The organism is Microbacterium enclense, assembly GCA_038182865.1.
Lineage (GTDB): Bacteria > Actinomycetota > Actinomycetes > Actinomycetales > Microbacteriaceae > Microbacterium > Microbacterium enclense_B.
In genome coordinates this window covers 1085077-1198848 of sequence record CP116226.1, presented here as the reverse complement: position 1 = coordinate 1198848, position 113772 = coordinate 1085077, and the positions used below count along the sequence as shown (strand labels likewise).

The window sequence follows — 113772 nt, the reverse complement described above, 5'->3', positions numbered from 1 at the left end:
ACGCCCTCGAGAAGGACCTCGCGCCGTTCATCGGCTGAGATCCCCTCATCACGACGAAACCCCGGCGCCTCAGCGCCGGGGTTTCGTCGTACGTCGCGGCAGGTGCGGAGCGGGATGCCAGCCGCAGCGCCGTGAGCGGGCTCAGGACGCGTCGAGTCGGACGCTGGCATCCCAGCGCCGGTGAGGCTCTTCTTCTCCCAGGATGCGCCACACAGCTCGTGTGAGTGGGGGATAATCGAGGGCGATCTGTCGAAGCACGCGATAGTTGCGCGCACGGTTCGGGCGCTGCCCGCCGTTCTCGGCGATGTTGTCGGCGCGAAGGGTCAGCACGACGAGCTCGTCGACGCTGGGCAGGTCTTCCATGAAGTCCCACGGATCTTCGCCGCCGCGCAGGCGTTCGTGGATGAGAACAGCCAGTTCGTCGGATGCCTCGGCCCGCAGCAATTCCAGACTGGCCCGCCGATGCGGGCTCTGATCGTTCGCGGTCACCTATCCAGGGTACGCGGCACAGGTGGGCATCGGGCCCCTCACGGTCAGCCTGTGTAGCTCTCTTCGCCGAGAGCGGACAGGATGCGATTGAGATCCTGAATGCTTGCAAAATCGATGCTGATCTGGCCTTTCTTTGCCGTCAGCGAGACGCGGACCTTGGTGTCCAGCCGATCACCGAGGCGCTCGGCGACGTCGTCGAGACCCGATCGTCGTGAACCGGCCTTCGGCTTCTGACGCACGGGGGAGACCCCCGGCATCTTGGCCGCTGCCTCCGCCGCGCGAACGGACAGATCCTCGTTCACGATCTTGTCGGCGAGCTTCTGCATCTCTTTCGGGTCATCGAGCGAGAGGATCGCGCGCGCGTGCCCCGCGCTCAACACGCCGGCAGCGACCCGCTGCTGCACGGGGACCGGAAGCTTGAGCAGACGGATGGTGTTGCTGATCTGCGGCCGTGAACGCCCGATCCGGGTTGCGAGCTCCTCCTGCGTGATGCCGAAGTCCTCCAACAACTGCTGGTAGGCGGACGCCTCTTCGAGGGGGTTCAGCTGCGAACGGTGGAGGTTCTCCAGGAGGGCATCTCGGAGCAGGTACTCATCCTCGGTTTCGCGGACGACCGCCGGAATGGAGTCGAGTCCCGCCTCGCGCGAGGCGCGTGTGCGGCGCTCTCCCATGATGAGCTCGTACGTGCCATCGCCTTTGTCACGGACGACGACCGGCTGGAGGACACCGAATTCCCGCACGGAGTGCACGAGCTCGGCGAGGTCTTCGGAGTCGAAATGCGTGCGCGGCTGACGGGGATTCGGAACGATGGAGGCGGGGTCGATGTGGACGAGTCGAGCACCCGGCACCGAGACGAGATCATCCACCGGAGCGGTGGCATCCGTGCCCGCTTCCGCCGTGGCGTCCGTCTTCGTCGACGCACCCGGGAAGAACACATCGACCGGTCGTGCCTCCGAAGGCTCCGCCGTGGGAATGAGGGCGCCGATGCCGCGCCCGAGTCCGGTCCTCTTAGCCATCAGGAACCCTTCGTCGTGGTGTCGCGGTTGACGATCTCGACCGCCGCTTCGCGGTAGGCGATGGCGCCCGCTGACTGGCCATCGTACGCGATCACGGTCTGTCCGAAGCTCGGTGCCTCCGAGACGCGCACCGATCGGGGGATGACCGTGTCGAGGACTTCATCCGTAAAGTGCGATCGAACCTCATCAGCGACCTGTTGCGCCAAGCGCGTGCGGCCGTCGTACATCGTGAGCAGGATCGTCGAAACATGCAGAGCCGGATTCAGGTGCTTCTGGATCATCTGCACACTGCCGAGGAGCTGGCTGAGCCCCTCGAGCGCGTAGTACTCGCACTGGATCGGAATGAGAACCTCATCCGCCGCGGTGAAGGCGTTGATCGTCAGAAGACCCAGCGACGGGGGACAGTCGATGATGACGAAATCGAGATGGTTACCGTCGATCGCCAGGTACTCACGCAGAGCCCCGCGCAGACGGTGCTCGCGAGCGACCTGCGACACGAGTTCGATCTCCGCGCCCGCAAGGTGGATGGTGCTCGGAGCGCAAAGCAGGTTCGGAGACTCCGGGCTGGTCTGGACGATATCAGCGAGAGGCACCTCGTTGATGAGCACGTCATAGATGCTCGCGGTTTCCGCGTTATGGGCGACACCCAGAGCGGTGGACGCGTTGCCTTGCGGATCAAGGTCGACGACGAGGACTCGCGCCCCCACCGAAACGAGAGCGGCGGCGACATTCACTGCGGTCGTGGTCTTCCCGACGCCACCCTTCTGGTTCGACACCGTGAAGACACGAGTGCGTCCCGACAGTTCGACGCTTGCACTCTCCAATGCGCGGCGTCGAGCCGAAAGGTCGGCGATCTCGCGAGCGATAGGGGAGTCGTCGAACGAGGATGACGATGACGTCTCGCCGGACTGTTTCACGTGAAACGTTCTCCCTTGCCGTCGCCGAACTCGCCCAGTCTACCCGCGGCATGCTCGCCACAACCTCTCTCGGGAGTGTTGCGACCCGCTGTCTCGGGTTGCGTTCGCTCGTCAGCAGCATCGTTCCGCCTCCGCGCACTCACACACAGGCCCAGCTGGCGTTGCGATGGGGGAGCGACGCCCACCCGCGTTCTGCACCGTGCCCTCAGGTCGAGAGTCAGTCCCGTGCCCTCAGTGGAGCACGAGCACGGTAGGCGTTGGATGGACGGGAAGTTATTGCGCAACGCCTCCGTCAGGGCCCGACGTCCACATCGGGAGTGTCGACGACCCCGAACGAGCATGAGTCGCACTGTCGGTCACCCTGCCTCACTCCTGCCCGCTTGGGTCCCGAATCGGCATTGTCGACGCAGGCGTCGCATCGCTCCACGGTTAACTTAAAGAGCCGCCACGATGGTCACTTCTCCCAGGTGGGATGTGTTTCACGTGAAACGTGGAACGCGCCCACGCCCTTCGCCTGCACCGCACACCGGCCGGCTGCGTCCATCGGCGTCCTGACCGCGCGCCTACGACTTTTCGGTGGTGGCGACGCACCGAGGCGTCTGTCGCAGCCGCGGTGCCCCGCTCTTGCGAGAGAGGAGCGCGGGGGAGACTGTTCACGTGATGCGTGTCGCGGCTCGGGGTGTCCGCCGGCCGGTCGTTCCGTGCTTCGGCCTTCGTCTTCCCCTGAGCGCTTCCGAATGCCACCTCCCCACACCATGCCGCTCGCTGCCTCGTTCTCTCGGCGATCTCCACGCCACCCTCCACACCTGTCGAATAGCCACGATGATGGATGGTCGCACGCATCTTTCGTCAGCTGTCTGGGCGGAGGTAAGCCGAGCTGACCATGCGGACGACGTTGCATCCGGCCGTGGTTGCAGCGTGAATTGTTGCGCGGGCACTAAACGTGACCAGAGTGCCGATTCGCTGTGAGACCCCGTCGGATCCACAGTCCTCATCCTTGCCAGCGGCGGCGCAGGAGGCAGGTCCGGCTCTCGCGGGGTCAGGGTCGAGCGGTGAGCGGACGCACACGGTGGCACGAAGCACGCGGGTCGCCGAGTGCGCGGGGTCTCGAAGCACACGCAGTCACGAAGCACACGCATTCACGAAGCGCACGGGTCACGACCAACCACGCGGGTCGTCACTCGCGGGTCGGCGATTGCGGGTCGGCGATAGCGGGTCGTCGCTCGCGGGGGGTCACTCGCCGGGTCATCACTCGCCGGGTCATCACTCTCGGGGGTCACTCGACGGGGGGTCAACAAGCCCGGAGTCGCCAAGCCCGGAGTCATTAAGCCCGGCGTCACCAAGCATGCGGTCACGTGCCGCGCGGAGTCACCGAGCGCGAGGGGTTACCCAGCACGCTGCGCCACAACGCACACGGCGCCACAACGCTCACGGGGTCCCAGAGCTCACGGGTCACAGGGCACACGGTCACAGGGCACACGGGGTCATTGACCACGCGGTCGCAAAGCACACGGCGTCACCACTCTCGCCGGGTCACGGGCACACAGGGTGATCACGCACACGAGGTCACACCGAGCCACACACATCACCAAGCGCGGACCATCACCGAGCGCGCGGCGGCTCCGAGCACGCAGCGTCGTCAGCACGCGGCACTACTAGGCACATGCACCCGGCAGGTCGTCGCACGACAGCGCAACACCCGCCTCTACCGCGCTGCCGGATCCACTGGACCCCGACTCCATCGCCCGACACGTCCTCGCCCGAGCCTGTCCGCGCCACTGCAGCACTCCCCACCATTCGCTCCCACCCCCACGCCCACTTCGTCCTGTGCTCTCGGCCCGTCTCGCCCCGACTCTGCGTCCGGTCCCACCTCTGCGTTGTGACAGAGCGCGACCGCGCAGGCTGTGCGCCCGCTCTCAGTGTCCTAGGTCAACGCCTGCGCGGTCATCTCGTGGCGGCGGAACGAGGATCAAACATCGCCTGCCGAGGCGGGCGTCGATGCCCACATGCCGTACGCGTGGCGCAATGGGTCGTTAGCGAGGGGCACGTTCGGGCTCACATCATCGTGTTCCTGTGCCCGCCGGGGACGTTTCACGTGAAACATCCCTTACCCGGGGCGAACGCACATGTGTGACCCACGGGCCAACCGTGGTGCGCTAGGCGCACCCCAGGCACCTCTTGGACAATGTCGGGAACCTCCGCGTCGATCGCTCGTTGCGCTCATGACCGCGAGGTTGCAATACGCCTCCGCGTCCCCCTTCCGCTGCATCGCATCGAGGGGTGAAGGTCGCCAATCTGCCCACCGGGTCGCGTCACGCGAGAACACCTCGTCCGCCGCCAGAGTCAGAGGCAATCGACTGACGACCCCATCTCTCCGGCAGGTGCCCGGCTGCCGTCACGACATGATGGCACTGCCCGTGCGGCCGGTGACGAGAAGTTCCCCCCGAGCCCATTCACTCGCCCGTTCTGAGCGTCATCCGTTCATGCGCGCGTCGAGCAAACTGTTTCACGTGAAACATCGACCGATGTCTCCGGGGAGCGCAGCAAGGGCGAGCGGGCCGCCACGATCGTAGACGCAGCTCACAGTCCGATGAGATCCATCCACGAACGCACCTCCGCTGAGGCTGTCGGGGCCACACGGGCATCTGTCCGCGCACACCGGCTGGGCAGTGCGCCAGAAAGATCACCAGATTCTCCAGTCCAGCGACCGCAGTTTCGTCTGCGCGCAAGGGAACGGTGATCGAGGTGAGGTACTAGCCGCTGCCGCACAAGGATGGACGGAGCGCTGCTCGATGAGACCTCGCCATCCCCCTACGGCCACCCCGCGTGCTCAACGTGGGGCTGGGAGCCAGGGGGAGTGAACCTAAGGCGCCACCGAATCGCGAACCCGAGCCCGCGTGGACCCGTCGAGGACCACAATCGGTGCGTGCTGAACGGGCGTGCAACGTGAAGGGTGGACCCATCCGCCGAGGAGCGATTCGTCGCGCCCGGCGCGCGTGTAACACGTCGGCTTAGTGACATGTGCCGGCAGCATGTGGGGGAGGGGAGTACACCCCGCCATGACGATGAACACGGTGTGTGCACGCAGAGTCCCACCGCACGGCGCCCTGCGCGTGGACACCGCGGCCGTGGGCTTCAGCCTGTACATGTGGGCCACGAGAGTGGAGACCGTCGGTTCATCGTCGCAGCGACCGATGCGCCTCGAGATAGGGCAACATCGACAGCCATGTTTCACGTGAAACGCGCCAGCCCCACATGACGGCGAGGACCGCGGCATCCCGGGCATCTGCCACCAAAGACCAATCGGGCGACCCGACGCGTGAGCGCCCTGCCCCACTGTTTCGCTCGTCGACGACGTCTCCGGAAGCATCGAGTTGTTGGTGTCGGCCGTGCAGGTATCAACTTGACGACAACGCCCCGAGGGTGGCTTCGCGTCATTCTTGCGAGAGCGGCTCAGATCGTACGCGAGCGGTACGACGTCGGCCGCGACTGGATCGCTGCACCCCTGGAATCACCGCACGGACGAGGACTCCCATCGCGATCAGCGTCCACGCAAGCGACGATGCTCGACAGCTTCATGGATCCAGAAGCGAACTCGCACCGCATCGACGCGCGACCCGAACTCGGAGTGCGAGACTTCTCGTCACCGATCCTGACAATGAGCCCATCGGCTTCCCGGCCTCCATCGGCCGTCGATGTCCGTGCGCGGGAGGCGACACGCTCCCCGCTCCCCAGGTGCAGGCCGCGTCGAGCAGGCGCGCCCGGCGCGGACCGGATCAATGGGATGCACCGAACTCCCAGAGACCGCCCGACGGCAGCGGCGATCAGTCGGACCGACGGTCATCGTCACGACGGTGATGACTGCTGGCACCGACCGGCCCTCCACTGACACTCACTCTTCGTCCCCCCGTCCCGACGGGGTGAGGGGGCTGTTCATACGCGGAGAAAGGTGCGCCACCCTGCACGCAGCTAGTGCCTCCGTGAGTTGCCACATTCTTTCGCGCGCACTTCAGTCGCGGGCCGGTGGGTCGGAGGCCCGTCGCTCTGGGCCGCTCCCACATCACGTCCAACCGTGCGCGACAGCGGCGAGAGTCATCGTCGCCAGAACACTCCGCGCGAGACGGTCGACGACAACTATGTCGTCGCCCCTCTTCAGTGTGCGGAGCATGGGCGAGGGGACCCCCTCACCTCGTCCAGACGAGGCGAGACCCTTCACCGACCGGCCGCTCACTTCCGGTGCCGGGCGCGATCGCACGGAGGGTCACGCTTCTCTGCGAGGGTGTTCTTCGCTGTGGGCCGATCGCATATCGCCATCAGATCGCGCCCCCTTCCTACCCCGACCCTCCGACTTCGTACATCGGGGCCCGACGTTCCCCAGGTGCGTAGCGCCGCGACATCTGACCTCATGGCCACGTGACTTCAGATGAGAACATACGTGCAGAACGTCCACACCGTACCCCTTGCTGCTTCTCGCCCGTCGTGGTCTGACGAACAACAAGCCACACGCGAGGACCTCTCACCGGGCGTTCCCCACGCTGCGCACCTGCGGCGGACATGTCGTTTAGAGCGCCGTAGCCTGGCATGCGCTCATGTTCCTCGTCGACGGTCAGCAGCACATCGTCAAGACAGTCAGCATTGGAGCAATGATCATCGTCGTGGTCGTCGCTGTACGCGTCGCGACACCCCTCGGCACGCGCACCATCGAGCCGTGCCCGGTAGGCGGAGTGACGAGAGAGTCACAGGGGCCCACAAGCCGTGCGTGCCACACCGGATGCGAACGGAGCCGAACCGCCTTGTGTTTCACGTGAAACGCCGGGTGCGCCCAGCGAGTGAAACACTGGCGCACAACCGGGTACTCCTCACATCCAGCACGCAGCACTGTCCGTTCCCTGAGGACGTCCGCGAGACGCGACGCCAGGGGCGAGCCAGGCCACGGACGCGCCGCACAGCTCGACGCCGGATCCCGCGATCGCCGCCGAATCTCGCCGACCCACGGAGCACGATCGCGTCACCGATCGTCGAAGGCTCTCGGTGGGGGAGATCACCCCAGCGAGCTCACCCACACGGGCGGCCACGCGACGACATCAGCACCATCGCCACGTCGGTCTACAACCGTTTCACCCGCGAATATTCATTCCGGAGAACATGTTTACATGTCACCGTGACACGGTGGCGACGAAGACGCGCGTCGGTTCGTCGAGCTGTCCCTCGCCGACGATCTCCACGCGAACATCCGTCAGACCGTAACGTCGCACCTGCTTCGCGGCGGCGTCGATCTCCGCGCCGACGTTCGCGCCCTTCAGAAGGACGAGCCTTCCACCCGGCTTCACCAAAGGCGCAGTGAAGGGCAACAATGTCCGGAGAGCGCTGACAGCACGCGCCGTCACCACATCGAACGAACGTCCCTCCGCCCATTCCTCGCCGCGCATTCTCGCCACGGTGACGTTCGTCAGGCCGAGTGCGTCCGCTTGTTCAGTGAGCCACGCGGTGCGGCGCTCCATCGGTTCGATGAGCGTCCACTCCACGTCAGGTCGAGCGATGGCAAGGACGAGTCCGGGGAGACCGGCCCCGGATCCGATGTCAGCTGCTCGCCCTTCGAAGAAGGGGGCCGCAACCGCGCTGTTCAGAACATGCCGCGTCCAGAGACGCGGAACTTCGAGAGGCCCGATCAGCCCGCGCTCTTCACCATGCTCGGCGAGGGAGTGCGCGAACCGCCGCGCCAACTCGAGGCGATCACCGAAGATCTCCGCCGCGACAGCCGGCTCGCGCTCGAGCCCGGTCGGCATCCGGCGACCTCAGCTTCGACGCAGAACGGTGTGTCGATCCGCGCCCTCACCGAACGATTCCGACACGTAGCCACGATCTGCCGCGATGTCGTGCACCAGCTTGCGCTCATAGCTCGACATCGCGGGCAGCGATGCCTGAGATGCACCCTCGTCGAGACGCTCGATGGCGCGGTCGACGAGCGTCTCCAGCTGGCGCTGCCGAGCATCACGCGAACCGCCGACGTCGAGAATGAGACGTGAGAACCGCCCGGTCGCGTTCTGCACGGCCAAGCGTGTCAGCTCCTGAAGGGCCTGCACGGTGTCGGAATGCGACAGCGTGGACAGAGCGTCGGCGTCGTCGGCCTCGACCGAGACGTACGCGCGTCCTGCCCGCACGTCGAGAGCCAAATCACCCTCGATGTCGGCGATATCCAGCAGCCCCTCGAGGAAGTCGGCGGCGATGTCACCTTCCTGCTCGAGCTGCTCTTCGGTGGCGGCGTTCTGGTCGGTCGAGATCTGCTCGGACGTCGTCATGATGGTCTCCGGGTCGTCAGGAGGAGGATTCGGAACCGGCGGTGCCGGGTGCAGGACGGGCTGCAGAGGTTCCGCCCTTCGTGGACTGCTGCTTCTTCGCGCGCTGCTTGCCCACCGGCTGCTGACGCTTGGGCTGTGCCGCGCGGGCCCGCTCGGTCTCTTCGAGGAGGCGCTGCTGCTCCGCGCGGTACTTCTCGATGGGTACGACCTTGCCGCTGGAGTCGATCGCCTTTCCCTTGCGGGCCAAACGCTCTTCGCGAGCCTTCGCGGCATCCGAGCCCGGGGTGGGCATCTCACGGATCACGACGAACTGCTGAACCATGGTCCACAGGTTGCTGACGAACCAGTAGATGACGACACCCAGCGGGAAGAACACACCGGAGAAGATGAAGGCCAGCGGAAGGATGTAGAGCATCACCTTCTGCATCTGGTAGGCCTGACCGGTCTTGGCCTCGGGGGAGAGGTTCTTCGAGATGATCTGCAGCTGGGTGAAGAACTGCGACGCGATCATGAGCACGACGAGCGTCAGCAGGATCGCCACGGTCACCTGACCGTCGGACTGGCCCCATGCCGTCACGAGGTTGACGTGCATGGATGCCACGTCGAAGAGCCGCGCGTCGTAGAACTCGGTCGTGAGCTCGGGGGTCAGGAGACCGACACCACCCTGACCGACGGCTGCATGCTTGGACACGTCGTTCAGCACGCTGAACAGCGCGAAGAAGATGGGCATCTGGACAAGCAGCGGCAGGCAGCTCGACACCGGCGTCGTGCCGTGCTTCTTGTACAGGGCCATGGTCTCGCGACTCATCGCCTCGCGCGACAGCTGGTCGCGCTTGCCCTTGTACTTCTCCTGGACCTTCCGCAGTTCCGGAGCGATCTCCATCATCTTGCGCTGGCTCTTGATCTGCTTCACGAACAGAGGGATCAGGGCCGCGCGGACGATGAGCACCAGACCGACGATGGACAGCACCCAGGTGATGCCGGCGGCCGGCGCCATGCCGAGAGCCGTGAACAGTGCGTGCCAGCCCACGAGCACGAGCTCGACCGCCCATTTCAGCGGCCAGAGGATGGTCCCAATGAGATCGAATTGCACGATCAGTCCTTCCGGGAGGGCACGACGAAACCGTGCGGAGTGAGTTCGTGGCGAAAGGCGCGGTGCGGACGAACGTCGTCAATGCCTCCCTGTGCCCAGGGATGACAGCGTGCGAGACGGGCCGCGGTCAATGCGACGCCCTTGACGAGTCCGTGCTGCTGCACGGCGCCCACCGAGTAGGCCGAACATGAGGGGTAGTACTTGCAGACGTCGCCATAGACGTGCGAGATCGTCGCGCGGTACGCGTGCAACAGGGCCAATCCTGCATTACGGGGGAGGAGCGGGACGGATGCCGCGACCGCCGACCACTCGAAGTGAGCGGTTCCGGTCGCGGACGTGGGGAGAGTCGACGAGCTCATGCGGACGCTTTCCGCTCGAGGCACCGAAGGACATCGGACCGAAGCGAGGCGTAGTCGGCGGTGGCCGCGGAGGGGAGAGCACGAATGACGACGGAGGCGCCCCCGCGAACAGACGGGAGCGCCTCCGCGCACACCGCCTTGAGGCGGCGACGGACGGTGTTGCGGGTGACCGCGGAACCGACCTGCTTACTCACGATGAAACCGAAACGGGCGGGGCCCTCTTCGCCGGCTCCGCCGACGTACGTCACGGAATGCGTTCCGGCGCAACGGGATCCCCGACGGACTGTGGCTTTATAGTCCGATCCGCGGGTGAGTCGGTTCGGCTTCGCGAGCACCGGGTCGATCAGGCCGAGAGTTCGGTACGGCCCTTGGCACGGCGTGCCGCGAGGATGCCGCGGCCGGCGCGCGTGCGCATGCGGGCGCGGAAGCCGTGCTTCTTGGCGCGACGGCGGTTGTTGGGCTGGAAGGTGCGCTTGCTCATGGGTCACTCCGGAGGTGGTGTCGCCCGATGCTCTTCTGCCGGGGACGTGTGGTCGGGACTGCCGTGTAGGCATAAGTCAACCGACTAAGGCTACGTCGCGCGCGCCGTTAACTCAAACCGAGAAACCGACCGCCCATTATCCCCAGCGGTTGTCCACAGGCGTGGCAAAGACACGCGACAGCGTTCTACAGTGGATTTTGCTCCGGATGAGCCGCGAACTAGCGTGGCCCCGGAAGTTATCCACAGGTTCGACACGACTCCGTCGGTCTGCCCGCGCGCCGAGATCCCGGAGGGGACATGTCATTGCACGAAGTACCGGATGTTCCCGTCTGGTCCGCCGTGCTCGATCAGCTCCTCACAGATGAGCGCGTCACCCCTCAGCTGCACGGGTTCCTCAATCTGGCCGTTCCGCAGGGCGTGATGGGCGGGACGCTCTACCTCGACGTCCCCAACGACCTCACCGCGGCGCAGATGAACAAGCGCATGAGGGCTCCCATCCTGGAGGCCCTCGCGCAGGTCCAGGGCTCCGACCCCGAGGTGAATGCTTTCCGGGTCGTGGTCAATCCCGATCTGATCGATTCGCCGCGCCCGGCCGCGAACGACGAGCGAACTCCCGCTCCGGCACCGAGTCACTCGCTGATGCCCGAGCAGGCGCCGGAGCCGATCGTTCCGGCATCGCGCAGCGACACCCGCTTGAACCCGAAGTACACCTTCGACAACTTCGTCATCGGCCAGTCCAACCGCTTCGCTCACGCCGCCGCGGTCGCCGTCGCCGAGGCTCCGGCGAAGGCCTACAACCCGCTCTTCATCTACGGCGACTCAGGCCTCGGCAAGACACACCTGCTTCATGCGATCGGCGACTACGCCGCGAGCATGTACGCCGGGATCCGTGTCCGATACGTCTCCAGCGAAGAATTCACGAACGACTTCATCAACTCGATCGCGAACAACCGCGGCTCGGCATTCCAGGCACGGTACCGCGACGTCGACATCCTTCTCATCGACGACATTCAGTTCCTGCAGGGTCGCGCCGAGACGCAAGAAGCGTTCTTCCACACCTTCAATACGCTGCACGACCACGACAAACAGGTGGTCATCACGAGCGACCTCCCTCCCAAGCAGCTCACCGGTTTCGAAGACCGCATGCGCAGCCGGTTCGAGTGGGGTCTCATCACCGACGTGCAGGCGCCCGACCTCGAGACGCGAATCGCCATTCTCCGTAAGAAGGCGCAGAGCGAACGACTCCTCATTCCCGACGATGTCCTCGAGTACATCGCCACGGTGGTGTCGTCGAACATCCGCGAACTCGAGGGTGCACTCATCCGCGTCTCGGCCTTCGCGAGCCTCAATCGTTCGACCCTCGACATGTCGCTCGCGCAGACGGTGCTCCGCGACATCATCGATCAGGACGACGCGAACGTCGTCTCGCCGACCGACATCATCACGGCGACCGCCCAATACTTCAAGCTGTCGGTCGACGACCTCTACGGCTCCAGCCGATCGCAAGCGGTCGCCACCGCCCGACAGATCGCGATGTACCTCTGCCGAGAGCGGACGAGTCTGTCGTTGCCGAAGATCGGTCAGCTCTTCGGCAACCGTGACCACACCACCGTCATGTACGCCTACAAGAAGATCAGCGACCTCATGAAGGAGCGACGCTCGATCTTCAATCAGGTCTCGGAGATCACCAGCCAACTCGGCCGCATGCGCTGAGCGTCTTTCTCCTTCGTCGGGTCCGTCCGCATTCCGCGGTCGGACCCGACGTCGTTTTCGGCTGTGAGCTGGCAATCTCGCGGGCCCCACGGGGATGTTTCGGGAGGTTCTACACAGTGTGGAAAACCTGTGGATAACTCCCCATCTCTGCGGATGAGCTGTGCACGATGCGCCTTAACCTGTGGACGAAGCCCCACCCGCATGACGACCTCGTCGTGTTAACTGCACGGACTGTCCGCAGGTCGTCCACAACTCGCAGCCGTGTCGTTCGCTGCTGTTGACAGGGATCGCGCGAGTTATCCACACTCTCCACAGCTGTTAACAAGATGAAAGATCCCTTTCGAGTTAACAGAGATTCGATGACCTTGTGGTGCGCTGCGGCGCGCATCGGGGCCAGCCGCGGTCGGGGACTAGCATGGGTAAGCCATACCCGCCGTCAAGGGAGCGCCCGTGAAGTTCCACGTCAATCGCGATGTGTTCAGCGAAGCTGTCTCGTTCGTGGTCAAGCTCCTGCCTCAGCGCAATCCGCAGCCGATCCTGGCCGGTGTGCTCATCGAGGCCGGCGAGCAGGGCCTTACGCTCGCCGCGTTCGACTACGAAGCTTCCGCCCGCACGACCATCGAAGCGACCGTTGACGAGCCGGGTACGATCCTCGTCCACGGTCGGCTCCTCAGCGACATCGCGAGCCGTCTGCCGAACGCCCCGATCCAGATCGCGGTCGACGACGACGGTGGCATCCTGCTCACCTGCGGCTCAGCGCGTTTCACGCTCGCCTCGATGCCTGTGCAGGAATACCCCGCGATCCCCGAGGTCACCGGCGAGTCCGGCCTCGTCCCGGCCGACGAGTTCGCCACCGCGATCGCGCAGGTCGCCTTCGCGGCGTCACGCGACGATGTGACCCCGGTTCTCACCGGCGTGCAGCTCGAAGTCACGGGAACACGCTTGAGCCTGGTCGCCACCGACCGTTATCGTGTCGCGCTCCGCGAGATCCCGTGGGACGGTGGCCAGGCCGCCTCCGACGAGACGACCTCGGCGCTCGTACCCGCCCGCACCCTGCAGGAGGTCGGCAAGACCTTCGCGCACGGCGGCGACATCTCCATCGCCTTCTCCGGCTCGGGCGACCGTGAGATCATCGCCTTCACCGCGGCGAACAAGACCGTGACCTCGCTCTTGATCAAGGGCAACTTCCCGCCTGTTCGCCGGCTCTTCCCCGAGCAGACCGAACACCACAGCGTCGTGAACACCGCAGAACTTGCCGAGGCCGTTCGCCGTGTCGCGCTGGTGCTCGACCGCTCGGCGCCGTTGCGGTTCACCTTCGGGGCCGACGGTGTCTCGATGGATGCCTCGGGCACGGAGCAGGCCCGCGCGACAGAGACCGTCGACGCCACGCTCGTGGGCGATGAGGTCACCCTGGGGCTCAACCCCCAGTACCTGCTCGAGTCCCTCGGCGCGGTGCGCAGCGAGTTCACGCGTATCACGTTCACCTCGAGTGACAACGCGAACAAGCTCAGCCCCGTCCTCGTCACGCCCCAGACGTCGGTCGACAAGGGCGGCGAGGGAACGTTCAAGTACCTCCTCCAGCCGAACCTGCTTCTGCGCTGATCTCGACCCCACGTCGATGTCGGAGCCGGCCGGTAGTCTGACTCGGTGATCGTGGAGCAGCTGGGACTGAGGGATTTCCGCAATTACGCGGAAGTCGACGTCTCGCTCTCCACCGGCGCCAACGTCTTCGTCGGGCGCAACGGTCAGGGCAAGACCAATCTGGTCGAGGCAGTGGCCTATCTGGCCACTCTGGGTTCGCACCGTGTCTCGAGCGATGCCCCCATGGTGCGCGACGGGGCGGATGCCGCGATCGTGCGGGCACGGCTCGGTCACGGGGACCGCGGGGTCCTTCTCGAGCTTCAACTGAACCGCCAGGGGTCCAATCGCGCCCGGGTCAACGGCGTGAACGTCCGCACCGCGGAGTTGCCGCGCTACGCCCAGGTGGTGTTGTTCGCCCCCGAAGACCTTCAGATCGTCCGCGGTGACCCGTCTGCTCGCCGTCGGTTCGCCGACCAGCTCATCGTTCAGCGCACACCGCGAATGGCGGCAGTCGTCGCCGATTACGACCGCGTCCTTCGTCAGCGCACCGCCCTGCTGAAGTCCGCGCGCGCCCGCGGAGTGCGCGGCGACGCTCTCGGCACCCTCGACGTGTGGGACGACAAGCTCGTGACCCTCGGTACCGAACTCATCGAGGCGCGGCTGGCCGTGGCATCCGATCTGTCCGAGCCGGTGTCCCGGGCCTACGCGGCCATCGCGGGAGCGGACCACGAGCCGCGCCTCGAGTGGGCGTTATCGGTCGGCGGGGGAGATCCCGAGGAGGGCGACGACGCCGCATCGGCGTCGACCGGTCCGCTCGCCGAGCAGTTCCGCGCGGCCTTGGCTGCCCGTCGTGCCGCGGAGCTCGAGCGCGGGCTCACGCTGGTCGGGCCCCATCGGGACGACCTCGTGCTCCGAGTGCGCGGCCTTCCCGTGAAGGGATACGCCTCGCACGGCGAGTCGTGGTCGGTGGCGCTCGCGCTTCGGTTGGCATCCGCCGAGATTCTGCGCGCGGAGTCGCGGCTGGGCGATCCTGTGTTGATCCTCGACGACGTGTTCGCCGAACTCGACGCGGGCAGACGCGCGCGTTTGGCTGAGCTCGTCAGCGGCTACGAGCAGGTCATCGTCACATCAGCCGTCGAAGAAGACGTTCCCGACGGTCTGCGGGCGCATGTCGTCCGTGTCGAGGCGGGACAGATCGTCGAGACCGATGATGAGTGACGACGACGCAGAACTGCCCGAGACTGTCGCGACCTATTTGCGCCTGCGGGGTCTCGAGCCCTCACCGTTCCGCAAGAAGAAGCGCCGCAGGCGATCCGACGACGGGGAGAACGCTCCGTTCACCCCGGGTCGCGATCCGCGAGGTCTCGGCGATGTGCTCGCGAACCTCACGAAGTCGGCCGGGTGGGAGCCGCAGCTCGCCCGGGAGGATCTCGTGCGCACCTGGCATGACGTCGCCGGCGCCGACACCGCCGCGCACACCCGTCCGGTGGCGCTGGATGCCGGGACCCTCACGGTCCAGGCCGACTCGACGGCGTGGGCGAAGCAGCTTCAGCTCATGCGTGCGCACATCCTGTCGGAGATCCTTCGGCGCTTCCCTGAAGCGGGCGTGGAAGCGATCCGCTTCGTAGGCCCGGACGTCCCCTCATGGAAATGGGGGCCCAGAGCCGTTCCAGGCCGTGGCCCGCGCGATACCTACGGCTAGGCCATGGTCGATCCCGCCCACGGGCGATTTATCGCCTCGTAGGGGCGTACACGCCATTTCCGGGGGTCGCGCGCGATAAGATGGAGGTTCCGAGAACCGATATGGAGCGCGCGTACCCATGACGTCCGAAAACCCCGACAGCGTTTCCGAGGAACCCGAAGCACCCTCCCGCAAGGTTCCCAACGAGTACGGGGCCGACGCCATCCAGGTGCTCGAAGGTCTCGAGGCCGTCCGCAAGCGTCCCGGTATGTACATCGGCTCCACGGGCGAGCGAGGTCTTCACCACCTCGTGCAGGAGATCGTCGACAACTCCGTCGACGAGGCCCTGGCCGGCTACTGCGACACCATTGAGGTCACGATCCTCAGCGACGGCGCCGTCCGCGTCGTCGACAACGGTCGTGGCATCCCGGTCGACATGCACCGCACCGAGGGCAAGTCGACCGTCGAGGTCGTCCTGACGGTCCTGCACGCCGGTGGAAAGTTCGGTGGTGGCGGCTACGCGGTCTCGGGTGGTCTGCACGGTGTCGGTTCGTCGGTCGTGAACGCGCTGTCGACCCGGCTCGAGGTCGAGGTCAAGCGCCAGGGCCACGTGTGGCGCCAGTCGTTCCGCGATGGCGGCGCTCCGCTCGCTCCGCTCGCACAGGGGGAAGAGAGCGACGAGACCGGGACGACGATCACGTTCTGGCCGGATGCCACGATCTTCGACACCATCGACTTCGATTACGACACTCTGCGTACGCGCTTCCAGCAGATGGCGTTCCTCAACAAGGGTCTGCGCATCAGCCTCCGCGACGAGCGTCCGGATGCGGTGGTCACCGAAGGCGAGCCCGGCGAAGAGGTCACGCAGGCCCGTCACGACTCCTTCCTCTATGAGCGCGGCCTGGTCGATTACGTCGAACACCTCAACCGCGTGCGCAAGGCCGACGTGGTCAACGACGAGATCATCGAGGTCGAGTCCGAGGACACCGAGCGCCACATCGCGCTCGAGCTGGCGATGCAGTGGACCACGGCCTACACCGAGAACGTGTTCACCTACGCCAACACCATCAACACGCACGAGGGCGGCACCCACGAAGAGGGTTTCCGCGCCGCGCTGACGACGCTGGTCAACCGCTACGCCCGCGCGAACAACCTCCTCAAAGAGAAGGACGACAATCTCACGGGTGATGACATCCGCGAGGGCCTCACCGCGGTCATCTCGGTGAAGCTGTCGGAGCCGCAGTTCGAGGGACAGACCAAGACGAAGCTCGGCAACACCGAGGCACGCGCGTTCGTGCAGAAGGTGGTCGGCGACAAGCTCGGCGACTGGTTCGACCGCAACCCGGGCCAGGCCAAGAACATCATCCGCAAGGCGATCGACGCGGCCACCGCACGCCTCGCCGCTCGCAAGGCCCGCGAGACCGCCCGGCGCAAGAGCGTCTTCGAGTCGGCGGCCATGCCCGACAAGCTCAAGGACTGCACCTCGAAGGATCCCTCGATCAGCGAGATCTTCCTCGTCGAGGGTGACTCCGCCGGCGGATCGGCGGTGCAGGGCCGCGACCCGCACACGCAGGCCATCCTCGCGCTGCGCGGCAAGATCCTGAACGTCGAGCGCGCGCGGCTCGACCGCGCCCTGGGCAACAAGGAAGTCCAGGCGATGATCCAGGCCTTCGGCACGGGCATCGGCGAAGACTTCGACATGGCCAAGGCGAGGTACCACAAGATCGTCCTGATGGCCGACGCCGACGTCGACGGCCAGCACATCACGACGCTGCTGCTCACGCTGCTCTTCCGCTACATGCGCGGACTCATCGAGGCCGGCTTCGTGTACCTCGCGCAGCCGCCGCTGTATCGCCTGAAGTGGTCGAACCACCCGCACGAGTACGCGTACAGCGACCGTGAGCGCGACGCGATGCTCGTCGACGGTCAGGCCTCGGGTCGACGCATCCCGAAGGACAACGGCATCCAGCGTTACAAGGGTCTCGGCGAGATGAACGACCACGAGCTGTGGGAGACCACGATGGACCCCGAGACCCGCACGCTGCGGCAGGTCACGATCGACGACGCGGCCGCCGCCGACGAGATCTTCTCTGTCCTCATGGGCGAAGACGTCGAGTCGCGCCGCAGCTTCATCCAGCGCAACGCCAAAGACGTCCGCTTCCTCGACATCTGATCTCGTCCCGCACGACGAACCGTACGACGACGAACGACACGCACGACGAAACTGAGAAGACATGGCTGACGACATCACGCCCGAGCCCGACGAGGTCCGGTCGGAACCCGCGCACAACCACGGCAAGATCGACCAGGTCGATCTTCAGCTCGAGATGCAGCGGAGCTACCTCGACTACGCGATGAGCGTCATCGTCGGTCGTGCGCTGCCGCGTGTCGAAGACGGTCTCAAGCCCGTGCACCGCCGGGTGATCTACGGGATGTACGACGGAGGTTTCCGTCCCGACAAGTCGTTCTCGAAGTGCGCCCGTGTCGTCGGCGAGGTCATGGGGCACTACCACCCCCACGGTGACGCCCCGATCTACGACGCCCTCGTGCGTCTCGTGCAGCCGTGGTCGCTGCGATACCCGCTCGCTCTCGGCCAGGGCAACTTCGGCTCCCCCGGCAACCAGGGCGCGGCCGCCCCGCGGTACACCGAGACGAAGATGTCGCAGCTCGCGCTCGAGATGGTGCGCGACATCGAAGAAGACACGGTCGACTTCGAGGACAACTACGACGGTCAGACGCAGGAGCCCGTCGTCCTGCCGGCGCGCTTCCCCAACCTCCTGGTGAACGGTTCCGTCGGTATCGCCGTCGGTATGGCCACCAACATCCCCCCGCACAACCTGCGCGAAGTCGCCGCCGGTGCCCTCTGGGCTCTGGAGAACCCGGATGCCACGCGCGAGGAGCTGCTCGAAGCGCTCATGGAGCGCATCCCCGGCCCCGACTTCCCGACCGCTGCGCAGATCCTCGGCACACGGGGCATCAAAGACGCCTACCGCACGGGGCGCGGCTCGATCACGATGCGCGCCGTGGTCAACATCGAGGAGATCCAGGGCCGCACGTGCCTGGTCATCACCGAGCTGCCGTATCAGGTCAATCCTGACAACGTCGCGGTCAAGATCGGTGACCTCGCCCGCGAGGGCAAGATCACGGGCATCGCCGACATCCGCGACGAGACCTCGGGCCGCACCGGTCAGCGGCTCGTCGTAGTGCTCAAGCGTGACGCCGTCGCCAAGGTCGTACTCAACAACCTGTACAAGCACACCCAGCTGCAGGAGAACTTCGGCGCGAACATGCTGGCGATCGTCGACGGCGTGCCGCGCACGCTCTCCCTCGACGGCTTCATCAGCCTGTGGATCGACCACCAGATCGACGTCATCGTCCGGCGCACCCGCTTCCGTCTGCGCAAGGCCGAAGAGCGTATGCACATCCTGCGCGGCTACCTGAAGGCTCTCGACGCCCTCGACGAGGTCATCGCGCTCATCCGTCGTTCGCCGACGGCCCAGGATGCCAATGAGGGCCTGCAGAAGCTCCTCGACATCGACGACATCCAGGCGCAGGCGATCCTCGACATGCAGCTGCGCCGTCTCGCAGCCCTCGAGCGTCAGAAGATCGTCGACGAGGCGACCGAGCTCGAGGCCCGCATCGCGGACTACAACGACATCCTCGCCACCCCCGCCCGTCAGCGCACGATCATCCGCGACGAGCTCACGGCGATCGTCGACCGCTTCGGTGACGACCGTCGCACCGAGATCCTGCACGGGTTCGACGGCGACGTGTCGATCGAAGACCTCATCGCCGAAGAAGAGATGGTCATCACCGTCACCCGTGACGGCTACATCAAGCGCACGCGCAGCGACAATTACCGCTCCCAGCACCGTGGCGGCAAGGGCGTGAAGGGCGCACAGCTTCGCGCCGACGACGTGGTGGAGCACTTCTTCGTCACGACCACCCATCACTGGCTGCTGTTCTTCACGAACAAGGGACGGGTGTACCGCTCCAAGGCCTACGAGGTGCCGGAAGCCGGACGGGATGCCAAGGGGCAGCACGTCGCGAACCTGCTCGCGCTGCAGCCCGACGAGGAGATCGCGCAGATCCTCGACATCCGCGACTACAACGTCGCCACCTACCTCGTCCTCGCCACTCGCGCGGGCCTGGTCAAGAAGACCCGGCTGACCGAGTACGACACGAACCGCCAGGGTGGTGTCATCGCCATCAAGCTCCGCGGTCAGGTGTCGGACGCCCCCGACGAGGGCGACGAGGCCGAACAGGGAGGAGCCGACGAGCTCGTCAGCGCGCTGCTCGTCGACGAGGGCGATGACATCCTCCTCATCAGCCGGCTGGGGATGTCACTGCGCTTCTCGGCGACCGACAGCGCTCTTCGCCCCATGGGTCGTTCGACCTCGGGCGTGAAGGGAATGGACTTCCGCGAGGGTGACAGTCTGCTGTCGGCATCCGTCGCCAAGGACGACGAGTTCGTGTTCGTCGTTACCGAGGGCGGCTACGCGAAGCGCACGGCGGTGACCGAATACCGCATGCAGAACCGCGGTGGTCTGGGCATCAAGGTGGCCCGATTGACCGATGATCGCGGGGTCCTCGCAGGCGGAATGATGGTGTCCGAGGGCGACGAGGTCCTTGTGGTTCTTGCCAGCGGCAAGGTGGTACGCTCTGCCGTGGCCGAGGTGCCCGCCAAGGGACGCGACACCATGGGTGTCGTGTTCGCCCGCGCCGGAGGCGACGACCGCATCATCGCGATCGCGCGAAACGCCGAACGCAACGTGGTGGAGACGACGGAGACGAACCCCGAGCCCGCCGCATCCCCTGCGGACGAGGCTGACGCCTCCGCTCCCGAGACCCCCGAGGAAAGTACTGACGCATGAGCACGGTAGCCGACAAGCTTGCGAAGAAGTCGACTCATAAGACCCCTGCCAAGCAGGTGCGCCTGCGCCTGGTCTACATCGACTTCTGGTCGGCGGTGAAGCTGTCGTTCCTGGCGGCGGTGGCGGTGGCCATCGTGACGGTGGTGTCGTACTTCCTGATCTACCTGGTCGTGAGTGCGACCGGCTTGATCACCAAGCTCGACGAGTTCTTCACGAGCTTCACCGATGGCGGGACCACCCTGTCGCAGTACATCGGACTGCCGCAGGTGATGGCGTTCGCAGCGATCGTGGCGATCCTCAACCTGGTCGTCATCACGGTGCTCGGTGCCGTCGTCGCGGGGATCTACAACCTCGCGGTCAAGGTGACGGGCGGGCTTCTGGTCGGGTTCACCTCGAACTGAGGCCGATTCGGAAAAACCTCGGGATTCCGGTAAAGTCTTCGAGGTTGACGACATCACGTCGTCACAACGGGGCTATAGCTCAGGCGGTTAGAGCGCTTCACTGATAATGAAGAGGTCCCAGGTTCAAGTCCTGGTAGCCCCACCCCATCCCCACGGGGCCTTAGCTCAGTTGGTAGAGCGCCTGCTTTGCAAGCAGGATGTCGGGAGTTCGAATCTCCCAGGCTCCACATCTTCTTCCTCGGCGCATCGCGCCGACCCTTCGCTCGAGACTCCTGTCACGACACCGGTCGAGTCCGCAGCAGAAGAACGGTGATTCCCATCAGGATCGCACCGGTCACGGCGAACGTCAGGTTCATCCCCCACTCCATGATGAGGAACGGGGGAAGGAACGCACCGCACCAGGCGATTCCGACGAGCACCCGAGACGGCGACCCGCCGAGGCGCCCGAGCGACTCGAACCGCGCCATCCCGAGGGACAGCACGCCCAGGACGCCCAGCACCAGGATGAAGAGGACGGGCCGTGTCCACCACCAGACAGGGCTCGCCGGCTGGGGTGCGGCTCCCGGGATGAGGAGGGCGATCCCCGAGAGGAGCAGGATCACGGGAAGGTGCCAGAGGTAGATCGTCATCAGGCGCGAGCCGAGGACGAAGACGACCCCTCGCATCACGCGCGTGCCCATGAGGGCGGTGAGGGCGGGACGGGTAAGCCGAAGTACGGCGGCCTGTGTGACACCGAGCACGACGAGGGGGAGCGTCGGAGGGTTGAGGTCGGCGAGGAGATTCGTCGAGTATGGTCCCCCCACCATCAGCGCGAGGAACACCGCGAAGCCACCGACTGCGATCGCCATCAACATCACCCGCCCGCGCCGATCGAACCACCCGTCGTGGTACCAGAATCCGATCTGCTGGATGAGAGGCCACACGAACAACAGGTTCACGAGGCCGATCTGCTCGACACCCGTCGTGTACCGGATGGCATCCACGACGAGCACACCGGCCATCAGGAGGAACACTGTCCGCCGCGGCGCGGTCGCGTGCCATCGCGCCATGATGGGGACGAGGAGCTGGCACAGCAGATAGGCGGCGAGGAACCAGAGCGGCATGCCCACGCCGATGGCGGCGGCATCCACCACTCCCGGTGCGATACCGATCGCGGTGGCTGCCCCCAGGAGCGCAGCGACCACAAGGAAGAACGGCAGAGCGGGCTGTGCGAGGCGCAGGGTACGCGTGCGGACGAAGCCGGTGGCATCCCCTCCCTTCGCGGTCCACGACGCCCAACCCGCGGCGGACGCGAAGCCACCGACGACGAAGAAGAGCGGCATGATCTGGCCGAACCAGGTGGCGACGTCGAACCACGGCTGCTCTTCCGCGGGACGACTGGTCACGATGCCGCCGTCGGGTCCGATGGCGACGCCCACCTGAAGGAGATGGACGACGACCACGATCAGCACCGCTGTCACGCGCGCGAGATCGAGGGTCAGGTCGCGTCGGGAGAGATCGACCTCGGATGCCGTGGAGGATGCCATGTGCACATCATGGTGTCTCGGCGGTGACTGGTCAGTGATCCCCCTGTCGAGCGCGCGGGTGCCCGTCACCGCTAAGGTGTCGCAATGGATATGCGAGTCGCCGCGTACGCCGTCATCACGGACTCCGACGACCGCCTCCTGCTCGCTCACTGGATCGAGGGACGCCGATCCGCCTGGACGCTCCCCGGCGGAGGGCTTGAAGCCGGCGAGGATCCCGAACACGCGGCGCGACGCGAGGTGCGAGAAGAGACCGGATACCGGGTCGTCGTCGACGAGCTCCTCGGCATCCATTCGCGGGTGATCCCGGCCTCGTCACGGCTGGCCACCGATGCTGCAGACCCGCTGCACACGCTGCGCATCGTCTACCGGGCTCACGTCGTCGGTGGGCGTCTGCGTCACGAGGTGGGCGGCTCGACGAACCGTGCCGAGTGGTTCGCATTCCCCGCGGTGCGAAAACTGCGTCGCGTACAGCTCGTCGACATCGCCCTGCGCATGGCGAAACTCTCGTCACGTCACGAGGACGCGTAGCCGGGCATCAGCTCGTCTTACTCTCGCTTCACCGAGATATCGGCCACCGTGGCGTCGTACGCGCGGATGAGGTCGTCGGCCTCGACGAACAGACTGTATCCGTGGGCGCCGGCACCCATCGCGATGCGCTGTCCGACGATGCTCTCGTCGGCGTACACGGGCCATGCGGTTGTGCTGCCGATCGGGACGATCGTGCCGCGCTCGTAACCCGTCGCGGCGAGGGCGAGCTTCGGCTCGGGCAGGCGAAGCTTGTTGACGCCGACGACAGCCCGCAGTTTCGGCCACGAGATGGCGCGATCCCCGGGGATGAGGGCGAACAAATAAGTGTCGTCGGATCGCTTGACGACCAGCGTCTTCACGATCGACGCCGCGGGGATGCCGAGCAGTTCGGCGGCCTCATCGAGACTCGACGCCGCAGGCCGCGGGCGCACATCGACAGAGAGGCCGCGCTCACGCGCGGCCTCTCGGACTCGATCGGTGGGGTCGCTCACGCGTCCGGCGCACGCAGCGGGTCGTCGGCAACCCACAATTCGTCGTCGGCGCGCAGGGTCTGCCACGCGGCGTATGCCACGCCGGCTGCGGCGACGACACCGAGGATGATGGCGATGACGCCACCGGCACCGATGCCGTCGTTCTGCTGGGGAAGCTTCTTGGCGAGGCGCTTGGAAGCCTTCTTGCCGTACTTCTCCGCGCGCTTGGCGTACTTGTGGGCGTCGAGGTCGAAACCCTGGCCCTTGGCGAGGCGGTCACGCGTGTCGCCCGCGGCATCCCACACCGACATGGCTCCGCCGACGACCGCGCCGGCAGCCGGGATGACCTTGTTGCTCAGGAAGCGGTTGCTGTACTTCACGCTCTTGTCGACGTACGGAGCGGCGTACTTGTTGTACCCGTCCTGCACGGCGGGGACCAGGTCTTCGCGGCTGAAGCGACCGAGCTGGTGGCCGGCTTCGCGAGCCACCTTTCCGCTCTCGCCCAGCAGCACCTGCTGCGACTCCCACACCTTCGCGGCGTGCTTCTGGAGCTTGCGCAGTTCCTTCTTGCTCTTGCGGCTGAGGCCCACGGCTCATCCTCCCTGTCGATGGGATGTACGTTGCTTCATCTTGCCAGACCGAGCGGTGCCCACCACGGACCCTTGCAGATAACTCTGAGAGAATGTACCCATGGCTTCTCACACCGCCGTCGCGACCTTGCACACCAACCACGGCGACATCGTGGTCAACCTGTTCGGCGACCACGCTCCTCGTACCGTCCGCAACTTCATCGGTCTGTCCGATGGAACCCAGGAATGGACCAACCCCGCCACCGGCGCCAAGGGTGAAGGTCCGCTCTATAAGGACGTGATCTTCCACCGCATCATCCCCAACTTCATGATCCAGGGCGGAGACCCCCTCGGTCAGGGCATCGGGGGTCCCGGCTACAACTTCAACGACGAGATCCACCCCGAACTCGACTTCAACGCCCCCTACAAGCTCGCCATGGCCAACGCGGGTCTGCGTCGCAACGCCATCACCGGCCAGCCGGAGGGCACGAACGGCTCGCAGTTCTTCATCACGACCGACCCGACCCCGTGGCTGCAGGGCAAGCACACGATCTTCGGCGAGGTAGCGGATGACGCGTCCAAGGCCGTCGTCGACGCCATCGCCGCGGTGCCCACCGGGGCCCAGGACCGCCCGAAGGCCGACGTCGTCCTGCACTCGGTCGACGTCGTCTCGGTCTGACCTCAGAGGCGGCGGCGGGTGTCCACCACCGACGAATTCCGTCGTAACAGCGACAATTTCTGTTACCGGCATCCGGATCGTCAGAGCTTCGTGCTCTGTCAGCGGTGCCTGCGCACGGTCTGTTCGGAGTGCCGCACCCCCGCCGCCGTCGGCGTGATCTGCCCCGAGTGCATGGCGCAGCAGCGCGCCTCCGAGACTCCCGCGCAGAAGAAGGCCGAACGCCGGTGGTCGTCATCCCGCCCGGCGGTCGTCGTGTCTTCGCGTCGACCCGTCGCGACGCTGGCGATCATCGCGGTGACGGGCCTGGCGTACATCATCGGCATCATCCCGGGTGTGGGGCCGATCCTCGACAATGCCCTGCCGTTCTACGGTCCGTATCTCGTGCCGCAGTTCGGTTCCTTCGAGCCCTGGCGCCTGCTCACCGTGTCGCTCGTGCACTCGGGGTTCTTCCACGTCGGGCTGAACATGCTCGCGCTGTGGTTCATCGGGCGCAACCTCGAGCCTCTGCTCGGACGATGGCGCTTCGTGGTGCTCTACGTGCTGGGCACCATCGGCGGATCCGTAGCGGTCGCTCTCCTGGCGCCCTTGACGCCCGTCGTCGGGGCATCGGGGGCGATCTTCGCCCTCTTCGGGGCGTTGCTCGTGATCGGTCGGCACATCGGGGCCGACATCCGGGTGATCGCCGTGCTGATCGGCATCAACTTCGCATGGCCGTTCGTCGTCGCGTTGATCTCCTCGATCGGCACCGGTGACTTCGTCGGCGCCCTCAACAACGTCGGCATCTCGTGGCAGGCGCACCTCGGCGGCCTCATCACGGGCGCGGTGGTCGGTCTCGTGTACGCGCGAACGCGACTGGCCCGACAGAAGCCGCTGCAGATCGGGCTGCTGACCGCGGTGACGGTCGCACTTCTGGCCCTGCTCGTCGTGCCTGTGGTCGTGTACTACTGAAAGTTATCCACAGCTTCATCCACAGATGGGGATGAATTACACGTGTGTAACTCGGCGGCTGGTCAGCGCCAGCGCGTGGTCATCAAGAAGCCCACGAACGCGATGCCGAACCCGATGACGAGGTTCCACGGGCCGATGCCCGGAATGGGGAACTGCGAGTTGCTCAGGTAGAACACCAGAACCCACACCAGGCCGATGAGCATCAGGCCGATCATGATGGGCAGGAACCACACGGGGTTCGGTGCCGATGCGCCTTCGTTGCGCTCCGCGATCGGGTCGTCGCCGTTACCAGTTCGAGCCATGCGGCCAGTCTAATGCTCAGGTGCCTGACGACCCACGGAACTAGAATCGCCTGGTGCACACCACTTCCTCGCCGCCGACCCGACGCGACGCCCGTCGCCGTCGTGCCCCGCGACGCGGGGCGTCGGTGATCGGTGTGATCGGTGACCTGCTCCTCACCGCGGGTGTGCTCGTCCTCCTCTTCGTCGCGTGGCAGCTCTGGATCGGTGACGCGATCATCGGCGCACAGTTCAAGAGCGAGGCCAATTCGCTCACCGAACAGTGGGCGTCGGAGCCGCCTCCGCCCCTGCCATCGCCGTCCCCGTCGTCGTCGGAGTCCACCGCTCCCACGGCACCCGCCACCGCCGATCCGCCCGCGCTCCCGCAGCCGGGGGACGGCGAGGTGTTCGGTGTGCTGCGCATCCCGCGTCTCGGTGCCGACTACCAGTTCATGCTGGCCGGCGGAGTGAGCTCGTCGGTCACCCTGGACCCCATCGGCATCGGTCACTACCCCGGCAACGCCATGCCGGGTCAGACGGGCAACTTCGCCATCGCCGGTCATCGCGGCAGCCACGGCGCGCCGTTCGCCGACCTTCCCTCGTTGCGCATCGGTGACGCCATCGTCGTCGAGACGCAGCAGGGCTGGTACACCTACCGTTACCGCAATCTCGAGTACGTGCGCCCTGACGGTGTCGGCGTGCTGTTGCCGGTGCCGCAAGCCTCCGAGGTCGAGGCCACCGATCGTCTGATCACCATGACGACGTGCAGCCCGCGCTACGGCTTCTCGGAGCGTGCCATCGGCTACGGCGTCTTCGAGTCGTTCACGCCGCGCGCCAACGGCGCCCCCGTCTCACTGACCTCTGGAGCCGCCTGATGTACGGAGCCCTCTGGCGTGTGCTTCCCGGACCCTGGTGGGTGCGGGTCCTCATCCTTCTCGTCCTCGCAGCTGCGGTGCTGTACGGACTCTTCTTCTACGTCTTCCCCTGGGTCAGCGACCTCGTCTATCCACAGGAGGTCACGGTCGAGTGAGTCGGTGGCGGGTGGTCGTCGTCGACAACCGCGACAGCTTCGTCCATACCCTCGTCGGATATCTCCGCGATCTCGGAGCGTCCGTGAAGACCGTCTCAGCCGATGATCCGGCGCTCGAGGATTCCCTGTCGAGCCGAGTGGATGCCATCGTGATCTCGCCCGGTCCGGGACATCCGGATGATGCGGGTCAGTCGATCGACGTGGTGCATACGGCGCACGAGGGCGGCATCCCGTTGCTGGGGGTGTGCCTCGGGCATCAGGCCATCGCCGTCGCGTTCGGTGCGCGGGTGGCGCACGCACCCGAGCTCCTTCACGGCATCACCAGCCGCATCCGCCATGACGGGCGCGGGGTGTTCGCCGACCTCCCCGACGGGTTCGAGGCGACGCGCTATCACTCGCTCGCCATCTCCGAAGAGACGCTGCCACCCGAACTCGAGGTCACCGCGCGCACCGACAGCGGCGTCATCATGGGCGTGCAGCATCGCTCGTCACCGATCGTGGGAGTGCAGTTCCATCCCGAGAGCGTCCTGACCGAGGGAGGTCATCTGCTCCTGGGCAGGTGGATGGAGGATGCCGGGTTCGAGGGCGCGGCCGCGCGCGGCGCCCTGCTTCACCCCCGCGGACTCAGGAGCCCGAGCAGAAGCTGAGGGTGATCTCGCTGTGGACCGGCACCTCACCGGGAGCCAGCGACTGCGTGTTCACCGTCGGAGTCGCCGAGGCGCGGCATCCGGGATCTTCCTGCGTCTTGACCGACAACTGGATCGCCTCGGACTCGAGCTCGCGCTTGGCCGCGTCGACGGTGTAGCCCGTGTAATCCACGATGACGACCTGCCCGCTCGCGACGACGAGGTTCACGGTCGTGTTCTTCGCAAGTTCAGAGCCGGGCTCGAGGTTCATGACGGCGCCGCCGGTCATCACATTCGCCGAGATCACGGTGCCGGCGGCCAGAGCGGGATCGTTCTGACGACGGATCGAGCCGACCGAGAGACCGGCTTGCTGCAGGGAGTTCCGAGCGGCTTCCTCGCCCATGCCCTCCAGTTCCGGAACCTGCGCCAGATCGGGGCCGGTCGAGACGTACAGCACGACCTCTTGGCCTTCGGCCACGGAGGTCTCGGCCGCCGGCGTCGTGCGGGTCACGTTCCCTGCGGCGATCTTCTCGCTCGGCTCGTCGACGCGCTTGGCGACGAGGTCCTGCTCCTGCAGCGTCTCGACGGCGCGGTCGTACGACATGTCGACGAGATTGGGAACCGCCCGCCCGGCGGTCGGGACGTCGTTCGACGGCTGGATCTGCATGACCCAGAACAGCACCGCCACGAGGAGTACCGCGAGAACCGTCACGCCGGCCCAGATCCAGGCGACCGGCGGACCGGGCTGGGTGCGCCGCATGGTCGTGTCGGTGCTCAACTGCCGCAACGAGCGTGCGGTCTCGGCCGCCTGACGCGGGTTCGGGCCGTACAGCTCGTTCGACAGCGCCGACATCTGCCGCTTGGTGGGACCCTTGCCGTCGATCGTGGCATCGAGCGACTCGCGGAAGCTCGCCGCGTCCTGGGGGCGCTGGAACGGGTCTTTCGCGAGAGCGCGGAGCACGATGGCATCCAGAGCCGTCGACACCGACTCGTTGACCTCACTCGGCGGGACGGGAGCCTCGCTCACGTGCTGATAGGCCACCGCAACCGGCGTCTCGCCTCGGAACGGCGGGCGCCCGGTGAGCAACTCGTAGAGCACGACGCCCGTGGAGTACAGGTCGGCGCGTGCGTCGACCGACTCGCCCTTGGCCTGCTCGGGGGAGAAGTAGGCGGCCGTCCCCACGATGGCGGTGGTCTCGGCCACCGTCGACGACGAGTCCGACACCGCACGGGCGATACCGAAGTCCATGACCTTCACGCCACCGGACTCGGTGATCATCACGTTGCCGGGCTTGATATCGCGGTGCACGACGCCGGCGCGGTGGGAGTACTCGAGAGCTTCCAGGATGCCGTCGATGTAGCGGAGCGCATCGTCGGTGGGCACGGGGCCCGCGGAGATGATGTCTTTGAGCAGTCGGCCGTGGACGAGCTCCATCACGATGTACGGGACCGGACGCTCCTGACCGTCCGGCCCGGTCTCGACGTCTTCACCCGCGTCGAACACGCGCACGATGGTCGGGTGGGCCATGCGCGACGCGGCTTGCGCCTCGAGACGGAACCGCGTGCGGAACGCGGCGTCTCCGGCGAGGTCGGCCTTGAGGATCTTGATGGCCACCGTCCGCCCGAGCGTCTGGTCGTAGCCGCGATAGACGCTCGCCATGCCGCCACGACCGATGAGGTCGTCAACGCGGTAGCGTCCGGACAGGACGCGCGTCTCAGTGGTCACGAAAGAACTCCAGGCGTGGTGCGTGTGCGAGCGGGATCAGTTGTTGCCGGTGGGTGTGGGCGTGGGCGTCTGACCACCGGTGATGGTCGCGGATGCCTCGCCCGAGGGGCCGGCGGAACGGTCGGTTCCCGAGCAGCTCACGGTGTAGGTCACCCGCAGGGTCGACCCGGGCGAGTTGCTCACCAGCAGTTCGGCGTTGCGCTCGTCGGGCGAGAACGACGCGGTCGACGACCCGTTGGTGGCGAAGGTGCCCCCCGTGGCGGTGAAGTCGTAGGAGGTGACGGTCCCGGTGCCCGCGGGGCAGGTGTAGGCCTGCCACGAGACCTGGATGGTGCTGCCCGCGGTGACGGTGGCGGGAAGGGTCGGCGTGCCGGGCGTGCTGAGAGGCGTCTCTTCGCCGTACGTGGTCACCGTGATGTTCGTCCCGGCGGGGTTCCGACCGGTCGGGTCGACGACGTAGACCTTGCCGACCTGGTCGGCGCTGGTCGCCGCGTTGCCCGTGGCGCAGGTCGCGGCCAGGTCGTTGTCACGCAGGATCTCGCGGGCCTCGTCGCAGGTACGGCCCATCAGACCGAGGGAGTCGACGTCGACCAGGTTCTGTGACGGAGACGTCGACGGCGTGTTCGACGGCTGCGAGGGGGACGGGGCCGCCGACGTCGGGGCCGAGCTGGTGGGCGCGGGTTCCGGGTCGTTCTGGTTGGTCAGAAGCGCGGCGAGCGTGCCGCCGAGCACCAGCACGAGCAGGACGATCAGTGCGATGAGCGGCCAGGTGAGGCGACTGCGCTTCTTCTTCTGCGGCACCACCTCTTCGGTGTGCTCCTCGGTCAGCAACGACGTGGCCGCGGGCGTCGGCATGAGACGCGTCGCGGCACCGGTCTGCCCGGACGACAGGAGCTGCGTCACATCGTCGGCGACGGCGGCACCCGCGGCGATCGCGGGGACGGCGGCCGCGGCGGCGGTGAGGTCTCCCCGGCGCAGCGCCGTGGCGGCCCGCGAGACGGCGGCGGCCGACGCCGGTCGGTCGTCGGGCTTCTTCGCGATCATCGCCATCACGAGGTTCTGCACCGGAACCGCCACCGTGGGCGGCAGGGGCGCGGGCTGCTCGTTGATCTGCGCCATCGCGATCGCGACCTGCGACTCGCCCGTGAACGGACGCTTGCCGGCGAGGCACTCGTACGCGACGATGCCGAGCGAGTAGATGTCGGTCGCCGGCGATGCGGGGTGGCCCGACGCCTGCTCGGGCGAGAGGTACTGCACGGTGCCCATGACCTGGCCGGTGGCCGTCAGGGGCACCTGGTCGGCGATGCGCGCGATGCCGAAGTCGGTGATCTTCACGCGACCGTCGGGGGTGATCAGCAGGTTGCCGGGCTTGATGTCGCGGTGCACGAGACCGGCCGCGTGCGCAGCCTGGAGTGCCGCAGCGGTCTGAGCGACGATGTCGAGCGTTTTGTCGGTCGACAGGGACCCCTCGCGCTCGAGGATGGTCGACAGGGCCTCGCCCGGGACGAGCTCCATCACGAGGAAGGCGCTGCCGTCTTCCTCGCCGTAGTCGAAGACGCTGGCGATGCCCTCGTGGTTCACCAGGGCCGCGTGACGGGCCTCGGCGCGGAACCGCTCGAGGAACCCGGGGTCGCCCATGTATTCGTCTTTGAGGATCTTGATGGCGACGGTGCGTCCGATGACGTGGTCGGTCGCCTCCCACACCTCGCCCATACCGCCGATCGCAATACGCGAATCGAGCTCGTACCGTCCTCCGAAGGTCACTCCCTGCGTCGGTCTCATTTACCCAGCACCGCCTCCATGACCTTCTTCGCTATCGGGGCGGCGATATCGTTACCGCTCCCGCTCTGCCCCTGGCCCCCACCGTTCTCGACCACCACGGCAACGGCGACCTTGGGGTCGTCGGCCGGAGCAAAACCCGTGAACCAGAGCGTGAACGGACGGGACGACCCGTTCTCCGCGGTGCCGGTCTTCCCGGCGACCGCGACCCCTTCTATTCTTGCATTCGACGCTGCGCCGTCCTGGACGTTCGCCGTCATCATCGAAACCATCTCCGCCGCCAGATTCGCGTCGAGCGCTCGACCGAACTCGCTGTCGGAACGCTCGTCGGTCACCGACAGGTCGCTCTCGATGACCCGGTCGATCATCCGCGGGTTCATGACCACCCCGCCGTTGGCGATTCCGGCCGACACCATCGCCATCTGCAGGGGCGTCGCGGTCACCTGGCCCTGCCCGAAGCCGCTGAGCGCGGTCTGCGGGGCGTCCAGAGTGGACGGGTAGCTCGAGGCGGTCGAGACGAGCGGCATCTCGAACTGCTTGTTGAAGCCGTACTTCTCCGCCTCCGCGCGAATCGCGTCGTCACCGAGTTCGACGGCGAGCTCGGCCATCGGGATGTTGCAGCTCAACCGCAGTGCGGTCGCGATGGTGACGGTGTCGCCGGGCCCGCACGCGCCGCCCCCCGCGTTCTGCACGACGCTGCTGGACTGCGGAAGCGTGTACTGACTGACATTCGGGAAGGTCGAATCAGGCGTGTACCTGCCGGATGCCAACGCCGCCGACGCCACGACGAGCTTGAACGTCGATCCGGGCGGGTTGAGGTTGCCCGCGATGGCGCGGTTGTCCATCGGCTGCGACGGATCCGCCATGAGCTGGTTGTACGTTCCGTCGACGGTGTCCGTGTCGTGCGAGGCGAGGGCGTTCGTGTCGTAGCTCGGGGTGGAGACCATCGCGAGGATGCGTCCCGTCGACGGCTCCATGGCCACGACCGCGCCCTGCAGGCCGCCGAGGGCGTCCCACGCCGCCTTCTGCACGTTCGCGTCGAGCGACAGTTCGACGTTGGCGCCGCGCGGCGCCTGGCCGGTGATGGCCCGGTTGATACGGGAGAAGAACTCGTTCTCGCCCGAACCGCTGAGCACGGTGTTCTCCGCCGCCTCGATCTGGGTGCGCGAGTCGAGCACGGGGTTCACGTAGCCGGTCACGGGCGCCCACATCTGGGCGTCGGCGTACTGGCGCTGCCAGCTGTAGACGTCGTCGGAGGGGACGGATTGGGCGATGGGGCTGCCACTGGCGATGATCGAGCCGCGCTGGATCTCGTACGAGTCGTACAGCGCGCGGGTGTTGCCCGGCGAATTGGTGAGGTTCCCCGCCTGGGCGACCTGGATGACGCTGGTCGAGGCGAACAGCGCGAGGAACATCGCCAGCATGACGACGCTGAGGCGTCGGAGCTCTTTGGTCACGGTGCCTCCTCCGGTCGGGGAGCGCTGAGGGGCGCGGTCGTGGTCGTCATCAACCGATCACCACCCGGGGGCGGCTGCGCACGGCATCCGAGATCCGGAGGAGGAACGCCACGATGATCCAGTTCGCCACGAGCGACGAACCGCCGGCGGCGAGGAACGGCGTGGTCAGGCCGGTCAGCGGGATCACCCGGGTCACTCCGCCGACCATGATGAACACCTGCAGGGCGATGGTGAACGAGAAGCCCGTGGCCAGGAGCTTGCCGAAGTCGTCCTGACCGGCCAGACCGATCCGGATGCCGCGGCTCGCGAACACCATGTACAGCGCGAGGATCGCGAACAGTCCGACCAGGCCCAGTTCTTCTCCGAGGCTCGGCACGATGTAGTCGCTCTGCGACAGGGGCGTGATGTACGGCCGGCCCTGCCCGAGTCCCGTGCCGAACAGTCCGCCGTGCGACAGGCCGAAGATGCCCTGCACGAGCTGGTAGCTCCCGCCGTCCCGGTTCACGATCTCGGGGTTGAAGGCGTCGAGCCAGTTGGCGAAGCGTCCGTTGACGTAGGGCAAGACACGGGATGCCAGGAAGGCGCCGGTCGCGGCGAGGATGACACCGATCAGTACCCAGCTCGTCTTGCCGGTGGCGACGTAGAGCATCGCGACGAACATGCCGAAGATGAGCAGGCCCGTGCCGAGGTCGCGCTGGAGCACGATGATGCCGAGGGACACGAGCCAGATGATCAGCAGCGGGCCGAGCTCGCGCGCACGCGGCCAGGTCATGAAGAGGAAGCGCGTTCCGGTCGAGGTGAGGCTCTCGCGGGTGCGCACCAGGTAGCCCGCGAAGAAGATCGCGAGGCAGATCTTCGCGAGCTCACCCGGCTGGAACGACACGAAGCCCAGCGACACCCACACGTCGGCGTTCTGCTCGGTCCCCAGACCCGGGACGAACGGCAGTAGGAGCAGCAGGATGCCGATGAGGCCCGACAGGTAGGTGTACCGGAAGAGCACGCGGTAGTTGCGCACGAAGAGGACGACGGCGAGGGCCGCGACCAGAGCGATGGCCGCCCACGCGATCTGGCGGTTGGAGGTGGCATCCCAGCCCTCCAGGCGTACCGCGAGGTCGATCCGGTAGATCATCGCGATCCCGATCCCCGTGAGCACCGTGGCGATCGGGAGGACGAAGGGGTCGGCGTCACGGGCGCGCAGACGCAGCACCACGTGCAGGATCAGCGCGAGGACCGCCGGGACGCTGGCGAGCGTGAGGAAGCCGGATTCGACCGTGCCGTTCACTCCCAGCTGGACGAGCACGAGAGCGGCGCCGTAGACGACGATCGCGAAGAGCAGGAGCCCGAGTTCGCGGTTGCGTTGCGTGGCGGGGACGCGGATCTTCTTCAGCGCGCGCATGACGGCCGTGTCGGTGGACACGGCGTTGTCGCGGGTCAGCTTCTGATCGGTCATCCGCCGGCCTCCTCGCTCGGGCGCAGTCGATCGACGATGAGCTCGGCGTCCGAGAGGGAGCGCGCGGAGATGGTGGCTTCCACCGTCTGCCGGTCGAAGTCGGAGAGGTCGGCGAGCACGATGTTCGTGTCTTCGTACACCGACGACAGCGAGATCGGCCCGATCGACTGCTGGATGCCGCGATAGATGACGACGGAGTTCTCGTCGGCGCCGACGTAGTACCGGGTCTGCGTCCAGTTGTAGCCGGCGAAGAGGGCCAGGCCGATGCCGGCGAGCACCAGTACCAGCGCCGCCAGCCAGCCGAGGCGTCGACGGCGGGCTCGCCGGCGGTCTTCTTCGATCAGCTCCTCGAGGAACTCGGCCGCGGGTTCGAAGTGCGTGGGCTCGTTCGCCGCCTGACGCACCGGGTGCAGCCAGTTGGAGCGTGCCGGGCGGCCGGCGGGGACCACCACACCGCTCGGGTTGAGGGCCGAGCCCACGATGGTCGGGGTGCCGATGAACACGGGATGCTGACCACCGACGTCGACGATCACGACGGTGACGTTGTCGGGTGCCCCTCCGTCGAGCGCTTGCTTCAGGAGGGCGTCGGCGGTGCGGGCGGGCGGCATCCCGAGCGCGAGCGTGCGGTCGGTGTGCGTGTCGTCGACGACGCCGGAGAGCCCGTCCGAGCACAGCAGCCATCGATCGCCGTCCTGCGTCGGCATGATGAACGTGTCGATCTCGGGATCGGGATCCATGTCGCCGAGCACGCGCATGAGCACCGAGCGTCGCGGGTGGTACCGCGCCTCTTCGGGGGTGATGCGTCCGGAGTCGACCAGGCGCTGCACGAACGTGTGGTCGGTGGTGATCTGGGTGAGCTCGCCGTCGCGGTAGAGGTAGATGCGCGAGTCGCCGATGTGCCCGATGACGGCGTAGTCGTCGACCATGATCAGCGCGCTGACCGTCGTGCCCATACCGGCGAGCTCGGGGCGGCGGGCGACGGTGTCGATGAGCTCCGCCGCGGTGTCGGAGAGCGCGTCGCGGAGGGCCTGCTCGGCCTCTGCGGGGGTCGAGAACGGCTGGTCCAGCTCGGTCATGCGGTGGATCGCGAGGCTCGACGCGACATCACCGCCCGCGTGACCGCCCATGCCGTCGGCGACCACGAAGAGATTCGAGCCGGAGTAGCCCGAATCCTGATTGTTGGAGCGCACCTTGCCCGTGTGGGAGATGGCGGCGCTCGAGCCCTGAAAGACCATGGAGGAGGGTTACTTCCTCAGCTCGAAGGTCGTCGCGCCCACCTTGATGGGGGCGCCGACCTTCACCTGCACCGGGGATGCCACGCGCACCCCGTCGTGCGTGGTGCCGTTGGTGGAGTCGAGGTCTTGCAGCATCCACTGGTTACCCCACAGCACGAGGCGCGCGTGGTGGCTGGAGGTGTAGTCGTCGCGGACGACGAGGCCCGACTCGCTCGATCGCCCGATCGTGAGGGGCTCCGTGCCGAGGGGGAGTTCGAGCCCCACCTTCGGCCCGCTCGTGATGACGATGCGCGACACCGTGTCGGTGGTCGCGAGACCACCGGCGGGCGCGGCTGCCGGAGCGGCCGGACGCTTGACCTGCGTCGTCACGGCGTCGGGCGAGGCGACCGGTGCGGGAGTGGCCGGAGCGGATGCCGCGGGCTCGGGCAACTTGCGCACCTTGACGCCGAACAGGTCGGCGCGCAGGGAGTAGACCACCCCGAAGACGAAGAACCACAGGAGGACGAGGAAGCCGCCCTGCAGAAGCAGAAGAGTCAACGGACTCATGACAGGGGCCCCCGCTCCCGAACGTCGAAGATGCGCGTGGCGTCGGATGCCGCCGCTCGTCGCGCCGGCTGCGCCGTGGCCACCACACGGAACACGATCGTGGTGCGACCGATGGAGATGGTCGAATCGGGCGGTAGGGCGGCTTCTGACACCTTACGGCCGTTGAGTGTCGTGCCGTTGGTCGAGCCGAGGTCGCGGACCATGGCGCGCTCGCCGTCCCAGAGGATCTCGACGTGCTTGCGGCTGGTGCCGGCGTCGGGGATCGTGATGTCGGCGTCGCTGCCGCGCCCGATGACCGTGCGGGCACGGGTGAGTTCGTGCCGCGTGCCGTCGATGTCGACGACCCCGCGCCACGAGACCTGGCCTTCGCTGGTCTGCGAGTCGACGCGGAGGGTTCCGGTCGACAGGGAGTCGTCGCGTTCGATCGAGATGACGAGGGGGCCCGCGAACGAGTAGCCCTGCGTGCTCGCGTGCTTCTTCACGAGCGTGGTGAGCTCGGTCACGAGGGTCGACCCCAGGGCGCTCATCTTCTCGTCGTCGGCGGGCGAGAGGCGCACCGCGAACGTGTTGGGCGCGAGGATGCGGTCGCGGGTGACCACGACGGCCTTCTTGTCGAGCTCGCTGCGCAGAGCCGACGCGATCTCCACCGGCTGGATGCCGCTGCGGAAGGTCTTCGCGAACGCACCATTGACGGCGCGTTCGAGACCCTTCTCGAAACTGTCGAGTAGTCCCACGAGACTCCTTCGGGCAGGCAGACCAGTAGCCACATCGTAGTCAGGGCGGCTGAGCAGGTCATGGATGCGGCTCTCGGGGGGCGCGTTTCGCCGGTCCGACGCCGCCGTGATATTCTCGGGAAGTTGGTCGCGTGGCATCTTGGATGCCGCGCACGCGCGAGTGGCGGAATAGGTAGACGCGCTGGCTTCAGGTGCCAGTGCCTTCACGGGCGTGGGGGTTCAAGTCCCCCCTCGCGCACACATGAGAAAGACCCCCGGGTTCATCCCGGGGGTCTTTCTCATGTGTGCGCGAGGGGGAGGGCTTGGAACTTGTCCGGGGTTGGGCCCACGCCGCCGGAGACTCCGCGCGCCGCGTCAGCCCGGAGGGGCCAGGAGGAACACGAACCAGGCCAGGAGCGTCGGGCCGAACGTCACGATCAGCGTCACGACGGCGATGAGGAAGCCGCCGAGGCCGAGCCACACACCGCGCAGCTGCGGGTCGGCTTTCAGAGCGCGGCGGGAAGCGAGGGCGACACTGATCGCGGCGACCGCGAGCACAGCCGCCGCCGGCCACCAGGACGACGTCAGTGCGGCCCCGACCCCCAGCATGAACGCCGCGATCGCCTTGCCGTCGATCGGCCGAGTGCGTGCCGTCGTGGCATCCATGATCCGCCTCCCCCTCAGCGTTTCACCCCGAGCGTAGCGACCGCCGCGTCAGACGCGCTTGCATCCAGACCACGAGCAGCACCACCGCGGCACCGGCCAGGGCGAGCAACAGGGTGGTGGCGACCTCTCCCGACGGGGCGACGGCGAGGCCGGCGTCGTCTTGCCAGGGCCAGAGCGCGCGGAGCGAACCGAGCATCAGCCCGGTCATCAGGGCGAGCATGCCCGCGTGGAATCGAGCCAGGAGGACGCGCAGCACATTGACGAAGAGGCTGAGCCCGATCACGGCGCCGATCGCGAACGCGAGGATGTACGGCACATCGCGTTCGTTCAGGGCGACCAGCGTGGTCTCGTACAGACCGAACACCAGGAGTAGGAACGCCCCTGACAGCCCCGGGAGCACGAGAGCACAGACGGCCACCGACGCCGCGAGCGCGACGACGACGAGCGACGGGTCGTCGACGGAACTCGACGGCAGACCCGTCACGACGAAGGCCGCCCCCGCGGCGACCGCGGCGACGAGGCCGAGTCGCCACGTCCACTCGCGCCCCAGCAGTCGGATCGGGATGAGGAGGGATGCCGCGATCATGCCGCCGAACACCGCGCGCGTCTCGCTCGGGAACTGCTGGACCAGGGGAGCGAGGATGCGCGCGCCGAGAACGACCGCGACGACCATCCCGATGAGCACGGGTGCCACCACCCGCCAGCGCACGGCGCGGAAGTGGCGGGTGCTGCGCGTCAGCCCGCGCCCGCGCACGAGGTCGGTCAGGGCGACCGTGCCGCGCACGACGTGGCTGGCCGCGTCGATGAGAGTGGCGTAGACGCCGACGATCAACGCGACCGTGCCGCCGCTCACCCCCGGGATGACTTCCACCGCCCCGATCAGCGCACCGCGCACCACATCGACAGCGGGGCGGAGGGGCGAACGTCGGTCGGCAAGGGTGTCGGCCATTCGATCCACGCTAAGCGACGGGCAGTCGGGCGACAAACCCGCGCCGTATGGCCGGGACCCGGTGAAGCGCGGCCGCGGATTCGTGTTCCGTCCCCGGGGTCGCTTATCGAGCCTTCCTGAACCAGACGAATGCCCGCTGCGCAACCCACCTGGCCGTCGGACATTCTGGGAGGAAGCTGAGTGTACGAGATACCGCGTTCGCGCGGTTTCGGTTCACACTCGCACGTAAGGACACGTCATGGGATTCTTCGGATTTCTTCTCCTCGGCCTCATCGCCGGCGCTATCGCCAAGCTGATCCTGCCCGGCAAGCAGGGTGGAGGCTGGCTCGTCACGCTCCTCCTCGGCGTCGTCGGTGCCCTGCTGGGCGGCTTCCTCGGCAGTGTCCTGTTCAACGCCCCGCTGGAGGACTTCTTCTCCATCCAGACGTGGCTGCTGGCCATCGGCGGCTCGATCATCGTGCTGCTGATCTACGGCTTCATCGTCGGTCGCCGCACCGCGCGCTGACCACACCCGAAGGCCCGGGGCGGGGGAACCGCGCCTCGGGCCTTCGTCGTGTACGCCCTTCACCGGGGCACCCTGTTTACTGGGACGGATGCCGACCCCTCGACGTGCCGCGTTCCCGATCACGCTCGTCGCGGGCGGTGCACTCGCCGTGCTCGCGGTCTGGCCGCAGGTCGTCGGTGCGCAGAGGCTGCAGGTCGTCGCCCAGCTGATCCCGTTCCGCGGCATCCTGGCTCTCGTGTTCGCCGCTCTGGCGGTGGTCGCGGTGGTCGTCGCCGTCCTGCGGCGTCGGTGGGGTGTCGCCGCCGGTCTCGCGATCGCGCTCGCCGCGGCATCGCTCGGCAACGGCGCGGTTCTTCTGGCGCGCGGGGGTGGCTCGCCGGCCGCGGAGGGTGATCTCGTCGTGGTGGCCTGGAACGCCTACGGCGGTGGCGCGTCGTCCGAGAGCATCGCCCGACTCGTGCGGGAGACGGGTGCCGACGTCGTCAGCCTCCCCGAGACCGACGACGTCGCGGCCGCGGAGGTCGTCGGCATCCTCGCCCGGGAGGGGATCGACATGTCGGCGGCGACGCTCGATGCGGCGCCCGGCGACGATCCGGTGCCCACGACGCTCCTCACCGCGACCGCGTTGGGACCATACGTCCTCGACGCGTCGGCCGGCTCGACGCCCGGGGTGCCCAGCGGTGTCTTCCGGCCCCAGGACGGCAGCGGACCGACGATCGTCGCCGCGCACCCGCTGCCGCCGTTGCCGCTCATCATGTCGGAGTGGACCGAGGGGATGGACTGGGTGGCCGCGCAGTGCGCGAGTCCCGATGTCATCCTCGCGGGAGACCTCAACTCCACGCTCGACCACCTCGCGGGGCTCGGCCGGGGGGACGGGACGGTCGGGGAGTGCCGGGATGCCGCGGCAGAGGCGGGCGCGGCCGCGATCGGAACCTGGCCCGTCCGTCTGCCGACGGGGTTGGCCGCGCCGATCGATCACGTGCTCGTCGGGTCGGCCTGGGAGGTGCGCGGCTTCGAGGTGCGGACCGATTTCGACGGGGCGGGCAGCGACCACAGGCCGATCGTCGCCACCCTCTCGCGGCGCTGACCTTTACGCGGCCGTCGGCACCCGCTTAGGTTGGGCGTCATGTCGGAGAAGCGCAGAGAAGAAGAGGCGTACGCCCTCGCCGCCCAGCAGGCCGCCGCGGCGGAGGAGGACAGCACCACGGACGACACGTCGGTCGACGCTGACGAGACGCTCGAAGAGAGCGAAGAGCCGAACTAGGCGGCGCTGTCGACGCGGCGGTTGTGCCCGACCACGGAAGCGACGTACGGCAGGAACAGGAGCAGCGCGCCCCCGACGCCCGCGAACACGGAGGCCGCCCATGCCGGGAGAGCCAGCGCGGTCCACGGCACCAGGCCGATGCCGAGCACGAGGAGGCCCGCACCGAACGCGCGCGCCGCGACCGCGCGGCCCGGTGCCTTGCGCGGGTTCACCCAGAACGAGAAGCGCTCGCCGCGGTAGGCGCGAAGGGTCAGGACGATCGACCACCACCACAATCCACCGCCGGCGAGAACGAGAGCGACGGCCAGGACGATCCACGATGACGTCATCTCACCCATCCGAACACGGATGTCCAGATCGGTCAACGATCCAGGAGCGTCGTCACTCCAGGGTCGGAGGCAGCACGTAGACGATGTCGGCTTCGTCGCGTGTGTGCTCGACGAAGCCCAGGGCGGCGAGCACGGAATGGGAGGGATCGTCGTCGGCCGCGACGCAGGCGTAGAGCGGTCGCTCGGGTTCCAGCACGGTCAGAAGGCGGAGGGCTTCGGTCGCCACATCGTCGTCTGCACCGGGGGTGAGGGCGAGCAGGATCTCGCGGTCGCCGTCGACGTCGAGCGCGGCCGCCATGCCGACCACATCGTCATCGGCGAACACGGTGCGCGCCGTCACGCGGTCTTCGTCGACCCAGGCATCGAAGGCCGCGCGGTTGCCGAGCGCGGCACGGGGCCAGGAGGAGGCACTGTCACGGACGGCGGCGAAGACGGCATCCCTGTCATCGTCGTTCAGCTCGCGCAGGTCGATGTGGGCCATGGCGCCACGGTACTGCGCGGGACGGCGCGCGATCCTCAGCTTGCGCGGTCAGGCAAAACCGTGCAGGGCGAGGAAGGTCCACGTCGCACCGTTGGCGTCGCGCTCGCGGAGCTGGGTGCGGAGGTGGGTGAACAGGGGCGTCCGCGTGTCATCTGCGACGCTCTGCCACCCCTCGAGGTTGCGGCGCAGAACCAGATCGGTCTGCTCGAGGGTCCTCTGGAAGGCGACGTTGTGCGAGCACCGCACGGCGAGGGCGTACAACGCCAGGACGGCATCGACGTAGTCGCGAGACGACGCGGCGTCACGCATGGCATCCACATGGTGAAGAGCAGTGTCGAGCTCGTCGGGGGTGCAGCGCGGGAGGGCGACGCGCAGGGCGGACGCGATGTTGTGGGCGGCGTACTCGCGCATGTCGTGACGTGCACGGTCCGTCAGGGCGGAGACACGCGTGTAGCGATTGGCCGCGACCTCGACGAGACCGATGCGTTCGAGTTTCTGCAGGGCCTCTCGCACGGGGGTTCGCGAGATGCCCATGTGAGCCGCCAATTCGACGTCGCGGAGGCGATCTCCCGGCCTCAGACGCCCGTCGACGATCGCCTCGCCGAGGGCCGCATAGGCTTCGTCGACGAGGGCGAACCGGGACCGTGGAGCGCTCATCACGCGGAGTTTACGTCGCGCGAGTATCACAGACTCCGACTTTGCGTTACATATTCACAGCTTTCGTGTCGCGCAGAGGCCATCCGCGGCTGTAATGTCATCTCGTCACGCCTCGCGTGACATATCCGGGGGGATCCGTCGACGCCCGGGCTTCGAGCTCTGCTCAGCCCGGGCGTCGTATGGGCTTCAGGCGAATTGCCATTTCTTTCCCCGTCTTTCGGAACGTGCAACATTTGTGTCACGGGTTTGCGCCCCGTTCTTGCGAGGGCATTACTTTGGGGGCAAGTCCGGTGCGCTCGGCGCCGGCTCAAGCGGAAAACGGCATGTCGATGAGCACGCAGGGCACGGTCAAATGGTTCAACGCGGAGAAGGGCTTCGGCTTCATCGCCCCCGATGACGGCGGTCAGGACGTCTTCGCGCACTACAGCGCGATCCAGTCGGGCGGGTATCGCTCGCTCGAAGAGAACCAGCGCGTCGAGTTCGAGATCGCGCAGGGCCCGAAGGGCCTGCAGGCCGAGGACATCCGGCCCCTCTGACATCGGGTCCGCTTCGCCGGACTCACCCGGTCGGGCGGGACGACATCGGTTCCCGCCCGGTCACTCCTCGTGTCGGACGAGGTCGACGCCGGCGGCGGCGAACTGTCTGATGGTCGCGTGCGGCAGGAACGCGCGCGTAAGCGCCGTGCCGATCCGCGTGAGGTCGGCCTCGTCGCGATAGAGCAGGTACATCGTCTCGTAGCGCGGCTGGAACTTCTGCTTGAAGCGGTGCAGGGATGCGAAGCCGTACACGGGCTCGAGCATCGTGGCCATACGCTTCTGCAGATCGGCGATGGGGCCGGCATCCGGAGCGTACTCGTGGGCGAGCGGCGCGCCCGAAAGCGACATCACGTCGGCGCCTTCGGCGGAGAACTGCAGCGCCGACGACCCGATCAAGAACTCCATCACGGGACCGAAGCCGCCGTCGCGCCGTCGCATCAGGTCGAGGGTCCAGCCGCGCACGCGCCCCTCGCCGTAGACCGGAAGCCACGACAGGAAGCCGTCGACGTCACCGGCTGGTGAGATCGCGAGCGCCACACGCACCTCCGGATCAGCTGCCTCGTGCAGGGTGCCGAGGGTGAACCCCATCTCGGGCAGCCCTTTCTCGCCGACCCAGCTGTCGGAGATCGCGCGCAGCTGCTGGCGGACGCCCCAGGTCTCGTCGGCGAGGTGAGACAAGCGGAAGGTCATGCCCTCGCGCTCGGCGCGGTTCAGCGACGTGCGTACGGCGCCCCACGCTTTCCCGGTGAACTTCAGTCCGGGCAGGTCGACGATCGTGTCATCGGCGACGACGATGCTCCGCCAGTCGTCGGGAACGGCCGCGAGCGTCTGCGAACCTGCGCTGAAGAAGCAGGGCGCGAGCCCGGCCGCCTCGGCGCGGTCGATGAACGATCGCACGGTGTCGGCTCGAACGGACTCCGGACCGAGAGCGTCGCCGAGGGCGAGAGCGACGCCGGAGCGCCGTTGGAAGGCCACGATCCCGCGACCGAACCGTGCGTATGACATTCCCTCCCACGTGGTCATCCAGGAGAGGGTGCCGCCGCCCGATCGCCGCAGTTCGTCTTTGACGTCATCGACGCTCGGGGCGGGCGCGTCGCCCAGGGCTGCCTTCGGGCGAGCACGGAACGCGGCACGCACGAGCACGAGATAGACGAACGCGACTGTCCACAGCAGTGACGACGCGAGGGTGATCGTGAGGTCCGCGCCGAGGAACGCCTCGACGCCCGGGGCGCCGCTGAGCAGCACGAGCACGGCGAGGAGCAGCACGATGGCGGCGTTGAGCGCGGCGTAGGCGACGAGGATGACCCAGGCCCACCGGCGGCCTCGTCGGATGCCCGTGGCGACCACGAGCACGAGCACGGTGTTGACGGCGACGTCGACCCACGATCCCGACACCGGTTCGGACGTGCCGAAGGGGCCGGTCGTCGGACTCAGGTATGTGAGGATCTCGATCACGCCGAGCGCGCCCACGACGACGAAGGCGATGAGGCGCTGTTCCCGCACCGACACGCGCTGTGGACGCAGAGACCGATCGACCACCAGCACGAAGGCCACGGCGAACGCGTGCTCGAGGTCGGGCAGCGTTCCCCAATAGATCAGCGTCACCGACAGCGCTGCCACGAGCAGGGTCCACGCGCGCAGACGCCACGGCGAGGGGAGCAGGGAGATGGCCGCGGCGATGCACGCGACGACTCCGCCGGAGGGACCGACATCGAGAACATCCGCCTGCTGTTGCGCCCACGGCCAGGGCAGGAACGCCGCGGCCCAGAGGAACAGAGCCGAGGCGAGCACGGAGACGAGCTGACCGGCGGCGAAGTACCCCGCCGCCACGCGGGAGCAGCGACGCGTCTCGAGGTACGCCATGCCGGTGAGTCCGATGAGGATCGGCGCATACACCCAGGGCGCGTCGATGAAGAACGTGCCGGTGATCGGAGTCCACCACCGCCCCTCCTGCAGCGCCGGCAGACCGTACGCGACCGACGGGAAGATCTCCGAGGAAGAGAAGGGGGTCCAGAGACCCGCCGCGACGACACCGACCACGAGCAGGAGCCCCGCGACCGCGAGCGTGGCCGGCACGCGACGCATCACCTGGAGCACGTGACGGGCTGCGGTGTTCTCCCCCATGCCGCTCACGATAGGGCACCGGGGCCCGTGCCCGTCAGCGCTCGGAAGCTGCCCGCCACGCCGCGCGGGCGTTCGCGAGGGCCTGACCCGCATCGGTCGCCGTGCGGGCTGCGGCGAGCTCGCGGCGTGCGCCGTCGAGATGCAGGCGCGCGTCGATCGACGGATCGTCGTGGCGCGCATCCGCGGTGGCGAGAGCGGCCCGCGCGCATGCGAGTGTTCCCGGGAGCGCGGCGCGCGCGGCTTCGAGGCGTCGTCGCGGGCTGGGCGCATCGCCCAACACCTCGTCACGCACCTCACGGACGCGAGCCACCGTCTCGATCGCGGCGCGCGGCCGGCGGGCCGTCTCCGCCGCGGCCACCTCGAGGTCGGCGGCGGCGGCGCGCAGTCGCGCAGCGGCATCGGGAGCGCACTCGGTGGGGCGCGCGGCGGCCAGCTCGACGGCCGCGGCGAGCTCCTCGCGGGCGGCCGCGACCTCGCTTTCGGCGTTCTCGGCGGCCTGCAGGGCGACGCGGTGGGCGTCTTCCACCCCGCGAAGATGACGCGCGGTGCGGCGCACGGCATCCGTCGCGGTGTACACGAGACGGTCGACCTCGGTCGGGTCGGTGGCCGCGCGGGCCGCGTCGAGGGCGACATCGGCCTCGGTCAGCGCCTCATCGGCGGCCCGAGCGGCGTCAGCCGCCTCGCCCCAGTCGTCGTCGGCGAAGCGCTCTCGCAGGGCGGCGATCAGGGGAGCGGGGTCGCCCGCCGTACGGACGACCTCATCGCGTCGGGCGCGTGCCGCTTCCACCCGCTCGGCGGGCGTGCCGTGGGCGCGCGTCCACGCAACGAGATCGGCTCGCGTGACATCGATGCGCGCCCGGTGCTCGTCGAGTTGCGCGCGGAGGTTCTCGGCCTCGAGACGGCGTCGCGCGGGGATCTCCGTCGACGTCGTCAGTGCCGCGAGGTCCGCGAAGCCACGGTCGCGCGCACGGAGGGCCGCCGCGCGCGCCCGGCGCAGGCCGTTCGTCGACTCGGCGTCGATCTGGGCACCGGATGCCTCGAACGCGATGTCGAGCTCGGCGGCGGCGTCGTCGAGGCGCAGGAGTGCCTCCGCGGCGGCGACGCGGGCGGCCTCAGCGGCCGCGCGGGCGCGGGGAGACCGCCGACGGGCGCGGACGACGATCACGACGACCGCGATCACGAGGAGGGCTCCCACGATGGCCAGCACCGTGGGGACCGCCCACGTGACGTCAGACACCGGCGACGACGCTCTCGGTGCCGTCGGCGACGTCGTCCGCGACGAGCAGAAGGGCGCGCAACTGGTCGACGTCATCGACCGCGGCCTGTGCGCCGTCGGCCTCGTAGGGCCAACTGAACCCCCAGCGCACGAAGACCACCGGCACCTCGGCATCCTGTCCACCCTCGACGTCGTGATGCCGATCGCCGATGAGGACGGGACGAGAGGTGTCGACACCGGTGGCTTCGAGGCGGCGGAGCGCCTCGCGCACGATGTCGGACTTGGCGCTGAGGCTGCGTTCGTCGAGAGAGGCGCCCACGATGGCCTCGAGGTCTGGTGCGAGACCGAAGTGGTCCATCAGTGCCACGACCTGCACCTCGGGCTTCGAGCTCGCGGTGGACTGGGGGACCCCGGCGGCGTGGAGGTCGTGCACGAGGTCGGCGACGCCGGGATACAGCTTCGCGCTGACCGTGTAGCCCTCGCTCTTGTTCAAGCCCCGGTAGAACGCGACGGCTTCGGTCGACTGCTCGGCGGTCATGCCGACGTTGACCTGGAACGACTCGAACATCGGCGGACCGATCCAGCGCGAGAGCTCGCCGCGTGTCGGGGGAGTGCGCCCGAAGTGCTCGAGGGTGATGGTCAGCCGGCGGAGGATCCCTTCGGACGCGTCGACGAGCGTGCCGTCGACATCCCACAGGACACAGGAGAAGGGGGAGCGCACGGGCATACGTCCACGCTACCGGCGGGATCGGACGCGAGCGTCAGGGCGCGACCGTCACCCGCGGGAGCGAGGACGCGCTGAGCTGTCCGGTCAGGTCGCGCCGAAGCCGTCGAAAGACCACCGCGGCGCGCTCTCGGAGGGTGGGGGAGAGAACAACGCGGTGAATTCGTTGTTCACGCCGTCTTCCCAGAAGGTCAAGGCCACGCGCCCCGGTGAGACCGCGATCGCGGCGAGGTGAGAAGGAGGACGGGGCACGAGGTCGACGAGGCTGTCCAGATCGGCGAGTGCCTTCTCGGCGAGCGGCACGATCTCGGCGTCGATCGAGGCCCGATCGTGGCCGCTCACCCACACGCCCACCTCGCGATCCTCGCCGGGGAAGAGGTCGCAGCCGTACTCGACGATGCCGTCTGCTTCCCCCTCCCAGCGCAGGTCGCTGCGCCGGAACGCGGCGAGGTACTCACTCACGGGTCGTGGCCGTCAGAACAGGCGCGGAGCCCCGGAATCGATGCCCTTCATCTCGTCGTAGTCGAGGGTGAGGCACCGGATGCCGCGGTCTGTGGCGAGCACGCGGGCCTGGGGTTTGATCTCCTGGGCGGCGTACACGCCGATGACCGGCGCGAGCAGGGGGTCGCGGTTGAGCAGCTCGAGGTAGCGGGTGAGCTGCTCCACGCCGTCGATGTCGCCGCGGCGTTTGACCTCGATGGCGACCGTGCCGCCGTTGTCGTCGCGCAGCAGCAGGTCGACCGGACCGATCGCGGTGGGGTACTCGCGGCGGACGAGCGTCAGACCTTCACCGACGACCGACACCTGCTCCGCGAGCAGGCGCTGCAGGTCGGCTTCGACGCCGTCCTTGATGAGACCCGGATCGACACCCAGGTCATGGGCGGTGTCGTGGATCACCTCGTGGATGCGGACGAGAAGGGCATCGCCGGTCTTGGCGTGCGTGACCCGCCAGCGCTCGACGACGCCGTCTTCGACGTCGGCTTCGTCGGGATCCTCGAGGACGAGGCTGCAGGGCGGGCTCATCCAGTTCAGCGGCTTGTAAGAGCCGCCATCGGAATGCACGAGCAGCGAGCCGTCACCCTTGTGCACGAGCAGACGGGTGGCGAGGGGAAGATGCGCGTTGAGACGGCCGGTGTAATCGACGGAGCAACGGGCGATGACGAGACGCACCCGACGAGCCTAATCGCCCCGCGGTCGCGCCGCGGGGCTGTTCGGAATCGTTCGGAAATACCGTTCGGGCCGATTCCGAGCGGGCGGAATCTCTAGCGTGACGAGCACGTGGGCCCGATCCTGGGGCCTCGACTCCAAGGATGCCCATGTCGCTCTTCTCGGGACTCGCGCGCGCCGGCGCCGCGGTCGGCCTCGGCGTCACCGCCGTTCTCGTGGCAGGGATCGTCACCACCGCTCCCGCGACCGCCTCCGCCGAGACCCCGGCTCCCACGCCGGCGTCCAGCCCCGCGCCCACGGCTCTCGGCCCCACGCCGTCGGGGCCGACGGCATCCGTCCCTCCGGTGACGACCACCTCGCCCGCCCCGACACCGTCGGCCACGGCCTCCTCGGCGCCGGCTCCGCTCCCGACCCCGGTCGAGACGGCCCCGGTCCCGACATCACCGGTTGAGACGGGCGATTCGGCGGCGGCGAAGACCGTCACGATCAGCGGTCGGGTGATCTTCGACACGCGCACCACGGCCGCGCAGCGGTCGGCGGTCGTCGTCTCCGCGACTCCCGCCGGTGGCGTGCCCGTCCCGGATGCCAAGGTGCAGTACGACCCGAAGGCGGGAACGTTCCGCATTTCGAATGTCCCGGGCGCGAAGTACACGCTCTTCAGCCGGATGGAGCTGCCGGACGGATGGTTCGCCCCCACCCCGTACGAGATCGCCGTCGACGCGACGGCCAAGAGCGTCTCGGGCATCACGATCGATTACAGCGTGGCGCGCGGGGGCCTCGCGACCGAGCTGCTCATGTTCGATGAGACGGTCGACATGCGCCGTCTGCGTGTCGTGGCGACGGATGTCTCCACGAAGGCCGAGACGGACCTCTCCCTCATCGGGGGCGGACTCGGAGGGGTCTACAACGAGACCGTCCGTCCCGCGGGGACGAAGGTGACCGTACGCGCGCAGTACACCGACGGTCGGGTCGTCTACTACGACGGGACGGCGAAGGGGACGAGCGACCCCGCCCGCGCGGCAACCGTCTCCATCGGCGTGTGGTCGTTCACGCGTCTGACTTTCGATTGGGCCGCGGCCGCGGCCCCGAAGCTCGCCTCGTCGACGCCGACCATCTCGGGTACCGCCCGGGTCGGACGCGCGTTGACGGTCAAAACGGGGGCATGGGCGAGAGGCGCGACGCTGAGCTATCAGTGGTCCGCCGACGGCGCGGCGGTACGGGGGGCTACCGCCGCGTCGTTCACCCCGAGCGCTGCACTGAAGGGCAAGACCATCACCGTCACGGTGACGGGAAAGCTCGCGGGCTACACCTCGGTGTCCAGGACGTCGAAGCCCACGGCGGCGGTGGCCGTCGGCATCCTGACCTCTCCCGTTCCCACGATCCGTGGCACCGCCCGTATCGGCACGCCGCTCACGGCGATCCCCGGAACCTGGACGAACGGGTCGACCCTGAGGTATCAGTGGTTCGCGAACGGGACGAAGATCGGTGGGGCGACCTCGGCGTCGTTCACCCCGACCGCCGCTCAGCGCGGCGCGAAGATCACCGTCGCGGTCACGGGAGCGAAGACCGGGTACACGTCCAAGACCGTGACGTCGACGCCGACGGCCGCGGTGGTCCGTTAGCCGCGTGGCGCCTTCTCGGGCTCCGCGTCGGCCGTGACGAGCGGCTTCGCGGCCCCCGAGAAGAGCCCGGATGCCACGATCAACCCGACCACGATGAACAGCGTCGGCAGCAGACCGATGTGGTCGCCGATCCAGCCCAGGATCGGAGGACCGCACAGGAAGGCGACGTACCCGATCGTGGCCGCTGCGGCGACGCGGGACGCCGCCTTCGCAGGGTCGTCGGCCGCCGCCGACATGCCGATCGGGAAGCCGAGTGAGGCGCCGAGACCCCAGAGGGCCGCGCCGATGAAGACGAGCGGTCCGAACGGCGCGACGATGAAGAGCAGGAGTCCGGCCGCGGCCGTCGCTGCCAGCACACGCAGCACCACGACTCGACCGAGGCGATCGACCACCGGCCCTCCGGCGAGGCGACCGACCGTCATCGCCACGGAGAAGACGGCCAGCACCGCGGGCCCCGCCTCCTCGGGGGCACCGTGGCCGTACACGACGGCCGACGGAAGCCAGTCGTTCGCGCTGCCCTCGGCGAAGGCCATACCGAGCATGATGACGCCGAGCGTGTAGGTGCGCGGCTCCCGCCACGCCTGCAGCGAGGTGGCCAGACGCTCGCGCCAGTGCGCGCGCTCCTCGGCCGCGGGCGCGTCCATCGCGGCCTCGCGCGCGGGGAGGTTGGCGACGGAGACGAAGGCGACCACGAGGATCACGATGCCCATCGCGACGCAGTGCGCGAGAACGGGGATCCCCATGCTCACCGCGACGAATCCGAGGCCGGCTCCGATGACGGTGCCGAAGCTGAAGAACGCGTGCAGCAGGGGGAGGATCGTGCGGCCCGTCGTCTTCTCGAGGGCCGCTCCCTCGACGTTCATCATCACGTCGACCGCGCCGTTGCCGAAGCCGAACAGCGCGAGACCCACGAGGGCGACGCCGAACAGCTGCAGCCCGTCGGTGCCGAAGCCGATCACGGCGAGACCGATGCCGACCAACACGAGCGCGACCAGGATGCCGGTGCGGGCGCCGACGCGAGCGAGGACGGCGGGGGCCACGGAGAGACCGATGATGGATGCCACGCCCATACCGAGCAGCAGCAGGCCCACGCCGGAGTTCTCGATGCCGAGCGACTCGCGGATCGCCGGGACCCGCGATGCCCAGGTCGAGATGCTCAGGCCGCTCGCGAGGAAGATCGCACAGATCGCGATGTGCCAGCGCACGAGCTGCGAGCGCGTCAAGGTGGTGTCCATGTCTGCCACCCTAACGAATCGATTCGACGTGAATCGAATCGATTCGGAAACAGCGCGCGACGAGGGTACGATCACGACGTGAGCACGCGCCGCGCGACCATCAGCGACGTCGCCCGAGAGGCGGGCGTCTCCGCGTCGACCGCGTCGGTGGTGTTCAGTGGGAAGACGCCCACATCGCAGGCGACGCGCGCTCGCGTCATCGCCGCCGCCGAGCGTCTCGGCTACACCGGACCCGACCCGCGCGCCGCGTCGCTTCGGCGAGGTCGCTCGGGCATCGTCGGCGTCGTGTTCGATCAGCACCTCGGCACCGCGTTCCTCGACCCCGTCACCACCCACATGATGGATGGCCTCGCCGACGGCGTCTCCCGGCTGGGCGCCGCGCTGCTGCTCCTCCGCGACGACGGGGAGACGGTGAGCGAGCCCTCGCTGCACACCGCCCCCATCGACGCCGCCGTGCTGATCGGCTGCAGCCCGCGCATGCGCGAGTCGCTCGAGATCGTCCGCGCCCGCGGCATCCCGGTCGTCGTCATCGAGGGCGACGCGGGCGAGGGCATCCCCCGGGTGCTCCTCGACAACACCGAGGCGCAGCGCGAGGCGGCTCAGCACATCGCGGATCTCGGTCATCGCGACGTGGTGATCGTGACCCTGCCGACCGATACCGCGCGGCGCCGCGGATGGGTCACGGCCGACGCCGAGGTCCGCGTCGACGTCACAGCCGACCGGCTCGCCGGCGCGCGGCAGATCTTCCCCGACGCCCCGGCGCTCGCCGCCGCGACGAGCTCGATCGACGAGGGGATGATCGCGGGGCGCACGCTCTTCTCCGATGCCGCCCGCCGCCCGACGGCCGTGGTCGCGCAGAGCGACCTGCTCGCCGCGGGGGTCATCCGCGCCGCCGAGGAGGTGGGTCTGCGGGTGCCGCAGGACGTGAGCGTCACGGGCTTCGACGGGGTAGTGGTGGACGGTCTCGCCCCGCACGTGTTGACCACGCTCGTCCAGCCTGCGACCGCGAAAGGCCGGGCCGCCGGTGAGGCGGTCGCCGCCATGCTGGAGGACGATGTGCCCTCCGGTCTCGACCTCGCGTGCACGTTCCGCGAGGGGACCACGACGGCTCCACCGCGTAGCACATGAGCTTCGCGGTGCGCGGACACTCATGCTCCGCGTAGAATAAGAGGAGACACCCCGAGAGCCGAGGCCGAGCGCCCGTCGACCCCGAGGAGGCCCCCACCTTGTTGGCACTCCTCGGCGCGTTCACTCTGGTTCCCCTCCTGCTGCCTTGGCTGGTGAACCGCATCGGTGCACGGGCCTTCTATCTCGCGGCGATCCTCCCCGCCCTGGCCTTCGCGCAGGCGATCGTGGTGGCGCCCGCTGTCTTCTCCGATGACATTCCCTTCGAGGAATACCGCTGGATCCCCGCGCTCGGCGTCTCGCTCTCGATGCGCATGGACGTGCTGGGCTGGCTGCTCACGCTCGTCGTCACGGGCGTCGGCGCTCTCGTGATGCTCTACTGCCGCTGGTACTTCCGCGGCAAGACGCAGGGCGTAGGGCAGTTCTCGGCCGTGCTCCTCGCCTTCGCGGGTGCGATGTACGGACTCGTCCTCACCGACGACATCGTCGTGCTCATCATGCTGTGGGAGGTCACGAGCGTCCTGTCGTACCTGCTCATCGGGTACTACCACGGCCGCGCGGCCAGCCGTCGTGCGGCCCTCCAGGCGCTCCTCGTGACCACGCTGGGCGGGCTCGTCATGCTGATCGGCGTCGTGCTGATCGTGGTGCAGTCGGGCACGTCGAGCCTGTCGACGATCCTCGCCGACCCGCCGACCGGCACCGTCGTCGACATCGCCGTGCTCCTGCTGCTCGTCGGAGCCCTGAGCAAGTCGGCGATCTTCCCGTTCCACTTCTGGCTCCCGGGCGCGATGGCTGCCCCGACTCCGGTCAGTGCCTACCTCCACGCCGCGGCGATGGTGAAGGCCGGTATCTACCTCATCGCCCGCCTGTCACCGGCGTTCGCCGAAACGCCGTTCTGGCGGCCGACGCTGATCACGCTCGGTGTCTTCACGATGCTGCTCGGCGGCTTCCAGGCTCTGCGCGAACGCGACCTCAAGCGCATCCTCGCCTTCGGCACGGTGAGCCAGCTCGGATTCCTCACGGTCATGCTCGGCTACGGAACCCGGGATGCCGCTCTCGCCGGCGTCGCCCTGCTGCTGAGCCACGCGCTGTTCAAGTCGTGCCTCTTCCTCGTCGTCGGCGTGATCGACCGCCAGCTGAACACCCGAGACATCGGCGAGCTCTCCGGGCTCGGCCGGCAGGCGCCCGTCATGGCGACGGCGACGTTCATCGCGGTCTTCTCGATGGCCGGAGTCATCCCCACCCTCGGCTTCGTCGCCAAAGAGACGGCGCTCACCGCGCTGCTGCACGAGGCCGAGGCCGGAGCCGGATGGGGCATCGTCGCCCTGATCGGGATCGTGCTGGGCTCCGCGTTGACGGCGGCGTACGGCATCCGGTTCCTGTGGGGGGCGTACGGGTCCAAGCGCGACGTCGAGAAGACCGAGTGGCCCGACCCGCCCCTGGGCTTCCTCGCCGCCCCGGTGCTGCTGGCCACCGCGTCTCTAGCCCTCGGCGTGCTGTCGCCGATCGTCGATCACTGGCTCGCTCCGTACGCCGACGGTCTGCCCGAGGCGACCGCGGGAGTCCCCGCCCCCGCGTACCCGTACCACCTCGCGCTCTGGCACGGCCTCGAGCCGGCGCTGTTCATCTCGCTCGGCACGCTCGCCCTCGGCGCGGGGATCTTCTGGGTCGTCCGGAAGACACAGCTCCACAAGCGGCGCCGCGTGCTGCCGTTCACCGCGAACGACGCGTACAACGTCGCGCTGCGCGGCATCGACCACACGTCGGAATGGGTGACCGCCCGGTTCCAGCGCGGCTCGCTGCCGTTCTACGTCGGCACGATCTTCGTGGTGCTCGTGGTGGCCGAAGGCACCGCCCTACTCGCGTCCAGCGAGTGGCGCGCGCAGCTGGACGCGTGGCAGTCTCCGGCGCAGCTTCTCTCGGCTCCGCTCATGATCGCCGCGGGCATCCTGGCCGTGCGAGCCCGAAAGCGCTACACCGGCGTGGCGTTGGTGTCGGTGACCGGTCTCGGCATGGTGGTGCTGTTCGCCACCAGCGGGGCGCCCGACCTCGCCCTCACCCAGGTGCTCATCGAGACCGTGACGCTCGTGGTGTTCGCTCTCGTCCTGAGGCGTCTGCCGGCCCGCATGGGGGAGCAGAACGCCTCGGTGGCGCCGATCGCCCGGGCGATCCTCGGTGCCGGCGTCGGCCTCACCATGGCCCTCGTCGCGATCGTCGCGACGGGCGCGCGCCAAGACCTCCCCGTCTCGCTCGAGTGGCCGCCCCTGGCGTACGAGATCGGGCACGGGCGCAATGTCGTCAACGTCGCCCTGGTGGACCTGCGCGGATGGGACACGATGGGCGAGCTGTCGGTGCTCGTGCTCGCAGCGACGGGCGTGGCATCCCTCGTCTTCATCACCGACCGCAGTGACAACCTCTCACGGCGTTCGGGTACGGCTCGCAGCCGCACGGGCCTCGGGCGTCGCCGCCCCCTCGTCGAGACCGAGGACGGGGTGCGGGCGCAGCGCGTCGGTGAGAGCGGCGCTCCCCGGGCGTGGCTCGTGTCGGGCGCGAAGGTGCAGCCGGAGAACCGCTCGATCCTCCTCGAGATCATCATCCGGGTGCTGTTCCACTCGATCATGATCGTGTCGCTGTACCTGCTGTTCGCCGGTCACAACCTGCCGGGCGGCGGCTTCGCCGGCGGTCTCGTCGCGGGTATGGGCCTGGTCATGCGCTACATCGCGGGCGGGCGGTGGGAACTGGGCGCCGCCGCGCCCACCGACGCCGGTCGTCTGCTGGGCGCGGGTATGGCGATCGCGGTGCTCTGCGCGCTCGTGCCGATGTTCTTCGGCTTCGCGCCCCTGCAGAGCTTCACCTTCGAAGGCGAGCTGCCGCTCATCGGGCACTGGGAGTTCGTCACCAGCACGATCTTCGACGTGGGCGTCTATCTCGTGGTCATCGGTCTCGTGCTCGACGTGCTCCGCAGCCTCGGTGCCGAGGTCGACCGTCAGTCGCAGCACCCCGAGGACGCGGAGGTGGTGGCCTCGTGAGCATCTCTCTCGTCCTCGTCATCGTCATGGCGGTCCTCTTCGCGTGCGGCGTGTACGCCATGCTCGAGCGCAGCCTGACACGCGTGCTCATCGGCTTCCTCCTGCTCGGCAACGCGGCCAATCTGCTGCTGCTCGTCGTGATGGGGGTTCCGGGCAAGGCACCGTTCTACGACGGGGGGCAGACGGACTCCGCCGAGATGTCCGACGCCCTTCCGCAAGCCCTCACCCTGACCGCCATCGTCATCACCTTCGGGATCTCCGCGTTCCTGCTCGCTTTGATCTACCGCTCCTGGCAGCTGGGTCAGGCCGATACCGTCATCGACGACGCCGACGACATCGCGCTGCGCACGCGCACCGCGGACGAGCCCGAGGACGCCATGGACGAGGAGTCCCGCTCGGACGACGACGACGTCACGACCGACTTCGTGGGCGACGTCGCGTCGCCCATCCGTGTGTTGCACCAGGGCGACCTTTCGCAGCTCGTCGACGACGCCCCCGTCGATCGCGTGGCCGTGCGCCGCGACGACGAGAACGACACCCGCGATACCCAGGACGGTGATCGCCCGTGAGCGCACTCGTGCCCCTGCTCGTCGGCATCCCGCTCATCGGCGCCGCCATCAACCTCATCTTCGGTCGCCGCAAGAAGACGCAGATCGTGGTGTCGGTGGCGTCGCTCACCGCGGTGCTCGTGCTCGGTGCGGTGCTCCTCGTCGAGGTCGACACCCACGGTCCCCTGGCCGTCGCGATCGCCGGCTGGGACATCCCCTTCGGCATCGTGCTCTACGTCGACGTGCTCGCGGCCCTCCTGGTGGTGGTCACCAGCATCGTGCTCCTCGCGGTCCTGCTGTTCTCGATCGGTCAGGGCGCGGCCGACAACGACGAGGACACGCCGGTCTCGATCTTCTACCCGGCCTACCTGATCCTGGGCGCCGGCATCTTCAACGCCTTCATCGCGGGCGACCTGTTCAACCTCTATGTCGGCTTCGAGATCCTGCTCGTCGCCTCGTATGTGCTGATCACCCTCGGAGGCACCGAGTCGCGTATCCGCACGGGCGTCGTCTACATCGTCGTGTCGCTCGTGTCGTCGATCCTCTTCCTCGCCGCGATCGCCATGGTCTACGGTGCCCTCGGCACCGTGAACATGGTGCAGATCAGCGAGCGGATGGCTCAGCTGCCGCAGGACACCCAGACGATCCTTCACCTCATGCTGCTGCTCGCGTTCGCGATCAAGGCGGCCGTGTTCCCGCTGTCGTTCTGGCTGCCCGACTCGTACCCGACGGCTCCGGCCCCCGTCACGGCGGTGTTCGCGGGCCTGCTGACGAAAGTCGGCGTCTACGCGATCATCCGTACCGAGACCCAGCTGTTCGTGGCGAACGACCTGAACTTCCTGCTGATGATGGTCGCACTGTCGACGATGATCGTCGGCATCCTCGGCGCGGTCGCGCAGGCCGAGCTCAAGCGCATCCTGTCGTTCACGCTCGTCAGCCACATCGGCTACATGATCTTCGGGCTGGCGATCAACACGCCGCTCGCGGTCGGCGCGACGATCTACTACATCGTCCACCACATCATCGTGCAGACGACCCTGTTCCTCGCCGTCGGTCTCATCGAGCGCCGCGCGGGCAGCACCTCGATCCTCAAGGTGAAGGGGCTCATGCGGGCGGCTCCCCTTCTCGCCGTGCTCTACTTCATCCCCGCCATCAACCTGGGCGGACTCCCGCCGTTCTCGGGCTTCATCGGCAAGTACGCGCTGTTCGACGCGGCAGCCCAGGTGGGCACGCCCGTGATGATGGTGCTCATCGTCGGCGGCATCGCGACCTCGATCCTCACGCTGTACGCCCTGATGCGCGCGTGGAACCTCTCGTTCTGGCGCGAGAACGACGACTCCACCGAGACGCTCGAGCGCATCGCCTACCTCGGCAATGCGCCCGCGGCGACGATCTCGACCGAGCGGCGCACCATCCCCCGGATCATGACGCTGGCGACGGTGGGGATGGTGGCCGTGACCGTGTCGCTGACCGTGTTCGCCGGCCCTCTCCTCGACATGTGTCTGCGGGCGGGCGTCACCATCACCGACGGCGTCAGCCTCGTGCAGGTGCAGGAACAGGCGGGTCAGCAATGAGCCCGTCGCGTCGATCGCAGGTGTCGCTCTTCCTGCACCAGCTGCCCTTCCTGGTGTGGCTCGTCGCCCTGTGGATGATGCTGTGGGGCCAGTTCACCTGGCTCGCCTTCCTCACGGGCCTCGCCGCCGCCGTCTTCGTCACGCGCGTCTTCCGCCTCCCGCCCGTGGAGCTGTCGGGGCGCATCAACCTCTGGTACGGCCTCGTCTTCGTCGTCACGTTCCTCGGAGCCGTGATTCGCGGGTCGCTGATCGTGGCGTGGCAGGTCCTCGACGTCCGACGCCAGCCGGGGGCGGCCATCCTCGCGGTCCCGCTCCGTGTCGACGACGACGTGATCATGGCGCACACCGCGGTCACGGCATCCCTCATCCCGGGGTCGCTCATCGTCGACGTCGACCGCGAGAACCGTACCCTCTATCTGCACACGATCGGGGTGCGAAGCGACGCGGATGCCGAGCACCAGCGCCGCGTCGTGCTCGGATGGGAGGCGCGCATCACGCGGGCCGTCGGCTCCAAGGAGGAGCTGCAGGAACTCCGCGCGAAGATCGCCGAGTCCGAGGCCGACGCCCACCACGGCACCGCATCGCCGAGAGAGGGGAGGACCCCCCTGTGACCACCGTCCTCGTGGCCGTCATCCTCGTCGTCTTCGCCGCGGCCGCCGTCCTCGCGCTCATCCGCCTGGTCATCGGTCCGTCGATCCTCGACCGTGCCGTGGCCGCCGACGTCCTGCTGACCGAGGTGGTGTGCATCCTCGGAGCCGACATGGTGATCAACCACCACACCCGGTCGCTGCCGGCGATGCTCATCATCGCCGCGGTGGGCGTGTTCGGGTCGATCGCCGTCGCCCGTTTCGTCGCGCGGAGGGAGAACCCGCGATGACCCTCGAATCGATCCTCGACACGGCCGCGCTCGTGCTGGTGCTCATCGGCGCCATCCTCTGTCTGACGGCGACCATCGGCCTCCTGCGGTGGCGCGACGTTCCCACCCGTCTGCACGCGGCGACGAAGCCCCAGGTGCTGGGCGTGCTGTTGATCGTCGTCGCCGTCGAGCTGGCGTTGCGGTCGTGGGAGGCGCTCGCCTTCGGCATCCCGATCGTCCTCATCCAGTTCGCCACCGCGCCGCTCGCCGCGCACATGGTGGGCCGGGCGGCGTACCGCAACCGCACGACCGACGAGGCGAACCTCTACGTCGACGACCTGGACCACAGCACCGAGAACCCGGGGTCCACGCACGAGGAGTCCCGGCCCGAGAGCTGAACGGGCGGCCGGGTCAGAGCGCCGCGGCGATCGCGCGGCCGACCGTGCGCCCGGTGAAGAGACACCCGCCCAGGAACGTCCCCTCCAGCGCGTTGTACCCGTGGGCGCCTCCGCCGCCGAATCCCGCCGCCTCGCCCGCGGCGTAGAGGCCCTCGATCGGGCGGCCTTCGTCGTCGAGCGCGCGGCCCTGCAGATCGGTCTGGATGCCGCCGAGCGACTTGCGCGTGACGATCCACAGCCGCACCGCGATCAGCGGACCGTGGGCGGGATCGAGCAGGGCGTGCGGTTTCGCGGTGCGGAAGATCCGGTCGCCGAGGAACCGGCGGCTGTTGCGGATCCCCATCGCCTGCACATCCTTCGAGTACGGGTTCACCAGCTCGCGATCTCGCGCCTCGATCTGCTCCCGAACGGCCGTCTCGTCGAGGAGGTCGTCACCGGTGAGATCGTTCATGCCGCGCACGAGCTGGTCGAGGGTGTCGGCCACGACGAAGTCGGCGCCCCGCGTCTTGAAGGCCTCCACCGGGCCCGGTGCCGATCGCCCGAGCCTGCTCCGCAGAAGCAGCGGGCGGTCGCGGTTCGTGATGTCGGGGTTCTGCTCCGAGCCGGAGAGGGCGAACTCCTTCTTGATGATCGTCTGATCGAGCACGAACCATGAGTAGTCGTAGTCGGCGAGGTCGGGCGTCGTCCGCAGGAGCCGCAGGGTGCCGAGGGTGTCGTACCCCGGGAGGCCGGGTGCGGGGAGCCGGCGGCCGCGCGCGTCCAGCCACAGGGACGACGGTCCGGGGAGGATGCGGATCGCGTGCCCGGGCCACACCGGGTCCCAGTTCTGCACGCCCTCCGTGTAGTGCCACATGCGGTCGCGATTCACGAGCCGCACGCCCTGGGTCGCCGCGATGTCGAGCATGCGCCCGTCGACGTGCGCCGGCACCCCCGTCACCATCTTCTTCGGCGGGGTTCCCAAACGTTCCGGCCACCACGCGCGCACGCGGTCATGATCTCCGCCGATGCCGCCGGTGGCGATCACGACCGCCTGCGCCGACAGGTCGAACGTCGATACCTCGTCGCGCGACGACGAGACACCCCGCGGGGAGTCGTCCGGGGCGAGGACGGAACCATGGATGCCGGTGACCCGGCCGTCCGTGAACGTCAGGCCGTCGACGCGGTGACGGAAGCGGAAGACGATCCGCCCGGCATCGGCGGCCGCGCGAGCCCGGTCGGCGAAGGGCTCGGAGATCCCTGTGCCTGTTCCCCACGGCACGTGGAAGCGGGGGACGGAGTTGCCATGCCCGCCCGCCGACAGGGAGCCTCGCTCGGCCCAGCCGACGACCGGGGTGAAGCGCACGCCCTGCTCCTGGAGCCAGGAGCGCTTCTCGTCGGTGGCGAACTCGACATAGGCACGGCCCCACTTCTGCGCCCACTCGTCCTCGGGGTGCTCGCCGTCGAGACGGTCCCATCCGGCCGATCCCTGCCAGTCCTGCCAGGCGAGGTCGAAGGAGTCCCTCACCCCGAGCCGGCGTTGCATGGGGGAGTCGACGAGGAAGATCCCGCCGAACGACCAGTACGCCTGGCCGCCGAGGTTCGCCGCGTTCTCTTGGTCCACGATGAGCACGCTCTTGCCCGCACGGACGAGCTCGACGCTCGCGACGAGACCGGCCAGGCCCGCTCCGATGACGATGACGTCGGCATCCATGCGCTCCCCGTTCCGCGCCTCGGCGTCGACGCGCTCTCTGGAATTCTCTCCCCTCCGGCGGACGGCGGGTCAGATGCCGGCTTCGCGCACGTCTTCCTGCGCCTGAGGAGAGGGAGTCCCCTCTTCGGGGTCGGGCGTCTCGGTGCGATGGTCGAGCTCCCGTGCTTCCCGCTCCGCGCGCCGGCCCTCGGCGAGGAACGCGAGACGGTTGAGGCACTCGTGGTTACGGGCGACGAGCAGGGGCCTCCACAGCAGGGAGGGCAGCACCGAAGCCGCACCCGACACGGGCTCCTCGACGATCGTCACCGCGATCTTGTCGCCGTGCGGGCGCACGTCGATGCGGATGACTCCTCGACCCAGGATGCCGGCTTCGGGACGCAACCGTAGCCGCCTCGGCGGATCCCACTCGACGAGCTCGGTCTGGTCGTGGATCATCACGGGCCAGACGCCGAGGGAGTGGTGGATGCGGGAGCCCTCCTTCGGCCACTCCTCGTCCACGTCGCGCATGCGCGCGGCTCCCACGACCCAGACGGGGTAGAGCCACCCGTCGGAGAGGACCGCGAAGAGATCGTCGGGCGTGCAGTGCATGAGGCGGGTGTTGCGGGCGGCCATGGCATCCCTCCGGTCGACGTGGTTCGACTCTAGGGGCGCGGTGGGCGGGGTCGGCGGCCCTTGACGGGGTGCCGCGCGGGGCGTGACGGAGGGAGGGGGGACGAGCGGAGGGCGGATGCCTCGGGGTAGTCCTGCCCTTGTCCCCGGGCCTTCGCTCGTCAGGGGGGATCGCGCGATGTGACAGAGGGAGGGCGGGGCGTGCGGAGAGAGGTAGCCGGGGGCGCCGCCCTGGCCCTCCGCTCGTGACGAGGGCCGGGGCGTGCGGCCTCAGCCGCGCGTGATGTCGGTGATCCGACCGTTCGCGAGGCGCAGGCGGCGGCGTGCCCGTCGGGCGACCGCGGAATCGTGCGTCACGACGACGAGCGTCAGGCCCTCGGCGTTCAGCGTCTCGAGGACGTCGAGGATCTCGTCGCGCATGCGCTCGTCGAGGTTGCCCGTCGGCTCGTCGGCGAGCAGCACCCGCGGCTGCTTGGCGATCGCTCGCGCGATCGCGACGCGCTGCTGTTGACCGCCCGACAGCTCACCGGGGCGGTGATCGTGGCGATCGGACAGCCCGACCCGCACGAGGGCTTCCGCGATCCGGCGCAACCGCTCCGGCCGGTCCAGTCCCAGCGGCTCCAGGCCCATGTCGACGTTCTCGGCTGCCGTCAGGGTCGGGATGAGGTTGAACCCCTGGAACACGAAGCCGATCTCCGCCGCCCGGACGCGCCCCAGCTCCGCGTTCGACGCGCGCGCGACGTCGAGGTCGCCCAGCACGACCTCACCGGCGGTGGGGCGGTCCAGCGCGCCCAGCATCTGCAGCAGGGTGGACTTGCCACCGCCGGTGGGACCCTGGATGGTGACGAAGTCGCCCGCGGCGATCTCGAGGTCGATGCCCGCGAGGGCCTGCACGGTCCGCTCGCGTTGACGATAGGTGCGGGTCACGCCCGTCAGTCGGTAGGCGGTGCGGGTGTCTGTGGGGGTGATGAGGGTCATGGTGTCTCCTTCGAAGGGATGCCGGTCACGCGACCGAGCGGAGGGCGGCGGCGGGGCTGAGGCGGGCGGCGCGCCATCCGCCGAACGCTCCGGCGAGCACACCGCCGAGCACCGCGATGCCGACCGCGGCGATGACGACGACGGGGGTGATGGGCGCACTCAGCACGATGTCGGTGGCCTGCGCGGCGGCTTGGCCGAACCCGCCCATGCCTCGGCCGCCCATGCCGGGACCGCCCTGGCCGCCGGGTCCGCCCTGCGCGGTCGAGGACGACACCGAGATCGTGGGTCCGATGACGTTGACGAGCAGGATGCCGCCGAGCCCGAGGATCAGTCCGGCGGCGCCCCCGATGAGTCCCTGGGTGAGCGACTCGCCCGCGACCTGTCGCACGATGCGCCCGTTGGACCAGCCGATGGCCTTGAGCGTGCCGAACTCGCGCGTGCGTCGTGCGACACCCGAGATCGTGAAAAGGACGGCGAGGGCGAGCGCCACGAGGAGCACGACGATCGACAGCCATGTCCCGAGGTTCGAGATCATCGCCGATGCGCTCGAGAGCGACCCCGAGACGGTCGAGGCGAGCTCGGACTGCGAGCTGACGGTGGCGTCGGGGAGCGCGGCCGAGATCTCGCCCTGCACCGCGTCGATGGCATCCGCGGAATCTGCCTGCACGTAGACGGTCGACACGACGTCTCCCGCTCCGGCGAGGGTCTGTGCGACGTCGAGCGGGAGGTACACGTTGGCGGCGGTGTCGGCGTCGGCCGACGCCGATGAGACCATCCCGATGATCTGCATCGCGGTGCCGCCGACATCGACGGTGCCGCCCACGGAGAGTCCGGCGCTCGCGGCGTAGGTGGCGTCGACCACGGCGACATCGGTTCCCGCGTCGGACGCGGCCAGAGCGCGTCCGTCCGAGACCGTGACGGAGGAGAGCGGGCCGGCGGATGCCGACGGGTCGACGCCGAGGACGCTGAACGAGTCGATGCCGAAGGCGCTTCCGCCGTCGCCGTTCGGTCCTCCCGCCGGGGGCTGGCCCATCTGCGGGGCACCGTCGCTGCCGGACTGCGCGTCGAAGTCGGGGATCTCCCCCGAGAACGACGTGTTCGTCAGAGCGAGCGCCCCGGTCGCGGCCGAGACCCCGTCGAGTCCGGCCACCGTCGCGACGGCGGAGGCGTCGAGGGTGCCGCGCATCATGTCGGTCGTGAGGCGCGACTGGTTGAGTGTGGTCGTGCCGTCGGTGGTCGCTCCGTCGTCGGCTCCGAAGTCGAAGCGCGGTCCGCCGCCGCCCTCGCCGGGCTGGGTCTGTGCGCCCGTGACGGTCAGATCGGTGCCCACGCCGTAGACCGACGACAGCGCCTGCGACTGCGCGTCGCGCACGCCCGCCGCGAGGGCGTTGACGACGATGACGAGCGCGATGGCGATCGCGAGTCCGACCGCGACGATCACGGTCTGTTTGGTGCGGCCGGCGAGTTCGCGCCGCAGGTAGGTGCCGTACATGCTTCTCCTCTCGGACGCGGGGTGCGGCCGTTCAGCCGACGGTAGAAACGGCACCCTCACCGCTCCCTCACCGTTCCTATGAAGCGTGTATGTCCCGTGACGCGGGGGTGAGGGAGAGGGCATGCTGGCTCCTATGGCATCCCGCCCCGCACCCCTCACCCGTCCCGACGGCTCGCCGGTCCGCGTCCTCGTCGTGGACGACGAGGCCAACCTCAGCGACCTCTTGCGCATGGCCCTCGAGAACGAGGGGTGGGACGCGCGCACCGCCGCGAACGGACAGGAGGCGCTGGGCGTCATCCGCGAGTTCGCGCCCGACCTGCTCGTGCTCGACATCATGATGCCCGGCGTCGACGGGATGGAGCTGCTCACCCGCATCCGGACGGCCGGCAACGACGCTCCCGTGCTGTTCCTGACGGCGAAGGACGCGGTGGAGGACCGCATCGCCGGAATCTCGGCCGGGGCCGATGACTACGTCACGAAGCCGTTCAACCTCGAGGAGGTCGTCGTGCGGCTGCGGGGAATGGCACGCCGTCACGTCGCGGCCGTGGCCGACGCCGACCCGCGCCTGCGCGTCGGCGATCTCACGCTCGATGAGGAGTCGTACGAGGTCGAGCGCGGCGGCATCCCGATCAAGCTCACCGCGAAGGAGTTCGAGCTTCTCCGCTACCTCATGCAGAACCCGCGTCGCGTGCTCAGCAAGGCGCAGATCCTCGACCAGGTATGGAGCTACGACTTCGGCGGCAACGGCAGCGTGGTCGAGATCTACATCTCGTACCTGCGAAAGAAGATCGACACGCTCGGTGAGCCGCTGCTGCACACGGTGCGCGGCGTCGGTTACACGATCAAGACGCCATGACCCGCCGTCGGTGGACCCTCCGGCGCCGACTCGTGGTCGGCACGAGCGCGCTCGTCCTGCTGGCCTTCATCGTGATGAGCATCGCCACGATCCTCGCCCTGCGTTCGTTCACGCTCGACCGACTGGACCAGCAGGTGCGCGAGGGGTTGTCCTTCGCCATCGGTCGTGACGCCTTCAGCAACCACGGGAGCGACGATCGTCCCCCGGGGAGGGATGCCGGAAGCCCGGCGCCGCGCGTCGGGACCCTCCAGGCGATCATTCGCTCGGACGGGACGGTGGCGACTTCCGGGTACACGCGCGCCGACGGAACCCAGGTGACGCTGACCGACGAGCAGGTCGCCCTGTTGCGGTCGGCCGTGCCGACCGACCGCTCGCCGACCGGGGTGGATCTCGGCGGGGACCTGGGCGCGTTCCGGGTCGCGGCGGCGGTCGACGACGGCACGACCGTCTTCGCCGGGATCTCGCAGGCCGACGTGACCGCGACGACCTCCGCGCTGACGGCGATCCTCGTCGCCGTCTCGGCCGTCACGCTCGTCGTCGCGGTGCTCGGGCTGTCGCTCCTCGTGCGTCGGAGCCTTCGCCCCCTCGACCGTGTGGCCGACGTCGCGCAGCGCGTGTCGACGCTGTCCCTCAGCGCCGGAGCCGTCGACATCCCCGATCGTGTGGGGCCCACCGACACCGATGTCGACACCGAAGTGGGACGGGTGGGCGCCTCGCTCAACGATCTGCTCGGACACGTGCAGTCCTCCCTCGCCGCGCGGCATCACAGCGAAGAGCAGCTCCGGCGTTTCATCGCGGATGCCAGCCACGAGCTCCGCACGCCGTTGGCGAGCATCCGCGGGTACGCGCAGCTCTCGCTCGGCGAGGACGCGCCGATGACGCCCACCCAGGCCCGCTCCTTCGACCGGATCGAGTCGGAGGCGCGACGCATGGCATCGCTCGTCGATGATCTGCTCCTGCTCGCACGGCTGGATGCCGGGCAGCCGCTCCGCCGCGACGAGGTCGAGCTGACGCTGCTCGCCGTCGACGCGGTGAGCGATGCCCACGCGGCGGATGCCACGCACGAATGGCGCCTCGACGTCACCGACGACCTCATCTCGGTGACCGGCGACGAGAACCGCCTGCGACAGGTCGTCGCGAATCTGCTGCGCAACGCCCAGACGCACACACCGGCGGGGACGACGGTCACGCTGTCGCTCGCACGCGAGGGGGCCGACGCCGTCCTGCGCGTGAGCGACACCGGTCCGGGAATCGACCCGGCTGTGACCGAGCGGCTGTTCGACCGCTTCGCCCGCGGTGACGACTCGCGCAACCGGGATGCCGGGAGCACGGGGCTGGGACTGTCGATCGCGGAGGCGATCACCACGGCGCACGGCGGCTCGATCTCCGTCGAGAGCGTGCCGGGGCGGACGGTGTTCGAGGTCCGGCTGCCGGGCTGAGCGGGGTGGGTTCCGGTCCCTTCGAGGGGCTCAGGGACCGGGGTCGCGAGCGACCTGGCTCGGCGCGAGGCGGGCGCGGCGCGGGTGGCTGAGCCCGGCGAAGCCCCGGGAACCGTGACACATGTCATGCCGCGTCGTGACACCGCGACCCTGGCAGAGGACGGCACCGCCCCCGAGGCTGGAACCATGACACGACGACGACTGTTGACGGCCGTGGCGATGGCGGTGGCGCCGCTCCTCACGCTCGCGGTCGGCCTGCTGGCCATGCCGCGACCCCCGGCCCTCTCCGACCGGGTGACCGGAGACGCCACGCTCGCGGCGGCCGTGCGCGACGACCTCCTGGCCGCGGGGCAGCGGCACCACGCGGTCGTCGTGTCGATCGACGGCGATCGCACACGCTTCGCCGGGTTCGGGGTGGACGAGCACGCGCCGTTCGAGATCGGGTCGGCGACCAAGACCATGACGGGCCTGCTGTTCCAGGATGCCATCGAGCGCGGTGAGGTCTCCGCCGACGATCGGCTCGAGGTCTGCCTGCCCGAGCTCGCCGGCAGCGCGATCGGTGCGGTGCGGCTCGACGATCTCGCCACCCACCTGTCCGGTGTTCCTCGCCTGCTCAGCGACCCCGCGTTCCAGGGCGATACACTCGTGCGCACTCTGCGGGGGAAGAACCCCTACGTGATCACCGCCGACGAGATGATCGCCCTCGCCCGCACCGAGCAGGTCGGCGAACGCGGGGTCTTCGAGTACTCGAACCTGGGCACGGCGCTGCTCGGGCAGGCCGTCGCCCGCTGCGCCGGTATGGACTACCCGACGCTCCTCACGACGCGCTTGTTCGAACCGCTCGGGATGACCGAGTCGACCCTGCCGCTCACCGCCGACGAGCTGCGGCCGATCGACACCCGCGGCTACAGCGCCCGCGGCGTGGTGCAGGATCAGTGGGCGATCGGGGGCCACGCACCCGCGGGCGGCGTACGCTCGACGGCCCACGACATGACCCTCTTCCTGCGGGCGCTGCTGGAGGGGACCGCGCCGGGTGCGTCCGCGATGGACCCACGGCACGAGACGTCCTCGGGCCCGATCGGGTGGTTCTGGTTCACACTCGACGTCGACGGGACCCCGATCACCTTCCACAACGGCGCCACCGGGGGTTTCACCTCGGCGATGATGCTCGACCGCACGAACGGACGCGCGGGTCTCGTGCTCGACGACACAGCGGCCAATGTCGACGCGGTCGCGTACGCCGTGCTCACGAAGGGGGCTGCGCGATGATCGCCGTCATCCTCGCTGTCCTCCTCGTCGCCGTCACCGCTCTCTTCGCCGTGCGCGCGTGGCTCGGGGGACGATTCTCCCTCCGCGACCGCCTCATGATCCTGGCCGAGACCTTCGGGGTCGTGGTCGCGTTCGCCGCGGCCTCGCTGCTCGTCGACTGGACGCAGGCCTCTCCCGCTCTGTGGGGTGCGGCGGTCGTGCTCACGGCGGCGGGCACGGTCGGTGCTGCGCGGCGATTCGCGGTGGTGCCGTGGCGGCGCACCCGCCGTCGCGGAGCGCTCCGCGCGGTGCGACTCGTGCTCGGCGGCATCCTGGGAGGGGGAGTCGTGGCGCTGGCGATCGTCGTGGCGGGGTGAGCGGCCGGCCTCTCCGTATGGGGCCGGATGACCCGACGTCAACCACCCTGACACACAGCTTGTGCATAGCGACGATGAGGGCCCCGTTATGTACCCGCTATGAGGATCGGACGATGCCCCCGCCCCCCGATGCAGAAGTCATTGTCCTCACCAGCCGCTTGGCGCCGCACCGCGACGGCGGATACGCCGTCGCGGTCGCCTCGCGTCTTCGTCTGCTCCGTTCCATCGGTGTGTCCCGCCCCCTCCTGCTCACCTTCGACGTCGGTGACCCGGACGAGCGCGCGAGGAACCATCGACAGGCGTTCCGCGACGACCCGCAGGCGGACGTCGAGATCCGGAACCTCTTCGACGAGGTCCTCGCCGATCCGTCCTGGCTGTACGCGCAGGCGAAGGACGGAGGGGCGGACCCGGACACCGCCTACCGTCCGATCCGCGACGACGAGGGGAGGGAGATCATCTCCCTGCCGGTGATCCGCGACGACCCCCGCTGGCACCTCACGCAAGCTCCCGTCGTGGTCGGTGGACAGGGCGGCCCCCGGATCATGACCGGCTTCGGGGCCCTCTACATGGCGTGGCTGACGAGGGTGGTGGCGCAGCTGCGCACGCGGGCCGCCGATGACGAGCGGTGTGTCGTCGTGATCTGCGAGTCGAAGCAGATCGGCGAGTTGATCGCCGACTGGAGGGACGAGAACGTGCGCATCGTGCACACCGTCCACAACTCGCACCTCGCCGCCCCGTGCGAGCCCTCGTCACCGCTGCGAGACGACGGATGGCGCAGATGGCTCGACCTGCTCGACCGCTTCGACGCCGTCATCTGGCCCACCGCGACACAGGAAGACGACGTGGTCGAGCGCTTCGGTGCCCACGAGGGCTCCGTCGCCATCCCCACGCCGATCGCGCCCGCCGACACCCCTCCTGTTCGCCCGCGGGGAGCCGGTGACGTTCTGATGGTGAACAGGCTCGTCGACCAGAAGCGCGTGGATGCCGCCATCACCCTGTGGCCGGACGTGGTGGCGAGCGTCCCGGATGCGCACCTCCACATCTACGGCGACGGCCCTCTCCGAGATCCCCTGCAGGACCTGATCGACGAGCGTGGATTGTCGCGGAGCGTCCACCTCCACGGATACTCCGACCGCGTCCGCGACGCGATGGCGGTCTCCTCCGTCTTCCTGTGCACCAGCCTGTTCGAAGGACAGAATCTCGCGATCGGAGAAGCGCTGGCGAGCGGGCTGCCCGTCGTCGCCTTCGACGTCTGTTACGGGCCGCGCGACTACGTCGGCGCCGGAGGCGTCCTCGTCGCCCCCGGCGACACGGAGGGACTCGCGAAGGCACTGACCGCACTTCTCACCGACGACGGGGCACGCGACGAGATGTCGGAACGCGCACGGGAACAGTCGCTGCGACTGACCCCCGAGGCGGTGGGCGAGACGTTCGCACGTCTTCTCGAAGACGTCGTGGCGCGCCCTGCACGGCGGTGAACACACGCGAGCGGGCGGGTGCCGCGGGCGGGCGGGGCGTGCCCGCACCTCCCGCCCGCGTCAGCCGATCAGGCTCGGCTGCAGGTCGCGCAGGGTGCGGTGGTGCGTCATGCGCGTCACCCCGAGGGCCGCGAGCAGCACGCCGCCGGCCATCCACGTCCCCAGGACGAGCAGATCGGGCCCGACCCGCGAGAGGTCGCCGCCGTACATGACCTGCCGCATGGCATCCACCACGTACCCCATCGGCAGCACGTGATGCAGTGCCGCGAGAGGAGCGGGCAGCGTCTGCCAGGGGAAGGTGCCGCCGGCGGTCACGAGCTGCAGCACCATCAGCACCAGGCCGAGGAACTGCCCGACCGAACCGAGCCACACGTTCAACGCCAGCACGATCGCCGCGTACGTCGCCGAGGCGAAGAGCAGGATGCCGAGGGCTGCCGCGGGGTTCGCGAACGAGAACTGCAGCGCGATCGCGAGCACGGTGAAGAGCCCGACCATCTGCAGCGCACCGAGCCCGGCGGGCGTGAGCCAGCCCGCGAGGGTCACGCGCACGGGGGAGCGGAGCGCCGTGATCGCGCGCTTGGACACGGGCTTGACGATGAGGAACAGTGCGTAGATGCCGATCCAGCCGGCCAGGGCGGCGAAGAACGGGGCGAGACCCGCGCCGTAGTTCTGCGCCTTGGTCACCGAGCTCGTGCCCACGCTCACCGGGTCGGAGATGGCCGCGGCCTGCGCCTGACGCGTCGCGTCGTCGGAATCCGGGATCTGGTTCACGCCCGAGGCCAGACCGTCGCGCAACTGAGTGGCGCCGGTCGAGAGCTGGCCGATGCCCCCGTCGAGCCGGCTCGCGCCGTCACGGAGCTGGGCCGAGCCGTCGCGGATCTGAGCGGCTCCGGATGCCGCGGTCCCCGCGCCGTCGGCCAGGGCCGAGGCCCCGTCGGCAGCCGTGGCCGCACCCGAGGCGACCGAGGCGCTGCCGTCGGCGACCTGCCGCGCACCGTCGTCGAGCTGGTTGATCTGATCGACCGTGTCCTGCACGCGTCCGTTCGCGGCGGTGAGGCGCTCGGCGACCGGATCCAGACGCGAGAGGATCTCATCGATCTTCGCCTGGCTGAGTCCGGCGTCGGCGAGGGCCTTGGCGATGTCGGTGCGGGCCTCGGGCAGGCGTGCGGCGGCGTCTCCGGTGATCGACCCCACCTCGCGGGCGACCTCGTCGATGCGATCGACCCCACCCGCCACCTGGCGGGCGCCATCGGCCACGCGTGCGGAACCGTCGCGGAGCTGCGCCGTGCCGTCGCGGAGCTGGTCGGCCCCGGCGGAGAGTTGCGCGGTCCCGTCGGCGAGCTGCGACGACCCGTCGGCCAGGGTCGCCGAGCCACTGGCCAGTTGCGACGACCCGTCCTTCGCGGTCGCGAGACCGTCGACGAGTTGGGTCGCTCCGTTCGTGGCATCCACGAGGCTCACGCGGATCGTGTGAAGGGCATCGAGCAGACTGAGCCCCGCTTCGTCGACCACCTTCTTCGCCACGGATGCCTGGATCCGCGCGACCGCCTGCGTGCCGATGGTCGACGCGAGGTAGTTGTTGGCATCGTTCGTGCGCAGTTCGATGTCGGCCTGGCGGGGGCTGTCGCTCGAGAGCGAGGCCACGGCCTCGGTGAAGTCGGCGGGGAGGGTCACGATGAAGTCGAAGTCGCCCGCTGAGAGGCCGGCGTCGGCCGCGTCGGAGGAGACGCGGTGCCACTCGAAGGTGTCGCTGTCCAGCAGCTGCTCCGCCGCCTCGTCGCCGAGATTGCGCTGCTCGCCGTTGACCTGCGCGCCCTGATCGTCGACGACGAGCGCGACCGGGACGTTCGAGAGGTTGCCGTACGGATCCTGGTTCGCCCAGAGGTACAGCCCGCCGTACAGGATCGGCACCGCGAGCAGGGCCACGAGGGCGATCACCGACATCCGGGTCGAGGTGAGACGCCGGAGCTCGGCGGCGATCATCTGCGGGATCTTCATCGCGCCTCCTCCTCGGTCGGTGCGGTCGGCGTGGGGGCTGTGCTCGGGCCGATGGCGGTGTCGGCGTCGACGCGATCGATGACCTCGATCGCCGTCTGCGAGGCTTGGCCGGCGATGACGAGCACGGCGTACCCGCGCTCCGCGAACTCGCGGGCGATGCGCCACCACGCGGCCGGTTCGCCGCCGTGACGGTCGGGCGCGACGAGGACCAGACCCTCGACGTCTTTGCGCAGCGCGGCGAGCTCGAGCAGCAGTCGGACCCGCGCTGCGGGATCGACGTTGCCGATCGGCAGGCCGGCGAGCGTCTCGAGACCGATGCTCTCCAGCCACCGTGCGGCGGCGAAGGGTGTGGGTGCGCGGCCCGCGAACATCAGCTCCTCGGCGACGACGCCGGTGACGGTGATGTTGGGCTCCGGCTCCGACACGATGGGGGCGTCGACCAGGGCGACGCGGCGGCGGAGAGCCCTGGCATCCCGTCGCCCGTCGATCGTGACCTCGCCGCTGTCGATCTTCATGCGCCCGGACGCGACGAGTCCGAGGACGGTGGGTCGCTGCTCGGTCTCGGCGAGGGCCAGGGTGGCGTGCCCGGTCTCGAACGAGGTGGACGTCGGGGGAAGAGCGCGCTCGGCGCGGCCCTTCGCGACCTCGGACAGGACGATTCTCACTGCGCCTCCAGCTCGGGGTGCTCCGCGACGACAGCCTGAGCCTCGGTCCAGGAGAGACCGGCGATTCCGAGGACGGCGCGGACGGCGATGGCTCGGGCCGACGTCGACTCCGCGTCGACGCGGCTGACGACGGTGCGGCCCGTCTCTTCGAGCAGGCGCGAGAGCGTCGGGGCGGGGAGGTCGGTGCGCAGCTCGCCCGCTTCCTGCCCACGGCGCACGATCGCATCGATCCGACGCCGGAGCGGTGCCAGCGCGGCCGACGTCTCGGGCAGGTGCGCGTCGTCGAGGGCGAGGGCTGCTGCGGCCTGCACGTGGGCGGCTTCGGCCCAGAGCTCCGATGCCAGGCGGGCGAGCGCGACGCGCGAGTCGGCGTCGTCGACGCGGTCGGCGATGGCGTTGAAACGGAGAGCCCCGGCGGCGATGACCTCGCGGACGATCGCGTTGCGGTCGTCGAAGTGACCGTAGAGCGCGCGGCGCGAGAGACCGGCGCGGCGGGCGATCGCGTCGATCGAGGCGCGCGGGTCGTGACCGATGACCGCGGTGGCGGCATCGACGATGCCGGCGCGGTTCTCGACGGCATCACGGCGGGTGGGAGTACTCACGAGGGATCAGTGTACGCCGAAAGTGCACGGTCATGTGCAAGTTATTTCCCGGTGGCCACGCGGATTCCTCACGGCTGCGTCGGCTCGCGCGCTCCTGGTCGTGCGGATCGCGCGAGAACAGGGGATCGTTCGGCCACAGTTCGTCGCCTCGGCATCCCGCCCTGTCCTCGCGGGATCTCCTGTTCTCGGACGGTCCGGCGCGCTCGCGCGCCCCCGCGGCCCGCGCCCCCATCGGAGTCGAACGACGACGGAGCCGGTGGTCCGAGGACCACCGGCTCCGTCGAGGTCGTGTCGTCAGTCGGTGCCGGAGTCGAACGCGGCGCCCTCGCCCGCCTCGTCGGTGGCTTCTGCGAGGCGCTCGCCGTCGGCCGAGAGGGGCGCCGCGGGCTCGATGATCTCGCGGGCACCGCCCTTCGCCACGTCGCCGACGAGCTCGCCGGTCGGGCCGCCGAGCAGGCCGAGCGCGGCGTACTGCTCGAGACGGGCGCGCGAGTCGGCGATGTCGAGGTTGCGCATCGTGAGCTGGCCGATGCGGTCGACGGGACCGAAGGCGGCGTCGCCGACGCGCTCCATCGAGAGCTTCTCGGGCGAATACGACATCCCGGATGCCACGGTGTCGAGGATCGTGTAGTCCTCGCCGCGGCGCAGGCGCACGGTGACCGAGCCCGTGATGGTCGACCCGACCCACTTCTGGATCGACTCGCGCAGCATGAGCGACTGCGGCTCGAGCCAGCGGCCCTCGTACATCAGGCGACCGAGGCGGCGACCCTGCTCGTGGTAGGTCGCGAGGGTGTCTTCGTTCAGGATGCTGTTGACCAGGCGCTCGTAGGTGAGGAAGAGCAGGGCCATGCCGGGGGCCTCGTAGATGCCGCGCGACTTGGCCTCGATGATGCGGTTCTCGATCTGGTCGCTCATGCCGAGCCCGTGGCGGCCGCCGATGGTGTTGGCCTCGCGGACGAGCGCGACGGGGTCGTCGAAGCGCGTGCCGTTGATCGCGACGGGGCGACCCGCTTCGAAGGTGACGGTGACGTCTTCGGTCTCGATCTCGACCTCGGGGTCCCAGAACCGCACGCCCATGATGGGCTCGACGATCTCGAGTGAGACGTCGAGGTGCTCGAGCGTCTTGGCCTCGTGCGTGGCGCCCCAGATGTTGGCATCCGTCGAGTACGCCTTCTCGACGCTGTCACGGTAGGGGAAGTCGTGGGCGACGAGCCACTCGCTCATCTCTTTGCGTCCGCCGAGCTCGGTGACGAAGTCGGCGTCGAGCCACGGCTTGTAGATGCGCAGCGCGGGGTTGGCGAGCAGGCCGTAGCGGTAGAACCGCTCGATGTCGTTGCCCTTGTAGGTGGAGCCGTCGCCCCAGATGTCGACGCCGTCTTCTTTCATCGCGCGCACGAGCAGCGTGCCGGTGACGGCGCGGCCGAGCGGGGTGGTGTTGAAGTACGTGCGGCCGCCCGAGCGGATGTGGAAGGCGCCGCACGCCAGTGCAACGAAGCCCTCTTCGACGAGAGCGGTCTTGCAGTCGACCAGCCGCGAGACCTCCGCGCCGTACTGCGTGGCGCGGCCGGGGATCGAGGCGATGTCGTCTTCGTCGTACTGCCCGAGGTCGCCGGTGTAAGTGCAGGGGATGGCGCCCTTGTCGCGCATCCACGCGACGGCCACCGACGTGTCGAGACCACCCGAGAACGCGATGCCGACGCGCTCGCCGACGGGAAGGGACTGCAAGACCTTGGACATTCCTCGATTCTATCGGGGAGGGATGCCGCGCCCCGACCCGTGTGGAGGGCTTCCGCCCCGCCCGAGGGCTGGGCAGGAGGAGTGTCAGCCGACGGTCACCGCGGTGATCTCGACCGGGGTGGCGGGCGCACCGTCCGCGCCCCCGCCCTCGACGCCGGCCTGGCCGATCTTCTCGACCACGGCGAGGCCCTCGGGCGACAGCGTCCCGAAGACGGTGTAGCTCGGGGGCAGTGTCGAGTCGGCGTAGACGAGGAAGAACTGCGAGCCGTTCGTGCCGGGGCGGCCGGTGTTGGCCATCGCGACCGTCCCGGCGGGGTAGGTCTCGCTGCCGTCGAGTTCGTCGGCGAACGTGTAGCCGGGCCCGCCGCGACCCGACCCCGTGGGGTCGCCGCATTGCAACACGTAGATGTTCTGCGTCGTGAGGCGGTGACAGGTCGTGTCGGTGAAGTACTGCTGCTGGGCGAGCGAGACGAAGCTCTCGACGGTGCACGGGGTGCGCGCGCCCGTGAGCGTCATCGGGATCGCGCCGGCCGAGGTCTCGAGCGTCACGGCCACGTCGCCGGTGGGGCGCTCGGTGTCGGCGGTCGGGGGCGTCACGTCGGCGGCGGGCTGCCCCGAGGCGGGGTAGGCGCACGCGGCGGACGCGCTGTCGACGCCGCTGGAGATCGGGGCGTCGGATTCCGGGGTGGCCCCGGCGCACCCGGCGAGCAGGAGGAGAGCGGAGGCGGCCAGAGCCGCGGACATCAGTCGCGTACGCACTCCCCCAGGGTAGGCGTTCACCTCCCGGTGCACCCCGTCGTCACGTCGCCCGCAGCCGCACCAGCTCGAGTGCAGCCTTCTCGAACCAGCTCCCGGCAGCGGGGCCGCCGTTGCAGACTCCGTCACTCTCGCCGGGGCGCTTGATCCACAGCAGCGCGTCGAGTCCGCCCTTTCCGCTGACCGCGCGCGGTGTGGTGCCCAGACCGGTGCCCGCGGGGTTGCACCACTCGCCCGTCCAGCCTCGGCCGTTGCGCGAGGTGTCGATGACGTACCGGGCTTTCCCGCCCACCAGCGAACGCACCCGTTCGGCGTACTTCTGTTCCGCGGCGGTCGGGGAGAAGTTCGAGACGTTCGTGGCGAAGCCGCGCGCCTCGGACACGCCCGCGGCGCGCAGGCGTTCCGCCATGACCTCGGCGGGGACCCATCCCGAGTTCCCCGCGTCGATGTACGACGCGACCCCGGCGGCGGCGAGGTCGCGCACCGCCGCACGGATGAGCCCCGCGCGGTCGCCCTGACCGTCGCATTCCCCCAGCATGGCCAGCGCGTCGGGCTCGATGATCGCGACCGAGCGCGTCCCTCGCAGGGTCTGGGCGATCCGCTGCGTCCACTGCCGGTACGTGGTCGCATCGTAGCCGCCGCCGGAGTGGAGGCCGCAGTCGCGGGCGGGAATGCCGTAGAGCACGAACACCGCGGTCTTCTTCTGCCGGGCCGCGGCCTTCGTCTCGGCGACGAGGACCCGCGTCAGTGCGTCCGTGTCGTACCACTCGCCCAGCCAGGTGGCCGTGGGCTGCGAGGCGATCACGCCGATCTGCGTCGCCACGCTCGTGCGTCCGGCCGCGGCCGCGGCCTTCTGCGCTTCCGCGGCCGCGGAGTATGTGGGCAGGGCGGGTCCGGCCGCCAGGGGATTCGCGGTGGCCGTCGATCGAACCGCCTCGGCGCGGGACGCCGACGCGTGGGCGGTGGCGGGGGCGGCGAAGACGAGGGGCGCCGTGAGGGCGGCGAAAGCCGTGGCGGCGAGCCACCTTCTCCAGGCGCTTTCGGCGGGCGGGGCGACCGTCATGGAATCTTCTGTCGTCGGGAAGGAGTACCCGAGACCGACTCGCCCGGGCGAGCCTCATTATCACCGTGTCCTCGCCGGGGATCCGCCGGGACGAGACGCTGGCTGCACCCGAGCTACGGAATGCGCAAACGAACGCGGTGCCGACCGGTGCGGCCCCGCGGCCTTCGGCTCGCACGTCCGCGACGCCGCGCGCTCCCCACGTCAGGAGGATCGGATGCCGCGCGCCCGCCCGATCGCGACGACACCGAACGCGACGCCCACGATCACCGCGGCGATGACCACGATGTAGAGCGCGACGCTTCCCCAGCCGCCGTTCGCGGGGTTGAGGAAGGGGTAGGGGTACCAGAACGGGTCCCCCGTCGTGGGGTTGGTGATGAGCGGTGCGCGCACGAGCGTGTACGCGATCCACGCGAGAGGGAAGATCGCTGCGCCGAGGGCCGCGCTCCAGGGCAGTCGTCGACGGCACGGTCCGATCACGACGTCGAGCAGGAGGAAGAGCGGACCCCACACGTGCATGACCTCGTTCGACCAGCCGACGGTCTCGGGTTGCAGGGGCAGACCCCGGAGCAGGAGGTTGTAGACGACGCCCGTGACCACCATGTACGTCGACACCCAGGCGAGCACGGTGGCGAGCGCCGGGGGATCGGCGTCGAGACGGCGGCCCCGCGCGAAGAACCGGACACCGACGATCGCCAGCGCCACCATCGCCGAGACGTTGGAGAGGATCGTGAAGAAGCTGAAGAAGTTCGCCACGACCGTGGCGACGTCGCGTCCATTGGCCTGAGCGCCCGCGAGCGAGGACACGAACTGCGCCATGACGGCCGCCGCGATGACGGCCGCCACGGCGACCCGCGCGATGTTCCAGCCCGTCGCCCACGCCGCCGATCGCCCCATGGGGTCACCGTATCGAGGCCGCCGGTTCCGACGGGGGGCTTGCGGGGCGGTGTCGGACCCTCTCGATAGGATGGGGTGTACCGCCGGACAACATGCGAGGAGCACTCATGCCCGGAATCGTGATCGTCGGCGTCCAGTGGGGCGACGAGGGCAAGGGCAAGGCCACCGATCTGCTCGGTGAGCGCACCGACTGGGTGGTGAAGTTCAACGGCGGCAACAACGCCGGGCACACCGTCGTCATCGGCGACGAGAAGTACGCCCTGCACCTGCTGCCCAGTGGCATCCTCTCGCCCGGGGTGACCCCTGTCATCGGCAACGGTGTCGTCGTCGACCTCGAAGTGCTCTTCGCTGAGCTCGAGGCGCTCAACGCCCGCGGCCTCGACACCAGCCGGCTGAAGATCAGCGCCAACGCGCACATCATCACGCAGTACCACCGCACGCTCGACAAGGTCACCGAGCGCTTCCTCGGCAAGCGCCAGATCGGCACCACCGGGCGCGGCATCGGTCCCGCGTACGCCGACAAGATCAACCGTGTCGGCATCCGCGTGCAAGACCTCTTCGACGAGAACATCCTGCGCCAGAAGGTCGAGGGCGCCCTCGACCAGAAGAACCACCTGCTCGTGAAGGTCTTCAACCGCCGCTCGATCACGGTCGACGAGGTCGTCGAAGACCTGCTCGCCTACGCCGAGCGCGTGCGCCCCATGGTCGCCGACACCTCACTGCTGTTGAACGAGGCTCTGGATGCCGGCGACATCGTCGTCTTCGAGGGCGGCCAGGCCACCATGCTCGACGTCGACCACGGCACCTACCCCTTCGTCACGTCGTCGTCCGCGACGGCCGGCGGGGCGTCGACCGGCTCGGGCGTCGGCCCGAACCGCCTCGACCGCATCGTCGGCATCGTGAAGGCCTACACCACGCGTGTCGGCTCCGGCCCCTTCCCCACCGAGCTCTTCGACGAGAGCGGTGACTGGCTGCGCTCGCGCGGCTTCGAGTTCGGTACGACCACCGGTCGCCCGCGCCGCGTCGGCTGGTACGACGCGCCCATCACGCGCTACGCCACGCGCATCAACGGCATCACCGACCTCGTGCTGACCAAGCTCGACATCCTCGGTGGACTCGACGAGATCCCCGTGTGCGTCGCCTACGACGTCGACGGCGTCCGCTTCGACGATCTGCCCGTCAACCAGACCGACTTCCACCACGCGAAGCCGATCTACGAGACCTTCCCCGGCTGGAGCGAAGACATCTCCACGGCGCGCACCTTCGAGGATCTGCCGCAGACGGCCCAGGAGTACGTGCTCGCCCTCGAGAAGATGAGCGGCACGCGCATCTCGGTCATCGGCGTCGGCCCCGCGCGCGACCAGGTGATCGTGCGACACAACCTGATCGACTGACGTGCGGTTCTGGGTGGGGGCGTACGCGCCCGACGCAGGCTCGGCCGAGGGCATCGGCATCCTGCAGGCCGGAGACGCCGATTCGGTGTGGGCCTCGGGTCCGCTCGGCATGGTCGGCACCGCGGTGGCCGCTCCCGGTTCCGCGTCGTGGGTCGCCGCGCACCCCACGAACGACGTGCTGTATGCGGCTCTCGAGTCCGACGGAACCGTGCAAGCGTACCGCCGTACGGGCGAGACCCGGCTGGCGCCCCTGGGGCCCGCGCTCGACGCCGGCGAGGCCGTCTGTCACGTCGCCGTCTCCCCCGACGCCTCGTTCCTCGTCGCGAGCTGCTGGAGCGACGGCCGTGTCGTCCGTTTCGACCTGGATGCCGCCGGCCGCCCGTCGCGCCCGCGGATCGCCGTCGACGCCGTCGACCCCTGGGGTGCCGAGTCCGCCGGAGGCGCGGTGTCGACCGGGGCCCGGGTCTCGGGCGCGCCCGTCCCCGACCTCGCCGCCGCCGCTCGCGCGCTGCGCGAGGCTGCGGGCGACGACTACGGCCACCTCGTGCCCGACTACGACGCCGTTCCCGAGACCGACGCCGAGTCCGAGGAGGCCGCCGCGGGTGCCCGCGTCTCCCGCACGCATCAGGCGATCTTCCTCCCCGGCGGTCTCGTCGCGACCACCGACATGGGCTTCGACCTGGTGCGTCTCTGGCGTCCGGCAACCGACGGTCTGCGACTCGTGCAGCAGGTGGTGCTGCCGAAGGGCAGCGGACCACGGCACGGGGTGTGGCATCCGTCCGGCCACCTCTACGTCGTGACCGAGCTCAGCCGCGAGGTGTTCGTCTTGGCCCCGGATGCCGAGGCCCGCTGGCGCATCGTCTCGGGTCAGCCGCTCGTGGGCACCCTCGAGACCGACACCGCCGCCGAGCTGTGCGCGAGTCGCGACGGCACCATGCTCTACGCGGGAGTCCGTGGCAGCGACACGATCGGCGTGCTCGCCGTGCGTGGGGCGGGGGAGTCGTTGCAGCTCACGGCGCTCGCCGACGCCGGAACCCACTGGCCGCGGCATCACGTCGTGGTGAACGACACCCTGCTGGTGGCCGGGCAGCTGGCCGACGAGATCGTCTCGCTCCCGCTCGACCCGCGCACCGGGGTGCCGGGCCGCGTGCGCCACCGCACCGCGTCGCCCTCGCCGACGCGGTTGCTGCCGATGCGCTGAGCCCGGCGGGACCGCCCCGCGTGAGGCCGATGCGCAGGTCGGCTGAGCGGCCTCAGAACCCCTGTGCGGCCGGCTTGCGTTCCCAGGCCTCGCGGTACGCGTCGGCGAGGGTGAGGTCGCGTGCAGCGTCGTTGTCGGCCAGCACGGTGACGTGCGGGTGCAGCTGAATGGCGGAGCCCGGCAGGATCGCCGAGACGGGACCCTCCACGGCGCCGGCCAGGGCGGCACTCTTGTCGGGGCCGAAGGCCAGCAGGATGAGGTGCCGCGCCTCGCGGATCGTGCCGATGCCCTGGGTGATGCAGTGCACGGGCACCTCCGCGTCGTCGGCGAAGAAGCGCGCGTTCGCCTCTCGCGTCGAGGCGGCGAGCGTCTTGACGCGCGTGCGCGATCCGAGGGACGATCCGGGCTCGTTGAAGCCGATGTGGCCGTTGCGTCCGATGCCGAGGATCTGGATGTCGACGCCCCCGGTGAGGGCGATCGCGCGGTCGTAGTCCTCGGCGGCCGCGAAAGGATCGGCGGCGCCGCCGTCGGGCACGTGCACGTGAGCGGGGTCGAGACCCAGCGGCGTCGTGACGGTGCGCTCGATGACGGCCGCGTACGACTCGGGGTGGGCGGCGGGTAGTCCCACGTACTCGTCGAGTGCGAAGGCACGCACCCCCGACGTGTCGATGCCGTTCTCGACGACGCGGTGGGCGAGGTGGCGGTAGAACCGCTCGGGGGTGGAGCCGGTGGCCACCCCGAGCACGAGCTGCGGGTGCGCCGCGATCGCGCGGGCGACGTGGTCGGCGGCGAGGGCGGATGCCTCGTCGGCGGTGCGGGTGACGACGACCTCGGCCATCAGACCATCTCCGTTCGTTCGAGGCGGTGCGCCCCGCTCATCCGGGCCCCTGCGGTCAAGGCGGCGCCCCACGCGCCCGCCCACGATCCGAGCTGAGCGCGGACGATGGGGGGAACGGAGTGGAAGGTGGCCTGGCGGTGGGCCTTGTCGACCGCGGGGTCGATGATCCACGTCGGCGAGTTCGAGAGACCGCCGCCGATGACGATCACGCCGGGGTCGATCATGGCCATGAGGCTCAGCAGGCCGTTGGCGAGGGCGGTGGTCGCCTCGTCGAGGATCGTGCGGGCGGTTCCGTCGCCGCGCTCGGCGGCGAGGACGACATCGAGCGCGCTCGACTGCGCCTGCACGCCACGGGCACGATCCCAGCGCGCACCGAGGCGTGTGCCGCCGAGCACCGACTCGAGGCATCCCGATTGTCCACACGTGCACTTCTCGCCGCGTCCGGTGGCGATGTGGCCGATCTCTCCGGCACCCCCATGAGCGCCCTTGCGCACCGCCCCGTCGACGACGTGGGCGCCCGCGATGCCGGTGCCGAGTGCGAGCACGAACACGTCGTCGGCCCCGCGGCCGGCGCCGAGCACCGCTTCCGCGATCGCTGTCGCGACGCCGTCCTGTACGGCCTCGCCCGGGATGCCGATCCGCTCCGACAGCTCCCGCGCCGGGGCGAGACCCTCGAGCCAGCGCATGTTGGCGCTGGTGACGACCGCACCCGAGGCCTCGTCGAGGATGCCGGCCACGGTGATCCCGAACGCGTCGGCTCTGTCGTCGGCGAGGAAGGCGCGGGTGATCTCGGCCAGCTCGTCCATCGCGGCGGGGCCGCGCGGGGTCGGCGCGTCGTCGGTGCGCACGTGTTCGAGACGTCCGCCGGCGTCGCGCGCGAGCAGCAGCTTGACCCGCGTGCCGCCGTTGTCCACTCCCAGAAGAAGCGTCATCTCGCCTCCTCGGTCGAACGCAGGATGCCGATCAGGCGGCGCGCCTCGTCGGCATCGGCGGTCTCGTGTCCTCCACCATCCGGAGCGGCCGAACCCAGGCGAACGCCCCGACGCCCGGCCACGGCACGCTTCACGGAGGCGTGTACGGCGTCGACGCCGGTGGCGGCGATGCGCGCGACGTTGTCGGCGCGGACGCCGCTCCCCGCCATGATCTGGATGGCACGATCTGCGCGAGCCACCAGTCGCTCCAGCACGGGAAGCGCCTCGTCGGCCCGAGCCGCTCCGCCCGAGGTCAGCACCCGGGTGACGCCGAGGTCGACGAGTCGATCGAGGCCGGCATCCAGGTCGGACAGATTGTCGAACGCCCGGTGGAAGGTCACGGGCATGCCGTCGGCGGCGACGACGATGCGTGCGACGAGGTCCTCGTCGAGACGGCCGTCGCGGAGTCCGCCGCCGACGACCCCGGTGGCACCGTGGGCGCGAGCCCACAAGACGTCTTCGACGATCAGGCGCCGCTCCGCGTCGTCGTACTCGAAGTCTCCTGACCGCGGCCGGATCAGCACGTGAACCGGGATGCCGGAGGCGGAGGCCGCGGCGATGAGACCGGCCGACGGGGTCAGACCACCCAGCGACAGCGCCGAGCACAGTTCGATGCGATCCACCCCGAGGTCGGCCGCGACGCGGATGCCCGCGGCATCCTGTACCGCCAGCTCGAACGCGGTCATCGCAGGACCGTCGCCGTCAGGTCGGGGACCGTGTCGAACACGTCGAACGGGAACATCGGCCGCTCGATACGACGGTGTCCCAGACGGGCGAGGTCTTGATCGACCGGTCCCGGCGTCAACGCCAGGGTCCAGCCCGCGGCGACGTCGTACAGCGTGGGCTCGAGGTAGCCGATCTTCGTCACCACGATGTCGGTCTCGAGCGGATCGATGCCGACCGCGCGGAAGTCGTCGACGGCGTGGAACGCCGCGCGGCGCTCGGTGACGATCACGCGCAGGGCGCCGATGCCGATGACGACGGCGCGTCCGCCGACCGGGTGGTCGTGCCGACCCAGCAGGACGCCGGAGAGGCGGACGGGCCCGCTCACGCGGTCGTCGACGCGGGCGCCGGCGTCGATGTCGACGGGGGAGCCCACGGCCGTGTCAGCGAGCGAAGCGACGGCCGCCGGGTCGAAGATCGACGCGACCGCGACGCTCAGATCGTCGGCGGCGCCGGTGAGGCGCTCATCCGCGAGCAGATCGTGCAGGCTCCAGGTGACGTCGCCCGAGCCGCCCGCTCCCGGGTTGTCGCCCGAGTCGCTGACCAGGTACGGACGGGCCCCGCGGGCGGCGCGGTGCGCGAGGCCCGCGTCGATGGCCTCGGCGAGCGAGCCGGGCGGGCCGACGAACGAGAAATCGTCGCGCGCGTCCCAGAGTGCCCGCGCGAGGGCCTCGGCCTCGGCGGTGATCGCCGCCGGGTCGGAGCCGCTCACCAGCACGGTCGCGTGGCAGCGGGGTTCGTCGGCCCACGCGTAGCCGATCCAGATCGAGGCGTCGGTGATCCCCGGCATCCGTTCCACCTCGTCGAGGCGGCCGTAGAGGCTCTTCGCGGGCTCGACGCGGGTGGACGTCTTCTCGCCCGGGAGCAGGATCGGCACGCGTACCCAGGCGCGCACCGGCCGCTCGTCGCGGCCCACCCACTCGAGCAGGGTCCGCGCCGCCCGCTCACGGGTGTCGTCCGCGTCTTCGTGCGGGGCGAGGCGGAAGCATGTCGGCAGATCGACGGCGCGGGCGAAGCGCTCCGAGACATTGCCGTGCAGGTCCATGGGAGCGGCGATCAGGGGGCGCGGCCCGACGACCGCGCGCACGGCCTCGACGAGGTCGCCCTCGGCGTCGTCCATGCCCTCGACGCCCATTGCTCCGTGCACGTCGAGGTACACGGCATCCAGGCGTCCGAGGTCGGCGAGGCCCGTCGCGATGCGGGAGCGGAAGTCGTCGTACACCTCGGGGCGCACCTGCCCACCGGGGAGGGAGCGCGCGTAGAAGACGCCGATCCATTCGGCCGCGTCGCCGAGCGGCGTACCGGGTGCGAGGAACGGGTAGCGCGAGAGCACCTCCTCGCCGTGCAGCTGCACGAAATCGTCATAGCCGGCGCGGTGTGCCGCGTACGCGCTGGACTCGATGGCCATGCCGACGATGGCGATCCGGGGGAACTGCGCGGTCATCGCCCGCCCAGACCCGACGTCGCGATGCCTTTGACGAGGTGCTTCTGCAGGGCGATCACGAGGATGGTGGTGGGGATCATCGAGATGATCGTCGCCGCCATCTGCAGGTCCCAGCGCGTTCCGGACTGCGTCGCGAAGCTGGCCAGGCCGATGGGCAGGGTGCCGAGCGCGTTGTAGTCGTTGACGGTCACGAGGGGCCAGAGGTAGCTGTTCCAGTAGTTGAGGAAGGTGAAGACGGCCAGCACCGCGAGCGCGGACCCCGCCAGGGGCAGGATCACCTGCAGGAAGGTGCGCACGGGACCGGCGCCATCCACCCGCGCCGCCTCCTCGAGCTCGAACGGGATGCCGCGGAAGAACTGCCGCATGAGGAAGGTGCCGAAGGCCGTGAAGGCCCACGGGAAGATGAGCGACTGGTACGTGTCGACCCAGCCGAACCACTGCATGACGACGAACATCGGGATGACCAGCACCTCTTGCGGGACCATCAGGGTGCCGAGGAACAACACGAACACGATGTCGCGCCCGGGCCAGCGGAGGCGCCCGAAGGCGTAGCCGGCCGTGGCCGAGACCGCCAGGACGACGAGCACACCGGCGATCGACACGATGAACGAGTTCGCGATGTAGGTCGTGAAGGGCGCGAAGCTGAACACCTCGAGGAAGTTCTGCCAGCGCACCTCGCTGCCGATGAGCGTCGGCGGGGCGAGCAGCACCTCGTTCGAGGGCTTGAGGGCCGAGAAGAACGCGTACACCAGCGGCGCGGCGAAGATCACGGCCGCCACGATCACAGCGATGTACGCGCCGATCAGGCCGAGGCGCTCGCCGCGAGAGGTCGGCTGACCGCGGCGTCGGCCGCGTCGACCGCCGGGCGGGCCCTCGACGGCGGTCGCGGGCGACAGCGGTGCCGGGCGGTGGGTCTGTCGCAGGGTCTCAGTGCTCATAGTGCACCCACCTCTTCTGCGCCCGGAACTGCAGCGCCGTGATGCCGATGATGATGACGAACAGGATCCAGGCGCCCGCGGCGGCGAGGCCGAGATCTTGAAATTTGAAGCCGGTGTTGTAGATGAACATCACCAGCGGCACCGTCGAGGTGCCGGGGCCGCCGCCGGTGAGCAGCTGCGGCTGCGCGAAGACCTGCATCGAGGAGATGATCGTCATCACCGCCGCGAAGAAGATCGCGGGGGAGATCAGCGGGATGAGCACCTGGACGATGAGCCGGATGCCACGGGCCCCGTCGATCTGGGCGGCTTCGACGACCGAGGTGGGCACCTGCTCGAGAGCGGCGGTGAGGACGAGCATGTTGTAGCCCATCCCCGCCCACACGCTCATGGCGACCACGGCGATCATCGCCCAGTTCTGGTCGACGAGGAAGTTCGGCAGTTCCCAGCCGAAGAGCGACACGGTCACGCCGTTGAGCAGGCCGTCGGGCTGCAGCACGAGGCGCCAGATCAGCGCGCTCGCGACGATCGGCGTGACGACGGGGATGAAGAAGAGCACACGGAAGACCGCGCGGCCGCGGATCCGGGGGCCCAGGAGCAGCGACAGCCCGAGAGCCACCACGAGGTTCAGCGGGACGTACAAGAGGGTGAACACCGCGGAGTTGCGCAGCGCCGGCCAGAATTCCGGCGACGAGGTGAGCAGCGTCACGTAGTTGTCGAAGCCGACGAACGCGCGCTTGCCGAAGATCGGCCAGTCGAACAGGCTCATGACGATCGCGAGCCCCACCGGGAGCACGGTGAACACCGCGAGTCCCAGCACGGCGGGGGTGATGAAGCCGAGCGCCTGACGGCGCTCCCTCATCTCGATCGTGTTGCGCCGTCGCCGCGGGGCGATGGAGGACTCGGTGACCATCCGGTGGCCTTTCGTCATGAGGACGCTCGCAGGTACAGCTCGATCACGGGCAGCGCGACCGACGGCGGCTGCACGGGGAGCTTCAGCGTGAGGGTGCCGGGCTCGGGGGCCGCGGGCTGGAGGTTGAAGGCCTCTTGGTCGGCGGGGATGTTCTCGAAGAGCACCTCGGACCCGTCGTCGAGGAAACGGGCGAAGGCGACCCGGTCGGCGAGGTCGGGGAGGTGCAACAGGCCGAAGGGCCAGTCGAACAGGTGCGCGTACAGGCGGTCTCCGCGCTGGGTGTACACGACACCCGACGGAGGGGTGAACGACGACGCGGCGGCGCCGCGGATGGCATCCGCGTGCCGGGTCATCCACTCGCCCACCTCTGAGAGCAGGGCGGCGTCGCGCGGGGCGATCTCGCCGCGCCCGGTGGGCCCGACGTTCAGCAGCAGGTTGCCGCCCAGCGCCACCGAGCGGGCGAGCATGCGCACGAGCAGCGCCGCGCTCTTGCTGTCGTGGTTGTCGCGGTGGTACCCCCAGCTGCCGTTGATCGTCTGGCAGGCCTCCCACACGAGCGGCACGCCGTCGCGCTCGAAGGGGCGCACGGGCTGGTACTGCTCCGGGGTGACGAGATCGGCGGGGATTCCCAAGCGGTCGTTCACCACCATGTCGGGCTGCAACTCCCGGCAGAGGGCCAAGAGGGTCTCGGCATCCCAGTCCTCGGGTGCCTTGCCGGGCAGACCGTCTTCCTCGGCGGGCTCGGTGAAGTCGAAGAAGAGGTAGTCGAGCGGGCCGTAGCCGGTGAGCAGCTCGCGCACCTGGGCGTGCAGGTAGGCGCGGTAGACGGCCATGTCGCGCGCGGCGTTGCGCTCGGCGACGTCGGCGGCGCCGCGCTGGGGGTGGTGACGGTCGATCGTGTAGTGCGGGTGCGACCAGTCGAGCAGCGAGAAGTAGAGGCCGACGCGGAGCCCCTCGGCGCGCAGGGCGTCGACGTACTCGCGCACGAGGTCGCGGCCGCAGGAGGCGACGGCGTTGAAGGGCGTCGTCTGCGTGTTCCACAGGCAGAACCCCTCGTGGTGCTTGGCCGTCAGGACGACGTAGCGCGCACCGGCCTCGCGGGCCTGTCGGGCGAGGGCGGGGGCGTCGAAGAGGTCGGGGTCGAAGTACTCCGCGTAGCGGGCGTAGTCCTCCGCCTCGATGCGCTCATAGTTCTGCACCCACTCGTGGCGTGCGGCGACGCTGTAGAGCCCGAAGTGGACGAACATCCCGAAGCGGTCGTGGACGAACCAGGCGGTGCGGCTCGCGGTCATGGCGGTGCTCCTCGCAGGAGAAGGGGGAGGCGGCACCGAGCGGTGCCGCCTCCCCGTAGGGCTTACTTACCGAAACGCTGCTCGAGGCCGTCGAGCACCGACGACATGGTCGCCTGGCCGGTGTAGACGCTCACGAGTTCGTTCGGCATCGCGGTCGCCACCTGCGTCCACTGGTCGGTCACCCGCTGCGATACCGCGCCTTCGAAGGCGGCGGTGAAGGCCTGCGTGAGGTTGTCGCGCGTGGCATCCGGAAGCGAGGTGAAGAACTCCGGCTGGCTGGCGAGCTGCGCCGGGTAGCCGCCCTGCTGCGCGATGACCGACTGCACGTCGGGGCTCGACAGGGCGCCGAGCACCTTGAGCGCGGCGTCCTTGTTCTCGCAGTTCGCGGCGATGCCGTAGCCCGAGCCGAGGGCCACGCCGTAGGCGCCCTCACCGCCGCGCGGGATGCGCACCGCGCCGGCCGAGAAGCCGAGGTCGGGGCCCGTGAGCGTGGATGCCATCCAGGTTCCCTCGATGATCATCGCGGCCTTGCCGTTCTCGAACTGCGTGGTGGTCCAGGCGGAGTCCGAGGCGGAGGGGACGGCGTCGGACACGCCGAGCTTGGTCACGAGGTCGCCGTAGCGCGTGGCGGCCTCGACGAAGCTCGGGTTCGTCAGGTCGAGCGCGCCGGAGTCGTCGACCGGCTGCAGGCCCGTCTCGGCCATGGGGAGCGAGAGCCACTGGAACTCGTCGACCGAGACGGCGAAGCCCTTCGCGCCGGCCTTGGCGGTGATCTCGCTCGCGGCCTTCTCGAAGTCGTCGATGGTCCAGTCGTTGGTCGGAACGGGAGCGCCGGCCTTGGCGAACAGATCGGCGTTGTAGAAGAGCAGCATCGCCGCCGTGTCGTACGGCAGGCCGTACAGTTTCCCGCTGTTCTCCATGACGCTGAGGGCACCCGGGTTGTAGGCGTCGCGCGAGATCCCCATGGTCGCCAGGTCGTCGTCGGTCAGCTCGTCGAACACCTCGGTGTAGCCGGCGAGACGCTGACCGTTCATGCCGGTGACGCAGGCGACCTTGCCCGACGCCATGTTGGTGTTCAGCTTGGTGAAGTAGTCGGCCCACGGAGCGGTCTGCAGCTCGATGGTGATGTCGTCACCGACGAGCTTCTGCGCGACGGCCATCTGATCCTTGAGCTTCTGCTCGGACGCGGTGTCACCGGCCCACATGTTCCAGACGATGGTCGTCTTGCCGCCGTCGGCTGCGTTGCCGCCGGAGGCGCAGGCCGTGAAGCCCATCGCCGCGACGGCGACGAGGCCGGCGAAGGCGATCCGTTTCTTGTGCATGAGGTTTCCTCTCGGGTGCGGGCTGCGGAGGTCGGGTCCGGCGTATCAGCCCTGGAGACATCGGATGAATGGGTCTTGGGGAGAAGCTAACGGCGCGGGACCCGTCTGCTTCATTCCGTAACGGACCTGTTACACAGATCGGATGAAGTCGTTATTTTGACTTCAATTGGTGAAATAAGTCAGACGTGGGCGCGAGCGAGGGCGTCGATGGATGCCGCCGACAGCAACTCATCTCGCACGAGGAGCGCCGCGCCGCGCGCGCCGATGTCCCACCCTTCGGCCGACGCAGAGACGTCGAGCGACGACGTCGACAGCGGCAGGCAGAGGTCGTAGATGCTCGAGCGCACTCCCGCGACGAAAGCGTCGGTGGTGGCGATGACGCCCCCGAGCACGAGGCGCTCGGGATTGAAGAAGCCGACGATCGTCGCCAGCACACTGCCCGTTCTGAGCCCCGCCTCCCGGAGCAAGCGCGTCGCGAGCGGATGCCCGTCGCGAGCGAGATCCGCGAGCTGCGCCACGTCGTCGACGCGGATGCCGCCCGCGGTCATGGCCTCACCGATCGCGCGGCCGCCGGCGATCGCGTCGAGGCACCCGACACGCCCGCACACGCAGGCCACCGTCGACCCGGCCACCGCGATGTGCGTGATGTCGCCGGCCACGCCGGTCGCTCCGCGATACAGCGCCCCGTCCACGATGATGCCGACACCGATGCTCGAACCCGCCTTCACCACGAGCATGTTCGCCGAGCGCCGGCCGTCGGCGATGTGCTCGCCGAGCGCCATGGCGTTCGCGTCGTTCTCGCACCGCACGGGCACGCCGGCGATGCCGCCGAGGATGGCGGAGGCGTCGATGCCGTTCCACCCGGGCATCCGCGACGGGGAGATGATGCGGCCGTCGGGGACGCCGACCGGCCCGGGGACCGCGAGACCGATCCCCGCGAGGGTGACGGGGTCTGCGGCGGACTCCACGAGTGAGAGGACCTCGCGGTGGATGCCGCGCAGCACCACCTCCGGAGCCCGCGCGATGTCGAGACTCATCCGATGACGAGCCACGCGGGCGCCACGCAGGTCTTCCAGGATGATCGTGGCGTGAGTGGCGCCGAGGTCGATGCCCGCGATGACCCGCCCGTCGCGGGCGAGGGCGAGTTTGCGCGGACGCCGTCCCCCTCGGGACGCCGTCTCACCGGCCTCTTCGACGACGCCGAGGCCGAGCAGCTCGTCGACGCGGAGTGTGATCGTCGAGGGCGCGAGGCCTGTCAGCCGCGACAGGTCCGACCTCGAGCGGGCGAGGCCGTCACGGATGAGTGAGAACACGCCGCCCGTCGACGTGAGGTGGGGGTAGGGCGCGTTCATGCCGATGCTCCGATGGTGGGGTGCGGTGACGAGATCATTGCACGTGCGCGGCGGCCCGCTCACGTCTCGCCGGCCCCGGCGGTCGCGCGATACATCTGATCTCTGCAGTACCGTGGCGGCATGTCCACCTCGATCCCGGTGCCGTTCTTCGTCGATCTGCACTGTCACGGGGCCCTCGGCCACGGCTTCGACGACGCCGACCTCGAGGGCGTGAGCGCCGCGGTCGCGCACCACCGCGCGCACGGGACGGCGTCGATGCTCGTGAGCCTCGTGAGCGCGCCCCTCGATCGTGTGGAACGGCGGCTTGCGGCCCTGCGCGAGATGCTGCCCGAGCTACCCGGGGTCGCCGGGGTGCACCTGGAGGGGCCCTTCCTCGCCGAGGAGCGCCGCGGGGCGCATGATCCCGCCGCTCTGACGGTCCCCGCCCCGGAGGCCGTGGAGCGCCTCCTCGACGCGGGGCAGGGGATCGTCCGGCAGGTCACTCTGGCCCCCGAGCTGCCCGGAGCGATGGATGCCATCGACCGTCTCGTCGCGGCAGGCGTCGTCGTCGCCGTCGGGCACACCCAGGCCGACTACGCCCGCGCGGCCGAAGCGTTCGACCGCGGCGCGCGCCTGCTCACCCACGCGTTCAACGCCATGCCCGGTCTCGGCCATCGGGACCCCGGCCCCGTGGGGGCGGCGCTCGCGCGCGACCACGTCGTGGTCGAGGTCATCGCCGACGGGATCCACGTGCACCCGGTCGTGCTGCGCGCCCTGTTCGATGCGGCGTCCGGCCGCGTGGCGCTGGTCACCGACGCGATGTCGGCCACGGGGCTGGGCGACGGTCGCTACACGCTCGGCGGACTGCTCGTGGACGTGCGCGGCGACCGCCCGGTCGTGTCCGGGACCGACACGCTCGCGGGATCGACGCTCACGATGGATCGGGCCGTCGCCGTGACCATCGCGGCGGGCGTGCCGGAACCGGTCGCGCGGGCCGCCGCATCGACCGTTCCGGGCCGGGTGCTGCGCTGAGGCCTACTTCTTGGCATCCTGACGCGGGATGACGATCTGCTTGATGATCAGCAGGATCGACGCCGTGACGGGGATGGCCACGAGGGCGCCGGGAAGGCCCAGGAGCGTGCCGCCGACGAGGGCGCCGATCACGACGAGGGAGCCCGGGACCGAGATCGTCCGGTTCATCACGCGCGGCGTGAGCAGGTATGCCTCGATCTGCATATAGATCAGGTAGACGATCGCGAAGATGAGTCCGGCGGTCGGGTTGACGAGCAACGTGAACAGCGTGGCCGTCGCCCAGAACAGCACGGAGCCGACGAGGGGGATGAGCGTGATGCCGAACGCGAGGGCCGCGAGCAGGGCGGCGAAGGGCTGCTGCAGGATCGTCAGGACGATGAAGGCGAAGACCGCGTTGCAGAGGGCGAGCACGACCATTCCGGCGAGGTAGCCGCCGACCGATTCGGTGATCTGGCCCGTCAGGTCGGCGACCGTCGCGCGGCTGCGGGCGGGGGTGAGTCGCACGAGACTGTTCTTCATCTTCGGCAGGGATGCCAGGAAGTACAGGCTCAGCACCAGCACGATGATCGCCCCTGAGACGAACGTGCCGATGGTCACGCCGACCTGCAGGAGGCCTCCGCCGATGGCCGCGATGTTGGTGGGGTTGGTGAAGAAGTTCTGGATCTCGTTGATGATGTCGCCGACGCTGTCGCCCAGGTTCGCCTCGATCCACATCACCCACTCGCTGTGCCGGGTGTCGTTGACGAAGGTGGGGATGTCGGAGACGAACTGCTCGACCTGGCGCACCACGGGAGGAATGAGCAGCCACAGCGCCGCCGCGAGGATGACCGCCAGGCCCCCGAACACGATCACGATGGCCCAGGCGCGCGAGATCCCGCGACGCACGAGCAGGCGCACGAGGGGGTCGAGGGCGAGCGCGATGAAGAGCGCGATCGCGATGTAGATCAGCACGGTCGACAGGTTCGAGAGCGCGAGGCCGAGCAGGAATGCGGTCAACCCGCCGAGGGTGAGGAAGAACCCCGCCGCGTACGGCCGGGAGATCGCCGACCAGACGGGCCGGTCGCGCGAGGTGGGTTCCCCGGCGTCTGCACCTTCAGCGGTGGGGTCGGGGCGGGTCGATCGGCTCATCCTCACACTGTAGGGGTCGGCTGCGAGGGCGCGTCCGAGGTTGCTCCGCGCGATAGTCTCGGAGCGATTCGGGAGGACATATGACGGACGCCGACCCCACGAGGATCCTGCAGAACCTGCGGGGCAGCATCGACAACATCGACGCCGCGCTGATCTTCCTGCTGGCGGAGCGCTTCCGCTGCACCAAGCAGGTCGGCGTGCTCAAGGCGAAGCACGGGATGCCGGCATCCGACCCGGCTCGCGAGGAGCAGCAGATCGCGCGGCTCATGCGACTGGCCGAAGACGCCGACCTGGATCCGGCGTTCGCCGAGAAGTGGTTCAACTTCGTGGTCGCCGAGGTCATCCGCCACCACCGCTCCGCGGCCGCCGAGCCCGCCGCCGACTGACGCGCGGCGTCCTCGTGCCCGTGTCGCGCGAGCGCGTCGCGGACGCCCCCGCCGTGTGCACGACACGCCCGGGGCGACATCTCGGCGGGAGCGGCGGGTGGCCGCGAGCACGCGCGCGCGTGTGCCATGCGGCATCCGGAATCGCAAGCCGCGGGGCGACTTGCCAGCCGATCCATCAGCGTGAAAACCTAGTCGTGGCCCGTTTTTGGGCCGCCCACCCGACCAGTCCGCGGTCGCGGTGACGACTCGGGGGAGTCGACGCTGCGAGCGTACGGTCGGCGGCCTGGGCACCGGATCCGACATCCGGTGCCGACGCGCTTTCTCCCCCGGAGAGCGCTGACGGCTGCCACCCGGGCGTGACCGATGCGGCCGACCCGACGGCCGCCGAGGTACACAGTGACCACTCCGCCTGCCCTCGCAGCGCCTGCCCTCGCGGCGAAGAACCTGTTCAAGGTCTTCGGCCGTTCCCCGCAGGCCGCCGTCGAGAAGCTCCGCTCCGGTGCCCGCCGTGACGAGATCGCCGACCACGGGACCGCAGCCGTCATCGACGCGAGCTTCGACGTCCAGCCCGGTGAGATCTTCGTCATCATGGGTCTCTCCGGCTCCGGAAAATCCACGATCATCCGCATGCTCAACGGCCTGCACGAGGCCACCGCCGGCACCGTCGAGGTGCAGGGCGACGCCCTCACCGGCGTCGGTTCGGCCCGTCTGCGCGCCCTCCGACGAGAGCGCCTCGCGATGGTGTTCCAGCACTTCGCGCTCCTGCCTCACCGCACGGTCGCCGCCAATGTCGCGTACCCGCTCGAGCTCCGCGGCGTCGGCAGAACCGAACGCCTGGCCAAGGCCGACGAGATCCTCGCGCTCGTGGGACTCGAGGGGTGGGGCGACAAGCTCCCCTCGGCCCTGTCCGGCGGGATGCAGCAACGCGTCGGCATCGCCCGCGCGCTCGCCGCCGACACCGACATCCTGCTCATGGACGAGGCGTTCAGCGCCCTCGACCCGCTCATCCGCCGCGAGATGCAGGAGCAGCTCCTCGAGCTCCAGCGCACGCTGAAGAAGACCATCGTCTTCATCACTCACGATCTCAACGAGGCCATGTTCCTCGGCGACCGCATCGCGGTCATGCGCGACGGGCGCATCGTGCAGATCGGCACGCCCGAAGACATCCTCACCGACCCGGCCAACGACTACGTCGAGCAGTTCGTGCAGGACGTCGACCGTGCCCGCGTGCTGACCGCCGGCAACGTGATGGAGCGTCCGCGTCCGCGCGTCGACGCCTCCGCGGGGCCGCGCACGGCCCTGCGTCAGATGCGCGACGCCTACATGTCGGCCGTGTACGTGACCGACCGGGATCGCAAGCCGCTCGGCATGATCACGGACCGGGATGCCATCAAGCTCGTCCGAGCGGGCGAGAACTCGCTGCGCAGTCGGCTCAAGCCGATGCCGCAGAGCGTCCGCGAGGACGACGTCCTGATGAACCTGTTCGTGCCCTCGGTCGAGTCGCCGCTTCCCCTCGCTGTGCTCGACGCCGAGGGTCGTCTCGCCGGCGTCATCCCGCGCGTGACCCTGCTCGCGGCCCTCGGACCGGGCCCGACCGCCACGGAGGAGATCACCGTGCTCCCGCAGCCGCTCCCGTCCGCCGAGATCGACGCGGTGCTCGCCGACGCGGCATCGGCCACCGAGATCGAGGAGGTGCGCTGATGGACGGGTTCCGCATTCCTGTCGGCTCGTGGGTCGACGCCGGCGTGGACTGGCTCCGCGACAACCTCTCGGGCCTCTTCGACGTCATCGCCGTGACGGTCCGCTTCCTGGTGGGCGGCCTCAGCGACGTGCTGCTGGCCGCGCCGATCATCGTGGTGATCATCATCGCGGCGCTGCTGGCGTGGCTGCTGCGCTCGTGGAAGCTCGCGATCGGCACCGCCATCGGCTTCGCTCTCATCCTCGCGATGGGGCAGTGGGTCACCGCGATGCAGACGCTCGCGCTCGTGCTCGTGGCCACCGTCGTCGCCGTCGGCATCTCGGTGCCGCTCGGCATCTGGTCGGCCCGCAACCCGGCCGTGCGCGCGGTGCTGAAGCCGATCCTCGACTTCATGCAGACGATGCCCGCGTTCGTGTATCTGATCCCCGCGATCACGTTCTTCAGCATCGGCGTCGTACCCGGCGTCGTGTCGACGGTGATCTTCGCGCTCCCCCCGGGCGTGCGCTTGACCGAGCTCGGCATCCGCGGCGTCGATTCCGAGACGGTCGAGGCCGGACACGCGTTCGGTGCGACCCCGGGGCAGATCCTCCGCGGCATCCAGCTGCCGCTCGCGATGCCCACGATCATGGCCGGCGTCAACCAGGTCATCATGCTCGCGCTGTCGATGGCCGTCGTGGCCGGCATCGTGGGCGCCGACGGCCTCGGCAAGGAGGTCGTGCAGTCGATCTCGACCGTCAACCTGCCCAAGGGTGTCGAGGCCGGCCTCAGCGTGGTCATCCTCGCGGTCTACCTCGACCGGCTCACGGCGGCGCTCGGCAACCGCGCCGACAACCGCTCGTCGTTGCTCGCGGTCCTGGGACGGCGTCGCGCCGCCGGGACGACGGATGCCACGCCCCCGCGCCCCACCCCGACGACGACCGCGCCCGTCGAGGCGGAGTCCGCCCGCACCCCGGTCTCCACCGGCGCCTGACTCCCCGGCATCCCTGTCTCCCTTCCCGAGGGGTCGGAACCATCGACCCCTCGGGAAGGACGTAACCCACGGAATCGCATACGAAAAGGAAGAGATCACAGCAATGAACAAGCGACACCTCACCGGCGCCCTCGCTCTCGGCGCCGTCGGCGCCCTCGCGCTCGCCGGCTGCGCGAGCGGCAACCAGGCCGAAGGCGGCTCGGGCACCGATGACAGCAAGGGCACGATCACGCTCGGCTTCCTGCCCTCGTGGACCGACGGTCTGAGCACCGCCTATCTGCTCGAGGACCAGCTCGGCAAGCTCGGCTACGACGTCGAGATGCAGACCCTCACCGAGGCGGGACCGCTCTATGCGGGCCTCGCCCAGGGCGACGTCGATATCTACCCGTCGGCGTGGCCCGAGCTGACGCACGCGGACTACATGAAGACGTACGGCGACAAGATCGACGACCTCGGTTCGTACTACGACAACGCCAAGCTCACGATCGCGGTGCCGAGCTACGTCGACATCGACTCGATCGAGGATCTCAAAGCCAACGCGGCGCGCTTCGACGGACGGATCTACGGCATCGAGCCGGGGGCGGGCCTGACGAAGCAGACGCAGGAGACCATGCTCCCCGGCTACGGGCTCGACGGTGACTTCGAACTCGTCACATCGTCGACCGCGGCGATGCTCACCGAGCTCGACAACGCCATCGCGGCGCAGAAGGACATCGCCGTCACCCTGTGGCGTCCCTTCTGGGCGAACGACGCGTACGACGTCAAGGACCTCGAGGACCCCCAGGGTCTGATGGGTAAGCCCGAGGCCCTGCACTTCCTCGGCACCTCCGGCTTCGCCGAAAAGTACCCGGATGCCGCCGAGCTCATCGCCGGCATCGAGCTCGACGACGAGCAGTACGGCTCGCTCGAAGACCTCGTCGTGAACGAGTACGGCGAGGGCAAGGAAGCCGAGGCCGTGCAGGCGTGGCTCGAGCAGAACCCGAGCGCGTTCCCGACGCAGCGCTGATGTGACGGCGGCGGCGGCTCCCTCGGGCGGCCGCCGCCGCGGTCAGTGTCGCGACCGTCGCTCGTCGCAGAATCGCCGCCTCCTCGCCCTTTCCTCCCGAAAGGCTCCGAGCACGCCGCGATTCTGTGAGGCTCCCCTCACGTTCCCTGCCGCCCGTCATCAGCGCAGCGCGCGCGCTGCCGTGAACCGCGTGAGGAAGCCGGGGTGACCCGCCGGCATCGCGAGCACCGAGTCGGGGATGCGGCCGGTGAGCTGGGGGAAGCCGGCGTCAGCCACGAGCTGGTCGTCCAGCACGTCGAGCTCCGCGTCGACCAGGGGCCAGGGTGCGTGCTCGTTCGCGGCCCAGATCGTGCGCCCGAGGTGACGCTCGTGGAATCCCCAGCGCGCGGTGAGAAAGCGTGAAAGCGGAGAGTCGACCCTCTCGGCGCCGAGCGTCGCTCGCACGCGGGTTCCCGGATGCCGGCCCCCGACACGCCGCGACCGGAACTCGATCCGCGGCCCCTCGGCGCGTACCCCCGCGCGCGCCCATCGGTAGGGCAGGCCGAACATCGCCCGCGCGGCCAGGACCGGGGCGAGGTGCTCGGCTTCGAGCGTGCGAAAGACCACCCCGCGGCGTCCCTCGTCGTCGATGGCGTACGTGCGCACGTTGATCTCGGTGAACGTCCCGAGGAGGGGGACCGGGGGCAGCGGGAGGAACCGGAACTCGCTCAGCACGAAGGGCACGAGACCCACCCACGCGGTGCCGTCGTGCACATCGGGCCGCGTCCCCGGCGGCAGCAGCGGGGCGACTTCGGCGGGATCGATGCGCCAGTGCACGAAAACGGCCCGGTTCCAGCGCTGCGCGATGACGGCGCGGCCCGGGAGATCGGGTGCAGAGCGGTCGGTGTCCACGGGGTCATTCTGACCCCGACGCCCCGCCGCGGAGGGAGACTGGACACATGGCCTCGTCATCTGGTGCGGATCCTCGGCTGGTGGCATCCATCCGCGAACTCTTGGCCGAGCGGGACGCCGACAAGACGATCTGTCCATCGGAGGCCGCCCGTGCGGTCGGTGGCGAACAGTGGCGAGACCTCATGCAGCCCGCGCGCGACGCCGCGCACGAGCTGGTCGGTCTCGGCGAGGTCGAGGTGACGCAGAAGGGCGAGGTCGTGGATGTGACCACCGCGCGCGGACCGGTGCGGATCCGTCGAAAGCGCTGAGGCGCCCGGAACCCGCAGAAGGGCGCGTTCGTCGGAGAATCCGCCGCGAGATCTGCGGGATCCGCTGAGAACTCCGAGATGCGGGCGCGGCGCGCGTCAGGTCGCAGGCTCGGGTGGGGCGACCGGGCCGCGCGCAGACGGGCCTGCGCCGCGCGGCAACTCGAGCGCGACCTTCTTCTCGAGCTCGTCGACCGCGTCGTCCGAGAGCCAGATCAGCCCGTCGAGTTCCTCGCGGACGCGCTTGTACGCGAGCTGGCGCTCGTTCGGGGTGGCGGCCTGGTCGGTTGCGACGGTGAGCAGCTGCTTCGCGGTGTCGAGGCGCTTGCGCTCCTCGGGGGTGAAGGCCGCATCCTTCACGCGACGGGCGTCGCGCTCTGCGACGTCGAAGGCGACCTCGTAGTCGGTGACCGCCTCGCGGTAGTCCTTCAGGCGCTCGGGCGTGAGCGACTCGCCGTCGCGGGGACGCAGGTTGTCGGCGACCTTCTTCGCGCGCAGGAACGCCGCCGTCAGCGGCTGGCGACCGTCGCTCATCGCGGGGTAGGTGATGAGTTTCCCCGCGTCGAGCTCGTACTCGAGCCACCGGTGGGTGACGGCATCCTGGGCGGTGACGAGGCGTTGCTGGTCGTCGGTCTCGAGGTTCGCCGCCGCGATCGGAGCGGCGGCAGCACCGCCCTGCGCGCGGATCATCTCGAGCTGCTCGCGGTGGCGCCGACGGGCCTGCATCTCGCGGCGCTTGATGCGCGCGTTGACCGCCCCCATCGTCATGCCGAAGAGGGGGAAGACGAGCCACCAGTAGGCGCCCGCGAAGCTCCAGAAGTCGTGCACGGCGTCATGCTACGCCGGTCGGCGGTGACGAAACCGGTCGGCGGGATCGGCACCGCGTCTATCGCGGATCGCGGTCCGTGGCATCCGGATTCTTCTTGGCGCGCTTCGCGCTGCGTTCATTCCAATTGCGGGCGGCGGCGCGCCCCATCGACTCCATCGATCGCGCGAGAGCGCGCTGCGCCGTCTCGGCGAGGTCGGAGGCGACACGGCCCCAATCGTCTGTGCCGCCGAAGGCCGGTGGTGGGGTTTTCTCGCCGTGCCGCGCCACCCGCTCAGCGTGCTCGAACGCGTTCACCGTGCGGCGGACGGCGTCACGATAGGCGAGGAAGTCCGCGGGTTCGAGGCGGGTCTGCGCGGACGTCGGGCGCAGCCATTGGGCACGCTCATGCGCCCGGAGGAACTCGGCCAGCAGCGGCGAACGCGAGTCCGACATCGCGGGGTAGTCGATCGCGAGGGCGGGGTCGGTCTCGTATGCCATCCACCGCGCGAGCACTGCGTCGTGCTCGGCGAGCAGTCGCTCGACCGGGAGCGGGGCGCTGCCCGAACGGATCGCGGGGAGCATCGCCTGGGCGGCCTTGACCGCCGCGCGGCGCGCGCGCATCTCCGCCGAAGAGGCGCGCAGAGCGTGCTGTGCGGCGACGAGCCGCGCGCGTGCGGCCGACACGGCTTCGGAAGAGCCTCGGGATGCCGCCCGCTCCGCCTGCGCGCGGACGACCTCGGCGTCGGCGATCTTGACGTCTGCTCGACCTCGCGTGATGGCCTGGCGGGCGGTGAGGAGGTCGAGCTGGGCGGCGTCGAGTTCGAGGCGGCGCGCAGCGGCCTTGCTCATCGGGCGGGATGCCCACGCGCGGGCGGCGCGGTCGGTCGTAGTCGTGGTGCCCGCGGGGAGCGCGCGCTGCCGGGTGCGGCGCACGCCGATCCAGCCGACTGTTCCGGCGCCAGCCGCGGCGGGCCCGATCCACCACCAGTCGACCAGCAGGGCCATCAGCGGTTCCACATCCCCATGCTACGTCGGGGATCCGACATGGTGCGGGGCGTCGAGCCGGAATCCGCAGGCCGCGACCGACCGGGGCGGCTCGCCGGGTGCCGTCGTGCGGGTGCTCGCGAGTGCTCGCGGGTGCTCGCGGGTGCTCGCGGGTGCGCACGGGTGCGGGCGGGTGCGAGGGCGCCGGGGTGCGCGTGCTGGGGGTCGCGTGCTGTGGGACCGCGTGCTGGTGTGCGAGCGCTGGGGGCCGCGCGTTGGCGTGCCCGGGTGCTGTGGGCTCCGTGCTGTGGGACCGCGTGCCGTGCGCGCGGATCCGGAGATGGGCAACAGATTCGGAGGGAATCCGGCTTTTCATCCGGATCTGTTGCCGCTTTCCGATTCTGCGAACGCGTCCGCGCCCCCGGCGGGTGGCCGCAGCCGCGCGCACGGGGCGCCTGCCGGCTCCGGGCTCCGCGTGCATGGGGCGCCGGCGAGCTCCGCGGGTGCTGTGGGCTCCGTGCTGTGGGACCGCGTGCCGTGCGCGCGGATCCGGAGATGGGTAACAGATTCGGAGGGAATCCGGCTTTTCATCCGGATCTGTTACCGCTTTCCGATTCTGTGAACGCGTCCGCGCCCCCGGCGGGTGGCCGCAGCCGCGCGCACGGGGCGCCTGCCGGTTCCGCGCTCCGCGCGCCCGGGACGGCTGCGAGCTCCGCGGGTGCTGTGGGCTCCGTGCTGTGGGACCGCGTGCCGTGCGCGCGGATCCGGAAATGGGCAACAGATTCGGAGGTAATCCGGCTTTTTATCCGGATCTGTTGCCGCTTTCCGATTCTGTGAACGCGTCCGCGCCCCCGGCGGGTGGCCGCAGCCGCGCGCACGGGGCGCCAGCCGGCTCCGGCGGCCCGGGACCCGCGGGGTCAGCCGAAGATCAGCGTCAGAACGGTCGCGCCACCGCCGGTGAGCACCAGCGCGGCGATGACCACCCACGCGGTGATCTTCACGCGGCGCTGCCGCTTCTCGTCGAACACGGACATGTCGTCGTCGTTCGTCACCGCGTCTCCTCTCGGCTCGGGGTGGGCGGGGTGGGTCAGGCCACGGGCTCCGCGACCGTGGGACCGAAGACGGCGGGAAGCGTGTCGTTCGACAGGCGGCGCAGCTCGGACACGGGCACGGTGAACACGTCCTGGATCTCGAGGGATGCCTCGGTGCCCGGCTCGACGTCGGTCACGCCGATGCGCAGCACCGGGTAGCCGCGGCCGTCGCAGAGGCCCCGGAACTTCACGTCTTCCTCGCGGGGGACGCTCACCAGCACGCGGCCGGTGGACTCGCTGAACAGGGCGGCCGTGGCATCCACGCCGTCACGCTCCATCAGCTCGGTGAGCCAGACGCGCGCGCCGACACCGAAGCGCATGACGCCTTCGGCGAGGGCCTGCGCGAGACCGCCCGACGACAGGTCGTGCGCGCTCGAGACGAGCGACTGCGAGCCGGCTGCCTGCAGCAGCTCGGCGAGCTTGCGCTCCTGCGCGAGATCGACCTTCGGCGGGCGGCCGCCGAGGTGGTCGTGGATGGTGCCGGCCCACTGCGAGCCGTCGAGCTCGTCGGCGGTGACACCGAGGAGGTAGAGGTTCTCGCCGGCATCCTGCCATCCGCTGGGGATGCGGGCCGCGACGTCATCGATGATGCCCAGAACACCCACGACCGGGGTCGGGTGGATCGGCTGGTCGCCGGTCTGGTTGTAGAACGAGACGTTGCCGCCCGTGACCGGGATGCCGAGCTCGAGGCATCCGTCGCTCAGACCCTCGACGGCCTGGCTGAACTGCCACATGACCTCGGGGTTCTCGGGGCTGCCGAAGTTGAGGCAATCGGTGACAGCGGTGGGGACGGCGCCCGTGACGGCGACGTTGCGGTAGGCCTCGGCCAGGGCCAGCTTCGCGCCGTTGTAGGGGTCGAGCTGGTTGTAGCGGCCGTTGCAGTCGGTGGCGATCGCGAAGCCGAGACCGGTCTCCTCGTCGACGCGGATCATGCCGGCGTCGTCGGGGAAGCTCAGGGCGGTGTTGCCGAGCACGTAGTAGTCGTACTGGTTGGTGATCCACGAGGTGTCGGCGAGGTTGGGGCTCGCGACGAGGGTGGTGAACTGCTCGCGCAACACGTCGTTGTCGGTCGCGCGAGGCAGTTTCGTCGCGGAGTCGGCCTGAAGCGCGTCGATCCACGTCGGGTAGGCGACGGGACGCTCGTAGACGGGGCCGTCGACCGCGACGGTGGAGGGGTCGACGTCGACGATGCGCTCGCCGTACCAGTCGATGACGAGGCGGCCGTCTCCGGTGACCTCGCCGAGCACGCTGGTCTCGACGTCCCACTTGCCGACGACGGCGAGGAACGCGTCGAGCTTCTCGGGCGCGACGATCGCCATCATGCGCTCCTGCGACTCCGACATGAGGATCTCTTCGGGCGTGAGCGACGGGTCGCGCAGCAGCACCTTCGAGAGCTCGACCTTCATACCGCTGTCGCCGTTGGCGGCGAGCTCGCTCGTGGCGCACGAGATGCCCGCGGCCCCGAGGTCTTGGATGGCCTCGACGAGGTCGTCGCGGTAGAGCTCGAGGCAGCACTCGATGAGCACCTTCTCGGCGAACGGGTCGCCCACCTGCACCGCGGGGCGCTTGGTGGGTCCGCCGTCGGCGAAGGTGTCGGATGCCAGGATGCTCGCGCCGCCGATGCCGTCGCCGCCCGTGCGGGCACCGAACAGCACGACCTTGTTGCCGACGCCCGTAGCGTTGGCGAGCTTGATGTCTTCGTGGCGCATGACGCCGACGGCGAGGGCGTTGACGAGCGGGTTGCCCTGGTAGACCGCGTCGAACACGGTCTCGCCGCCGATGTTCGGCAGGCCCAGGCAGTTGCCGTAGAACGAGATGCCGCTGGTGACGCCGTGCACGACGCGCGGGGTGTCGGGGTGGTCGATCGCGCCGAAGCGCAGCTGGTCCATGACCGCGACCGGGCGGGCGCCCATCGAGATGATGTCGCGGACGATGCCGCCGACGCCGGTGGCCGCGCCCTGGAAGGGCTCGATGTAGCTGGGGTGGTTGTGCGATTCGACCTTGAAGGTGACGGCCCAGCCTTCGCCCACGTCGACGACGCCGGCGTTCTGGCCCATGCCCACCATGAGGCGCGTCTTCATCTCGTCGCTGACCTTCTGGCCGAACTGACGGAGGTAGATCTTGCTCGACTTGTAGGAGCAGTGCTCGCTCCACATGACCGAGTACATCGCCAGCTCGCCGCTCGTGGGGCGGCGGCCGAGGATCTCGCGGATCTGGGCGTACTCGTCGGCCTTCAGGCCGAGGGCGCCGTAGGGCTGGTCTTTCTCGGGCGTCGCGATCGCGTTCTCGACCGTGTCGGCAAGAGCCGTACGGGCGGCGGGGGCGGCGGATTCGGGTGAGGTGGTCACGCGGCTGAGCTCCAAGAATCGCGGGGGCCGGACGGGGATCAGTCTAGTTGGGTGGGCCGACATGCCCGGGCGACGTCGGTACGCCCCGGCAGCCCCCGACCATGCGGCGGAATCGAGGGGTGGAACCGCGACGGGGATGCCGCTCGCACGGCGGTGCGCGCGAGAACTCCGGAGGCCGGTCCGTGCGTGCAGCCTCGATGGGCAGTCCTGTGCGACGGAGGGAACGGATTTCCTCCCGTTCCGTGCGTGCGGAACCCTAGGCTGATCGGAACGGGACCGAAAGGCGTGCCATGGCCCTCTTCACCTTCCAGTTCGTCGTCACGGGCGACCTCGCTCCGGCCCAGGAGGCCACCCGGGGCGCTTTGGAGGAGGCCGGCTTCACCGTCACGCAGGAGCGTGACCACTGGAAGGCGACGCACGGCAGCATCACGAAGACCATGTTCCTCGGCCTCCGTGGCCCCAATGACGACCTCCGCGAGGTGCTCGACGTGAAGTTCAGCGACCTCGGCGGCACCGTGCAGGTCGACCTGCACCGGCCGATCTTTCAACCGGCCGGGGGAAACGACGACGGCCTCGAGCAGGTGAAGCTCCACAACGCCTACAAGGATGCGATCGCCCAGGTCGAAGCCGGCCTGCAGAGGCGCGGAGTACTGGTCAGCGCGCAGGTCTGAGCTGCACGCGGCGCCGGCACGATCGGGATGCCGGGCCCTCCGCGACCGCGGATGGGCGTCACCCCGACTCGACGGACCCCGGGCCCGAGTACGTGTCGGTGGTGGGGGAGTAGTTTCGAGCGCACGCGCCGATGGCGCGGCCGTGGATGGAGGAGGAGCGCGTGGGGGATCGACGGACACGTCTTCCGGAGGGAGTTCGGCGCCAGCTGCCGTGGGTGCTGCCTCTCGTCATCGGCGTCGGCGGATTCTTCGGGTTGGGGCTCGCGGGTTCGGCGATGATCAATGCCACGCGGGGCGACGAGTCCGCGGTCGGGATCGGTGTGGCGGGCCTCGCCCTGTTGGGTCTGGCATATCTGGTGGCCGCCGTAGCCGCGGTGTTCCTCGTCGTGGGTGTCATCCGCGTCCTGGCCGCGGCGCACCGTCGTCGGCGGTGGGCGAGGGGCCGGTTCACGCGCACGGAGCAGCAGGCGCAGGCCCGCGACGCCGCGTACGCGCAGGCGTGGCATCGTGCCGGACAGCTCCGGCTGACCCTCGAGCGCCGCGAGGTCCCTGCGTCGATCGCGGTATGGGACGTTGTCCCGCAGCCCGGTGAGACCTTCTTCTTCGACACGTCCGCCCAGTACGCCCGCTACTACGGGCAGGACACGACGTACACGACCTCCGGCGGATTCTTCTTCGGCCACCCGCTTTTCGTCGCGGCCGGAGTGGCGATGACGGCGGCCGGCAACGCCGCTCGTCGATCTGCCGCGGAGGCCGCCGCTCAAACGCAGTGGCGTGAGCAGCAGACCGTCCGTCTGCTCGTGTCGAATCAGCGTCTGGTCTGCAACGTCAACGGTCAGTGGCTCAGCTTCTTCTTCTCCGCGATGACGGCCGTGTTCCCCGAGGTCGACAGATGGTCGCTCGTGTGTCAGTTCGACTCGACGTCGCCCCTGCTGCTGAGCGGTCCGGCAATCCCCGAGACGGCCCTCATCACCGTGCTGATGACGCACGGCCCGGAGGCCGTCTCCCGCCACCCGAGCCTCCAGCCCCTCGCGCCGAGCGTGTCTCAGGACTGAGCATCGCCCTTGCACGCGAGCGTGATCGGGGCGTTCCTGATCGGGCTGGGATTGCGCCCGGAGCAGGCCCCGGTGTGGGCTCGGTGCGGCGCATCTGGTGTTGTCGGTAGGGCGCCGCGGCGTGATGGGATGGCGGGTATGGGGGCTTACTTTCGTCGGACATTCGCCGCGCTCTGCGCGGGACTCGTCGTGGCCGTCGCGGGGTGCGCCCCGTCGCCGGCGTCGCCGGAGAACCCCTTCGTCTCGCTGTGCGAGGATCCGATCGTCGTGGACTGCGGTCACGACGCATGGCCCGCCGGGATCACCGTCGCGGCCGACGCCGCAACCGGCGACGTGCTCGCCTTCACGGCGCGGGTACGCGGTGCCCTCACCGACGCGCAGCGCGAGAACTCGCAAGACGCGATCGTTCCGCCCGAGGTGACCCTGCGGGCCGACGACCCGGACGCGGTCGCGCTCGACCCCGAGGTGGCGCCCGCGCCGAAGTGGCAGTTCACCGTCCGCCCGGGCGAGTCCGACGATGCGCTCGCCGGGGTGCTCGAGGCGGCCGCCGTCCCGGGCGCGAGCGGCATCTCGGCGGGGCTGGGCTGGCCGTCCGCCGTGGCCGCGACCCTCAGCGACGTCGAGCCGTTGATCCGTGACCTGTCGTCGACGTCGCTCTTCGCCGACGGAGGCACGTTCACCGTGCCGTCACTCGACGAGCACTTCCGTCTCGTCTACGTCCCGGCCTACACCACGATGGACGGGGTGCGAGCGGTCGTCTCCGTTGCGCGGGATTATCCGGATGCCGAGGTGCTCCTCGAGGCCCCCACCGCAGGGCCGAACCAGCCGACGTTCTACGTTGCGCGGCTGAGCGCCGACGAGGCGACACAGCTCGCCGCGCGCCTGAGCGAACCGGCCATGGCCTCGGCGAGCGTGGAGGGCGTGCCGCTGGAGTTCGTCCTCACCTCGCGGAGCGAGCAGGGGACCACGTCGATCACCGGCACGTTCGGCGGCGCCGAGGGCTGAGCGCGCGGGCGAGGGCAGCCACGACCCGCCGCGCTCACGCAGCGCTGACACCCGGGCCGCCCCGCCACGCGGGACCGTTCCGCCGCGCGGGACCGCTCAGCCGCGCGGGACCGCTCAGCCGCGCGGTACCGCTCAGCCGCGCCGGACCGCTCAGCCGCGCGGGACCGCTCAGCCACGCCGGACCGCGCAGCCGCGCGGGAGCGCGCGGTGCGCCGCCCGCTCCCGCGCGGCCCGCTCCCGCCGGGCCTTACGCCGTCTTCGCGATGCGGACCCGGATGTCCTTCATCAGGGGCTGGTCGCTCTGGCGGCTGTAGTCGTCAGGGCCGAGCAGGACGTTGAGCTCGGGGAAGTACCCGGCGGCGCTGCCGCGCGGGGTGTCGTACTCGAGCGCGCGGAACGCGGTCACGCTGCGAACCGACCCGTCGCGCGAGGTGGCCACGATGTCGACGAGGTCACCCTCGGCGATGCCCCGCTCGGTCATGTCGCGCCGGTTCATGAACACCAGCTCGCGGATGTTCCGCACGCCCCGGTAGCGGTCGTCGGCGGAGTAGATCGTGGTGTTCCACTGGTCGTGCGAGCGCATGGTCTGCAGCACCAGCACATCGGCCTCTTCGGGGATGACGTTCGGCAGCGGCGCGTCGGAGAACTCCGCCTTGCCCGACGGCGTCTGGAAGTCGCGCTCGCGCGCGGGCTGCGGGATGCGGAATCCATACTGCTGCCGCACCAGCTCGTTGAAGCCCTCGAAGCCGGGCAGCACCTTCGCCATGACGTCGCGGATGCGGTCGTAGTCGCCGACGTACCATTCCCACGGCGTCTCCGAGGCGGGCATGGTGGCGCGGGCGATCCGTGCGATGATCTCGGGCTCGCTGAGCAGGTGCGGTGACGCGGGCTTGCGGGAGCCGAGCGAGAGCATGACGGAGCTCATGGCATCCTCTGTCGAGATCGATTGGGCTCCTGCCTCCTGCACGTCGCGCTCGGTGCGACCGAGGCACGGGAGGATGAGCGCTTGCTTGCCGTGCGTGAGGTGGCTGCGGTTGAGCTTCGTGCTGACGTGCACGGTCAGCTCGCAACGGCTCATGCCCTCGGCGGTGAGCGTGGTGTCGGGAGCCGCGCGCACGAAGTTGCCGCCCATTCCGATGAACACCTTCAGGTCGCCGCGGTGAAGGGCGGCCACGGTGTGCACGGTGTCGAGACCCGGCTCGCGGGGCGAGGTGATGCCGCACACCTCGTCGAGCTTCGCGAGCCACGCCTCGGTCGGCTTGTGGTTGATACCGCACGTGCGGTTGCCCTGGACGTTGCTGTGGCCGCGGACGGGGGAGGGGCCGGTGCCCTTCCGGCCCACGTTTCCGCGCAGGAGCAGGAGGTTGACGATCTCGCGCACGGTGTCGACGCCGTGCTGATGCTGGCTCACGCCGAGGCACCAGCTGATGACGGTGCGCTCGGCGCTGAGGTAGATGTCGGCGGCGCCGCGAATCTCGGCCTCGGTGAGCCCGGACTGTTCGACGAGCTCGTCCCAGCCCGTCGCCTCGACCAGGGCGCGGTATTCGTCGAGACCGGTCGTATATGCGTCGAGGAACGCCTGGTCGAGGGCGGTGGGGTCTGTCTCGGACGCCTCGAACACCACCTTCGCCATACCGCGCACCAGTGCCAGGTCGCCGCCGGGGCGCACCTGCAGGTTCATCGTGCTCGTCGGGGTGCTGTGGAACGTGGCCATGTCGAGGATCTCGTGGGGCACGATCGTCCGCGTGCCGGCCACCTCGCGGAGCGTGTTGACGTGCACGACCTGGGCGCCGCGGTCGATCGCCTCGGCGAGACTCGTGAGCATGCGCGGAGCATTCGACGCCGCGTTGACCCCGAGCACGAACAACGCGTCGCATGTCTCCCAGTCTTCGAGGTCGGCCGTGCCCTTGGGGGTGGCGAGGGATGCCGTGAGCCCCCGGCCCGAGCCCTCGTGGCACATGTTCGAGCAATCGGGGAGGTTGTTCGTCCCGAGCTCCCGCGCGAACAGCTGGTAGAGGAACGACGCCTCGTTGCTGAGGCGGCCGGAGGTGTAGAAGGCGGCCTGGTCGGGAGAGTCGAGCGCGGTGATCTGCTCGGCGATCAGGCGGAACGCGTCGTTCCACGAGATCGGGACGTAGTGGTCGCTGGCGGCGTCGTAGACCATGGGTCCGACGAGGCGGCCGGCGTCTTCGAGGGCGAAGTCGGACCACTGCGACAGTTCGGTGACCGAGTGCTCGGCGAAGAACTCTTTGCCGACGCGCTTGTGCGTCATCTCCCACGTGACGTGCTTGATGCCGTTCTCGCAGATGTCGAGCGCGACACCCTTGTCGTCGGGCCAGGCGCACCCCGGGCAGTCGAAACCGCTCTTGGGGTGGTTCATGGTGAACATGGCCTTGGTGCCGGCGATCGGCTGCCGCTGCTCCATCAAGACCTTGCCGACTGTGAGTGCGGCACCCCACCCGGCTGCCGGGTGTTCGTACTCCCCGGTGCTCTCCCACTCGCCGGTGACGGCGGGGCCGAGACCTCCCTGGCGGGGCTCCTCGGTCATCAGGCCGAACGACTCACCCATGCTCACCCTCCATGAATTCTGGCGCCGAGTCGGTGGCATCCACACCCCGGGCGCTTGTCGTCAGCGTACGCTCGCCGCTTTCGGGACGGAGGGGGTTGTGGGCGCGTCTGTGGAAGGAACAGCGATCCGGTCGGCGCGGGAGTACAGGTTCATGCTGTTGCCTCGCACGAAGGCGGCGAGCGTGAGACCGGCGCGCTCCGCGAGTTCGATCGCGAGAGAAGACGGCGCCGACACGGCTGACAGCACCGGGATGCCGGCCATCACGGCCTTCTGCACCAGCTCGAAGCTCACGCGCCCTGACACCTGGAGCACGGTTCCCCGCAACGGCAGCCTGTCGTGCAGGAGTGCCCACCCGACGACCTTGTCGACCGCGTTGTGACGACCGACGTCTTCGCGGACCACCAGCATCTCGCCCGTCGCGACGTCGAAGAGGGCTGCGCCGTGGAGGCCGCCGGTCTTGTCGAACACCTTCTGTCCCTCGCGAAGACGGTCGGGGAACGCCGCCACGTCACCGGCGTCGATGCGCACGTCGTCGGTCGAGACGTCGTACGACGACACCTTCTCCACCGCCTCGATCGAGGCCGTACCGCACACCCCGCACGAACTCGTCGTGTAGAACGAGCGGGCGAGATCGGGGGAGGGAAGGGCGACGCCGGGGGCCAGGGTGAGGTCGAGCACGTTGTACGTGTTGCCGTCGGCACCGCCCGTGCCGGGCCCACCGCAGTGGATCGCTCGGGCGAACTGATCTCCGCGGCTGATGACGCCCTCCGACACGAGGAATCCGGCCGCCAGCTCGACGTCATGCCCCGGGGTGCGCATCGTCACGGCCAGCGGTGAGCCGGCGACACGGATCTCGAGGGGTTCCTCGACGGCGATGGCATCCGGTCTCTGGCGGTTCACCCCGTCGAGGGTGATCCGCGTGACGCGGCGGGGGGTGGTCAGTCGGCCCATCTCAGGGTCGCTTCCACGGGCGGGAGGCGGACATGGGTCGAGCGTACGCCGGGAAGAAGGGGCGAAGGGGGATCCCGCTGAGTCTTCGCCGTGGGACCGCGCACATCCGCAGAATTCCGCGCACTGCAACGATTCACATTCGTGCGCATACATATTTCGGACTTTTCCTCAATCCCGGCGTGACGAATCCTCAGCCCGGTACGTCTTATCCCTGTAGGCCACCAGCGCCCACCCCGGCCCGGCCGGGCAACTTCCGTGAAAGGCACCGACATGGCTACCGAGGCCCCCACCACCCCCGCCGCGCAGAATGTCCCCCAGGCGGCGTCGCGCGTCAACCGTCCCCTCAGCGCCCGCGGTTCGGAGACCACGACCGAGGGCAAGACCACGATCGCCGAGGGCGTCGTCGCCAAGGTCGCGGGTATCGCGGCCCGCGAGGTCGCCGGTGTGTACGCGCTCGGTGGCGGCGGAGCCCGCGCGCTCGGCGCCATCCGCGACGCGATCAACGCGACCGACCTGACGCAGGGCGTCAAGGTCGAGGTCGGTGAGACCCAGGCTGCGGCCGACATCACGATCGTCGTCGAATACGGCGCCCCCATCCAGGAAGTCGCCGACCAGGTCCGCGGGCGCGTCGCCGGCGCGATCAACCGTCTCGTCGGTCTCGAGGTCGTCGAGGTCAACGTCGACGTGAACGACGTCCACATCCCGGGCGACGACAACACCGACGACGACAGCAACGAAAAGCGCGTCCAGTGAGCGCCACCACGAAGGGCGCGCTCGTCGGGCTCGTCCTCGCCCTCAGCGCTCTGATCTTCGGCTTCTGGGGATTCATCCTCGTCGCCCTGTTCATGGCCATCGGAATCGTCGTCGCACGCATCACGGCGGGCGAGATCGACTTCGGCAACATCGTGAACGCCTTCAAGGGTCGGAGCACGTCGTGACCACCGTCACCGCTTCTCCGGGGGCCGGCAGCCGCACCGCGGTTGCCGCCCCCGGCCTCCCCGCGGGCCGTGTGCACGTCGCCGACCGTGTGCTGCAGAAGACGGCGGAGCGTGCCGCGGCCGAGATCATCGGGGTGGATGCCAAGACCGTCCGCGTCGAGATCGTCTCGGCACGCGACACCGCCGTGGTGCGTGTCACCACGCCGTTTCCCGTCCCGCGTCTCGACGACACCGACGCCGTGCGGGCCGCGACCCCGGTGCTCGAGGCGGCTCGCGCCGCCCAGACCGAACTGCGCTCGCGCCTCACTCGCCTCTTCGGGCGCGACGTCTCCCGCGTCGACCTGACCATCTCGGGCGCCACCGTCCCCCAGCGAAAGCGAGTGCTGTGATGACCGACGCCGTCCTCCGCACCGTCGTGCGGCGTGAAACCCACTCCCCGCGCACCGTGGCCATGCTCGTGGTCGTCGTGCTCCTGCTGCTCGGCCTCGCGTACGCCGCGGTCGAGATCATCCTCGCCCTCTTCGGGCGCCCGCCGCTGCTCGTCGCCCCGGGCGCCGCACTCAGCGCCGTCGTCTCGGCTCCGACCGCGTTGCTGCCGGTCGCCTTCATCGTCGGCGGCGGCGTGCTCGCGCTCATCGGCCTCCTGGTGCTGGTGCTCGCGCTCAAGCCCGGACGCCTCTCGCGTCACGAGATGGCGTGGGGGGAGCGAGCCGTCGTCGTCGACAACGGCGTCGTGGCATCCGCTCTCGCCCAGCACCTGAGCAATGAATCCGGCATCGCCCGTGACGACATCGTCGTCGGCGTCGCCCACCGCACCGTCGACGTCACGGTGCGTCCCCCCGTCGGCATCCCGGTCGACGAGGCCCAGCTGCGCCGCATCGTCGACGACGAGATCGCGACCTACAAGCTCTCGCCCGCCGTGCGAAGCCACGTGCGCGTGCAGCGGCCCGACACCAAGGAGTCCTGATGAACGCGACGCGCCGCGGACTGAACCGCTTCGTTCTCTTCCTCGTAGGCATCGTGCTGCTCGCGCTCGGTGCCCTTGCGCTCGCCGTGGGCCTGCTGCCGAACGGCGCCGACACCTGGACCACCGTCATGGGCGGGTTCCAGGGATGGCTCGAGTCGCTCGGACGCGAGTCCGCCGGTTGGGGTGCCGTCGCGGCCGCCGTGGTGATCGCTCTCCTGCTCGTAGTGATCGCGTCCGCCGCCGTGCGCGGCCGCCGTCAGGCTCCCCTGCAGTCCACGGGCAGCGACAGTGCCGAGGGCCGCATCACCGTCACCGATGGCTTCGCCTCGGAGGCGCTGAAGAACGCGCTCGCCGAGCGTGACGAGATCCTGTCGTCGCGGGTGAGCGCCGGCGAGATCAACAAGGAGTCGGTGCTGCACGTCTCGGTGACGCCGCGGCAGAACACCTCACCGCGTCAGGTAGCCGAGCACATCGACACCCTCGTCACCAACCTCGCCGCCCTGACGGGGCAGAACCTGCGTGCCTACATCTCCATCCACTCGGGTCTGCGCGCCAAGCTCGCGCGCGACAACACCCGCGTGCACTGACACATCTCACGAGGAGACGTCATGACCAGCATCGACCGCACCATCGACCCGCCCGACCTCGACGCCGCGGCCGCGCTCGCCGCGACCGCGGCCGAGGGTGTCGACGGGGTGCACGCCCTCGGCAGCCTTCTCGGACGGGCGTCGGATGCCGTGCGCGAACGCGTAGGGCTCGCCAGTACCGCCCCGGGGGTCAAGATCGACACCGACCGTGGCGACGCGGTCACCGCGACCATCTCGCTCGTCGTCGACTATCCGCACAAGCTTCCCGAGGTCTCGGATGCCGTGCGCGCGGCTGTGAGAACGGCGCTCGAGCCGCTCGGGCGGGGCACGATCGACGTGAACGTGGTGGTGACGGGTGTCTTCGGCCCCTTCGACCGTGACGTCGTCGCGGAGGCCGAGGTGAAGGCGGATGCCGTTGCGGCTCGCGCGCGGGACGCCGCCGACAATGTGAAGGAGCGAGCGGATGCCGCCGCTGCCCGCGCGTCGGAGGCGGTCGACGACCTGAAGGCGCGGGGCCAGGATGCCGCGGCTCGCGCCTCCGTGGCCGTCGACGACGCGGTGGCCGCGTCGAAGGATCTCGCGGCCAGCGCCTCGGAGACCGTCGATGCCGCGGTGACGAAGACGAAGGACGTCGCCGCGGGTACGGCGGCCGCCGTCGACGAGACGGTGAAGGCGGCCCGCGAGCGTGTGGTCGCGGCGGATGCCGAGGCCGACATCGCTGCGGCGGACCGCGTGACGGACGGACTCGAGCCCGAGCCTGCCGCATCGGGGGTGCCCGTGAACGCCGGCGGAGCGGTGAACGCGGACGCTCCGTCGTCGAGCCGCGCCGCGGATCCAGCCGCGGTTGACCGTGCCGATGTGAGCGATGTGGTCGCGGAGGCGCTCGAAGACGCCGCCATCGACATCGCGATCGCCGCCGACGAGGTGCGCGCCGACGACAAGACGCCGGCGACGGACAGCGTGCAGTCGCTCGTGGAGGACGAGCGTCCGCGCCCCTGACCGACGATCGCGAAGGGCTCCGCTTCGGCGGGGCCCTTCGGCGTCTCAGACGTGCTCGGCAGCGGCGCGTGCGGAACTCCTGAGGAAGCGCCGGGCCGGTGAAGGGCCGACGCGGAAGTCCGCGGACGGACCGGCCAGGGCCGACGGATCCTCAGGAGTTTCGCCCGGCGATCGGGGCGCTGCGCGGGTCCCTCACCCCGCCGTCGCGTTGTCGAACGCGCGCTGCGCGGCCTGCTGCGCGTCGGACAGCGCCTGCTCCGTCGTCTTGTCGCCCAGGAGCGCGGCGGTGATCGCGTTGTTGAGCTCGTTCTGGATGTCCTGCCCGGCGGGAGAGGATCCGAAGGAGCGCCCCGAGGCGACCACGTCGTAGTAGGTCGCGATGACCTGGTCGAAGCCGGCATCGCCGGTCGGGGTGACGTATTGCGAGCGGATCATCTCGTCGGCCTCGGGCGAGCCCGTGAACAGACCCGTGTTGAGTCCGCCTTTGCTCTCGATCGTCGCGGCGCGGGCGGCGCCGGCGGCCATCCAGGCGTCGGTCGACGTCAGATCGGTCATCCACTGGCACGCCGCGGCCGGGTTCTTCGCACCGGCCGGGATGACGAACGCGGTCCCCGAAGCGACCGAGAACGGCTGGCCCTCGGCATCCCGGAACGGAACCGCCTGAAGCGAGATCTTGTCGCGGGAGGCCCCGAGCACGTTCGGGTACCACTGGTTCGCGACCTGCGCGGCGACCTGGTTCGTGACGAACTGGTTGGCGTCGCCGAACGTGTCGAACGAATCGGTGAAGCTCTTCACCGCGGCGTAGCCGCCCTGCGCGTCGGTGATGCGCTTGAGCGCATCGATGCCGGCCGCGTTCGCCGGGTCGTCGAGCGTGGGCGTGCCGTCGGCGTCGGTGAGCTGACCGCCCATGCCGAGCACCCACAGTCCGCCCTGGCCCGTGGCGACGGGATCGAAGCCGAGGCGGGTCGGCGTGCTGCCCGACCCCTGGTACAGCTTCTCGACCGCGGCGAGGAGGCCGTCCAGGTCCGACGTGTCGAACGTGTCGGGGCTGACGCCCGCTTCGTTCAGGACGTTCATGTTCAGCAGGATCGCGGGCGGTTGGTAGAACTGCGACACGGCGTAGACGGCGTCCTGATACGTCACGTCATCGACGACGTTCTGGTACCAGCGTTCGGTCGGGTTCACGCCCTTCGCCTCGAAGCATGCGTCTAGAGGAATGAGCAGTCCCCTGCGCGGCATATGTCGTGACGTAGCGGCGGTCCATCTGCACGACGTCCGGCACGTTGCCCCCGGCGATGCGGGTCGTGAACTTCTGCGCGTCGAAGGCCGTGGCATCCAGGGTCACCTCCACGTCGCCGAGCTTCTCGGCGGCGTAATCGAGACGCGACTGACCGACGTCGTCGGCGTTCTCGAACCCCCACGCGGAGAGGGTGCCGGTGGGCGGGGCTGAGAAGTCGACGTCGGCGGCGGGGTCGTCGGAACCGCCGCTGCACGAGGTGAGGACGACGACGGATGCCGCCAACGCGGCGACACCGGCGAGTGAGCGTGTGCGCATGGTGGGGTCCTTTCGGGACGGGGGGATGGATTAGCCTTTTCGGCCCTGGGTGGCGACGCCCTCGACGAAGTACCGCTGGCCGAACGCGAAGATGATGAGCATCGGCAGGGTCACCAGGAGCGACGCGACCATCACGTACTGGTAGTCGCCCTGACCGCCCGCGCTGGGGCTGTACTTCGTCATGGCATAGGCGATGCCGAGGGGAGCGGTGAAGTCGTCGACGGAGCCGGCGTTGAGGTAGATGAGGGCTGCCTGCAGGTTGTTCCAGCTCGCCTGGAACTCGAACAGGAACACGATGATGAACGACGGGATCGACAGCGGCATCGCGATGCGCCAGAAGAGCCCCCACGCGCTGGCACCGTCGAGCCGGGCGGCCTCGAACAGTTCGCGCGGGACCCCGAGGAAGAACTGCCGCTGCAAGAAGATGTAGAACGCACTGCCGAAGAGGTTCATGCCCCACAGGGGCACCCAGGTGCCGAGCAGTCCGGTCTCTTTCCAGATGAGGTAGATCGGGATCATCGTCACCGCGCCCGGCAGCATCATCGTCGCCAGCACCAGGCCGAACAGCAGTCCGCGCCCGGGGAAGCGGAAGTACGCGAACCCGAACGCGACGATCGAGCTCATGATCGCGACGGTCGTCGCCGCCAGCAGCGCGATCGCGACGCTGTTGAACATCCAGTTCAGCAGCGGCAGCTGATTCCACACCTCGGCGTAATTGCCGGGCACGAAGGTCTTCGGGATGAGCGCGTTGTCGAACACCTCTCCCCGCGGTTTGAGACTCGCCGCCAGCAACCACGCGAAGGGGTAGAGGAACAGCAGGGCGAACAGCACGAGCACGACCGCGAGAATCACGCGGCCGACGAGGGTCTTCGGCTGCTTCAGGGCCCGGCGCCAGCTTCTGCGCGGCGGGACGGCCAGCTCGGGATGCGCCTGCGCGACTCCCGGGGTCTGCAGGGCGTTCGTCATCAGCGGTCCCCCTCGTAGTAGACGAAGCGGTTGCCGAGGCGAACCTGCACGAGCGTGATGAGCAGGATGATCACGAACAGCAGCCACGCCATCGCCGCGGCGAAGCCGAAGTTGAACTGACGGAACGCCTGCTGGAAGAGGTAGATCGCGTAGAAGAGGGATGCCTCGGGCGAGGCGTTGCTCTGATCCCGCCAGAACAACAAGTAGGCCTGGTCGAACACCTGGAACGCCGCGATCGTGAGCACGATGACGGTGAAGAACATGGCCCCCGAGATCATCGGCAGTGTGATCGAGAAGAAGCGGCGGACGGGACCGGCGCCGTCGATCTGCGCGACCTCGTACAGGTCGACCGGCACGTTCTTGATCGCCGCGAGGAAGATCACCATCGTGCCGCTGACGGTCCACAGCGCCATGATCACGATGCTCGGCTTCACCCATGCGGGGTCGACCAGCCATTGGGGACCCTGGATGCCGATGGCCCCGAGCGCCTGATTGATCGCGCCCGAGTTGCCGTTGAGGAGCAGGAAGAACACCGCCGCCGTCGCAACGGCCGGGGTCATCTTGGGCAGGTAGTAGAGGGTGCGGAAGATCCCGGCGCCTCGACCGACGCGGCTGAGCAGGAGCGCGAGGAACAGGGCGAAGGCGATCTCGAGCGGTACGGCCATGACGGCGTAGAAGAGGGTGTTCCCGAGGGAGACGGCGACCCGCGGATCCTCGAACAGCTGGGCGTAGTTGCTCGCACCGACCGGACGCGCGGACCCGGTGGCCAGGTTGTAGCTCGAGAACGAGATGACGAGGCTGTAGATCATCGCCCCGGCCGTGAAGATGAGGAACCCGAGGATCCACGGCGAGATGAAGAGGTAGCCCGCGATCGCTTCGCGGCGGTTGTAGGTGGCCTTGTGGCGGGGGCGCTTCTTCGTGTCGTCGGAGGCCGGGGCGGAGGAGAGGGTCACCGGTGCAGCCGGTCGGGGGCGGTGGTGTCGTGGCTCATGGCGGTCTCCTCTCGCGAGCGCCCTCGGCGTCGAGAAGCGCTTCGCCAGGGTCGAGAAGCAGCGAGAAGAGGTCCAGGGCGTTGCCAACGGGGAGAAGGAGTGGCATAAGCGCCTCGGCATCCGGACCGTCCGGCGACGTCGCCGAGCTCACACG

111 protein-coding genes and 3 tRNA genes (1 of these 114 only partly in view) are annotated in these 113772 nt (G+C 69.2%); 51 read left to right on the top strand and 63 right to left on the bottom strand.

Going from position 1 to position 113772, the window contains the following annotated elements; all coding sequences use genetic code 11:
• Positions 1-38, top strand: partial view of a thioredoxin gene (gene trxA, locus PIR02_05620; GenBank protein WZH38144.1) — the end only. Its footprint begins 286 nt before the window's first position; only the last 38 of its 324 coding nucleotides appear in the window; its start codon lies off the left edge, out of view; the stop codon is at positions 36-38.
• A 103-nt stretch (positions 39-141) separates the two neighbouring features.
• Here the strand turns inward: trxA and PIR02_05615 are convergent, their stop codons facing one another.
• The 9 genes from PIR02_05615 to rpmH all read right to left on the bottom strand — a co-directional run bounded on the left by PIR02_05615 (position 142) and on the right by rpmH (position 10654).
• Positions 142-489, bottom strand: coding sequence for a tryptophan synthase subunit alpha (locus PIR02_05615; GenBank protein WZH38143.1), 348 nt, complete (start codon positions 487-489; stop codon positions 142-144).
• A 44-nt stretch (positions 490-533) separates the two neighbouring features.
• Positions 534-1505 carry a ParB/RepB/Spo0J family partition protein gene (locus tag PIR02_05610; GenBank protein WZH38142.1) on the bottom strand — a complete coding sequence of 324 codons (972 nt, stop codon included), beginning with the start codon at positions 1503-1505 and terminating at the stop codon, positions 534-536.
• The gene (locus PIR02_05605; protein WZH38141.1) at positions 1505-2422 is read right to left on the bottom strand and encodes a ParA family protein; all 918 of its coding nucleotides are present in this window, start codon (positions 2420-2422) and stop codon (positions 1505-1507) included. Before PIR02_05605 ends, PIR02_05610 begins: the two co-directional genes overlap by 1 nt.
• 5156 nt (positions 2423-7578) lie before the next feature.
• Positions 7579-8208 (bottom strand): 16S rRNA (guanine(527)-N(7))-methyltransferase RsmG, encoded by a 630-nt coding sequence (gene rsmG, locus PIR02_05600; GenBank protein WZH38140.1) that lies wholly within the window; start codon positions 8206-8208, stop codon positions 7579-7581.
• 9 nt (positions 8209-8217) lie between these two features.
• Complete coding sequence (locus PIR02_05595; GenBank protein ID WZH38139.1) at positions 8218-8721, bottom strand: DNA-binding protein; 504 nt, start codon at positions 8719-8721, stop codon at positions 8218-8220.
• Between the two features lie 16 nt (positions 8722-8737).
• Positions 8738-9814: a membrane protein insertase YidC gene (gene yidC / locus PIR02_05590; GenBank protein ID WZH38138.1), complete on the bottom strand. Its 1077-nt coding sequence runs from the start codon at positions 9812-9814 to the stop codon at positions 8738-8740.
• Between the two features lie 2 nt (positions 9815-9816).
• Complete coding sequence (gene yidD / locus PIR02_05585) at positions 9817-10173, bottom strand: membrane protein insertion efficiency factor YidD (GenBank protein ID WZH38137.1); 357 nt, start codon at positions 10171-10173, stop codon at positions 9817-9819.
• Complete coding sequence (gene rnpA / locus PIR02_05580) at positions 10170-10508, bottom strand: ribonuclease P protein component (GenBank protein WZH38136.1); 339 nt, start codon at positions 10506-10508, stop codon at positions 10170-10172. The genes yidD and rnpA overlap by 4 nt, the downstream gene beginning before the upstream one ends.
• A gap of 8 nt (positions 10509-10516) precedes the next feature.
• A complete protein-coding gene (rpmH, locus tag PIR02_05575; GenBank protein ID WZH38135.1) occupies positions 10517-10654 on the bottom strand; it encodes a 50S ribosomal protein L34 in 138 nt (45 codons plus the stop codon).
• A 297-nt stretch (positions 10655-10951) separates the two neighbouring features.
• Between rpmH and dnaA the strand changes: the two genes are divergently transcribed.
• The 9 genes from dnaA (at position 10952) to PIR02_05530 (ending at position 21131) form a co-directional block, all read left to right on the top strand.
• Positions 10952-12367, top strand: a complete 1416-nt coding sequence (dnaA, locus tag PIR02_05570) for a chromosomal replication initiator protein DnaA (protein WZH38134.1) — start codon at positions 10952-10954, stop codon at positions 12365-12367.
• Between the two features lie 450 nt (positions 12368-12817).
• Positions 12818-13969 carry a DNA polymerase III subunit beta gene (gene dnaN, locus PIR02_05565; protein ID WZH38133.1) on the top strand — a complete coding sequence of 384 codons (1152 nt, stop codon included), beginning with the start codon at positions 12818-12820 and terminating at the stop codon, positions 13967-13969.
• A gap of 45 nt (positions 13970-14014) precedes the next feature.
• Positions 14015-15166, top strand: a complete 1152-nt coding sequence (recF, locus tag PIR02_05560) for a DNA replication/repair protein RecF (GenBank protein ID WZH38132.1) — start codon at positions 14015-14017, stop codon at positions 15164-15166.
• On the top strand, positions 15159-15650 hold the full coding sequence (locus PIR02_05555) for a DciA family protein (GenBank protein ID WZH38131.1): 492 nt from the start codon (positions 15159-15161) through the stop codon (positions 15648-15650). The genes recF and PIR02_05555 overlap by 8 nt, the downstream gene beginning before the upstream one ends.
• Positions 15651-15768: 118 nt before the next feature.
• A complete protein-coding gene (gene gyrB / locus PIR02_05550) occupies positions 15769-17802 on the top strand; it encodes a DNA topoisomerase (ATP-hydrolyzing) subunit B (GenBank protein ID WZH38130.1) in 2034 nt (677 codons plus the stop codon).
• 61 nt (positions 17803-17863) lie between these two features.
• The gene (gene gyrA, locus PIR02_05545) at positions 17864-20503 is read left to right on the top strand and encodes a DNA gyrase subunit A (GenBank protein WZH38129.1); all 2640 of its coding nucleotides are present in this window, start codon (positions 17864-17866) and stop codon (positions 20501-20503) included.
• A complete protein-coding gene (locus PIR02_05540; protein WZH38128.1) occupies positions 20500-20904 on the top strand; it encodes a DUF3566 domain-containing protein in 405 nt (134 codons plus the stop codon). The genes gyrA and PIR02_05540 overlap by 4 nt, the downstream gene beginning before the upstream one ends.
• Positions 20905-20972: 68 nt before the next feature.
• Positions 20973-21046, top strand: a tRNA-Ile gene (locus PIR02_05535).
• Between the two features lie 12 nt (positions 21047-21058).
• A tRNA-Ala gene (locus PIR02_05530) sits at positions 21059-21131 on the top strand.
• A 48-nt stretch (positions 21132-21179) separates the two neighbouring features.
• Here the strand turns inward: PIR02_05530 and PIR02_05525 are convergent.
• Positions 21180-22430 (bottom strand): acyltransferase, encoded by a 1251-nt coding sequence (locus PIR02_05525; protein WZH38127.1) that lies wholly within the window; start codon positions 22428-22430, stop codon positions 21180-21182.
• An 84-nt stretch (positions 22431-22514) separates the two neighbouring features.
• Between PIR02_05525 and PIR02_05520 the strand changes: the two genes are divergently transcribed.
• Complete coding sequence (locus tag PIR02_05520) at positions 22515-22958, top strand: NUDIX domain-containing protein (GenBank protein WZH38126.1); 444 nt, start codon at positions 22515-22517, stop codon at positions 22956-22958.
• A gap of 17 nt (positions 22959-22975) precedes the next feature.
• Here PIR02_05520 and PIR02_05515 read toward each other — a convergent pair whose 3' ends face one another.
• Both PIR02_05515 and PIR02_05510 read right to left on the bottom strand, forming a co-directional pair.
• Positions 22976-23449: a YbaK/EbsC family protein gene (locus tag PIR02_05515; GenBank protein WZH38125.1), complete on the bottom strand. Its 474-nt coding sequence runs from the start codon at positions 23447-23449 to the stop codon at positions 22976-22978.
• Positions 23446-24018: a DNA helicase gene (locus PIR02_05510; protein WZH38124.1), complete on the bottom strand. Its 573-nt coding sequence runs from the start codon at positions 24016-24018 to the stop codon at positions 23446-23448. Before PIR02_05510 ends, PIR02_05515 begins: the two co-directional genes overlap by 4 nt.
• 100 nt (positions 24019-24118) lie before the next feature.
• Between PIR02_05510 and PIR02_05505 the strand changes: the two genes are divergently transcribed.
• Both PIR02_05505 and PIR02_05500 read left to right on the top strand, forming a co-directional pair.
• Positions 24119-24676, top strand: a complete 558-nt coding sequence (locus PIR02_05505) for a peptidylprolyl isomerase (GenBank protein WZH38123.1) — start codon at positions 24119-24121, stop codon at positions 24674-24676.
• 171 nt (positions 24677-24847) lie between these two features.
• Positions 24848-25624, top strand: coding sequence for a rhomboid family intramembrane serine protease (locus PIR02_05500; protein ID WZH39082.1), 777 nt, complete (start codon positions 24848-24850; stop codon positions 25622-25624).
• Between the two features lie 62 nt (positions 25625-25686).
• Here the strand turns inward: PIR02_05500 and PIR02_05495 are convergent, their stop codons facing one another.
• A complete protein-coding gene (locus PIR02_05495) occupies positions 25687-25926 on the bottom strand; it encodes a cell division protein CrgA (GenBank protein WZH38122.1) in 240 nt (79 codons plus the stop codon).
• 53 nt (positions 25927-25979) lie between these two features.
• Here PIR02_05495 and PIR02_05490 point away from each other — a divergent pair, with 53 nt between their 5' ends.
• Genes PIR02_05490 through PIR02_05480 form a run of 3 tightly spaced genes read left to right on the top strand, consistent with a single transcriptional unit; the run spans position 25980 to position 27579 of the window.
• The gene (locus PIR02_05490; GenBank protein ID WZH38121.1) at positions 25980-26777 is read left to right on the top strand and encodes a class E sortase; all 798 of its coding nucleotides are present in this window, start codon (positions 25980-25982) and stop codon (positions 26775-26777) included.
• Positions 26777-26932, top strand: coding sequence for a hypothetical protein (locus PIR02_05485; GenBank protein ID WZH38120.1), 156 nt, complete (start codon positions 26777-26779; stop codon positions 26930-26932). The genes PIR02_05490 and PIR02_05485 overlap by 1 nt, the downstream gene beginning before the upstream one ends.
• Positions 26929-27579: a gamma-glutamyl-gamma-aminobutyrate hydrolase family protein gene (locus tag PIR02_05480; GenBank protein ID WZH38119.1), complete on the top strand. Its 651-nt coding sequence runs from the start codon at positions 26929-26931 to the stop codon at positions 27577-27579. Before PIR02_05485 ends, PIR02_05480 begins: the two co-directional genes overlap by 4 nt.
• Here the strand turns inward: PIR02_05480 and pknB are convergent.
• The 7 genes from pknB to PIR02_05445 are packed head-to-tail and all read right to left on the bottom strand — an operon-like array spanning position 27557 to position 36485.
• Complete coding sequence (gene pknB / locus PIR02_05475) at positions 27557-29284, bottom strand: Stk1 family PASTA domain-containing Ser/Thr kinase (GenBank protein WZH38118.1); 1728 nt, start codon at positions 29282-29284, stop codon at positions 27557-27559. The genes PIR02_05480 and pknB overlap by 23 nt on opposite strands.
• Positions 29285-29320: 36 nt before the next feature.
• Positions 29321-31066 (bottom strand): serine/threonine-protein kinase, encoded by a 1746-nt coding sequence (locus PIR02_05470; GenBank protein ID WZH38117.1) that lies wholly within the window; start codon positions 31064-31066, stop codon positions 29321-29323.
• Positions 31063-32520 (bottom strand): penicillin-binding protein 2, encoded by a 1458-nt coding sequence (locus PIR02_05465; GenBank protein ID WZH38116.1) that lies wholly within the window; start codon positions 32518-32520, stop codon positions 31063-31065. Before PIR02_05465 ends, PIR02_05470 begins: the two co-directional genes overlap by 4 nt.
• Positions 32521-32569: 49 nt before the next feature.
• On the bottom strand, positions 32570-33970 hold the full coding sequence (locus tag PIR02_05460) for an FtsW/RodA/SpoVE family cell cycle protein (protein WZH38115.1): 1401 nt from the start codon (positions 33968-33970) through the stop codon (positions 32570-32572).
• Positions 33967-35205 (bottom strand): protein phosphatase 2C domain-containing protein, encoded by a 1239-nt coding sequence (locus PIR02_05455; GenBank protein ID WZH38114.1) that lies wholly within the window; start codon positions 35203-35205, stop codon positions 33967-33969. Before PIR02_05455 ends, PIR02_05460 begins: the two co-directional genes overlap by 4 nt.
• 9 nt (positions 35206-35214) lie before the next feature.
• Positions 35215-35751, bottom strand: a complete 537-nt coding sequence (locus PIR02_05450; GenBank protein WZH38113.1) for an FHA domain-containing protein — start codon at positions 35749-35751, stop codon at positions 35215-35217.
• Entirely contained in the window at positions 35748-36485 is a 738-nt protein-coding gene (locus PIR02_05445) for a DUF3662 and FHA domain-containing protein (GenBank protein WZH38112.1), read from the bottom strand. The genes PIR02_05450 and PIR02_05445 overlap by 4 nt, the downstream gene beginning before the upstream one ends.
• A gap of 154 nt (positions 36486-36639) precedes the next feature.
• Here PIR02_05445 and PIR02_05440 point away from each other — a divergent pair.
• A tRNA-Leu gene (locus PIR02_05440) sits at positions 36640-36723 on the top strand.
• 116 nt (positions 36724-36839) lie between these two features.
• On the opposite strand, the gene PIR02_05435 is transcribed toward PIR02_05440, so the two are convergent.
• Together PIR02_05435 and PIR02_05430 are read right to left on the bottom strand one after the other, a co-directional pair.
• Entirely contained in the window at positions 36840-37130 is a 291-nt protein-coding gene (locus tag PIR02_05435; protein WZH38111.1) for a hypothetical protein, read from the bottom strand.
• Positions 37131-37152: 22 nt separating this feature from the next.
• On the bottom strand, positions 37153-38079 hold the full coding sequence (locus PIR02_05430; GenBank protein ID WZH38110.1) for a DUF368 domain-containing protein: 927 nt from the start codon (positions 38077-38079) through the stop codon (positions 37153-37155).
• Positions 38080-38317: 238 nt separating this feature from the next.
• Between PIR02_05430 and PIR02_05425 the strand changes: the two genes are divergently transcribed.
• The 3 genes from PIR02_05425 to PIR02_05415 all read left to right on the top strand — a co-directional run bounded on the left by PIR02_05425 (position 38318) and on the right by PIR02_05415 (position 39848).
• The gene (locus tag PIR02_05425) at positions 38318-38584 is read left to right on the top strand and encodes a GlsB/YeaQ/YmgE family stress response membrane protein (protein ID WZH38109.1); all 267 of its coding nucleotides are present in this window, start codon (positions 38318-38320) and stop codon (positions 38582-38584) included.
• Positions 38585-38672: 88 nt separating this feature from the next.
• On the top strand, positions 38673-39671 hold the full coding sequence (locus tag PIR02_05420) for an endonuclease/exonuclease/phosphatase family protein (GenBank protein ID WZH38108.1): 999 nt from the start codon (positions 38673-38675) through the stop codon (positions 39669-39671).
• Positions 39672-39710: 39 nt separating this feature from the next.
• Positions 39711-39848, top strand: a complete 138-nt coding sequence (locus PIR02_05415; protein ID WZH38107.1) for a hypothetical protein — start codon at positions 39711-39713, stop codon at positions 39846-39848.
• On the opposite strand, the gene PIR02_05410 is transcribed toward PIR02_05415, so the two are convergent.
• Genes PIR02_05410 through PIR02_05400 form a run of 3 tightly spaced genes read right to left on the bottom strand, consistent with a single transcriptional unit; the run spans position 39845 to position 41315 of the window.
• Entirely contained in the window at positions 39845-40177 is a 333-nt protein-coding gene (locus PIR02_05410) for a hypothetical protein (protein ID WZH38106.1), read from the bottom strand. The two genes, PIR02_05415 and PIR02_05410, sit on opposite strands and share 4 nt — an antisense overlap.
• A gap of 52 nt (positions 40178-40229) precedes the next feature.
• A complete protein-coding gene (locus PIR02_05405) occupies positions 40230-40658 on the bottom strand; it encodes a GNAT family N-acetyltransferase (GenBank protein ID WZH38105.1) in 429 nt (142 codons plus the stop codon).
• A 48-nt stretch (positions 40659-40706) separates the two neighbouring features.
• Positions 40707-41315 (bottom strand): GntR family transcriptional regulator, encoded by a 609-nt coding sequence (locus PIR02_05400; GenBank protein ID WZH38104.1) that lies wholly within the window; start codon positions 41313-41315, stop codon positions 40707-40709.
• A gap of 329 nt (positions 41316-41644) precedes the next feature.
• Between PIR02_05400 and PIR02_05395 the strand changes: the two genes are divergently transcribed.
• Positions 41645-41851, top strand: a complete 207-nt coding sequence (locus PIR02_05395) for a cold-shock protein (protein ID WZH39081.1) — start codon at positions 41645-41647, stop codon at positions 41849-41851.
• Between the two features lie 60 nt (positions 41852-41911).
• On the opposite strand, the gene PIR02_05390 is transcribed toward PIR02_05395, so the two are convergent.
• From PIR02_05390 to nucS, 5 genes are all read right to left on the bottom strand, one after another.
• Positions 41912-43975, bottom strand: a complete 2064-nt coding sequence (locus tag PIR02_05390; protein WZH38103.1) for a DUF2156 domain-containing protein — start codon at positions 43973-43975, stop codon at positions 41912-41914.
• Between the two features lie 34 nt (positions 43976-44009).
• Positions 44010-45212, bottom strand: a complete 1203-nt coding sequence (locus tag PIR02_05385) for a hypothetical protein (protein WZH38102.1) — start codon at positions 45210-45212, stop codon at positions 44010-44012.
• Positions 45205-45918, bottom strand: coding sequence for an HAD hydrolase-like protein (locus tag PIR02_05380; protein ID WZH38101.1), 714 nt, complete (start codon positions 45916-45918; stop codon positions 45205-45207). Before PIR02_05380 ends, PIR02_05385 begins: the two co-directional genes overlap by 8 nt.
• 84 nt (positions 45919-46002) lie before the next feature.
• Positions 46003-46377 carry a hypothetical protein gene (locus PIR02_05375; GenBank protein WZH38100.1) on the bottom strand — a complete coding sequence of 125 codons (375 nt, stop codon included), beginning with the start codon at positions 46375-46377 and terminating at the stop codon, positions 46003-46005.
• A gap of 12 nt (positions 46378-46389) precedes the next feature.
• Positions 46390-47085: an endonuclease NucS gene (gene nucS, locus PIR02_05370; protein ID WZH38099.1), complete on the bottom strand. Its 696-nt coding sequence runs from the start codon at positions 47083-47085 to the stop codon at positions 46390-46392.
• Positions 47086-47225: 140 nt separating this feature from the next.
• Between nucS and PIR02_05365 the strand changes: the two genes are divergently transcribed.
• Positions 47226-48704 (top strand): hypothetical protein, encoded by a 1479-nt coding sequence (locus PIR02_05365; protein WZH38098.1) that lies wholly within the window; start codon positions 47226-47228, stop codon positions 48702-48704.
• Here PIR02_05365 and PIR02_05360 read toward each other — a convergent pair.
• The gene (locus PIR02_05360) at positions 48701-49939 is read right to left on the bottom strand and encodes an MFS transporter (protein WZH38097.1); all 1239 of its coding nucleotides are present in this window, start codon (positions 49937-49939) and stop codon (positions 48701-48703) included. The genes PIR02_05365 and PIR02_05360 overlap by 4 nt on opposite strands.
• 78 nt (positions 49940-50017) lie before the next feature.
• Here PIR02_05360 and PIR02_05355 point away from each other — a divergent pair, with 78 nt between their 5' ends.
• The 7 genes from PIR02_05355 (at position 50018) to mnhG (ending at position 57469) form a co-directional block, all read left to right on the top strand.
• Positions 50018-51067 (top strand): LacI family DNA-binding transcriptional regulator, encoded by a 1050-nt coding sequence (locus PIR02_05355; protein WZH38096.1) that lies wholly within the window; start codon positions 50018-50020, stop codon positions 51065-51067.
• A 98-nt stretch (positions 51068-51165) separates the two neighbouring features.
• The gene (locus PIR02_05350; GenBank protein WZH38095.1) at positions 51166-54093 is read left to right on the top strand and encodes a Na+/H+ antiporter subunit A; all 2928 of its coding nucleotides are present in this window, start codon (positions 51166-51168) and stop codon (positions 54091-54093) included.
• Positions 54090-54662 (top strand): Na(+)/H(+) antiporter subunit C, encoded by a 573-nt coding sequence (locus PIR02_05345; GenBank protein ID WZH38094.1) that lies wholly within the window; start codon positions 54090-54092, stop codon positions 54660-54662. Before PIR02_05350 ends, PIR02_05345 begins: the two co-directional genes overlap by 4 nt.
• Positions 54659-56215 carry a Na+/H+ antiporter subunit D gene (locus PIR02_05340; protein ID WZH38093.1) on the top strand — a complete coding sequence of 519 codons (1557 nt, stop codon included), beginning with the start codon at positions 54659-54661 and terminating at the stop codon, positions 56213-56215. The genes PIR02_05345 and PIR02_05340 overlap by 4 nt, the downstream gene beginning before the upstream one ends.
• The gene (locus tag PIR02_05335; GenBank protein ID WZH38092.1) at positions 56212-56826 is read left to right on the top strand and encodes a Na+/H+ antiporter subunit E; all 615 of its coding nucleotides are present in this window, start codon (positions 56212-56214) and stop codon (positions 56824-56826) included. The genes PIR02_05340 and PIR02_05335 overlap by 4 nt, the downstream gene beginning before the upstream one ends.
• Entirely contained in the window at positions 56823-57092 is a 270-nt protein-coding gene (locus tag PIR02_05330) for a monovalent cation/H+ antiporter complex subunit F (protein WZH38091.1), read from the top strand. The genes PIR02_05335 and PIR02_05330 overlap by 4 nt, the downstream gene beginning before the upstream one ends.
• Positions 57089-57469: a monovalent cation/H(+) antiporter subunit G gene (gene mnhG, locus PIR02_05325; protein ID WZH38090.1), complete on the top strand. Its 381-nt coding sequence runs from the start codon at positions 57089-57091 to the stop codon at positions 57467-57469. The genes PIR02_05330 and mnhG overlap by 4 nt, the downstream gene beginning before the upstream one ends.
• A gap of 13 nt (positions 57470-57482) precedes the next feature.
• Here the strand turns inward: mnhG and PIR02_05320 are convergent, their stop codons facing one another.
• From PIR02_05320 to PIR02_05305, 4 genes are all read right to left on the bottom strand, one after another.
• Positions 57483-59159, bottom strand: a complete 1677-nt coding sequence (locus tag PIR02_05320) for an FAD-binding dehydrogenase (GenBank protein WZH38089.1) — start codon at positions 59157-59159, stop codon at positions 57483-57485.
• 69 nt (positions 59160-59228) lie between these two features.
• Positions 59229-59771 carry an SRPBCC family protein gene (locus PIR02_05315; protein WZH38088.1) on the bottom strand — a complete coding sequence of 181 codons (543 nt, stop codon included), beginning with the start codon at positions 59769-59771 and terminating at the stop codon, positions 59229-59231.
• Between the two features lie 267 nt (positions 59772-60038).
• A complete protein-coding gene (locus tag PIR02_05310; protein ID WZH38087.1) occupies positions 60039-60746 on the bottom strand; it encodes an ABC transporter ATP-binding protein in 708 nt (235 codons plus the stop codon).
• Between the two features lie 25 nt (positions 60747-60771).
• Positions 60772-62238, bottom strand: coding sequence for an ABC transporter permease (locus tag PIR02_05305; protein WZH38086.1), 1467 nt, complete (start codon positions 62236-62238; stop codon positions 60772-60774).
• Positions 62239-62359: 121 nt separating this feature from the next.
• On the opposite strand from PIR02_05305, the gene PIR02_05300 reads away from it, so the two are divergent.
• The 5 genes from PIR02_05300 (at position 62360) to PIR02_05280 (ending at position 67636) form a co-directional block, all read left to right on the top strand.
• Positions 62360-63094 carry a response regulator transcription factor gene (locus tag PIR02_05300; protein ID WZH38085.1) on the top strand — a complete coding sequence of 245 codons (735 nt, stop codon included), beginning with the start codon at positions 62360-62362 and terminating at the stop codon, positions 63092-63094.
• A complete protein-coding gene (locus PIR02_05295) occupies positions 63091-64533 on the top strand; it encodes a HAMP domain-containing sensor histidine kinase (GenBank protein WZH38084.1) in 1443 nt (480 codons plus the stop codon). The genes PIR02_05300 and PIR02_05295 overlap by 4 nt, the downstream gene beginning before the upstream one ends.
• A gap of 186 nt (positions 64534-64719) precedes the next feature.
• On the top strand, positions 64720-65802 hold the full coding sequence (locus PIR02_05290; GenBank protein WZH38083.1) for a serine hydrolase: 1083 nt from the start codon (positions 64720-64722) through the stop codon (positions 65800-65802).
• Entirely contained in the window at positions 65799-66158 is a 360-nt protein-coding gene (locus PIR02_05285) for a hypothetical protein (protein WZH38082.1), read from the top strand. The genes PIR02_05290 and PIR02_05285 overlap by 4 nt, the downstream gene beginning before the upstream one ends.
• A gap of 113 nt (positions 66159-66271) precedes the next feature.
• Positions 66272-67636 carry a glycosyltransferase gene (locus PIR02_05280; protein ID WZH38081.1) on the top strand — a complete coding sequence of 455 codons (1365 nt, stop codon included), beginning with the start codon at positions 66272-66274 and terminating at the stop codon, positions 67634-67636.
• A 60-nt stretch (positions 67637-67696) separates the two neighbouring features.
• On the opposite strand, the gene PIR02_05275 is transcribed toward PIR02_05280, so the two are convergent.
• The 7 genes from PIR02_05275 to PIR02_05245 all read right to left on the bottom strand — a co-directional run bounded on the left by PIR02_05275 (position 67697) and on the right by PIR02_05245 (position 75351).
• Positions 67697-69634: a YhgE/Pip domain-containing protein gene (locus tag PIR02_05275; GenBank protein WZH38080.1), complete on the bottom strand. Its 1938-nt coding sequence runs from the start codon at positions 69632-69634 to the stop codon at positions 67697-67699.
• Positions 69631-70299: a hypothetical protein gene (locus PIR02_05270; GenBank protein WZH38079.1), complete on the bottom strand. Its 669-nt coding sequence runs from the start codon at positions 70297-70299 to the stop codon at positions 69631-69633. Before PIR02_05270 ends, PIR02_05275 begins: the two co-directional genes overlap by 4 nt.
• Positions 70296-70901 carry a helix-turn-helix domain containing protein gene (locus tag PIR02_05265; GenBank protein WZH38078.1) on the bottom strand — a complete coding sequence of 202 codons (606 nt, stop codon included), beginning with the start codon at positions 70899-70901 and terminating at the stop codon, positions 70296-70298. The genes PIR02_05270 and PIR02_05265 overlap by 4 nt, the downstream gene beginning before the upstream one ends.
• Before the next feature lie 294 nt (positions 70902-71195).
• Complete coding sequence (gene argG / locus PIR02_05260; protein WZH38077.1) at positions 71196-72638, bottom strand: argininosuccinate synthase; 1443 nt, start codon at positions 72636-72638, stop codon at positions 71196-71198.
• Between the two features lie 84 nt (positions 72639-72722).
• The gene (locus PIR02_05255; protein WZH38076.1) at positions 72723-73397 is read right to left on the bottom strand and encodes a peptidylprolyl isomerase; all 675 of its coding nucleotides are present in this window, start codon (positions 73395-73397) and stop codon (positions 72723-72725) included.
• 40 nt (positions 73398-73437) lie between these two features.
• Positions 73438-74457 (bottom strand): glycoside hydrolase family 6 protein, encoded by a 1020-nt coding sequence (locus tag PIR02_05250; protein WZH38075.1) that lies wholly within the window; start codon positions 74455-74457, stop codon positions 73438-73440.
• 201 nt (positions 74458-74658) lie between these two features.
• Positions 74659-75351 carry a Pr6Pr family membrane protein gene (locus PIR02_05245; GenBank protein WZH38074.1) on the bottom strand — a complete coding sequence of 231 codons (693 nt, stop codon included), beginning with the start codon at positions 75349-75351 and terminating at the stop codon, positions 74659-74661.
• A 107-nt stretch (positions 75352-75458) separates the two neighbouring features.
• Here PIR02_05245 and PIR02_05240 point away from each other — a divergent pair, with 107 nt between their 5' ends.
• Both PIR02_05240 and PIR02_05235 read left to right on the top strand, forming a co-directional pair.
• Positions 75459-76745: an adenylosuccinate synthase gene (locus tag PIR02_05240; protein ID WZH38073.1), complete on the top strand. Its 1287-nt coding sequence runs from the start codon at positions 75459-75461 to the stop codon at positions 76743-76745.
• Position 76746: 1 nt separating this feature from the next.
• Complete coding sequence (locus tag PIR02_05235; GenBank protein ID WZH38072.1) at positions 76747-77946, top strand: beta-propeller fold lactonase family protein; 1200 nt, start codon at positions 76747-76749, stop codon at positions 77944-77946.
• Positions 77947-77998: 52 nt separating this feature from the next.
• On the opposite strand, the gene PIR02_05230 is transcribed toward PIR02_05235, so the two are convergent.
• The 9 genes from PIR02_05230 to PIR02_05190 all read right to left on the bottom strand — a co-directional run bounded on the left by PIR02_05230 (position 77999) and on the right by PIR02_05190 (position 87736).
• On the bottom strand, positions 77999-78784 hold the full coding sequence (locus PIR02_05230) for a glucosamine-6-phosphate deaminase (GenBank protein WZH38071.1): 786 nt from the start codon (positions 78782-78784) through the stop codon (positions 77999-78001).
• Entirely contained in the window at positions 78784-79716 is a 933-nt protein-coding gene (locus PIR02_05225) for an ROK family protein (GenBank protein ID WZH38070.1), read from the bottom strand. Before PIR02_05225 ends, PIR02_05230 begins: the two co-directional genes overlap by 1 nt.
• On the bottom strand, positions 79713-80441 hold the full coding sequence (locus PIR02_05220; GenBank protein ID WZH38069.1) for a copper homeostasis protein CutC: 729 nt from the start codon (positions 80439-80441) through the stop codon (positions 79713-79715). The genes PIR02_05225 and PIR02_05220 overlap by 4 nt, the downstream gene beginning before the upstream one ends.
• Positions 80438-81922, bottom strand: coding sequence for a M81 family metallopeptidase (locus tag PIR02_05215; GenBank protein WZH38068.1), 1485 nt, complete (start codon positions 81920-81922; stop codon positions 80438-80440). The genes PIR02_05220 and PIR02_05215 overlap by 4 nt, the downstream gene beginning before the upstream one ends.
• Positions 81919-82860, bottom strand: a complete 942-nt coding sequence (locus PIR02_05210; protein ID WZH38067.1) for a carbohydrate ABC transporter permease — start codon at positions 82858-82860, stop codon at positions 81919-81921. The genes PIR02_05215 and PIR02_05210 overlap by 4 nt, the downstream gene beginning before the upstream one ends.
• Positions 82850-83788, bottom strand: coding sequence for a sugar ABC transporter permease (locus PIR02_05205; GenBank protein ID WZH38066.1), 939 nt, complete (start codon positions 83786-83788; stop codon positions 82850-82852). The genes PIR02_05210 and PIR02_05205 overlap by 11 nt, the downstream gene beginning before the upstream one ends.
• A complete protein-coding gene (locus PIR02_05200; protein WZH38065.1) occupies positions 83785-85062 on the bottom strand; it encodes an alpha-L-fucosidase in 1278 nt (425 codons plus the stop codon). The genes PIR02_05205 and PIR02_05200 overlap by 4 nt, the downstream gene beginning before the upstream one ends.
• Before the next feature lie 62 nt (positions 85063-85124).
• Positions 85125-86384, bottom strand: a complete 1260-nt coding sequence (locus PIR02_05195) for a sugar ABC transporter substrate-binding protein (protein ID WZH38064.1) — start codon at positions 86382-86384, stop codon at positions 85125-85127.
• 179 nt (positions 86385-86563) lie between these two features.
• The gene (locus tag PIR02_05190; GenBank protein ID WZH38063.1) at positions 86564-87736 is read right to left on the bottom strand and encodes an ROK family protein; all 1173 of its coding nucleotides are present in this window, start codon (positions 87734-87736) and stop codon (positions 86564-86566) included.
• 120 nt (positions 87737-87856) lie between these two features.
• On the opposite strand from PIR02_05190, the gene PIR02_05185 reads away from it, so the two are divergent.
• Positions 87857-88747, top strand: coding sequence for an amidohydrolase family protein (locus PIR02_05185; GenBank protein WZH38062.1), 891 nt, complete (start codon positions 87857-87859; stop codon positions 88745-88747).
• 3 nt (positions 88748-88750) lie between these two features.
• Here the strand turns inward: PIR02_05185 and PIR02_05180 are convergent, their stop codons facing one another.
• Positions 88751-89875 (bottom strand): AI-2E family transporter, encoded by a 1125-nt coding sequence (locus PIR02_05180; protein ID WZH38061.1) that lies wholly within the window; start codon positions 89873-89875, stop codon positions 88751-88753.
• Positions 89876-89955: 80 nt separating this feature from the next.
• Here PIR02_05180 and PIR02_05175 point away from each other — a divergent pair, with 80 nt between their 5' ends.
• From PIR02_05175 to PIR02_05160, 4 genes are all read left to right on the top strand, one after another.
• A complete protein-coding gene (locus PIR02_05175) occupies positions 89956-90261 on the top strand; it encodes a chorismate mutase (GenBank protein ID WZH38060.1) in 306 nt (101 codons plus the stop codon).
• Positions 90262-90657: 396 nt separating this feature from the next.
• Positions 90658-91962: a betaine/proline/choline family ABC transporter ATP-binding protein gene (locus PIR02_05170; GenBank protein WZH38059.1), complete on the top strand. Its 1305-nt coding sequence runs from the start codon at positions 90658-90660 to the stop codon at positions 91960-91962.
• Positions 91962-92930, top strand: a complete 969-nt coding sequence (locus PIR02_05165) for an ABC transporter permease subunit (GenBank protein ID WZH38058.1) — start codon at positions 91962-91964, stop codon at positions 92928-92930. The genes PIR02_05170 and PIR02_05165 overlap by 1 nt, the downstream gene beginning before the upstream one ends.
• A gap of 103 nt (positions 92931-93033) precedes the next feature.
• Positions 93034-93936: a glycine betaine ABC transporter substrate-binding protein gene (locus tag PIR02_05160; protein ID WZH38057.1), complete on the top strand. Its 903-nt coding sequence runs from the start codon at positions 93034-93036 to the stop codon at positions 93934-93936.
• 159 nt (positions 93937-94095) lie between these two features.
• Here the strand turns inward: PIR02_05160 and PIR02_05155 are convergent, their stop codons facing one another.
• Positions 94096-94827 carry a DUF2071 domain-containing protein gene (locus tag PIR02_05155; protein ID WZH38056.1) on the bottom strand — a complete coding sequence of 244 codons (732 nt, stop codon included), beginning with the start codon at positions 94825-94827 and terminating at the stop codon, positions 94096-94098.
• Positions 94828-94874: 47 nt separating this feature from the next.
• On the opposite strand from PIR02_05155, the gene PIR02_05150 reads away from it, so the two are divergent.
• Positions 94875-95135 (top strand): DUF3253 domain-containing protein, encoded by a 261-nt coding sequence (locus PIR02_05150; GenBank protein WZH38055.1) that lies wholly within the window; start codon positions 94875-94877, stop codon positions 95133-95135.
• A gap of 96 nt (positions 95136-95231) precedes the next feature.
• Here the strand turns inward: PIR02_05150 and PIR02_05145 are convergent, their stop codons facing one another.
• From PIR02_05145 to purL, 4 genes are all read right to left on the bottom strand, one after another.
• Positions 95232-95960 (bottom strand): hypothetical protein, encoded by a 729-nt coding sequence (locus PIR02_05145; protein ID WZH38054.1) that lies wholly within the window; start codon positions 95958-95960, stop codon positions 95232-95234.
• A 58-nt stretch (positions 95961-96018) separates the two neighbouring features.
• Positions 96019-96957 carry a hypothetical protein gene (locus tag PIR02_05140; protein ID WZH38053.1) on the bottom strand — a complete coding sequence of 313 codons (939 nt, stop codon included), beginning with the start codon at positions 96955-96957 and terminating at the stop codon, positions 96019-96021.
• Between the two features lie 884 nt (positions 96958-97841).
• Positions 97842-97976 (bottom strand): hypothetical protein, encoded by a 135-nt coding sequence (locus PIR02_05135; protein WZH38052.1) that lies wholly within the window; start codon positions 97974-97976, stop codon positions 97842-97844.
• A 35-nt stretch (positions 97977-98011) separates the two neighbouring features.
• On the bottom strand, positions 98012-100363 hold the full coding sequence (gene purL, locus PIR02_05130; protein WZH38051.1) for a phosphoribosylformylglycinamidine synthase subunit PurL: 2352 nt from the start codon (positions 100361-100363) through the stop codon (positions 98012-98014).
• 290 nt (positions 100364-100653) lie between these two features.
• Here purL and PIR02_05125 point away from each other — a divergent pair, with 290 nt between their 5' ends.
• The 3 genes from PIR02_05125 to PIR02_05115 all read left to right on the top strand — a co-directional run bounded on the left by PIR02_05125 (position 100654) and on the right by PIR02_05115 (position 103094).
• Complete coding sequence (locus PIR02_05125) at positions 100654-101034, top strand: hypothetical protein (protein ID WZH38050.1); 381 nt, start codon at positions 100654-100656, stop codon at positions 101032-101034.
• A 161-nt stretch (positions 101035-101195) separates the two neighbouring features.
• Positions 101196-102089: a hypothetical protein gene (locus tag PIR02_05120; protein WZH38049.1), complete on the top strand. Its 894-nt coding sequence runs from the start codon at positions 101196-101198 to the stop codon at positions 102087-102089.
• A gap of 138 nt (positions 102090-102227) precedes the next feature.
• Positions 102228-103094, top strand: coding sequence for a hypothetical protein (locus PIR02_05115; protein WZH38048.1), 867 nt, complete (start codon positions 102228-102230; stop codon positions 103092-103094).
• Between the two features lie 247 nt (positions 103095-103341).
• Here the strand turns inward: PIR02_05115 and PIR02_05110 are convergent, their stop codons facing one another.
• Positions 103342-105663, bottom strand: a complete 2322-nt coding sequence (locus tag PIR02_05110) for an FdhF/YdeP family oxidoreductase (GenBank protein WZH38047.1) — start codon at positions 105661-105663, stop codon at positions 103342-103344.
• Between the two features lie 60 nt (positions 105664-105723).
• Positions 105724-106614 carry a formate dehydrogenase accessory sulfurtransferase FdhD gene (gene fdhD / locus PIR02_05105; protein ID WZH38046.1) on the bottom strand — a complete coding sequence of 297 codons (891 nt, stop codon included), beginning with the start codon at positions 106612-106614 and terminating at the stop codon, positions 105724-105726.
• Positions 106615-106884: 270 nt separating this feature from the next.
• Here fdhD and PIR02_05100 point away from each other — a divergent pair, with 270 nt between their 5' ends.
• The 6 genes from PIR02_05100 to PIR02_05075 are packed head-to-tail and all read left to right on the top strand — an operon-like array spanning position 106885 to position 110105.
• Positions 106885-107367 (top strand): Asp23/Gls24 family envelope stress response protein, encoded by a 483-nt coding sequence (locus PIR02_05100; GenBank protein WZH38045.1) that lies wholly within the window; start codon positions 106885-106887, stop codon positions 107365-107367.
• The gene (locus tag PIR02_05095; protein ID WZH38044.1) at positions 107364-107552 is read left to right on the top strand and encodes a DUF2273 domain-containing protein; all 189 of its coding nucleotides are present in this window, start codon (positions 107364-107366) and stop codon (positions 107550-107552) included. The genes PIR02_05100 and PIR02_05095 overlap by 4 nt, the downstream gene beginning before the upstream one ends.
• A complete protein-coding gene (locus PIR02_05090) occupies positions 107549-107941 on the top strand; it encodes a hypothetical protein (protein ID WZH38043.1) in 393 nt (130 codons plus the stop codon). Before PIR02_05095 ends, PIR02_05090 begins: the two co-directional genes overlap by 4 nt.
• Positions 107941-108519 (top strand): DUF6286 domain-containing protein, encoded by a 579-nt coding sequence (locus PIR02_05085; GenBank protein WZH38042.1) that lies wholly within the window; start codon positions 107941-107943, stop codon positions 108517-108519. Before PIR02_05090 ends, PIR02_05085 begins: the two co-directional genes overlap by 1 nt.
• Positions 108519-109106 (top strand): hypothetical protein, encoded by a 588-nt coding sequence (locus PIR02_05080; GenBank protein WZH38041.1) that lies wholly within the window; start codon positions 108519-108521, stop codon positions 109104-109106. Before PIR02_05085 ends, PIR02_05080 begins: the two co-directional genes overlap by 1 nt.
• A 21-nt stretch (positions 109107-109127) precedes the next feature.
• Positions 109128-110105, top strand: coding sequence for an Asp23/Gls24 family envelope stress response protein (locus PIR02_05075; GenBank protein ID WZH38040.1), 978 nt, complete (start codon positions 109128-109130; stop codon positions 110103-110105).
• A gap of 192 nt (positions 110106-110297) precedes the next feature.
• On the opposite strand, the gene PIR02_05070 is transcribed toward PIR02_05075, so the two are convergent.
• From PIR02_05070 to PIR02_05055, 4 genes are read right to left on the bottom strand one after another with little or no spacing between them, the layout of a single operon-like run.
• Complete coding sequence (locus tag PIR02_05070; GenBank protein ID WZH38039.1) at positions 110298-111290, bottom strand: extracellular solute-binding protein; 993 nt, start codon at positions 111288-111290, stop codon at positions 110298-110300.
• Positions 111250-111660, bottom strand: coding sequence for a hypothetical protein (locus tag PIR02_05065; protein ID WZH38038.1), 411 nt, complete (start codon positions 111658-111660; stop codon positions 111250-111252). The genes PIR02_05070 and PIR02_05065 overlap by 41 nt, the downstream gene beginning before the upstream one ends.
• 30 nt (positions 111661-111690) lie before the next feature.
• Positions 111691-112626: a carbohydrate ABC transporter permease gene (locus PIR02_05060; protein ID WZH38037.1), complete on the bottom strand. Its 936-nt coding sequence runs from the start codon at positions 112624-112626 to the stop codon at positions 111691-111693.
• Positions 112626-113579, bottom strand: a complete 954-nt coding sequence (locus PIR02_05055; protein ID WZH38036.1) for a sugar ABC transporter permease — start codon at positions 113577-113579, stop codon at positions 112626-112628. The genes PIR02_05060 and PIR02_05055 overlap by 1 nt, the downstream gene beginning before the upstream one ends.
• Between the last annotated feature and the right edge of the window lie 193 nt (positions 113580-113772).

Excerpts from the sequence above, each read along its gene's own strand:
- PIR02_05610 (WZH38142.1), bottom strand. The coding sequence starts at position 1,505 with ATGGCTAAGAGGACCGGACTCGGGCGCGGCATCGGCGCCCTCATTCCC.
- rsmG (WZH38140.1), bottom strand. The coding sequence starts at position 8,208 with ATGCCGACCGGGCTCGAGCGCGAGCCGGCTGTCGCGGCGGAGATCTTC.
- PIR02_05595 (WZH38139.1), bottom strand. The coding sequence starts at position 8,721 with ATGACGACGTCCGAGCAGATCTCGACCGACCAGAACGCCGCCACCGAA.
- yidD (WZH38137.1), bottom strand. The coding sequence starts at position 10,173 with ATGAGCTCGTCGACTCTCCCCACGTCCGCGACCGGAACCGCTCACTTC.
- rpmH (WZH38135.1), bottom strand. The coding sequence starts at position 10,654 with ATGAGCAAGCGCACCTTCCAGCCCAACAACCGCCGTCGCGCCAAGAAG.
- dnaA (WZH38134.1), top strand. The coding sequence starts at position 10,952 with ATGTCATTGCACGAAGTACCGGATGTTCCCGTCTGGTCCGCCGTGCTC.
- PIR02_05555 (WZH38131.1), top strand. The coding sequence starts at position 15,159 with ATGAGTGACGACGACGCAGAACTGCCCGAGACTGTCGCGACCTATTTG.
- gyrB (WZH38130.1), top strand. The coding sequence starts at position 15,769 with ATGACGTCCGAAAACCCCGACAGCGTTTCCGAGGAACCCGAAGCACCC.
- gyrA (WZH38129.1), top strand. The coding sequence starts at position 17,864 with ATGGCTGACGACATCACGCCCGAGCCCGACGAGGTCCGGTCGGAACCC.
- PIR02_05540 (WZH38128.1), top strand. The coding sequence starts at position 20,500 with ATGAGCACGGTAGCCGACAAGCTTGCGAAGAAGTCGACTCATAAGACC.
- PIR02_05525 (WZH38127.1), bottom strand. The coding sequence starts at position 22,430 with ATGGCATCCTCCACGGCATCCGAGGTCGATCTCTCCCGACGCGACCTG.
- PIR02_05520 (WZH38126.1), top strand. The coding sequence starts at position 22,515 with ATGGATATGCGAGTCGCCGCGTACGCCGTCATCACGGACTCCGACGAC.
- PIR02_05505 (WZH38123.1), top strand. The coding sequence starts at position 24,119 with ATGGCTTCTCACACCGCCGTCGCGACCTTGCACACCAACCACGGCGAC.
- PIR02_05500 (WZH39082.1), top strand. The coding sequence starts at position 24,848 with ATGGCGCAGCAGCGCGCCTCCGAGACTCCCGCGCAGAAGAAGGCCGAA.
- PIR02_05495 (WZH38122.1), bottom strand. The coding sequence starts at position 25,926 with ATGGCTCGAACTGGTAACGGCGACGACCCGATCGCGGAGCGCAACGAA.
- PIR02_05485 (WZH38120.1), top strand. The coding sequence starts at position 26,777 with ATGTACGGAGCCCTCTGGCGTGTGCTTCCCGGACCCTGGTGGGTGCGG.
- PIR02_05470 (WZH38117.1), bottom strand. The coding sequence starts at position 31,066 with ATGAGACCGACGCAGGGAGTGACCTTCGGAGGACGGTACGAGCTCGAT.
- PIR02_05460 (WZH38115.1), bottom strand. The coding sequence starts at position 33,970 with ATGACCGATCAGAAGCTGACCCGCGACAACGCCGTGTCCACCGACACG.
- PIR02_05455 (WZH38114.1), bottom strand. The coding sequence starts at position 35,205 with ATGGTCTTTCAGGGCTCGAGCGCCGCCATCTCCCACACGGGCAAGGTG.
- PIR02_05450 (WZH38113.1), bottom strand. The coding sequence starts at position 35,751 with ATGAGTCCGTTGACTCTTCTGCTTCTGCAGGGCGGCTTCCTCGTCCTC.
- PIR02_05435 (WZH38111.1), bottom strand. The coding sequence starts at position 37,130 with ATGGATGCCACGACGGCACGCACTCGGCCGATCGACGGCAAGGCGATC.
- PIR02_05430 (WZH38110.1), bottom strand. The coding sequence starts at position 38,079 with ATGGCCGACACCCTTGCCGACCGACGTTCGCCCCTCCGCCCCGCTGTC.
- PIR02_05425 (WZH38109.1), top strand. The coding sequence starts at position 38,318 with ATGGGATTCTTCGGATTTCTTCTCCTCGGCCTCATCGCCGGCGCTATC.
- PIR02_05420 (WZH38108.1), top strand. The coding sequence starts at position 38,673 with ATGCCGACCCCTCGACGTGCCGCGTTCCCGATCACGCTCGTCGCGGGC.
- PIR02_05415 (WZH38107.1), top strand. The coding sequence starts at position 39,711 with ATGTCGGAGAAGCGCAGAGAAGAAGAGGCGTACGCCCTCGCCGCCCAG.
- PIR02_05410 (WZH38106.1), bottom strand. The coding sequence starts at position 40,177 with ATGACGTCATCGTGGATCGTCCTGGCCGTCGCTCTCGTTCTCGCCGGC.
- PIR02_05405 (WZH38105.1), bottom strand. The coding sequence starts at position 40,658 with ATGGCCCACATCGACCTGCGCGAGCTGAACGACGATGACAGGGATGCC.
- PIR02_05400 (WZH38104.1), bottom strand. The coding sequence starts at position 41,315 with ATGAGCGCTCCACGGTCCCGGTTCGCCCTCGTCGACGAAGCCTATGCG.
- PIR02_05395 (WZH39081.1), top strand. The coding sequence starts at position 41,645 with ATGAGCACGCAGGGCACGGTCAAATGGTTCAACGCGGAGAAGGGCTTC.
- PIR02_05390 (WZH38103.1), bottom strand. The coding sequence starts at position 43,975 with ATGGGGGAGAACACCGCAGCCCGTCACGTGCTCCAGGTGATGCGTCGC.
- PIR02_05380 (WZH38101.1), bottom strand. The coding sequence starts at position 45,918 with ATGCCCGTGCGCTCCCCCTTCTCCTGTGTCCTGTGGGATGTCGACGGC.
- PIR02_05365 (WZH38098.1), top strand. The coding sequence starts at position 47,226 with ATGCCCATGTCGCTCTTCTCGGGACTCGCGCGCGCCGGCGCCGCGGTC.
- PIR02_05360 (WZH38097.1), bottom strand. The coding sequence starts at position 49,939 with ATGGACACCACCTTGACGCGCTCGCAGCTCGTGCGCTGGCACATCGCG.
- PIR02_05335 (WZH38092.1), top strand. The coding sequence starts at position 56,212 with ATGAGCCCGTCGCGTCGATCGCAGGTGTCGCTCTTCCTGCACCAGCTG.
- mnhG (WZH38090.1), top strand. The coding sequence starts at position 57,089 with ATGACCCTCGAATCGATCCTCGACACGGCCGCGCTCGTGCTGGTGCTC.
- PIR02_05320 (WZH38089.1), bottom strand. The coding sequence starts at position 59,159 with ATGGATGCCGACGTCATCGTCATCGGAGCGGGCCTGGCCGGTCTCGTC.
- PIR02_05315 (WZH38088.1), bottom strand. The coding sequence starts at position 59,771 with ATGGCCGCCCGCAACACCCGCCTCATGCACTGCACGCCCGACGATCTC.
- PIR02_05310 (WZH38087.1), bottom strand. The coding sequence starts at position 60,746 with ATGACCCTCATCACCCCCACAGACACCCGCACCGCCTACCGACTGACG.
- PIR02_05305 (WZH38086.1), bottom strand. The coding sequence starts at position 62,238 with ATGTACGGCACCTACCTGCGGCGCGAACTCGCCGGCCGCACCAAACAG.
- PIR02_05300 (WZH38085.1), top strand. The coding sequence starts at position 62,360 with ATGCTGGCTCCTATGGCATCCCGCCCCGCACCCCTCACCCGTCCCGAC.
- PIR02_05295 (WZH38084.1), top strand. The coding sequence starts at position 63,091 with ATGACCCGCCGTCGGTGGACCCTCCGGCGCCGACTCGTGGTCGGCACG.
- PIR02_05290 (WZH38083.1), top strand. The coding sequence starts at position 64,720 with ATGACACGACGACGACTGTTGACGGCCGTGGCGATGGCGGTGGCGCCG.
- PIR02_05285 (WZH38082.1), top strand. The coding sequence starts at position 65,799 with ATGATCGCCGTCATCCTCGCTGTCCTCCTCGTCGCCGTCACCGCTCTC.
- PIR02_05280 (WZH38081.1), top strand. The coding sequence starts at position 66,272 with ATGCCCCCGCCCCCCGATGCAGAAGTCATTGTCCTCACCAGCCGCTTG.
- PIR02_05275 (WZH38080.1), bottom strand. The coding sequence starts at position 69,634 with ATGAAGATCCCGCAGATGATCGCCGCCGAGCTCCGGCGTCTCACCTCG.
- argG (WZH38077.1), bottom strand. The coding sequence starts at position 72,638 with ATGTCCAAGGTCTTGCAGTCCCTTCCCGTCGGCGAGCGCGTCGGCATC.
- PIR02_05250 (WZH38075.1), bottom strand. The coding sequence starts at position 74,457 with ATGACGGTCGCCCCGCCCGCCGAAAGCGCCTGGAGAAGGTGGCTCGCC.
- PIR02_05245 (WZH38074.1), bottom strand. The coding sequence starts at position 75,351 with ATGGGGCGATCGGCGGCGTGGGCGACGGGCTGGAACATCGCGCGGGTC.
- PIR02_05240 (WZH38073.1), top strand. The coding sequence starts at position 75,459 with ATGCCCGGAATCGTGATCGTCGGCGTCCAGTGGGGCGACGAGGGCAAG.
- PIR02_05230 (WZH38071.1), bottom strand. The coding sequence starts at position 78,784 with ATGGCCGAGGTCGTCGTCACCCGCACCGCCGACGAGGCATCCGCCCTC.
- PIR02_05225 (WZH38070.1), bottom strand. The coding sequence starts at position 79,716 with ATGACGCTTCTTCTGGGAGTGGACAACGGCGGCACGCGGGTCAAGCTG.
- PIR02_05220 (WZH38069.1), bottom strand. The coding sequence starts at position 80,441 with ATGACCGCGTTCGAGCTGGCGGTACAGGATGCCGCGGGCATCCGCGTC.
- PIR02_05215 (WZH38068.1), bottom strand. The coding sequence starts at position 81,922 with ATGACCGCGCAGTTCCCCCGGATCGCCATCGTCGGCATGGCCATCGAG.
- PIR02_05210 (WZH38067.1), bottom strand. The coding sequence starts at position 82,860 with ATGAGCACTGAGACCCTGCGACAGACCCACCGCCCGGCACCGCTGTCG.
- PIR02_05205 (WZH38066.1), bottom strand. The coding sequence starts at position 83,788 with ATGACGAAAGGCCACCGGATGGTCACCGAGTCCTCCATCGCCCCGCGG.
- PIR02_05200 (WZH38065.1), bottom strand. The coding sequence starts at position 85,062 with ATGACCGCGAGCCGCACCGCCTGGTTCGTCCACGACCGCTTCGGGATG.
- PIR02_05195 (WZH38064.1), bottom strand. The coding sequence starts at position 86,384 with ATGCACAAGAAACGGATCGCCTTCGCCGGCCTCGTCGCCGTCGCGGCG.
- PIR02_05190 (WZH38063.1), bottom strand. The coding sequence starts at position 87,736 with ATGAACGCGCCCTACCCCCACCTCACGTCGACGGGCGGCGTGTTCTCA.
- PIR02_05185 (WZH38062.1), top strand. The coding sequence starts at position 87,857 with ATGTCCACCTCGATCCCGGTGCCGTTCTTCGTCGATCTGCACTGTCAC.
- PIR02_05180 (WZH38061.1), bottom strand. The coding sequence starts at position 89,875 with ATGAGCCGATCGACCCGCCCCGACCCCACCGCTGAAGGTGCAGACGCC.
- PIR02_05175 (WZH38060.1), top strand. The coding sequence starts at position 89,956 with ATGACGGACGCCGACCCCACGAGGATCCTGCAGAACCTGCGGGGCAGC.
- PIR02_05165 (WZH38058.1), top strand. The coding sequence starts at position 91,962 with ATGGACGGGTTCCGCATTCCTGTCGGCTCGTGGGTCGACGCCGGCGTG.
- PIR02_05160 (WZH38057.1), top strand. The coding sequence starts at position 93,034 with ATGAACAAGCGACACCTCACCGGCGCCCTCGCTCTCGGCGCCGTCGGC.
- PIR02_05150 (WZH38055.1), top strand. The coding sequence starts at position 94,875 with ATGGCCTCGTCATCTGGTGCGGATCCTCGGCTGGTGGCATCCATCCGC.
- PIR02_05125 (WZH38050.1), top strand. The coding sequence starts at position 100,654 with ATGGCCCTCTTCACCTTCCAGTTCGTCGTCACGGGCGACCTCGCTCCG.
- PIR02_05115 (WZH38048.1), top strand. The coding sequence starts at position 102,228 with ATGGGGGCTTACTTTCGTCGGACATTCGCCGCGCTCTGCGCGGGACTC.
- PIR02_05110 (WZH38047.1), bottom strand. The coding sequence starts at position 105,663 with ATGGGTGAGTCGTTCGGCCTGATGACCGAGGAGCCCCGCCAGGGAGGT.
- fdhD (WZH38046.1), bottom strand. The coding sequence starts at position 106,614 with ATGGGCCGACTGACCACCCCCCGCCGCGTCACGCGGATCACCCTCGAC.
- PIR02_05100 (WZH38045.1), top strand. The coding sequence starts at position 106,885 with ATGGCTACCGAGGCCCCCACCACCCCCGCCGCGCAGAATGTCCCCCAG.
- PIR02_05085 (WZH38042.1), top strand. The coding sequence starts at position 107,941 with ATGACCGACGCCGTCCTCCGCACCGTCGTGCGGCGTGAAACCCACTCC.
- PIR02_05080 (WZH38041.1), top strand. The coding sequence starts at position 108,519 with ATGAACGCGACGCGCCGCGGACTGAACCGCTTCGTTCTCTTCCTCGTA.
- PIR02_05075 (WZH38040.1), top strand. The coding sequence starts at position 109,128 with ATGACCAGCATCGACCGCACCATCGACCCGCCCGACCTCGACGCCGCG.
- PIR02_05065 (WZH38038.1), bottom strand. The coding sequence starts at position 111,660 with ATGCGCACACGCTCACTCGCCGGTGTCGCCGCGTTGGCGGCATCCGTC.
- PIR02_05060 (WZH38037.1), bottom strand. The coding sequence starts at position 112,626 with ATGACGAACGCCCTGCAGACCCCGGGAGTCGCGCAGGCGCATCCCGAG.